This window comes from Vibrio hangzhouensis, assembly GCF_900107935.1.
GTDB lineage: Bacteria > Pseudomonadota > Gammaproteobacteria > Enterobacterales > Vibrionaceae > Vibrio > Vibrio hangzhouensis.
The window spans coordinates 1-115,343 of the sequence record NZ_FNVG01000003.1 but is presented as its reverse complement, the minus strand read 5'-3'; the positions used below and the strand labels follow the sequence as shown (position 1 = coordinate 115,343).

Below are 115,343 nucleotides of genomic sequence, written 5' to 3'. Positions count from 1 at the left end.
AGCGCCTCATTCAGCTTGTCGGTAATGATATTGCCCCAGAACTGATACAAGTTAGTACCGCGTTGATTCGCAAGCTTTGTTCCCATTTCAAGACGATAAGGCTGCATCAGATCAAGCGGTTTCAAAAGGCCGTACAAACCTGACAACATACGAAGATGTTGCTGAGCGTAATCAAAATCGGCTTCCGTCATGGTTTCGGCTTCAAGACCTGTATAGACATCGCCCTTAAATGCCAAAATCGCCTGACGCGCATTGTCGGTCGTAAATGTCTCACTCCACTCTTCAAAACGGGCCACATTAAGACCGGCGATCTTATCACTCACCTTCATCAGCGCAGACACGTCGGCAGGGGTCAACTTACGACACTCCTCAATCAGCTGTGCAGAATGCTCTCTCAACTCAGGTAAGGTAAAACGCTTCGTGGCAAGGGGAGACTCGTAATCCAGGGTTTTGGCCGGTGAAACAACAATAAGCATGACTTTACTCTTTTAATAATGATTTCTTTCAGTATAAAAAAAGCCATGCACTTTCAGCAATGAATTAGTGCATGGCTTAATCTATTTTTGAGATAGGCAAAAGTGATTACTTATTCGCAGTCTCTTTTGTGTTGTCCCAAATGCCTTCTTCAAGCTGAGACTTAAGCTCAGGATAATCGTTGGCATCAAACGTTGGTACTTTACCGGCATCAAGCTGCATGTTGTAGTCTTTCGCCAACTTCACCACGATGCCTGAAAGCAGGATAATCGCTATCAGGTTGACGATAGCCATCAGACCCATAGAAACATCCGCCAGGGCCCAAACCGTCGGTAATGTTGCTACCGAACCAAACAATACCATGCCCAATACGACGATACGGAAAATACCCAGGCCAGCTTTGTGGTTGTGCTCCAGGAAGATCAGGTTGGTTTCTGCATACGAGTAGTTTGCAATGATAGATGTGAATGCAAAGAAGAAAATCGCCACAGCAACAAAGATACCACCCCAGTCACCGACTTGTGAGCTCAGTGCTCGCTGAGTCAGTTCAATACCCGTCACTTCACCGTGTGGAACGTACTCACCCGACATCAGGATAATCGCCACAGTTGCACTACAGATGACAATCGTATCGGTGAACACACCCAGCATTTGCACATAGCCCTGAGAGGCAGGGTGCGGTGGGTATGGCGTTGCCGATGCCGCAGCATTCGGTGCCGAACCCATGCCCGCTTCGTTTGAGAACAGACCGCGCTTGATACCCTGAATCATTGCCTGAGCAATGGCATAACCGACGCCACCTGCTGCGGCTTCCTGTAGGCCAAACGCGCTCTTAAAGATGTACGCAAGCACTTCTGGCACTTTCTCGATGTTCATGAACACCACAACGAAAGCAAGCAGCAGATAGGCCAGAGCCATCACAGGAACAATCAGTTCTGCTGTACGAGCGATTTTACGAATACCACCAAAAATCACAAACGCTGAAATCAGAACGATAAACACACCAACGTAAATTGGCTCAATACCGAATGCGGTGTTCATAGCAGTGGCAATCGAGTTCGCCTGTACCGCATTGAAAACCAGACCAAATGCAATGATTAGGAAGATAGAGAACAATACGCCCATCCAGCGCATGCCCAGGCCTTTCTCCATGTAGTACGCAGGACCACCACGGTAGTTACCATCGTCATCACGCGTTTTATATAGCTGTGCAAGAGTACTTTCGGCAAAAGAAGTGGCCATACCCAGCATCGCGATCAGCCACATCCAGAAAATGGCACCCGGGCCACCAAATGTCAGAGCTACAGCAACACCCGCCATGTTACCAGTGCCAACACGTGCAGCCAGACTTGTACAAAGAGCCTGAAAAGAGGAGATGCCGGCTGCATCAGCCTTACGACTGTTTTTTAGCACACTGAACATGTGACCAAAATGGCGGAACTGAATAAACCCTAGGCGTACTGTAAAATAGATCCCCACACCCACGAGTAGATAAACCAGAATCGATCCCCAAAGTAGATCGTTCATCAAATTAATTACGTCTGTCACTTTAAACCTCACTTAAAGTTGGAATACCGAGCCGCACATCCAAGTGCTTCCTAAGTTCCGTGCCTCTACCCATCCGTGTGGTTCTGTTTATTTCACTGTTTTTCACGGCAACTTAGCTTGTATTTCTTACCCATTGGGAACGCTATACAAGTCGGCGTATTTTTTGACGGGCGGATTTTGCAGGCATGCCACATAAAAATCAATACGCAACAAGTATTATAACATTGTTATTTTTCACCATAAAATCACGAAAAGTTAACAGTTAATAAAGCAAATGCATCACTAATGATTAGCAAGATTCCGTCATTTTTTTAACAATAGGTAAGCATAGCAACCAAAGTCACAAGTAGTGACAAATGAACGGACAATCCTATGTACCTCAAAGGGTCGACGCTGTTTTACCAAATGGAATACTTTTTAAACATTATCAGACAATGAGAATGTTTCTCGTAGCACACAAAATCCGCTGTTCAACCCCCTCAGCACACCGTGTTAACAATCTATGTTCTCAATTTCTTTTTGATAATGTGATTCAACCGGTTAATTTTTAGGCAAATGATTAAACCAAAACTGTGAGATTGAGTTCAAAATGGCATAAAAAGTTCATACTTAAGAAACAAATGAGAAACAAATCAAAGTTAATCTGTCTTGTAATGTGGTACTAAAAGGGCTCCGTGAGGAGAACAATAATAGTAGAGGTGGCTTATGGATGGCTTTGAACTAGACGGCGTTACGGAATTTGATGCACCACGACCACGCGCTGGGCGCGCGAAACCTGTAAAAAGAAAATGGCGAGAAATCGAGGCAATTAAAGACAGACAGCGTTTACAGAAAGAGCTAAACGATATGGATATTGGCTTAGACTTTTCACTGGACGATGTTGATCTTTAGTCCAACCATTTCTGGCACAAGAATATGAATTTTCGATGCTCAAGAAGCCTGAAACTTGATTATCGATACAACACAGAGCCCTCCTTTGCGAGGGTTTTGTTTTTGGTGTCCGACCCCCCTCTCAAGCATCGCTTCACCTGATATCAATAAACCTCAAATGATAACTACTATCAATATCATTTAAACTGTATTTCTTCAGACAGTTGCAATACAATGTTGGCGCTTCTCAGTTCGGCCTCTGTAAGCCGACTTGAAGCCATGTGATCCACATTAACTACCGAATCTGTTGTCTCTACTGTGCAATGACACGTCTCCCTTGAGATGACAGAAAGCAGAAGGCTATTGAAATGAACAAAACGGCTTTTCGCCTGACATTGTGCACGCTTACCCTGCTCAGCATAAGCAGTATGGCCAACGCCAGTGATCTTGATAACGCTCGCACGATTGAAGCACAGACCATTACCCAAAGTGCACAAAGCCAGGATCGTATCAATAAAAGCAGTGATAAAGCCTTCGAGCTCAAATCCGAAATAGCGATGCTCGAGCAGGAAATCGCCAATCTGGCCATCTATGAGAAACACCTGCAAGCCGTTGTTGCAAATCAACATCAAGAGATGGCCAGCATCCAAGCCCAACTTGCGCAAATCAGTGATACGCGCCAGGGCGTCGTGCCTTTGATGTACCAAATGTTGGCAGGCCTGGAACAGCACATTCAACAAGACAAACCAATTCGACTTGAGGCTCGTCTGACAAGGCTAGAGCAGCTTAAAGCGCTGATGCCACAAGCGGATGTCAGTGACGCCGAAAAGTACCGCCGCATATTAGAGGCCTACCAAATTGAAATGGATTACGGCATCAAGCTGGGCAGCTACCGCTCACAAATCAATGTCGGCCGTAAAATTGAAGCAGAGCAACTGTATCTGGGGCGCGTTTCACTGGTTGCCCGAAGCCTGGATCGAACTCAATACTGGAGCTGGGATGCGAACCAACAAAGCTGGGTATCCATCGACATATCACAGGCTTCTCATATCGATCAGGCTTTTGCTATTGCTGACAAACAAGCCTCACCGTCGCTGATAGAGCTGCCGGTTTCACTCTCTCCTGCTGAAAAGATTAAGGATCCCAGCTAATGCATAAGTTACCTTTCATTATTGCCCTTTTCAGCCTTAGTGTGGTTCAACCGGCGCTTGCAGCTGATTCGCTAACGACCAAAGCCAAAGTTGCTCAGAAACAAGAGCAGCAGCACAACGCGCAGCGAGAAGCTGAATTTGTGCAGCAACAACAAACGTTGGCTGCACGTAAATCGGAGCTGCAACAACGGAAAGCAGAATTGGATGCCAGTATTCAATCACTGAGTAGCGCGTTTACCGACAATGAACGCACTCTGGCAGAGCAACAAAAAAAACTACATCTGGAAACGGGCAGCTTGGGTGAACTGTTCGGTGTGGTACGTCAATCGGCAAAAGAGCTACAAATCGAACTCGAGCACTCGGTGATAAATCACGAGCAGGCTGAACACCTGACCGCCATTAATAGCATTGTCGCCGCAAAAACTCTGCCCTCTATCCATCAGCTCACTGGATTATGGCAAGCGTACCTGTCTCAGATTTCCTCAGGCGCGACCTATAGTGAAGTAGATCTGCCTTTCGTGTCCGGCTCAGGGGAAATGATGACCATTAACGCGATTCGACTGGGTCATTTTGCACTCCTCTCGGCCCATGGCCCCATCAGCTGGGATGGCCAGTTGGCCAGTGACTTTCCTCGTCTGCCAAACAGCGTCCCCACGTCCTTTGAAGCAGCTGGCATTGTCACTGGTCAAACCGCAACTCAACTCGATCCCAGTCGTGGGGATATCTATCAGCAACTCGCGGATACTCCGACTCTGACCGAGCGATTTGAGCATGGTGGCGTAGTGGGCAAAATCATCACTGCTTTATTTGTTCTGGGCATGATCATCGCCTTGTATCGCGCTGTTGTGTTGCTCTCTACCCAACACACCATCACCAAGCAGCTTAAAACAGCTGATACCCCCAAAGATAACCCTCTGGGCCGGGTGCTCAGTGTCTACCACCGTGAGAAACAACTGCACGTTGAAGCGCTGGAATTACGTTTGCTGGAGGCCATCATGGATGAGCAGCAACATCTTGAGCGCGGTCTGAGTATGTTGAAACTGCTTGCAGCACTGGCACCTATGTTAGGCCTGCTTGGAACGGTGACGGGTATGATTGAAACCTTCCAGGTCATCACACAATTTGGCAATGCCGAACCTCGTGTAATGGCAGGAGGAATTTCTATGGCACTGGTGACCACGGTACTGGGCCTTGTCAGCGCAATGCCACTGCTACTGGCTCACAACCTGCTCAGTTCAAAAGCCGAAGCTATTCGCAATATTCTGGAAAGGCAAAGTGTTGGTCTGGTCGCCGCACAAGCAGAAGCTCAAACCATGGAGCGCAAAGAAGCGTATGCCGCATAACCTATTCAGTTGGCTACCCGGTAGCGAACACCTGAACCAGTTTATGACCCAAGGGGGGCCGGTGCTTTGGTGGCTCGCCGCGGTGGTTTTTATCTTCTGGTTATTGGCCATTGAACGCATCATCTACTTTGCCAAAGTCTTCCCATTGGAACAAAGTGGTTGGGTGGATGCCTGGGCGCAACGCCAGGATCATTATTCCTGGTATGCCCAGTCACAGCGTCATGCCATGCTCAGCGAGGCTGAGAACCGACTAAAGCAGAATCTGAACTTACTAAAGTGTCTGCTAAGTCTTTGCCCGATGCTGGGACTGCTTGGTACGGTGACTGGAATGATTACCGTCTTTGATACATTGGCAACTCAAGGCAGTGCCCAACCACGGCTGATGGCCGCAGGTATTTCTATGGCCACCATCCCGACAATGGCCGGAATGGTGGCCGCGTTGTCCGGTATGCTGGCCTATTCCCGCATTCAGAAATGGAGCAGACAAAGCCTGTTTCAACTTGAACAGTTACTAAGAAGTGAGCGTCAGTTGACTCCTGTTAATCTGCGCTCTGGAGAGTCGAAATGAGATTAGGTCAACGCCGAAAACCCACTGAAGACGCCAATATCGATATGACTTCGATGCTCGATATCGTCTTTATTATGCTGATCTTCTTTATCGTCACCAGCTCCTTTGTGCGCGAGTCAGGGGTTGATGTGAATCGCCCCCAGGCCAGCCATGCGGTAAGCCAAAAAGACGCAGGGATCTTTGTCGCTATCACGGCTACCAACGACATCTATATAGACAAGCGACGCGTCGATATAGAGCGCGTTCAAGCCACCTTAGAGAAATTGCTTCTGGAACAGCCTAATGCCTCAATGGTGATTCAAGCGGACAAACACGCCTTCAACGGGACCGTGGTTGACGTCATGGATAGCGCGAAGGGTGCAGGCGTCGTCAAAATTGCTCTCGCAACGGAGAACCGTTGATGCTTAGAGTCCTGGCAAGTCTCCCGCTTGCAGCGTTAATGGCGTTAACACTGTTCTCTTTTATGAGCTGGATGGTGGACAGCGGAGCAAAGTCAAAATCAGAGGAATCTGCAAGCTTGAGTTATGATTTGGTCATGGTAGAACCGGACTCGGAGATCGTGAGGCGCCAACGCGTTTTACCTGAGCCCCCAAAAATGCCGGTGACGCCACCTTCAGCTTCAACTGTCGAACACAGCGCTGATGTGTCCAGTGTACAAACGCCAACTACACCACAGTTACCAAACATTACAATATCAACTCAGGTAACGGGTGTGTCACTCAACGCACCAAGTGTGCCAGATATCGGGCAAAACCAACAAGTGATGCCTTTACACCGTAAGCAACCTAAATACCCACGCAGGGCGTTGCAACGCAATATTGAAGGTTATGTCGTGATGTCGTTTACCATTGATGAGACCGGTCGCCCTACCGATATCGAAGTCATTGATGCTAACCCCAAGCGACTGTTCGATCGCGAGGCCAAAGTCGCCCTCAAGCAATGGAAATACCAACCGATGATCGTCAATGGCAAAGCCACTCCCCGAGTAGGGCAAACGGTGACATTAGAGTTTAAGTTGAATCAATAATGAAACGTTTACTTGTTATCTCAGCCATCACTCTGAGTTCATGGTTCGTCACCGGCGCCCATGCAGCTCAGGAGCTAGGCATGCGCACAGCGACTCAGGTATCTAAAGCTTATGAGCTTGAGCAACAAAATAAACTGACTGAGGCCATCCGTGTGCTCGAAGACACTCAACCGTCATCAACCTATGACAAGGCGTATGTGGCGCGCATGCTGGGTATTTATTATTGGCAGGCAGAGCAACCGCAAAGAGCCATACGACAATTGCAAATCGCTGTAGACAGCCAGGCCTTCATGCAGGCTCAAGGTTGGCAGACCGAACGCATGTTGGCCGAATTATTATTGTCGGAACAGCAGCCTGAACAGGCTCTGGGACACTTTGAGCGCTTGGTCAAACATGACCAAGCCCATCAAATCAGCTCACAACAGCTTGCTAACGTCTGGCTCAACACCGCTAGAGCGCACTATCTCATGCAGCAGTGGGCACCATTATTAGCCTCGCTCAAGCATTACCATCAACTTGATAATACGCCAAAAATCTCACCTCTCAGTTTGCAACTGAGCGCGGAAATGCAGTTGTCTCGTTTACCAAGCGCCATTGTAACGACGCAGAAACTTTTAGCCCTACAACCTGATCATGTCATGTGGTGGCAGCAACTGAGCTCACTGTATGTGCAGACCCGTCAGTACAAACTGGCGCTGGCGACTCTGGTATCTGCAGAGAGAGCTGGCATTCAGATACCTGATAACCTCCAGCTCAGTAAAGCGCAACTCTACGCACAACAGGGGAATCCGGAAAAAGCCGCTATCTCCTATCAGACGCTGCAGGTCGACGAAGCCGATATCGACACCATAGTGAAGCAAGCTCAGCAATGGCAAATGGCTCGGGAATGGTCAAAGGCTCAATCCGCCTGGTTAGCCGCTGCACGCCTTAATAACCAATATTATGAGCAGGTTGCCCGACTGGAATTACAGCAAGGCGACTTTCAGAGTGCGCTCGCATCGCTAGACAAACTCAGCAGTTCAGACCAACAACCAACACTGTTGCTTAAAGTGCGAGCCTATGTCGGACTAAAAGAATACCAGCAAGCTCAGACGGTAGCTCGCCTAGCGCATCAGCAAAAACCCTCACCCCAGAGTGCGCGTTGGTTGGAGTACCTGGATCAGCTCACGACAACTGACTGACCCTGTTAGCCGCGAAACAAAAAAGAGCCCTGAAAAAGGGCTCTCATTCTTGGTCACACAAACTCATTGTCGTTTTGCCGGACGCGTTCCGCCAGTTGTTTGTAGCGATCTGCAATCGTCTCACCGAATACCGGATCGTTTTCTTCCACAGTCCATAGGCTTTCCACATGCTGCCAGTCCGCCGTTGTGAAACGTTTCTCAATCAAAGGCAATACCGACTGCTCTTCCAAATCCAGATGGCGCTTTTGATCCTGAATAAAATGCGACAGTTTATCCATGAAGATGTCTTGAGGAACCACCGCATCTTTTAAGATCATCTCAACCACGTCTAAGAACGAATGTGTCTTCTCTGATAGCGCCTTATGATCGGCTTCAAGATCCGATATCTGCTCCTGCTCCCCATACTTCTCCAGAAAATAGTGGTAAAGAATATCTTCTTTGGGGTGGTGTACTTTCTCGGAATGATTAGCCAGATAATCTACGATCTCTTTTACAATACTGTAATTAATAGGCTGCTCTTGTTCCAGTAGATGTAACTTTCGATTTAAAATCGCAAGCAAACGGACCATGTAGCCGTGCTCACGCCTAATCCTTTCGATCATCATGACTCCCTCTCCCTATTCCATACTCTTTACAAGTGTATAAGAAAATGAGCCATCATGTTTTGACAATGCTCGAAAAACCATCAATTATGGCGCTAAGTCCTTCTAATCTATAGAAGGTTGCCAGTTGATAGGGGCTTTGCCCATTTGCTTCAGCAGTTGATTGGTTTGCGAGAAATGCTGACAGCCAAAAAAACCACGATGAGCAGACAGCGGGGAAGGATGCGGGGCCTTCAATACATGGTGACGATTTCGGTCAATCATTTTCCCCTTCTTCTGAGCATGAGCACCCCAGAGAAGAAAAATCACATTATCACGATTTTGATTCAAAGCATCGATAATCTTATCGGTAAAGGTTTCCCAGCCCGACTTCGCGTGAGAATGGGCTTTTCCCTGCTCGACGGTAAGAACCGTATTCAACATCAACACGCCCTGCTCTGCCCAGCTCTTCAAATAACCATGAGACGGGATCTCAAAGCCTTCAATATCCTGAGCCAGCTCTTTGTACATATTGACCAGAGAGGGCGGTGTTTTTACACCTGGTAACACTGAGAAGCACAGTCCGTGGGCCTGATTGGGACCATGATAAGGATCCTGACCAAGCACAACCACTTTCACGTCTGAAAACTCAGTAAACCGAAACGCATTAAATACATCGCTCGCCGGAGGATAAATGGTCTTACCCGTCTCGCGCTCACGTTCAACAAACGCCAGGGTTTGCTGAAAATATTCTTGCTGTTTCTCGTGACGAATAACATCTTGCCAGGTGAGTGTTGTCATTGCTGTTCCCTAGATACTGAAATCTCGGGTAGTCTACCACTCAACGGAAGGTCACCACTACTGTCATTTTGGCATATTGCCATGCACCTTTTTTGGCGCTTATTTTCTTTATGAACCAATTAATGGTGCTGATGCCTCATCTGTGGAGTTCGGTAATGCCCATGCCCATGAATATGGCGGTTCGGCGTCGGAAAACGGGTAGAACGTGATGTGCTTGGTCTTGGAACAGATGGACGACTCATAATGGCACCTTCCTTATTAAGTCACAGATTTATGCAATGTGCATGTAACTTATTATGAAAGAAAGATGCCAGAATGCCATGTGGTACAAGAAAAAATCAAAAATTTGCGGCAAAACGTCGCAATTGTTGGATCTCATCGACCCAAATGTCAGGATCAATAGTCTCTAAAATCAACGGGATAGAATCAAAACGATGATCTTGCATGATGTACTCGAAACATGCCCAACCAATTTCCCCTTTTCCGAGCGAGTGGTGTCTGTCCACTCGTCCCCCTAACGGGATCTTTGAATCATTAAGGTGCATGGCTCGTAAATAGTGCATACCAACAATGCGATCGAATTCGGCAAATGTCTGCTCACAGGCCGATTTCGTACCAAGATCATACCCAGCGGTGAATGTATGGCAGGTGTCTATACACACTCCAACTCGTGATTTGTCGACTACTTTGTCTATGATGTGTGCCAAATGTTCAAACCGCCACCCCAGATTGCTCCCCTGGCCTGCGGTGTTCTCAATCACGGTAACCACCTCTGGCACAGCCTGATGGGCCAGGTTAATGGACTCAGCGATCCTATCCAAACACTCTTCCTCCGAGATCTGTTTCAGATGGCTGCCCGGGTGAAAGTTCAGCAGTGTTAGTCCGAGTTGCTGACACCTTTCCATCTCATCAATGAAGGCTGCGCGAGATTTTTCCAGCTTTTCGGTTTCAGGCGCTCCCAAATTGATCAAGTAGGAATCATGCGGAAGTATTTGTTCCGGACGGAAGCCAAATTTTGCACATTCCGATTTGAAGTTGGCAATCACCTCTTCAGTGAGGGGTTTTGCAACCCATTGACGTTGATTCTTAGTAAATAAGGCAAATGCATTCGCCCCAATCTTACTGGCTCTTTGTGGCACATTATCCACACCACCCGCAGCAGAAACGTGCGCACCGATATATTTTTTCATTCATTGACTACCTGATCTAGTTCACATTTTTTGAACTGTTATTTAGCGATCTTATACTTTCAGTTTTTACCATGGAAGCCATTGATTTTTGCCTTCCTGATGACTTTTTGAACTCATTTTGTAGTTTTATTACTACAAAATGGCATTAAAATAATTTTTAATATTTAAAATATCATTTTAAAAGCCCATTTTTAAAGGTTTAGTTGACCTTAATCAAAAAATTAACCTCATAGAAATTAATGTTTTTTGTTGTTTTTTGATCTAAATCAATACTACAATAACTACAACGAGGTATATATAAGCCAGCTCAACAATATTTGAAAATTAACACCACAAAAATACCACTCGAGAAGTGGGTTAGGAGATAGTGATGATTCAAGGTATCCAAATTACTAAAGCAGCAAACGACGATCTACTGAACTCAATCTGGCTGATCGACGGTGAAAAAAACGAAGCACGTTGTGTTGCAGCGAATGCTGGTTTTGAAGCTGACCAAGTTATCTCTGTTAGCGACCTAGGTGAATACGAAAGCCGTGAAGTTGCTATCGAAACTGCACCGCGCATTGAAGGTGGTCAACATCTTAACGTTAACGTTCTTAAGCGTGAAACGCTTGAAGATGCTGTTGCTCACCCAGAGAACTACCCACAGCTAACTATCCGTGTTTCTGGCTACGCAGTTCGTTTCAACTCGCTAACTCCAGAACAGCAACGTGACGTTATCGCTCGTACCTTTACTGAGTCTCTATAATCAGAGACATAACGTAAATCCGATTGAAAAACAGACGCTCAGGCGTCTGTTTTTTTATGTCTTTCGCATGCAGAAAACATGAAAAAGCCTCCACTGTAGGAGGCTTTTGTCTGCTCTGATCGAGACTCTGATTAATTCAGCGTAACGCGTGCAAACTTACGCTTGCCGACCTGATACACAGCCTGACCTGCTGCAGGAACCAGTTTAGTATCGTCCACTTTCTCACCGTCGATTTTCACTGCACCCTGACGAATCATGCGCATTGCATCTGAGGTTGAGTTAACCAACCCTGCTTCTTTTAGCAGGTTACCAATCGGCAGACCGGCATCAAAGTCAAACTCTGGCATCTCATCTGGCATTGCACCTTTTTGGAAACGGTTGATGAACTCTTGTTCTGCCGCATCCGCATCCGCCTCTGAGTGGAAGCGTGCAATGATTTCTTTTGCTAATAGTATCTTGATATCACGAGGGTTTTTGCCATTCTCGATATCAGTCTTGAACTGAGCAATCTCATCCAGCGGACGGAAAGAAAGCAGGTCATAGTAGTTCCACATCAACTCATCTGAGATAGACATGATCTTACCAAACATCTCAGAAGGCGCTTCACTGATGCCAATGTAGTTGTTGGCAGACTTTGACATCTTCTTCTCACCGTCAAGGCCGACAAGCAGAGGCAATGTCACGATAGCCTGTGGCTTCTGACCGTTTGCTTTTTGCAGTTCACGCCCCATCAACAAGTTAAACTTCTGGTCGGTACCACCAAGTTCAACGTCTGTTTCCATCGCAACCGAGTCATAACCTTGCAGCAGCGGATACATGAATTCATGAATAGCAATTGGCTGTCCATTGTTGTAACGCTTTTTAAAGTCGTCACGTTCTAGCATACGTGCAACCGTTTGGTTGGCAGCCAGACGAATCATACCTTCCGCACCAAGCTCAGACAGCCACTCAGAGTTGAAGGCGATTTTAGTCTTAGCCGGATCCAGGATCTTAAACACCTGCTCCTTATATGTTTCCGCATTGCGCAGCACATCTTCACGCGTCAAAGGAGGACGAGTGGTGTTCTTGCCTGTTGGATCTCCCACCATCCCAGTAAAGTCACCAATCAGGAATGTCACGTCGTGACCAAGATCCTGAAACGCACGCAGCTTATTAAAAATCACTGTGTGGCCTAAGTGAATATCTGGTGCTGTAGGATCGGCACCCAGTTTGATTCGTAGAGGACGGCCCTCTTTTAGCTTTTCAATCAGACCTTCTTCTGGAATCAGCTCGTCTACACCGCGTTTGATTTCAGCCAACGCTGCTTCAAGGTTCGCCATTCTTGTTCACTCCCACAGATTTGGCAAAAATATAATAGTTGGACATCTTACTTGAATAGCGATGTTTTTTGAAACCAGTTAGACTATTTGGTTTAGGAAATTTCAAAAATAATGCTGAATTGAACTCTCATGGTCTCTGTTTTTAATCGCCTGCCCTGGCTTCATCGTGCGCTCATTGCCTTTTTTAGCGCACTCATTGTCATTGCGCTGTTTCTACCTGACATCTCTGAACTGGATGACGGGAACGATCGATTGCAAGTCGGCAAACACTACGCTCTGACAATTGATAACGATGCTTTTCCGATTGGCGACGCCATTCCACCTACTGTGGTTCTGAAATGGGAAGAACATACCGTACGCTCAGGAGAAAGTGCTGCGGTACTGTTTCAGCGTCTTGGGTTATCTCCAAGACTGCTTCATGAGCTCATCTACACCAATGACGACATCAAACAACAATTGTCTCGCCTGCGTCCTGGGGATAAATTGACGTTCGGTTTCGATGAGAACAGTGACTTTGTTCAGCTTAAACGTAAGATCAGTGAATACGAAACATTTAAGATCACTCGTATCGATGACGGCTTCAGCTCTAATTGGGACAAGAAAGAAGTCGACTACCAATATAATTATGCTCAGGCACAAATCACGTCCAACTTCTGGAATGCAGGCATGGCTGCCGGTTTAACGGCCAATCAAATAATGGAACTGGCTGGGATTTTTGGTTGGGATATCGACTTTGCTCTGGACATACGTTCCGGCGACAGCTTTAAATTGCTGTATCAGGAAAAAGTGGTTGAAGGCGAAGTCATTGGACGCGGTAAGATCATCGCAGCCATTTTCAGCAACCAGGGCGATACCTTTACCGCCATTCTGGACGACAAAACCGGCAATTATTACGATGAAAATGGCCGGGCAATGAAAAAAGCCTTCTTGCGCTCACCACTCGACTTCCGTCGCGTGACATCGAACTTCAACCCAACCCGACGCCATCCCGTCACAGGCAAAGTTCGAGCGCACCGTGGCACAGATTACTCGGCACCGGTCGGCACACCGATTTGGGCAGCAGGTGATGGTGTGGTGCAGAAGTCGAGTTATAACCAATTTAACGGCAACTACGTATTCATCAAGCACAGCAATACCTACATTACCAAGTATCTGCACCTTACCAAGCGCAAAGTTAAGACCGGGCAACGTGTCAAGCAGGGGCAGACCATAGGTACATTGGGTGGGACAGGCCGGGTGACCGGGCCGCACCTTCACTATGAGTTTTTGGTCAATGGTGTTCACAAAAACCCGAGAACAGTAAAGCTACCTCAATCCAAATCGCTGACGGGTAAAGCGAAACAGACCTTCTTGGCCAATGCTCAGAATCGTCTCAACACGTTGGACCGCTACAGTGAGCTATTGTACGCCAGCAACTGAGTCATCCACGTCAATAAAAAACCCCGGCCAGAGCTCGGGGTTTTTTAATTTCATTCAACGATAAGATCACTTGCTGGGTGTGTCGCGATACATCTCTTCAATCTCATCGTGATAGCGGTCATTAATGACTTTGCGACGCAGTTTCTGAGTCGGCGTTAACTCGCCTTTGTCCATCGAAAATCCGGTTGGCAGCAGTTTGAACTTTTTCACCTGCTCGAACTTTGCCAGCTCCTTTTGCAGTTCCGTAATACGCTTCTCAAACATCTCTACGACCTCGTTATGCTTGATCAACTCAAGACGGTCATGATATTTGATATTGAGCTCTTTCGCGTAATCTTCCAGGGTATCAAAACACGGAACAATCAGTGCAGATACAAACTTACGCGTATCGGCAATCACGGCTATTTGCTCGATATAATGGTCCTTACCAATCGCACCTTCAATCGCTTGCGGGGCAATGTATTTACCGTTGGACGTCTTCATTAACTCTTTAATTCGATCGGTAATGAATAGGTTGCCCTGCTCATCGAACTGACCGGCATCACCAGTCTTAAGGAAGCCCTCAGCATCAAAAGTCTTCGCCGTTTCTTCCGGCAATTTATAATAGCCACGCATAACCATTGGTCCGCGAACCAATATTTCATTGTTCTCTCCAATTTTCACTTCCGCACCAGGCATCGGCATACCGATGGAATCTGGATTATAACAAGTGTCGTCCCAGCACGAGACGGTTGCCGTTGTTTCGGTCATACCGTAGCCAAGCTTGACATTAATACCGATGGCCTGAAAGAAACGACCGATGGTTTCATCCAGTTTCGCCCCCCCGCAAGGCATGAAGTTAATGCGACCACCTAACAGCTCTCTTAACTTACCCAGAACCAATTTGTCGGCCAGTCCATGACTCTTTTTCAGCAGCAATGAAGGGGCAACATTATCCTGACGACACTGAGCCATTTTCGCCCCCATGTTCACCGCCCAGGTAAACAGAATCTTTCGATGTACCGGTGCCTTGGAAACGCGTTCATGAATCGCAGAAAAGATTTTTTCGTAAAAACGCGGGACGGCACTCATCACGGTTGGGCGAATCTCACTCAACGCATCGCGAACCTGCATCGTGTCTTGCAGGTAACAATTGGTACCGCCTTTGTATAGCACATAAAAGGTCCAGGCACGCTCAAAGACATGTGACAGCGGCAGGAAACACAAAGAGACGTCAGTTTCAGTCAAACTAAGGCGCTCATCGTGCCCCTTCAGTTGAGCGGCAATATTAGCGTAATCGAGCATCACCCCTTTAGGTTGCCCTGTCGTGCCAGAGGTATAAATCAGAGTAAGCAGATCATCATAGTTGGCTTGAGATAAGCGCTGCTGCAACTCTGGCTGCTGCTCGATACTGGCTTCGGCAATAAAACATTGCCAGCTGACACTAAAGTCATTGTGTTCCAGAACAATGTCATCGCTCATTGCGACGATAAGCTCCAGCTGCTCACACTCAGCAAATATGGAAAGCGCTGCATCGTATTGTGTCTGCTCCCCAACAAAGAGGACGCGAACGTCAGCGTTCTGAACAATGTAACTGGTTTGTGCCGGTGTATTGGTAGGGTAAATAGGCACAGTGACGGCGCGCAATTGCAATGCGGCCAAATCGGTCATGGTCCACTTCGGCATGTTGTTCGAAATGATACCAATTTTATCTTGAGGTTGGATTCCTTTTCCAAGTAGAGCCAGCGATAGCGCATCAACGTTAACACCAAACTCTTTCCAGCTAATCCCTTGCCACACATTGTTGATTTTATGTCTTAAGGCGATCTTGTCGCCACCTTGTACGATTCGTTCGCGAATCTTCTTTACAATATGGAAATCTAAATTAGCCATGTTCTATCTTTACCTTTTAGCTTACACATGTAAGCTTTTGAGCGCACAAGTGTACCTATGCCGATAAAAAAGGCAACAGACCTATATCAAAGTTATCAATAATTGCTCGTGCTTTAATCACCCAACGAGAATAAGCAACTGTTAATCATAAAAAAGCCCTGAACGGATAACGTTCAGGGCTGTCTGCATTAAGTTGTAATAGACTATGACAAAGCAACGACTTCGCCACAGATTACCATAAGTTGATCACGTAACCAGATATGGCCTTTGTCTTTTTCACTCGACTCATGCCAGCTTAAGAATCCACTGATTTTGCTGTTTTCTAAAGGCAAAGAAAGAACTTGCAATTGGTCTTTGTTGACCGCATTTTCGACCAGCCAGCGTGGTGCAATCGTTACCAGCTCAGATTGACCAACCACATATAGCACGTTGCTCAGGCTGGTACCTTCGTATGATGCCTGACACTCAATCTCACGATATGCCTGCTCTGAGAAGCTGCGAACACCGTGAACTTTAGACAGTTTGGCATGCTTTTCATGTGCAAGCTGAGCAGTGCTTACCGCACCGTGAATGCGCGGATGGTTTTTCGCTGCAACGACAACCAATTCATCCTGGAAAATTTCTGTGCTCGAGAAACCTTGTGCATCATAACGAGCATAATCAATCACAAAGTCAATTTCCTGATAACGCATACGGTCAGCTAACTGACGATCCGCTTCTGCATCCAAGTGCAACTGTACGTGTGGTGCATGCTCGGAAATGGTTTGCATGATCTTTGGAGCAAAACGCATATCACATGGAGAACAGATCGCCATTTTAAACAGACGAGTAGAAGTCTCAGGAGTAAAGATAGAGCTCGGTAGCTCATTGCGAATCAGTTGCAGTGCCTGACGTACAGGACCGAATAGTTGACGAGCACGCTGAGTTGGCTGGATGCCACGGCCCTGACGCATAAACAGTTCGTCGTTAAACATCACCTTCAAACGCGCTACGGCGTTACTAACTGCTGGTTGCGACATACCTAGGTTGTGCGCCGCACGAGTGATGTTCTGCTCTTGCATCACTGCATCGAAAACAGTTAATAGGTTTAGATCTACGCCGCGTAATGTGCTTTCCATGCGGTAACTAGCGATTGCGCTCATAGCATCTTTTTTGTCTAACATTGAGTAAGCCTCGTGTAATTTCAATCTCGAATATGTGAGTAAGGATTAATCAGACGCAACCACAACCGGATAATCTGTACCTTACATTGTTCTATTAATCCTCTGCATAGTTCGAGGACAAAACCAACTATCTACCAATAATTAACTCAATACCAAGCAGTTTGATAAAGAATCATCAAATTTTATCAGTGAAAATACAAATTCAATTAAAAACAAACGGTTACATTAAAACTAAAAAAAGATAAATTAGATTTTTGATAACTTTTGTCCCTAACTGATCGTAGAACGATAACCACAGGGTATGACAAAGCCAAAAAATGCCCAAACCTCTCCATCGCCCTCAAATATGGAACTCACTATAAAATATTCGATATTCAGATACATTTACATATAGGCTTGCGTGACGCCATAGAGCCCGGGAATGGATTTCATCCCGTTTAGGACAGAAAAATAAAAAAACCGCTCAGAGCGGTTCTTAAAAGGGTGGGAAAGAATTAAAAAACTAGACGGCGGCGTAGCTGGGAAAATCCACTTTGTCCCATAGCTGCTGCCTGAGTTGAGAAGTGCATTCCCAGTTTCCGTTGATTAGCCAGGCAGCAATGTCATCTGCCACATTAGGGTAACTCACTCGTTCAGCCTGCTTTTCATCTAACCAATCACGAATCACAGATGCATCAAGGAAATCCATTGACTGTGCCAACCCAAGCGTTTCAAGTGTCGCGGCATTACTTTGCTGTTCAAACTGTCCACTAAGTGGCTTAACCAACAGTTTTTTACCTAAACTCAGCGCTTCGGAAGGCAATTCAAAGCCTCCATTGGCGATGACACCAGCACAACGGTGCAAGTCTCTCTGGAATGCGTCATGGCTCAAAGGCATCATCAGGATATTCTCAACCTGCTGTCGCTCAGGGTTGTCTGGGTGATAACAGACGAAACGACGATTCCCGAATCGAAGCAGTAGATCTACAATAGCTGAGGTCGCCTCAAAAGGCAGGTACACCAGCACGAAATCTTCTGAAGTCACCGTATGAGCGGCAGTCTGTACGATTGGCGGCATGATAGGCTGATCAAAATGATACCAATGCAACCCCAGTTGATACTGGCTCGGCGCGAAATGTTGAATGATAGCATCATCAAACCAGTTTGCTCCCTTCTTCGGAACATCAAACAAGAAAGCATTCTGATGACTGATGCTCACCGTCGGGACCCTTTGGCGCTTAGCCGCCCAGGCAGATACAGGTTCAAAGTCATTCACAACCAGATCATACCCGGACACATCCAGTGCTCGGACTTCGTTAATAAAACACGGTAAGCTGTTGGTCATCACCGTTTTTAGATAATTCACCCGGCCATTTTCGGTGACAAAACTCAATCCGTTGCGCGTTTCGTAGTCACCAAATGGTTCCATAGAAAAGTACTTAGCTTTGTTGCGACCGGAAAACAGGAAATCAACCTGAACATCATACTGGCACAGTGCGTTAGACATCGCTCTGGCTCGGGCAATATGCCCATTTCCAGTACCCTGTACACCATATAGAATCTTCATCGCTCTCGCTCCCTAAATGAATTCCAGCACGTGACTAAGTGCCAACTGCGCTGCGGCGAAACCGAGCAACGCCCCAATCACCACATCCGTCAGAAAATGCACCCCCAGTAAAATCCGGGAAGTGCCAATGAATACGGCCCACAGCAACGAAATTTCAAACCATGCCGGATAAAAATGTCCAATGATAGTCGCCATCAAAAATGCGGCGGCGGTATGACCGGAAGGCAGACTGTAGCGATCGGATGGGGTGATATATGCTTGCAATAACTGACTGAACTCTCTGGGACGGCGACGCTTAAAACTGTTTTTCGTCAGCCAGTAAACTGGCAGTTCTATCGCAAAAGCCAGTAAAGCGGCACTCATGAATTGTGACCCGCTCTCCCGTTCAAGCAACCATGTACCCAGCGTCAAAAGAAGATATAAATGACCATCTCCCGTCCTGGATACCCATCGGCTGATCGTTGCAACTTGTAGGTTAAACCGGTGACTTAAACAAAATAATGAGAAAGCCAGGTCCATTCTTACTATCGACTCAATTGTTCTCACTGTTCACTCCTTGTGATAACGAGCAACTCAAGATCAAAAAGTAGTCAACAACAATGACAGTTCAGTGACGATTTATTGGAGATATGATGAAAGTTAGTGACCGGACAAAGCCGCTCACTAACTTTCATAGACATGGATAGGATCAGCAGAAGCTGTTAAATCGCTTCATGTTTGTGTACCAGACCCCAGTCGGCAAGAATGGCGTAGGCGGCGGGGATCATAAACAGCACCAAGAGTGTTGAGGCAAATATGCCAAACACGATCGAGATAACCAGTGGCTGAATAACCTGTGCCTGTAAACTGGTTTCCGTCAGCAACGGCAGTAACCCGGCTGCGGTGGTCATCGAGGTCAGGAACACCGCTCGGAATCGTTCGCGGCTCGCCTTTACTACTGAGTCATGGACCGAGTCACCGTCATCCACATGATGGCGTATGTATTGCACCAACAAGATTGAGTCGTTGACCACAATACCCGCCAAAGATACAAAGCCCATGATACTCGGCATACTGAGCGAATGTCCCAGTAGTAAATGTCCCCACACGACACCGATAAATGCCAATGGGATCGCCAACATGACTACAAATGGTTCTAGGTAGCTTCTAAACTGATAGCTCAGTATCGCAAAGACCCCAAACAATCCCAGTAAGAAACCTTTTGCCATAGAACTGCCCGTTTTAGCGGTGTCTTTGGCCTCACCCTCAAAGTCAAATCTCAAACCCGGGTAGGCCCTCTTTAGCTTCGGTGCCTCTTCGGTCTGAAACTTGTTGATGATCTCCGACGAACTCGCTTTGGCATTATCAACATCCCCAAACACACTCACTGTACGCAAGCCATCGACACGCTGAATACGAACATAATTACGCTGAAAATCCAGGGTCGCCACAGCCGCTAACGGCACTTGAGATCCATCAGCCAGAAAAATCGGAAAGTTCGCCAATTGTTGAATATCAGCAATGCCTTGTTTATCCAGCTTAACTTCTATCTTGATGTTCTCGACACCCACCTGGATTTCATCTGCAGTCTGGCCGAAAAATGCCGCGCGAAGCTGGCTGGCAATCAATTGACCGTTGATACCATAACTTTCGGCTCCGGGACGCAGTTTCACCAGGATCTCTTCTTTACCCAAACGCATGTCATCCAGAACACCGTGCACCCCATCAAACTCGTTCAGGTACTGCTGGATCTCAACGGAAGCAGCTTTTAACTGGTCAAGGTCATCATGTTTAATTCGGATTTCCAGTGCGCGCCCACCCGGCCCCATGGTCGGCTGTTTGAAGACCAGAGAAATGGGGTCGGCTAACTCACCAACATCTTCACGCCAGGCATCAACAAACTCATCAATAATGGTGTTGCGTTGTTCAGCACTGCGCAAATCGAGACGCACGGTGGCAATATGAGGCCCCGACTCATTGGCATCCCGGTTAGTATTGAACTGACTGGTGATCTGTTGAACCAAAAGCTCTCCATTTTCGACCTCTTCACTCCACTGCCTATTCAGCTTCTCTGCTGACGCCACAATGTGGTCAACTACTCGTTCAGTTTGTGACAGAGACGCCCCTGGAGGCAGAATAATACGCGCCTCAGCAATATCCCCATCCAGTTCAGGGAACGGCTGGAACTTGACGACGCCGCCAGCAATGAGCGCCACCGACATGAGCAATAAAGCAAATACGCTCCCCATAAAGGCGTAGCGGTACGCCACCACTTTATCCACCGCATTAATCAGTGTGGTATTTCTAAAATGCTCAAAACGCTCAAGCAACACGCGCTTAAACTTCGGGGGTTCCTTCTCTTTACGCTGCTTGTGCAATGAGTGGGACAAATGATTAGGAAGGATCAGAAACGCTTCTATCAAACTCAGTGACAACACCAGAATCAACACTTGAGGCACCGCACGTAATACCGCTCCCATTTCGCCTTCCAAGAACAGCAAGCTACCAAAAATGCATATGGTGGTCAGAAATGAAGAGATGACGCCGGGCAGAACCTTTTTAACACCATTGATCACAGCATCGTCAATACCCTGGCCTCGATCCAGATGAGCCTGGATAGACTCTGCAATTACGATCGCGTCGTCCATCATGATACCGATCGCCATCAACAGGCCAACCAACGACATAATGTTGATGGACAACCCCAGGTTCGCCATCAAAAACAAGCCACCAAGAAACGCCACTGGCAACCCCGCTGCCACCCAGAAAGAGTAGCGAAAACTAAAGAACAGCCACATGGTCGCAAACACCAAAACGATACCCTGCCAGCCATTTTTGACCATCATGGTGAGACGATCCCATAGCACCGAAGACAAATCGTTTGTCATTTCCAGCGTTACACCTTCTGGCACGACTAATCTCTGGTCTTCAACGAACTGTGTGACCTGCTCTTTGATCCTCAGCGCGTCATCTTCTTTGTTTTTGCTGATCTTAAGCACCGCCGAAGGCTTTCCGTTGAACAGCACTTTCTGTTCATCCAGTTCAAATCGGTCGGTAATGGTGGCGACGTCTCTGAGGCGAATCAGCGCACCATTGGGACTGGATCCAACGACTATCGATTCGAGTTCCTGCGGGGTAACCCGCCTTTCGTCGAAACGGATCAGAAAGTTTTTGTCCGCTGTTTCCACATTACCACTGGGTAACTTGATGTTCTGACTGCCAATTTGCGCTGCAATGTCACCAATGCTCAAACCGAGCTGACGCATGATCTGGGTATCCAACTCTACCCGATATTGATGATCAGAGAACCCACTCACTTCAACCAGTGAGACGCCATAATCCAGTTTCAGCGTCCGCTTCAGTTGCTCCGCATACGCCTTCAGTTCCGGCCAGGTGGTATCGGCGGTAATTGCTACATCGACTACAGGTTCATTCCAGTTGAGCTCCTGGACCACCGGTGATTCAATCTCATCAGGGAAGTCGTTAATGGCATTGATTTGAGTCTGTACATCCACCAACATACGACCGATGTCCGCTTTTTCACTCAACTTCAACGTGAGCCGAGCAGAGCCTTCTATCGCTTCACACTTCGTCTCTTCAATATTCGCCAGACCATCTACGGCATCCTCCATCCGGACACACAAACTCTCCTCAACTTCTTGTGGAGACGCGCCAGGATAGGTAATGGCCGCCATGATGTAGGGCGGATCGAATTCGGGAAACGTTTCACGCTTAATGGTTGATAGTGACGATACCCCTAAAATGATCAGGGCAAGCATCAACAAGTTCGCTGCGGTAGGGTGCCTGGAGAAGAAACGAATCATAGATTGCCCTCGCCATCTGAAGGGGTGATATTTCGCAACAGCATTCCCTCAATAGCAGGCAGCAAATCATTAAGAATCACTTGCTCTCCCCCCTGGAAGTCACCACTAATGATGACCATATTGTCGCGACGATACTGCACCTTTACCGATTTCATCTGCAGGCGATTGTCTGTGTTCATGAGATAGACAGTATCACCATGCAGTGCTCGCTCAGGAATCAGCCATGATTGCTGTTTCTGCCCTTCAATCGTTGCCTTCACAAACATGCCATTGACCAGAACGGGAGAACCAGCTAAGCCATTAACGGTCGGTTTCTGCACAATTTCCAGAATCACACCTGCAGTAGCCTGATTGGGATCCACGGTCTCACTGACGCGAGCTACTCTGGCGGGCCAGGAGACTTGCAAATTACCACTGCTCAGCTCAACCTGAGCACTCAATGCCTCTAGCGCTCTGTGTTGGTCATGCTCACTGATAACGTCCCAACTGAGTGTATCTGACAGAAGCTGAAGATCGTGAATAGAGAGTTGCGCTTCCACTTCCATTACATCAGTGGCATGAGCTGCCACCATAGTCTGTTGCAGATTTACGACCTGATTGATTTCGGCATCCACTTGAGAGATGCGCATGGTCTCGGGCAAAATGATGCGCGTCTTTTCCAGAGAGCGCTGTGCTTCCCTCTCTTTTGCCTGATTCACCTTGACCAAGGCTTGCGCCACTTGGCGCTCATCCGGCATCAATGACAATTGGTTATTGATCTCCTGAACCAGTTTCTGCTGTGACAACATATTTTGCTTTTGAGTGTCCACATCCGACTGAGAGGTTAAACCGCGCTTATTCAGATCCAATCGACGCTGATACTCATTCTCTGTCAGTTTCAGGCGATTCATTTCAATCGCCAGAGTTTGCCTGAGGTTGGTTTCTTCTTGATCCAGACGTGCAAGTTGTGTCTCACTTGACTTCAAATCGGCAATGGCCTGAGATAGCTTGAGCTCATAATCTAAAGGGTCTATGCGTAAAATTTCTGTGCCCGCGCTAACGACCTTGCCTTTTTCCAGTTCCGGGTGCTTATAAATCACCTGACCCGACACTTCCGCAATGGCTTGCCACTCGACCTTAGGCTCTACACGGCCAAATCCAACAGCAACAGGGGCAGATAATGTGGGTTGCAGAACCGTTGTTTCCACCACCCGAGCCCGATCTCCCGCTGGCTTAGTGGGCAGATCCGGTCGCAAGTTAATAGCGGCTATTAGTGCGATAACACCGACAGCAAACGCTGGGAAAAAAAGCAGTTTTTTATTCAATGACTTCATAGTGACTTCTCTGATCCTGAATCAATACTTGGCGCAAGAAACCCCTGAGCCATGAGGCGAATATTGTGCTCAAGCAGGTCATTAAGGAACGCTTCTGTGAGTTCAATGCCGTGCAAATTGAGCAGAGCGGGCGGAGCGACAAAAGGAAAAACCATCAGACTGATAAAAGATACCCGGCACAAACGCGGATCGGCCCCCTCTCTGAGTAGCCCTTGTTCGGCGAGCTTACCAAACAGCATGTCCTGATCCGGGCGGGCGATATCCGTGAACACTTTCTCAAATAGACGACGCTGGGTCGCCGAGGGTGGCATGTGCATCACCTGAGCGATTAAGCGTGGAAACTGCGGTACTTTGTTCATCTCATGATAATAAGTACGCATGAAATCAAATAGATTGTCCTGTTGACCATCGGTAAACAACTGTTCCATTTTCTGTTTCATTGGCAGCATCGTTTCGCGAATCATGGTTTCAAACAACCCCTCTTTGTTGCCAAAATAGTAGCGAATCATGGCAATATTCACGCCTGCTCTTTGAGCAATGAGTCGTGTCGATACTTTGTCATAAGGTATGACCATAAACAGCTCTCGCGCGTGAGACAGTAATTTTTCTCGAGCATCGGTCTGCTGTCTGGGTCGACCTACCTTTCTTTTCGGTGTCTCAGAACCTGGCATCGGCAGCTCCAATTATTAATCATTGATTAATTATAGGATCGTTATGTTAACTAAGTGAAAAAGTAAAATTCATCAGCAATTAATCAAGTGATTAATTAATGCCCTATCCTCCTTTCTGAGTAGATACTCCTCCGATATCAATAAAAATGAAGCGAAACACTTGACGCACTCGCTAGAGTACGGTACTAATCTTGTAACTTAATTTTGTGGAATGCATAACAGTGTCATTACGTTTTTCTCTACTCCTGAACCTCCTCCTTATCGTGAAAACATCGCGCGGGTAGGTTGTGGACGAAAAACACCACATAAAGAATTCCAAAAACCCGCTTAACAAGCGGGTTTTTTTATATCGATTGAACTGGACGTAAACGATTAACCTGTACAAAGAGGAAGCAAACATGAACGATCAGGTGATTATATTCGACACCACATTGCGTGACGGCGAACAAGCACTTTCAGCAAGTCTAACTGTTAAAGAGAAACTGCAAATTGCTTATGCGCTCGAGCGTCTGGGTGTTGATGTTATCGAAGCCGGCTTCCCGATCTCCTCTCCAGGTGATTTTGAGTCTGTACAAACCATCGCCAAGCACATCAAAAACAGCCGTGTCTGTGCGCTGTCTCGTGCGGTAGCAAAAGATATCGATGCCGCAGCTGAGGCATTAAAAGTGGCCGATGCATTCCGTATCCATACCTTTATTTCGACCTCAACCGTGCACGTTCAGGACAAACTACGCCGCAGCTACGACGATGTGGTTGAGATGGGTGTAAAAGCGGTCAAACACGCTCGTAACTATACTGATGATGTTGAATTCTCTTGTGAAGATGCAGGTCGTACACCAATCGATAACTTGTGTCGCATGGTTGAAGCGGCTATCGATGCTGGCGCTCGTACCATCAACATTCCAGACACCGTGGGTTACACCGTCCCTAACGAATTCGGTGGCATCATTCAGACTCTGTTCAATCGTGTTCCCAATATCGATAAAGCCATCATCTCTGTGCACTGCCATGATGACCTTGGTATGTCGGTAGCAAACTCTATTGCAGCGGTACAAGCCGGTGCGCGTCAGGTTGAGGGAACTATCAATGGAATCGGTGAGCGAGCGGGTAACTGTTCACTAGAAGAAATTGCGATGATCATCAAAACACGTCAGGAACTTCTGGGCGTGCATACTGGCATTCAGCACCAAGAAATCCACCGCACTAGCAAGCTAGTGTCTCAGCTATGTAACATGCCGATTCAAGACAACAAAGCGATTGTTGGCGCCAACGCATTCAGCCACTCTTCTGGTATCCACCAAGACGGTATGCTGAAGAACAAAAATACCTACGAGATCATGACGCCTGAGTCTATTGGTTTAAAAAACAAAGCGCTAAACTTAACCAGTCGCTCGGGCCGTGCAGCGGTTAAAAGCCACATGGACTCAATGGGTTACAACGAAAACGAGTACAATCTAGATACCTTGTATCAAGATTTCTTGAAGCTTGCGGATCGCAAAGGTCAGGTATTTGACTACGACCTGGAAGCACTAATGCACTTCGCTAACTTGCGCGAAGAAGACGACTTCTTTAAGTTGAACTACTTAAGCGTTCAATCTGGCAGCATCATGGCAACCACCAGCATTAAGATCCAATGCGGTGACGAAGAGAAATGCGAAGCTGCGGTTGGTAACGGTCCGGTTGATGCGTTGTACCAATGCATCTATCGCGTAACCGGTTACGACATTGTTCTGGACAAGTTTGATTTGACGGCCAAAGGTGAAGGCGAAGATGGTTTAGGTCAGGCGGATATCATTGCCAACTACAAAGGTCGCAAATATCACGGTACGGGTGTCTCAACCGATATCGTTGAAGCTTCAGGTCAGGCACTACTTCATGTTATCAATAGTATCCATCGCGCTGATCAGATCGAAGAGATGAAGCAAAAGAAAGTTGAGACCGTTTAAAGGATGATCCTAGGACCCAGGTTCTAGAAATATAATTCGTTGGCTTGTGAGGTGCAGGCCAACATAAAAATATAAGCAAATACAACATTAAGGAAGAGTAACCCATGGCAGGTACTTACAAGATTGCAGTTCTACCAGGTGATGGTATTGGCCCAGAAGTCATGGCTCAGGCACACAAAGTGCTTGATGCAATTTCAGAGAAACACAACATTATCCTGGAGCGTGAAGAGTTTGATGTCGGTGGTATTGCTATTGATAATCACGGCTGCCCGCTTCCAGAGAGCACAGTAAAAGGTTGTGAAGAGTCGAACGCGATCCTATTTGGTTCAGTTGGCGGTCCTAAGTGGGAACACCTTCCACCTAACGACCAGCCAGAGCGTGGTGCGCTACTTCCACTTCGTAAACATTTCCAACTGTTCTGTAACCTGCGTCCTGCGCAAATTCACGCGGGTCTGGAAGACTTCTCTCCTCTGCGCGCTGACATCTCGGCGAAAGGCTTCGATATTGTGGTAGTTCGTGAGCTAACCGGCGGTATCTATTTCGGCCAACCAAAAGGCCGCGAGGGTGAAGGTCCAACTGAGAAAGCGTTTGATACAGAGGTTTACCACCGCTATGAAATTGAACGCATCGCTAAGATTGCTTTTGAATCTGCACGCCTTCGTAACAAGAACGTTTACTCTATCGACAAAGCCAACGTCCTACAAAGCTCTATCCTATGGCGTGAAGTGGTTGAAGAAGTCGCGAAAGACTACCCGGATGTCACACTTAACCACATGTACATCGATAACGCGACCATGCAGCTAATCAAAGACCCTGCACAGTTCGACATCATGCTTTGCTCGAACATCTTCGGCGATATCATCTCTGATGAATGTGCGATGATCACAGGCTCTATGGGCATGCTGCCATCGGCAAGTCTAAATGAAAGCCAGTTCGGTCTTTACGAGCCAGCAGGCGGTAGTGCGCCAGACATCGCAGGTAAGAACATTGCAAACCCAGTAGCTCAAATCCTGTCTGCTGCGCTCATGCTACGTTACAGCCTGGGTGAAGAAGAAGCGGCTCAAGACATTGAAGCCGCGGTAAGTAAAGCACTGGCAGCAGGTGAGCTAACGGCAGATCTAGCGGGTGACAAGCCAGCCTTAAGCACCTCTGAGATGGGTGACAAGATCGCTGCATACGTATTGAACTCATAATTAAAACACAGCCCTAGCCGATGGCCGTTCAATTCGGCTAGGGGATGCAAGGAATTAAGCAATGTCTAAAACTCTATACGAAAAAGTCTACGACGCACACATCGCCGTCGAAGCAGAGGGTGAAAACCCAATTCTTTATATTGACCGTCATTTGGTTCACGAAGTGACTTCTCCTCAGGCTTTTGATGGCCTGCGCGAGAAAGGTCGTAAAGTGCGTCAAGTAGGCAAAACATTTGCCACAATGGACCACAACGTTTCAACGACGACCAAAGACATCAACGCCTCCGGTGAGATGGCACGTATCCAGATGGAAACACTGTCTAAGAACTGCGAAGAGTTTGGTGTCACCCTTTACGACATCAACCACAAATATCAAGGCATCGTCCACGTTATGGGTCCAGAGCTGGGCATTACTTTGCCAGCAATGACGATTGTATGTGGTGACTCTCATACCGCGACTCACGGTGCATTTGGCTCGCTCGCATTCGGTATTGGTACCTCGGAAGTTGAGCACGTTCTGGCGACACAAACACTGAAGCAGTCTCGCGCAAAAACCATGAAGATCGAAGTTCAGGGTAAAGTCGCGCCTGGTGTCACGGCAAAAGATATTGTTCTTGCGATTATCGGCGAAACGACAGCAGCTGGCGGTACTGGCTACGTGGTAGAGTTCTGTGGTGAGGCCATCACTGATCTTTCTATGGAAGGTCGTATGACAGTGTGTAACATGGCTATTGAGCTCGGTGCTAAAGCCGGTCTTATTGCGCCAGACGACACCACCTTTGAGTACCTAAAAGGCCGTAAGTTTGCGCCTCAAGGTGCAGAGTGGGATGCCGCGGTTGAGTACTGGAAGACATTTAAAACTGATGCCGATGCCGAATTTGATGCTGTTGTGACACTCAACGCTGCAGATATCAAACCACAAGTGACCTGGGGCACCAACCCAGGTCAGGTCATTGCGGTTGATCAGCCTATTCCAGCACCAGAGAGCTTTGCTGACCCTGTAGAAAAAGCATCAGCAGAAAAAGCCCTGGCTTATATGGGACTAGAAGCGGGTAAATCGCTCAAAGATTACAAAGTGGACAAGGTATTTGTTGGCTCTTGTACGAACTCTCGTATCGAAGATATGCGCGCCGCGGCGGCGGTAGCGAAAGGACGCAAGGTAGCGTCACACGTTCAAGCGCTTATCGTTCCTGGCTCTGAGCAAGTCAAAGCGCAGGCAGAAGCAGAAGGTTTAGATTCAATCTTCAAGGACGCAGGTTTTGAATGGCGCCTACCGGGCTGCTCAATGTGTCTGGCGATGAACAATGACCGCCTGGGTCCACATGAGCGCTGTGCATCGACCAGTAACCGTAACTTCGAAGGTCGCCAGGGCCGTGATGGTCGTACACACCTAGTAAGCCCGGCAATGGCTGCTGCAGCCGCGATTGCTGGACATTTCGTTGATATCAGAGAGCTAGACTAAGAAGGAACCTACCATGTCAGGATTTAAACAACACACCGGCTTAGTCGTACCTCTTGATGCGGCCAACGTCGATACTGATGCGATTATCCCTAAGCAGTTTCTGCAAAAAGTAACGCGTACTGGTTTTGGTCAGCACCTGTTCCACGATTGGCGCTTCCTGGACGATGCGGGTAAACAGGATAACCCGGAATTTGTCATGAACGCTCCACGTTACCAAGGTGCGAGCATTCTGCTTGCTCGTGAAAACTTCGGCTGTGGCTCCTCACGTGAACACGCCCCTTGGGCGCTGGCTGATTACGGTATCCAGGTAATGATTGCACCAAGCTTTGCCGATATCTTCTACGGTAACTCCATCAACAACCAGATGGTACCCGTTCGCCTTACTGAGCAAGAAGTGGATGAACTGTTCCAGTATGTTGAAGCTAACGAAGGCGCAGAGATCACCGTTGATCTAGAAGCGATGAAAGTGACCGCAAATGGTCAATCTTATAGCTTTGAGATTGATGAGTTCCGTCGTCACTGTCTATTAAATGGCCTTGATAATATCGGTCTGACGCTTCAGCATGAAGATAAGATTGCTGCTTATGAAGCGAAAATCCCAAACTTCCTTAAGTAGTTGATTTGTAAATATGTAGGTATCTAAATCCCGGTGTACAAACCGGGATTTTTTTGTTTCTATTTGCACTACAATGAAAGAACATCATGGCTAATCAGGTCTGATGGATTAGTTATTTTTCGGAATGGATATTTGCTATGTTACGCTTGGTGTCACTGGCGCTATTATTATTTTCAACCAGTCTCTTTGCTGCCCCCAAATCTGAACTCTGGTCATACTGGGATAAAAGCGATGAAGCCAGTACGCAAATCGTCTCGCATCAGGCATGGCAGACGTTTCTTAATAAGTATTTGGTAACGGAAGGTGAGAATACGCTGGTTCGCTATGTTCGGGTCTCGCCTAACGACAAGCAAGCTCTGAAGGGCTACCTTTCCAGCCTGGCAAGGCTCGATCCTAGGCGTCTCAATCGAGCAGAGCAATATGCCTATTGGGTGAACCTCTATAATGCTGCTACCGTTGACCTTATTTTGGATAACTATCCTGTCAGGTCGATCACTAAGCTGGGCGGTTTTCTAAGCTTCGGTCCATGGGGAGATGATATCATTTCAGTCACGGGACAAACGCTCACACTCAATGATATTGAGCACCGAATCTTGCGCCCGATATGGAATGAGCCGAGAACACACTACGCGGTCAACTGTGCCAGCCTTGGCTGCCCGAATCTACAGACTCAGGCATTTACTGCTGACAACACAGAAACGCTGTTAGAGAGTGCTGCCAATGGCTTTGTAAACTCATCGAAAGGCGCAAACATTTCTGGCGACACCATAACACTGTCGTCGATTTATGAGTGGTTTGAGGCGGATTTTGTGCAAGATGGCGGTGCGTTAAAGCATATGGCGAAGTATCGCCCTGATCTTGCCAATTTCGATGGCAAGATCAAATACGATTACAATTGGGATTTGAATAAAAAGTAGCGGTTAAAAGCTCGAACCCGGCTGCTTTAAGAACTCGAACTCTTCCGGGGTAGACGCTCTACCCAAAATCTCATTTCGGTGCGGGTATCGTCCAAAGCGCTCAATAATCGCTTTGTGGCGATACTCAAAATCTAAGTTATTTTCTATCCCATTACTTTTAAACAGGCGTACCGCTTCTTCATGTATTTTCAATGATTCGCTATGCATGTAGGGCATGTAAAGAAAGGTACGTTGCTCTGGCGTTAACTTTATATCGTCACCGCTTGCGACGGCTTCTTGTGCCAACGTCAAGGCCATAGCGTCGGAAGCAAACGAAGCGGGTGACCCTCTGAATAGGTTTCTGGAAAACTGATCGAGCACGATGATCTCTGCGAGACGTCCTTGCGGGCAAGAACGCCATTGATACAGCTCACCACTCGCTGCTTGTTGGTGTAACTGGCTAAACCTTTGCTCGATGGTCCGGTCCAACACTTCACCTCCGGAAAACCAATCTTGTGGTGTTAGCTCTTTAAACCAAAAATCAATCACATCCTTGTATTGAATCATCATTTAAATCCTTTCACTTTCTTAATAAGATCGTAAGCATTTTGGATCTCTTGCGATTTCTCTTTCGCCACGTTCATCATTTCTGGAGGTAAGCCCTTTGCCATCAGTTTGTCCGGGTGATGTTCATTCATCAGTTTGCGGTAAGCACGCTTAACCGCTTTGGCATCGGCCTCCTCAGAGATCCCGAGAACATCATAAGCATCCGACAGTTGTGATGCACTGTTAGCCTGCTGCCAACCTCCAGCTGAATGTTGTTCACCTTGATATTGGCCACCGCCAAAACCGCCTCCCTGCTGAAAACGAAACGCAGCTTCTTGCATTCTAAGACGCTGTTCCAGTTGCTGTGCAGAAAATCCCAACCCTTGAGCGATACGGTGCAAGACATCACGCTCACTTGGATGTACGCTACCATCGGCGAACGCGGCAGAGATTTGCAACTCCAAAAAGAACTGGAGCAAATCGTGTCGACCACCAGAGGAAATTCGCACCTTTTCCAGCACACGATCAAGCGGAAAATCCGCTGACTTACCTTCACGAAACGCTTCCTGCGCAGCGCGTTTCTGCTCACTGTCCAGATTCATGCGATCCATCATAATGGTCGCCAACTGGATCTCTTCTTTAGTGACCTGCCCTTTGGCTTTGGCCACATGCCCCATCACGGCATAGGCAGCGTTTAGGAATTCTTCTTGTCGCTGATGCTGATTTGCCCCACCAAAGCCTGTGCGGTGAAATCCTGCTTGATTTAATCGTCGTGCTTTATCAAACTGATGCCCCAGAAACAGACCAAATAGCGCACCGAGCGGGCCACCAAACAGCATGCCGAAAAATACGCCTAAAATTTTACCTATCATTTGATTAATGTGCTCTCTATCTATGAATTTTTGCGCTGATTCGCAGTCTACTAGTGTCGTTAGGGTCAATTTCCTTTATGATAGAGACCGTCTTATAAACGATTCAATATCAATCGAATTCAACTGAATGAATCAAGTTAAACAGGATAGTACAACTCGATGTCACGTTTTTCCCGCACATATCTAGCGGCCTCAATCAGTGCTGCGCTGCTAGCGTCTTATGCACATGCCGAAGAAACATCGAAAAATAGTGAGCAATCTATGCCACCAGCAGAGCAGTGCTCTGTTGATACTGCCCAAAGTTCTGATTCCAATCAAGAGCCAATCAATATCGAGGCGGATTCACTGGAAGCAATTCAAGGGCAACGAGCGACCTATAAAGGCGATGTCGTCGTTACTCAGGGCAACAAAACCATCACAGCCGATAATGTCACTCTGCATCAAGAAGAGAACCTTGTTGTTGCCGAAGGGAATGTTGTTATGAGTGATGGTGAAATCAAAGCGGTATCCGATAAAGTTACCAATAGCCTGGATCAGGATAAAATCACGCTCGAAAACACACAATACGAATTCTTGTGTACTCCGGGTCGCGGTGAGGCTGTTTTTATCTCCAAAACAGGTAAAAAACTTTACGAAGTTGAAGATGGCTCTATCACTTCCTGTCCAGAAGGCGACAATTCATGGCGTTTCTTAGCTACGGATATGGAGATTGATTCTTCGGAAGAAGTCGCCAAGCTATACAATACCCGTGTAGAAGTACAAAAAGTTCCTATTTTTTATCTTCCCTATCTCGAGATGCCAATCGGGGAAAAGCGTAAAACGGGTATCTTGCGCCCTTCTGCATCTTTGGGCTCTAAAAACGGGTTTGAGTTTGAGTTACCTGTTTATTGGAATCTTGCAGAAAACTATGACTTATTGACTAAATTCAATTACATGCAAAATCGCGGTTTGCAATTGAAAGGCGACTTTCGATATTTGACGTCGAATAGTCGCGGTCAAATGAGAGCTGAATTTCTCGGTAAAGATGAGAAATTTGAGGATAAAGGTGCTCGTTGGGCAGCTCAGTTCACCAATAACTCTAGGTTCAATCAGAACTGGGGGTTATCTGTCGACTACTCACAAGTCAGTGACATTGATTATTTTAAAGACTTAGATTCGAGTTTAGGTAATCGCGCTGACGGGCAGCTATTGCAAGAGGGTGATCTCACCTATCGAAATGAAAATTGGGATACTGCTTTACGAGTCAGGGATTTCCAAGTTTTAGTCGAAAACAGTTTGCCATATCAACTGGCTCCTCAGTTTGAGGCGAATTACTATCTGCCTGAGTTTTATAAGAATCTTGATTTTGATTTAGTAAGCCACATTTCAAACTTTACGATTGACGATGATAATAGACCCGAAGCAACAAGAGTACATATAGAGCCAGGTATCACTCTACCTTTGGCCACCACTTGGGGCACCTGGACGACCGAAGCTCGCTATCTGTTTACCCACTACGACCAAGAAATTCGAAACCCTGTTCTTGACAGCGAGGGGCGAGTCAGACCCTTGGAAGAAAGTGTTTTTAGAAACATACCGCAATTTCGAACGCATGCCGGACTCGTGTTAGAGAGAGATACCACATTTGTAGGTGGGTATACTCAAACCCTGGAACCTCAAATTCAATATCTATATGTACCTAAAGTAGATCAAAGTGGTATCTACGAATATGACACAACATTATTGCAAACTGACTACTATGGCCTGTTCAGATCGCGAAAGTACAGTGGCGTCGACAAGATAGCCGCAGCTAACCAAATCAGCTATGGCGCGAGTAGTCGCTTTTTTGATTCACTCAATCGAGAGCGTTTAGCGGTATCGTTTGGACAAATCTATTACTTAGATGTCGGCACTAAATCGCCGAATAGTCCTTCAGATGCAGCGCTGTCAAATTATTCAGCTTGGGCAGTTGAAACGGACTTCAACTACAACGATCGTGTCTTCTATCGAGGCGGTATCCAATACGATATTGACAGTTCTCAGATTTCAGTAGGGAACAGTTCGCTAGAATATCGAGTCGGATCTGACTATATTCAGGCCAACTACCGATATGTAACCAAAGAGTATATCGAAAGCACCGTTGACCTTAGTAACATTAACTCCATTACTCGAAACGGTATTTCTCAAGTGGGTTTACTTGGGGGATACCGAATTAACCCACAATGGATTCTTAGAGGCCAATACTTTTACGACACGACAGAAAACGTCGCTATGGAGTGGCTTGGACAAATACAATACGAGTCCGACTGTTGGTATTTAGGTATAGACTTAAGCAAACAATTAAGGTCTTGGGAAAATGGAATCGGCAATGACCCTCAGTTTGAGCAAAACATTAAGCTCAATTTTGGTATCACAGGTTTAGGCGGCAGCACTGCTCCGCCTCCGTCAGGCAACGGCAATGCCCTAGGTTACAGTAGACCATTTATACTAAATAACTAGAACACGATAACATCAGGAACTTTATTGACTTCGCAGACTCATAGTCTGTGAAGTTCTCACTAGGAATATCGATGAAATTTATAAGCAAACTCATTTCAACACTTGTTATCTCGGTAGCGTCACTGCATGCCGTCGCAGAGCCGGTTGAACTTGATCGCGTTCGCGTTATCGTCAACGACGGTGTTATTTTGCAGAGTGACATTGACTCAGCCACTAAAACACTAACGGCGAACGCTCGTAAAAATGATCAGGAGCTTCCCCCCGCAGACATCATTCAGGAACAGATTCTGGATAAACTCATCATTGAAAAACTGCAACTGCAGGAAGCGGATCGCATTGGTGTCCGTATTGATGACAACAGACTAGAGACTACACTGAATGAGATTGCGCAAAGCAACAACCAGACTCTGGAGCAGCTGCGTCAAACGGTTCGCGAAGAAGGCCTGACTTGGGAAGCCTTCCGTGAACAGATTCGTGATGAAATCGCTGCTAGTGAAGCGCGCAACGCCATGGTGCGACAGCGCATCAATATCCTGCCAGCAGAAGTCGATAATCTGGCTGAATTACTGGCAAAAGAGAGTGACGCGACCGTTACATACAAGATCCGCCACATTCAGTTGCGCTTTAACGACGGTGAAGATAAAAGTGTTCAGGAAAAGCAAGCCAAAGAGATCGTTACTCGTTTAAATTCAGGTGAAGACTTCGCAACCATGGCATATACCTACTCCAAGGGACCAAAAGCACTGGAAGGCGGTGACTGGGGTTGGATGCGTAAAGAAGAAATGCCAACCATTTTTGCTGACCAGATCAAAATGCAGTCTAAAGGCACCGTGATCGGCCCCTTCCGCAGCGGCGTCGGTTTCCACATTCTGAAAATCGAAGATGTCAAAGGCCTGGAGACGGTGTCGGTCACTGAGGTCAATGCTCGTCATATTCTGATCAAGCCGACCGTGATCTTAAGTGATGAAGGTGTTAAACGTGAGCTGAACAACATCATCAGTCGCGTCCAGTCCGGCAAATCAAGTTTTGCAGAAATGGCCGAGCAATACAGTGAAGACCCAGGTTCGGCGGTTCAAGGCGGTGAGTTAGGTTACCAGACGCCTGAACTGTATGTGCCTGAGTTTAAACATATGGTGGAGACCTTACCTGTTGGTCAAGTCAGTGAACCGTTTAAGACGGTTCACGGATGGCACATTGTCGAAGTACTGGATAGACGAGAAGTCGACAAGACCGGTTCTGCGATGCAAAACCGCGCCTATCGTATCCTGTTCAATCGTAAATTTAACGAAGAAGCCTCCGCCTGGATTCAGGAAATCCGTGCCAGCGCCTTTGTGGAAATGGTTGAGGATGAGGAAGACGACAATGCCGCAAACTAATGCGCCAAAACGCATCGTCGTCACGGCAGGTGAGCCTGCTGGTATCGGCCCCGATCTAGCCGTAGCTCTGTCACAGAAAGACTGGCCACATCAGGTCGTGGTCTGTGCCGACAAAACTCTCATCTCCGACAGGGCACAACAGTTAGGCATAGAGGTTTCGTTGCTTGACTATGATCCCAGCGATCATCGTCCCCAACAAAAGGGGAGCCTGATTGTCCTGCACGAGCCACTGACCACCCCTGCTGTCGCTGGTGTATTGGATGAGACAAACGGTCAATACGTATTAAATACCTTAGAAAAAGCCGCAAAAGGCTGTATGAAAGGTGAATTTGATGCTATTGTCACCGGCCCTGTGCACAAAGGGGTGATCAATCGCGCTGGCGTTAGCTTTAGTGGTCATACAGAGTTCTTTGCTGAGGTATCAAATACACCGCTTGTGGTGATGATGCTGGCAACGGAAGGACTGAGAACTGCACTCGTTACGACGCACCTTCCCTTATCGGAAGTACCTAACGCCATCACCGAAGAGCGCGTCACGCGAATCGTTGATATATTGCATCATGATTTGGTCACCAAGTTTGGCATCAAAACGCCAAACATCTATGTCTGCGGCCTGAACCCTCATGCGGGTGAAGATGGCTGCCTAGGAATGGAAGAGATTGAAACCATCACTCCCACCCTGGAAAAACTTCGCACAGAGAAAAATTATCAGCTTGTTGGTCCATTGCCGGCCGACACGATATTTAATGACAAATATTTACGCGAAGCGGATGCTGTCTTAGGCATGTATCACGATCAAGTACTCCCTGTATTAAAATACAAAGGCTTTGGTCGTTCAGTAAACATCACTCTTGGTCTACCTTTTATACGGACATCGGTTGATCATGGCACCGCGATAGATCTTGCTGGCAGCGGCCAAGCAGACTTTGGCAGCTTTGAGACAGCGCTGGCGTACGCAATAGACTTAGTAGAGAGCAGACAATGAGAAATGATGTCCACTTAGGGCACAAGGCCAGAAAACGATTTGGTCAGAACTTCCTGAACGATCCGTACATCATCGATGGTATCGTATCTTCAATTAACCCAAGACCAGGTCAAAACCTGGTTGAGATCGGCCCAGGTCTTGGCGCGATTACTGAGCCGGTGGGCAAAGAAGTCGATAAGTTTACGGTTATCGAGCTTGACCGTGACTTGGCCGAGCGTCTGCGTACCCACCCAGATCTGGCTGACAAGCTTACCATTCACGAAGGCGATGCGATGCGCTTTGACTTCACTCAACTTGTGAAGCCAAACAACAAGCTACGTATCTTCGGTAACTTGCCATACAACATCTCGACGCCTTTGATGTTCCACTTATTTGAATTCCATAAAGACATTCAAGACATGCACTTTATGCTTCAAAAAGAAGTGGTTAACCGTCTAGCTGCGGGACCAGGCAGCAAAGCCTATGGCCGTTTGACAGTAATGGCACAGTACTATTGTAAAGTGGTACCCGTACTTGAAGTGCCACCAACGGCATTCGTTCCGCCGCCAAAAGTAGACTCTGCAGTAGTACGTCTTGTTCCTTACGAAGAGCTGCCTTACCCAGCAACCAGCTTAAAATGGCTCGATCGTGTGTGTCGTGAAGGCTTCAACCAGCGTCGTAAGACCGTACGTAACTGCTATAAAGCACTAATGTCTGCAGAAATTCTGGAACAGCTTGGCGTGAATCCATCAATGCGACCAGAGAACCTTACGCTACAACAGTTTGTTGACATGGCAAACTGGCTCGACGCCAACCATAAGTAATAGAAAAAACGCTCACTAGCTTGCTATTGAGCGTTTTTTTTGTCATATCTGACTAGAGCAACGGCATAGGAGAAACATATGGATACCGCTTCACCATGCGTAAAGTGCCAGGTACACACCAAGTACGTAGAAGAACAGTCAGATCCTGAGAATAAGCGCTACGTCTTCGCCTACATCATTACCATCAAGAATCTCAGCCAACAACAGGTGCAGTTGATGAGCCGCCGCTGGCTGATCACAGACGCTAATGGTAAACAAATCAGTGTGGAAGGCGACGGTGTCATAGGTCAGCAACCTGTCATCGATAAAAGCGACGAATACACCTACACAAGTGGGACCGCGATCGAAACCCCCGTCGGTGTGATGCAGGGGCACTACATTATGCTCGATGCCAGCGGCAAAGAGTTTATCACCGAAATCGAACCGTTTCGTTTAGCGGTGCCTAACATTTTGAACTAAGGACTTTTGTGGCAAATTATATTGTTGGTGACATCCAAGGCTGTTTGGATGAATTGAAAGTGCTGTTATCACAGATTCAATTTGATGATAAAAATGATACCCTCTGGTTTGCGGGAGATCTTGTCGCGAGAGGACCTAACTCATTGGAAACCCTGCGCTTTGTTCGTTCTTTAGGGAATGCGGCCAAAGTGTGTCTGGGCAATCACGATTTACATCTTCTCGCCGTTTCTCTTGGCGTCCACAAAGCCAAAACCAAAGACAAAACCCTGCCTATTCTTGACGCCGATGATAAGGACGAGCTGCTGGATTGGTTACGCTCACAGCCTTTGTTACTGGAACACGACGAGTTTGTTGTGTGTCACGCAGGGATTGCACCTCAGTGGAACCTGAATCAGGCACGCGACTGCGCCCATGAAGTCGAGTCGCAGTTGAAGGGGGACAACTGGCGTGAGTTGATTAAAAATATGTATAGCAACCACCCAGACTACTGGCAATCCGATCTCCAGGGCATAGAACGCTGGAGATATATTATCAATGCCTTTACCAGAATGCGCTTTTGTCACCCTGACGGCCGTCTGGATATGGGATGCAAATTACCTCCGGAAGACGTCAATCAAAATGAGTTCATTCCCTGGTTTGCCCTCCCCTCAAGGATCCCTTTGAGTAAAACAGTACTGTTCGGTCATTGGGCGGCACTAGGTGGTCATATCAGCCAAGCCGTCATTGGCTTGGATACAGGTTGTGTTTGGGGGGGCAGTCTGACGCTGATTCGTTGGGAAGACAAGCAACTCTATTCTCAGCCTGCATTGAACCAGTAAAGCCCTAGAACCTAGGTTCTAGGTTCTAGGTTCTAGGTTCTCATTCTGTATCTAACGTTCCAGAATGACAAATTCCATGTCATAGGCGTTTTTCTCATCGGCTTTGTAATGCTCACTATGAGTTTGGCTCCAGCCTTCTCCCCAGTCAGGGAACTGAGTGTCCCCCTCCACCTGAGCATCGATGTAAGTCAGATACAACTTGTTCGCCATCGGCAGGCAGTAGGTGTAGAAGCTGCCTCCGCCAATGATCATCGCTTCTTCAACCTCACTGACCAACGCCAATGCCTGCTCAAGAGAGGTAACCGTATCGACGCCTTCTATCTCTAAATCTGCATTGCGACTTACCACAATGTTTCGTCGACCAGGTAAAGCGCGGCCAATGGAGTCATAGGTCTTTCGTCCCATAATCACGGGTTTGCCCATGGTACATTGTTTGAACCAGACAAAGTCGGCCGGCAGGTGCCATGGCATCTGATTGTCTTTACCAATAATACGATCTTGCGCCATCGCGGCTATCATACTGATGATCATTACTTCGTTTCTTCCTAATTAAACTATCGGGCGACGGCGGTAGAATAACAGCCCTGGCATGGCAAGACCAATAGCCAGACCAGCAATAATGAACATCGCTTTCAGGAAGTTCTCCATCAACGTCGCCAGTAGCTCTGGCGTAAATCCAAGGTGATTAATTTCCACCATGGCGATCATCGCCTTAAATGCAAACACACCTGGCACCATAGGGATCAGCGCTGCAACGGTAAACACTTTCGGGTGGGCAAGGAATTTATGTGACCAGTGTACCCCTATCATGCCAACTAGGGTCGCAGCAAAAAAGGTCGCCCATTCAATCGGGATCCCGTAATGCATCATCAGAAAACGGGAGCCATGACCCAAAGCACCACCAATGGCGCAGTACGCCAGCGCATTTTGCGGCACATTGAATACCAATGCGAAGCCTACCGCAGGGATCGCAGCAAAGAACATATCATTCAGCAGTGCCAGAAACAGTTCAAAACTCGCCATTATTGCACCCACCCTAATACATTGGTCAAGCTCATCGCACCAATGATGCCAAGACAGGTTGCCAGTGTCAGCAAGCTTGCCATCACAAAGCGGGCGATCCCCATGTTGATGTAGCCTTTAATCATATCTGCAACAGAGTTGATCAATGGAAACCCCGGCACCAACATCAATACCGACGATGCCATCACCAGTTGTGGCTGGGCACCAATATTGTAAATGACTGCCTGTGCTGAAATGAGAGTGGTCACAAAAGCGGTAACAGCGAAGTTGAGTAAAGGATTAAAGTGGCGGTGGCCAATTTCCTGACGCACAATCATGCCACAAGCCGAAGCCAGAAATGTCATCGCAAACACCGACCAGTCACCGCCAGCAAGCCGACTGAATGCGGCACACGATAACCCAATCATAACTACAACAAGCCAGCGGTTGTAGCGCTCAGGACTTATCTGATTGAGTTTTTGCTGGGCCAGCTGATGGTCGAGAATCCCCTTCTCCATCATAATGCAGATGCGCTGAACCTGAGTCACCACACGCATATTCAGGCCGCGATCCGGACTTCGTCTGGCAGTGGTAATACAGTGTTCTTTGTAGACGGTAGTGACAACCAACGAACTGGCTGACAGGGATACTTCGACTTCATCCATTGACGCAGCAATACCGATACGTCGGGTAATATCCCCTACTAAGGTACTTTCCGCTCCATGAGCCAGCAACATCTGACCCGCTTGAGCAATTAGCCGGGACACGGCTCTTTGTTTAGAATCCATTCCAGTTCTTTTTCATCACTTGATAAGAGAATGCTCATTTTATTGGCTTTTCCTATCGGGATGAACCAATAATTGAACCGCGATTGACAAAAAACAACAAAATTGTAAAAACTATTCGTGAGACAGGTTTAGCGAATAGATCAACAGCTTTCTGAGACTGATCAGGTCTTCCATCAACTTCAGGTTCAGCCAGATATAGCCATTGATGCTGGTTTCCTCTCCCGATATCGTGGGCATGCAGGTCTTTAGCTTCTGCATGCTCTGTTCGACAGGCAATTGCGATATATCGCCGCTCATGGTTCCTGTAAGCATGAGTTGCGATAAGTTATCAAACTCCTGCTCAATCGCTTTCTGGCACTCCGTTAGCGATGGGGACCACAGCATGTTGAGATGACTGTGTCGGTCACTCCAGTATGAGGTGTGAAGAAGTTCTATGGAATACAGGGTATTACGCAATTGTACCTGAATAGCCTCCAACAAGTGTATGCTCAATTTTGACTCTTTGACCGATGGTGAAATCAGGGTTCTGAGAGTGATCATCTCTTTTAGCAGCGCCTGCTGCTGATCATCGAGTTTGGGTTTCTCCAGAATATTAGGTGAGCTGGAAATGTGATAGATAGTAGCAAACCTTGTGAGTATGCGTCCTAAACGCATCCGCCAATGAATAAAGGCTCTTTGTGGATAGATAACGCAGAATAATACGGCCAGTGCACAGCCCAAGGAGACATCCAGACCTCGCCAAAGTGCGATTTCAATATCATGATTGCCAGCCCCTATGGTCACCGCCAGCGTGATGCCTATAAGCAACCCGGCATACGGGCGTTTCCCTAATGCAAAATATGCACTAAGAAACATCACCACGCCACACCACAGATACATTGCGAACAACGACCATTGCCCCAGCCAGATGGCGACCACACCTGATAAAGCGCCTAACAGGGTGCCCATGATTCGATGCCAGGCTCGCGGTAACACATTGCCCAGATACGAAATGGGACCGATCACTACCACCAGAGTGATGAGTATCCAGGTACTTTCCGGCAGATTGAGATAAGAAGTCAAAGCCAGAGTGATGACAAACGCAGCGGCAATTCTGATGCCATGAAACACTCGATAATGGTTAAATATCAGTCCGTCTACATCTGATATTCGCCGGTTTAAATCCATTTAGAGCCGTCCTTGCTTGTCTGATCTGCTCATGCCTTTCTGTTTAGTTTGCCTGAGCAAACGAAAACTACAAATGGTCCAGACACAAAAAAAGCTGCAAAGTAACTTTGCAGCTTTCTCAATCAAAAACCGACCGAACCTGAATTAGTCACGAACATAGATGACATGTCCATCATCTTCTTCGTCGTCCCAGTCATCCCAGTCGTCATCTTCGGTGATCACATCTTTACCTGACATCGCGTCTTTATGGTAATCGTCCCACATGAAATCAACTTTTTCTTCTTCAGTGATCTCTTCTTCTGCACGTGGCAAGCTTTCCATAAAGTCTGCTAACTTATAGCAAAGCTCTTTGGTACCTTGCTTGTTCACAGCAGAGATCTTGAAGTATTCACCTTCCCAACCCAGCGCATCGATGATCTCCTGGATCACTTCATTCGCTTCTTCTTCTGGCATCAGATCAACTTTGTTGAATACCAACCAACGCGGCTTATCAGCCAGTTTTTCACTGTACTGCTCAAGCTCATCGATGATGGTCAATGCGTTTTCGATTGGGTTGGACTGGTCGATAGGCATAATATCGATCATGTGAAGCAGCACGCGACAGCGCTCTAGGTGCTTCAAGAAGCGAATCCCAAGGCCAGCACCGTCGGCAGCACCTTCGATTAGACCTGGAATATCCGCGACTACAAAGCTCTTCTCAGGAACCACACTCACAACACCAAGACTTGGGATCAGGGTCGTAAATGGGTAATCGGCTACCTTCGGCTTCGCTGCTGATACAGCGCGAATGAAGGTTGATTTACCTGCGTTTGGTAAACCAAGCATACCCACGTCGGCAAGCAGAAGCAGCTCAAGGCGCAGCTCACGCATCTCACCTTTTGTACCTAGCGTCTTTTGACGAGGTGCGCGGTTAACCGATGATTTAAAGCGCGTGTTACCAAGACCGTGCCAACCGCCTTTCGCAACCATGACTTTTTTGCCATGCTCAGCCACTTCTGCCACGATTTCGTTGGTATGGATATCCACGGCACGCGTTCCCACCGGGACCTTAAGCACTTTGTCTTTACCGCGCTTACCCGTACAGTTACCACCACGGCCATTTTCACCACGTTCCGCTTCATAGAAACGCTGGAAGCGGTAGTCGATTAGTGTATTTAGGTTTTCATCTGCCTCGATATAGATATCGCCGCCGTCACCGCCGTCGCCGCCATCAGGGCCACCTTTCGCTACAAATTTCTCACGCCAAAAGCTAACAACACCGTTACCGCCGTCGCCCGCCTGGACTTTTACTACCGCTTCATCAACGAACTTCATCTCTTACTCCGACTACTTCTTCGCTCACCCACCATAAGGATAGGACGTCATCACGACGCGCCTTATGGCTTCATTCGATTATCACTACATTTTAGCAGATGACAGAGACGACTCCCCACCAAGCTAGACCTTGCTTTGCAAAGACTTAACCCAGAGATTCGTCTCTATCGACTGCCTTCATTTAAATACAAATAAAAAACCCCGCCGATTCGGCAGGGCTTTTGAATTCAGCTTGAAAGCATTGTGTAATTTAGCGAAACGCTTAATTACTCAGCTTCGATGCTAACGAATTTACGGTTCTTAGGACCTTTAACTTCAAATTTCACTTTACCTTCAGTAAGAGCGAAAAGAGTATGGTCTTTACCGATACCGACGTTAGTACCAGCGTGGAACTTAGTACCACGTTGGCGTACGATGATGTTACCTGCAAGAACAGACTCACCACCGAAACGCTTAACACCTAGACGTTTGCTTTCTGAATCGCGGCCGTTACGAGTAGAACCACCAGCTTTTTTGTGTGCCATTGTTAAACTCTCCTAATCGAATTAAGCGTTGATGCCAGTGATTTTCACTTCCGTGAACCACTGACGGTGACCTTGTTGCTTACGAGAGTGCTTACGACGACGGAACTTAACGATTTTAACTTTATCGCCACGACCGTGTTGTACTACTTCAGCAACAACCTTGCCGCCCTCTACTAGAGGAGCGCCAACTTGAATGTCTTCACCGTTAGCAACAAGAAGAACTTTATCAAATTCAACAGTTGCACCAGTTTCAACGTCTAATTTCTCTAAACGAAGAGTTTGACCTTCGCTTACACGGTGTTGTTTACCACCAGATTGGAAAACAGCGTACATATTTTACTCCGCTTTTTCCGCACAGCCTTTTGATTGTTATTTCAACAAATAGGGTGTGCGCTAAACTAATCATCAATAGGGCGCAGATTCTACGCGAATGATTGCCCTATGACAAGCCATATTTTGAAAAAATTGGCGAAACACTAATCGCCAATCGAAAGTGCCGCAATAATGCCCTTTCACCATGTATTAATCAACGTTTTTTAGTGTATTATTCACAGATTATAACCAACGATTAAGCCTTACAGGCTCTAAGCTCAACCGGGTACGTAATGGATTTTAAAGCTATCCAAGCACTGACTGCCGATGATATGGCAAAAGTGAACGAAACAATACAAGCACAATTAAACTCTGAAGTTAGCCTAATCAATCAGCTTGGTTTTTACATTGTGAGCAGCGGAGGAAAGCGCCTAAGACCGCTTCTTGCTATCCTGTCAGCCAAAGCGCTGGGTTATCAGGGTAATGCTCATACGACAGCTGCTGCCTTTATAGAATTTATCCACACTGCAACTTTGTTGCATGATGATGTGGTCGACGAGTCTGACATGCGACGCGGTAAAGCCACCGCAAACGCAGCATTTGGTAATGCGGCGAGCGTGCTGGTAGGCGACTATATCTATACACGCTCTTTCCAGATGATGACAGCGCTTGGCTCGCTGCGCATTTTGGAGTTAATGAGTGATGCGGTGAATGTAATAGCTGAAGGTGAAGTTCAGCAGCTGATGAATTGCAACGATCCTGACACTAGCGAAGAAAGCTATATGCAGGTTATCTACTCTAAAACAGCACGCCTGTTTGAGGCAGCGACGCAAGTTGGTGCCATTCTTAACGACGCTGAACCGGAAGTAGAAGTTGCTCTGCAAAACTACGGCAAATATCTTGGCACTGCATTCCAGCTTATCGATGATGTTATGGACTACACCTCTACTGGTGAAGACATGGGTAAGAATGTCGGCGATGATCTTGCAGAAGGTAAACCGACGTTACCACTTATCCACGCCATGCAGCACGGAGAGCAACACGAGAGTACTATGATTCGTGAAGCTATTGAGCAAGGAAATGGGTTAGATAAACTGGACAGTATTATGGCCACAATGCAACGCGTCGGCTCTCTGACATATACTGAAGAGATGGCCTATAAAGAAGCAGACAAAGCCATTGAAGCACTCTCAGTGCTTCCTGAGAGCGAGTATAAGCAAGCTCTGATCTCTCTGGCCTACATGGCGGTTAAGCGCAGCGCATAAAAAAAGGTAGCGTCACTGGTCGCTACCTCTTTAATTAACCTCGGGCTAATAGTACTGATCGCAGCCATTGTGAAGCTGAAGCTCTTCTTCCACCTCATCAACGGATAGAGCCCATTGTTCATCGCTGCCTAACGGCTCCACCAGCACCGATTGCGACACTTCGTCCACAACCAGCACTTTCCCTGCACCGTGCTGCGATTCTACCCACATTCCTTTAACGACATGTTTGATGTCCATACCCCCTCCTCACGCACACTTTGTATACGCGCTTATTATCGGTATAGATCAAAAAAGCCGATCTTTAAAAGATTCGGCTTTATCAACATGACTCAGTTAAGAGGAATTACTTCGCGAATTCCACACCAATTTCGATGTCCTTGTTCAGCGTCTCTAGCATGCCATCTAGTGCTGCTTTTTCGTAGTCACTCAACTCACCGTAGCTCAGGATTGCTTCTGCACCGTCTTTACCCAGCTTCACTGGCTGTGCGAAGAATGGAGCATGCTCACCGTCGCCCTCAACGTATGCACATTCAATAACATTCTCTTCGCCCTGAAGGCCTTTTACTAATGCAAGACCAAAGCGGCATGCTGCCTGACCCATTGACAATGTTGCAGAACCGCCACCAGCTTTCGCTTCAACTACTTCGGTACCCGCATTCTGAATACGTTTCGTCAATGCTTCTACTTCTTCTGCTGTAAACTCCACACCTTCTACTTGAGAAAGTAGCGGAAGGATCGTCACACCAGAATGGCCACCGATCACTGGCACTCGAATATCACCTGGATCTTTCGCTTTCAAATCCGCCACAAACGTTTCTGAGCGAATCACGTCCAGTGTGGTCACGCCAAACAATCTGCGCTTGTCGTATACACCAGCTTTTTTAAGTACTTCAGCAGCAATTGGCACTGTGGTGTTAACAGGGTTAGTGATGATACCCACACAAGCTGTCGGACAAACTACCGCAATCTTTTCAGCCAAAGATTTAACAATGCCAGCATTCACGTTGAACAGGTCTGAGCGATCCATACCTGGTTTACGGGCAACACCTGCCGAGATAAGAACCACATCCGCACCCTCAAGTGCTGGAGTTGGGTCTTCACCCGCGTAACCTTTAATAGAAACCGGAGTTGGAATGTGGCTAAGATCGGCTGCTACACCCGGTGTAACAGGTGCGATATCGTACAGGGCTAAATCAGAACCGGCTGGAAGACGGTTTTTAAGTAGTAGAGCTAGGGCTTGACCGATGCCACCAGCGGCACCAATAACAGCTACTTTCATGGTAGTTCTCCTTGAGATTTGTATCTCTTATTAATAGTCTTGTAGGGTAATTTTTCATCGATTAACTAAAAAGCTATAGTAATCACTAATCGATTACAATCAATTAACCTCAGCTTTGCGAGCTCGCGCAACTCACTAAATACGTGCTACTAAGCTATCATGACAAACTTGTCTTGAGAACCCATTTTTCCCCTTGCTAATTATGAGGTTATCACCGACAAAGCAGGCATTGATTAAAGTGATATGGTCAGCATAAACCATGGATTATTTGGTCAAGGTTACGGTTCTGTGCCACAATAGCCCGATCACTGCTAGTAGAACGAATATATGAGGCGTTTATGCGCAATAATGACAAACAAGACAATCTGGTTCGCGCGTTTAAAGCGTTGTTAAAAGAAGAACGTTTTGGCTCACAGGGCGAGATTGTTGATGCATTAAAACTCGAGGGATTTGAGAACATCAACCAATCCAAAGTGTCACGGATGCTGACCAAGTTTGGCGCAGTGAGAACGCGGAATGCCAAAATGGAAATGGTGTACTGCCTTCCGGCAGAACTGGGCGTACCGACGGTATCGAGCTCATTGAGAGAGCTGGTACTTGATATCGACTACAACAACGCGATCGTGGTTATTCATACCGGTCCGGGTGCGGCACAGCTTATTGCACGTTTACTTGATTCACTCGGTAAAGCCGAGGGCATACTGGGTGTGGTGGCAGGAGATGATACGATTTTCATCACACCAACCTTAAACGTAACCACCGAGCAGTTGTTTGAATCGGTATGCGACCTGTTTGAGTATGCCGGCTAAGTTTTAAACATTTACATTCAGAATAAAGTATCACGGAACAGAATTGTTCCGTGATTTACATCACATCTTGAAAAATCGAGAGATTGGTCCAGATTTAAAACTAATTATCTGTTTTTATTAGGTTATATTGCAAAATAAACAGATAAATCCAATCCTCTAGCACAGACAATTCCCCTATATTTATTAACAATCCAGTAATTTTCTTCCAATTTATTTGGTATGATTGCGCCACTTTTTCAACATATGGATTGGAAAAGATGCCGTTTCCACATAGGAAACCTCTGATGACAACTATAGTTATTCAGGGCTAATAATGAATAAGGAAGGGAAATTCATGGCATTTAAGAAACTTGTTAAAATCGGTGCTATTGCCGCTGCTGTTATGGGCGCAGGCGCTGTTAATGCTCAAGAGTTCATCACAATTGGTACAGGTTCCGTCACAGGTGTTTATTATCCAACAGGCGGTGCCATCTGTAAGCTTGTGAATAAAGGCCGTAAGGAACACAACATTCGTTGTTCAGTAGAGTCCACTGGTGGTTCTATCTACAATGTCAACACTATCCGTGCTGGTGAGTTAGATTTCGGTATCGTTCAATCTGACTGGCAATATCACGGCTACAACGGCACGAGCAAATTTGAAGAGCAAGGCCCTTACAAAAAGCTTCGTGCAGTATTCTCTCTGCATACAGAACCATTCAACATCATTGCTCGCACAGATGCCGGTATTGAAAACGTTACAGACCTGAAAGGTAAGCGCGTAAACATCGGTAACCCGGGTTCAGGTGACCGCGCAACAATGGGCGTCGTCATGGATGCAATGGGCTGGACAAACGCAGACTTTAAACTGGCTTCTGAGCTGAAAGGTTCTGAGCGTTCACAAGCACTGTGTGACAACAAAATTGATGCCTTCGTTTATGTTGTCGGTCATCCAAATGGATCGATCAAAGAAGCAACTACATCTTGTGACGCGAAACTGATTTCCGCTACGGGTGAGAAGATCGACAGCATCGTTTCTACAAACCCATACTACGCATACAGCACAGTGCCTGCTGGCATGTACCGCGGCACTGACCAGGACGTAAACAGTTTTGGTGTAGCGGCGACAATGGTAACAACATCTGACGTGTCTGATGACGTTGCTTACAACGTTGCAAAAGCTGTGTTCGAAAACTTCGACACATTTAAGCGCCTGCACCCGGCATTTGCGAACCTGAAGAAAGAAGACATGGTGAAAGCTGGCCTGTCTATTCCTCTTCACCCAGGTGCTGAGAAGTACTACAAAGAAGCAGGTCTTCTTAAGTAAGGCTGCTTTGTAGGGGAGGCTCCGCTTCCCCTATCACTTTTCTACTATGCGTAGCACTCAAAGAAAACCAACACCAGACTGTCTACCATCTGGTGTTGCTGTTTGGGCTCTTTCTTTTAGCCCGTCATTTTCAGAGCCCTGAGAAAACACAACTAAAACCACACGTTTGCATCCATTGACTACAATGTTAAATGCGAAATATGGTTCGTTAACCTTGTTTGACAGACACAGGACCATAAATAATAAAGGATAAAGTACATGACGCAGACAACACAACCGTCGCAAGATGTGCAAGACATGGTCGCACAGGCTGACACTGGAGCAAGAAGCCCAAAGGGCATCCCAGCGAAAATTCTCTGGCTGGTTCCACTATGTTGGTCACTATTTCAACTTTGGTACGCATCGCCACTACCATTTGTTTTCAATTTTGGCGTATTAAACGACACCGAAGCACGTTCAATACACCTGACGTTTGCTATTTTTCTGGCCTTTACTGCCTATCCGGCAATGAAGAACTCACCTCGAGACCACATTCCTGCTATCGACTGGATATTGGCGCTCGCTGGTAGTTTTTCTGCCGCTTATATCTATCTGTTTTATACTCAGCTTGCAGGACGCTCTGGTGCACCAACTACAATGGATATTGTATTTGCAGTAACCGGTATGGTGCTGCTACTGGAAGCCACTCGCCGAGCCCTTGGACCTCCGTTGATGGTCGTTGCAGCGGTATTCCTGTTGTACACCTTTGGTGGTCCTTATATGCCAGACGTGATTGCCCACAAGGGCGCAAGCCTGAATAAGGCCATGTCACACCTATGGCTGACAACAGAAGGGGTGTTCGGTGTTGCTCTAGGCGTATCCACCTCTTTCGTATTTTTGTTTGTATTGTTCGGCGCCATGTTGGAGCGAGCAGGTGCAGGCGCATACTTTATTAAGGTCGCATTCTCTCTACTAGGGCACATGCGTGGTGGCCCGGCAAAAGCAGCCGTTGTCGCATCGGGGCTGTCGGGCCTGGTGTCTGGTTCTTCCATTGCGAACGTGGTCACGACCGGTACCTTTACGATCCCATTGATGAAGCGAGTTGGCTTCCCGGGTACCAAAGCAGGTGCGGTAGAGGTTGCCGCCTCTACCAACGGTCAGTTGACACCTCCTATCATGGGTGCAGCCGCTTTCCTAATGGTGGAATATGTGGGTATTTCCTATGTAGAAGTGATCAAAGCCGCCCTACTCCCGGCCCTGATTTCCTACATTGCCCTGATTTATATTGTTCACCTCGAAGCCTGTAAGGCCGGTATGACTGGCCTGCCGCGTCGTCACACTCCAACTCTGATACAAAGCTTACTGTCGTTTACCGGGACGATTTTGGGGCTGTGTGTGATCAGTGCTGTGGTTTACTACGGCATCGGCTGGACCAAAGATGTCTTTGGTGATGCCGCAACTCCCATTGTTGGCGTGGCTCTCATCCTCTCTTATCTTGGCTTGCTAAAGGTATCAGCGTCCTACGCCAAAGAAGGTGGCATGGAGATTGATGGCGAGTTGAATGAAGTACCGGATCCAGGCCCAACGATTAAGTCGGGTCTGCACTTCCTGCTCCCTATCGTCGTACTGGTTTGGTGTCTGACGGTAGAGCGCTTCTCTCCAGGTCTGTCAGCATTCTGGGCAACGGTCTTTATGATCTTCATTCTGATCACCCAGCGACCGCTGATCGCTATGATGGCCAAAACCAGTGACGTGACTACTGAACTGAAAGCTGGCTTTATCGATCTGGCTGAAAGTCTGGTATCCGGTGCTCGTAACATGATTGGTATCGGTGTAGCGACAGCTGCAGCGGGTACAGTCGTGGGCGTGGTCACCCTGACAGGTATCGGTCTGGTCATGACCGACTTCGTCGAGTTTATCTCCGGCGGTAGCATCATCTTGATGCTACTATTTACCGCGGTCATCTCTCTGGTTCTGGGGATGGGTCTTCCCACCACGGCAAACTATATCGTCGTATCGACGCTAATGGCGCCGGTTATCGTGACACTGGGTGCCGCGCACGGTCTGATCATCCCATTAATCGCTGTTCACCTGTTCGTGTTCTACTTCGGGATCCTGGCGGATGACACCCCACCGGTTGGTCTGGCGGCGTTTGCAGCGGCAGCCATAGCTAAATCAGATCCAATCCGTACTGGTATTCAGGGCTTTACCTACGATATTCGAACAGCCATTCTGCCGTTCATGTTCATCTTCAACACTCAGTTGCTGATGATGGGAATTGACAGCTGGTGGCACCTCGCGATGACGGTGATCTCTGCAGTGATTGCAATGCTGATTTTCTCTGCAGCGACACAAGGTTGGTGGTTCACCAAAAACAAATGGTGGGAAACCGTATTACTACTGGTTCTGACCTTCACTTTCTTCCGACCAGGTTTCTGGTGGGATATGGTGTACCCGGCAAAAGTTCTTTCACCTGGGGTTGAGATAGCTCAAGTTACTGAAAAGCTAAATGTTGGACAATCAATTCAGTTGCGTGTAGCGGGTGAAACTCTGGAAGGGAAGTATGTGGAAAAAACCGTTCGCTTGCCTTTCGATGACAACGCAGTCACCGCCGATGACCGAATTGCTTCTATGGGTCTGATGCTCACCGAGAACGACGGTAAAATGATCATCGATATGGTTGAGTTTGGTAGCCCAGCAGAGGCGTCGGGACTAGACTTTGATTGGGAAATCCAGTCTATCGTACAGGATGCAGACAGACCAATGAAAGAATGGGTGTTTGTCCCTGCACTGCTTCTGCTTCTCGCGCTTGCGTTGAATCAAAAGCGCCGCGCTCGACGTGAAAACCTGAGCGCTTAAAGTTAAAGAGGCTCTGGAGTAACATCACCAGAGCCTTGAACGACCCAATAATGGAACGGATAAACTAGCTAAGCGTTCGCTTTGCCCTATGCTAGTAGGGTGCGGACTAAGAAGAGAAACAACATGTACAAACAAATCCTGGTTCCTGTCGATTTAAATGACAAAGGCTTTTCTGATAAAGCGGTTGAAATAGCGGTCTGGCATGCCATACATTCCAATGCAGAAGTCCATCTTCTCAATGTACTCCCTGGCATTCATATGTCGATGGTCGCCACCTATTTTCCAAAGGACGCGGCTGCACGAATGAAGAATGACGTCAGGGCTCAGTTGGAGACGTTTGCCGATCAACATATACCAGATGACGTTGTGTACAAAGTACACGTAGCTGAAGGTAAACCTTACTCCACGATTTTAGATTACGCTGAACGCCTTGGCGCCGATCTTATCGTGATGCCGAGTCATAAGCGCTCCAAAATTGACAAGGTCGTGCTGGGCTCAGTCGCCAGCAAAGTGGTCCAGAACTCTCCAATCAATGTTCTGGTGGTCAAACCGCAAACCCGTTAACGTTAATGTCCCGCCAACAGTGCGGGACATTTTTATCTCACCCGATTCTGCAGCGCTCCTCGTTCTGCCGCTTCAATATTGCTCACTAATATGTCACACAAGGTTTGGATGGATGAGTGACTTCCCCACGCAACATGGGGCGTCAAAATCAGATTGGGTAAATCCATGTTGGCAATCAGAGGGTTGTCTGATGGTGCAGGCTCCTGAGTAAACACGTCGACCCCCGCACCGGCGATGATGTTGCGCTTCAGAGCATCCACCAAATCGGCCTCATTCACCAAACCGCCACGACCAGTGTTGATCAAGATGGCATTGGGTTTCATTTTCGACAGTGCTTCACGATCAATCAGGTTTCGGGTTTCTTCAGTGAGCGGACACAACAGAGCAATCGCATCGCTGCTTGCGAGGCAGTGATCAAATGACACATAGCCCTGACGGCAACCTGCCGCACCTTTACGCTCCGAAAACTGTACCTTCATGCCAATCGCTCTGGCCAGAGTCGCCGTCGCCTGCCCCAGAGCACCACTGCCAATAATACCCAGAGTGGACCCCGCAATGTCCTGTATCGGATGAGTAAAAAAACAGAACTTGTTTTGTCGCTGCCACTCCCCCGCTTGAATGTCATTGTGGTAAGCGGGAATGTTGCGCATCAGAGTAAACAACAGCCCAATCACATGCTCGGGGACCGACTGGGTGGCATAACCACGAATGTTACTCACGGCAATTTGACGACTCTGACAATAATCGAGATCGACATTATTTACCCCAGTTGCAGCAACGGCGATATGCTTGACTTTGTCTGCCTTAGATAGCTCAGTCTCCCCTAAATACACCTTGTTGGTAATGACGATGTCGGCATCGGCTATCCGCTCTGCTACCTCGCTGGCAAGCGTTGACGGATATTCTAGCCACTGGTGAGCAAAACTCGGCTGGGGAATATTGATATTTACAGGAATGGTATCGCGATCGAGAAATACGATTTTTTTCAGGGCGGCCATGAGTTCTCCTTGGTGGTTTCACGGCCAATGATAAAGGTAGTTAATTGCGTTTATGGCCGGGGCAACGTCTTATAGTCCGGCAATTCTGGCGCTGGGTCAAAGTGTTGGATCACTAATTCTTCAGTCTGTGCGTAAAAATCACAGGGTACAAAGATCGCTTGCAACTGTTTACTTTGAGGATGGTAAAAGCACAGCTCTGAGGCATGCAATTCCAGCCGCTGTGAGTAGTTCATCGCTTCTTCATGCGCATAAAATTCATCGCCAACAATCGGGTGACCAAGAGCCAGCAAATGTACTCTAAGCTGATGAGAGCGCCCGGTAATAGGAAATAAACGAACAATGCTGGTTTGCTGTTCGGACTTAACGACCTGATAGAAAGTTTGTGACGGTTTGCCATGTTCATAACACACCTTCTGTCGGGGACGATTGGGCCAATCACAAATCAGTGGTAAGTCGATCAGCCCTTCAGTCTGCTCAGGCTTACCCCATACTCTGGCGTAATAGACTTTATGAGTCAGGCGATACTGAAACTGCTTTTTCAACGATCGCTCTGCTTCCTTGTGTTTTGCCAACAGCATTAATCCTGAGGTAGACATATCCAGCCGATGAACGACCTGAATGTCCGGGTATTGTGCGACCAGCCGGCTCCACATGCTGTCGTAGTGTTCTGCTGCCTTGCCGGGAACGGACAACAAACCGGAAGGCTTATTAACCGCTAGTATATGCTCATCTTCGAACACAGTATCAATCCACGGTTCAGTAGGGGGGGTGTAGCTCAGCATAGCCATAATTAATACCGCTCTGGAAATAACAAAGGCGCAGCCCGGGCTGCGCCATTTTAACCACTAATTTAGTTGTGACTGACCACAATCAGACGCAGAGAATCCAACTGAACCTGTGCTTTGGCAATGTAGCCATCCAGCTCTTTAATTTGCGATTCAATGGCTTCGATTTCTTCGTCACGAATGTTCGGGTTCACCGCTTTCAGCGCTTGAAGACGCTCAAGCTCACCGTTGAGACTGGCATACATAGCTTTATGTGCGTCTTCACGAACAGTACCTACTTTATCTTCGACAGCAGCGTTACCCGACTCAATCAGGCGATGAACATCCGCTTGTACTGAGGTCACCAACTTGCTGGCCAAGTGACGGTTTACCGGGCTCAACTGGCGGTTAAAGCCTTCAAACTCTACTTGTGCAGACAAATCATTACCACGGCCATCCATCATCAGACGGATTGGCGTTGGTGGTAAGAAGCGGCTAATGCCACTTTGTTTCGGGGCCTGCGCATCGACCACGTAAACCAGTTCCAGAAGAATCGTTCCTACCGGCAGCGCTTTGTTTTTTAGCAGAGACACCGCACAGGTACCTACACCTTCACTCATCACCAGATCGATGCCCCCCTGAATCATAGGGTGCTCCCAGCTGATGAAATTCATGTCTTCACGTGATAACGCCGTGTCACGGTCAAAGGTAATGGTTGCTCCCTCATATGGCAGCCCCGGATAACTCGGCACCATCATATGTTCAGATGGCGTGACAACCAGAGCATTCTCTCCCTTGTCGTCCTGATTCAAGCCAATGGTATCGAACAGGCTCAGAGCGAACGTCACCAAATTGGTATCCCCATCCGTTGCCGCGATTTTGTCAACGATCTCTTGTGCTGCTTCGCCACCATTTGAGTGCATTTCCAGCAGGCGGTCACGACCTTGTTCTAACTCGTGTTTTAGCTCCAGATTGTACTTTCTTGAACCTTCAATCACGTCATCCAGTTCTTCCGTTTCACCGCTGGCGAGCATATTAATAATGCTCTCTGCGTAGCGGTCGTAAACCATGCGACCGGTAGGACACGTTTCGGCAAATGCGTTCAGGCCTTCGTTAAACCAACGCGCCAGAATCGCTTGTGACGTACCTTCAAGATACGGCACATGAACATCAATATCTCGTTTTTGACCAATTCGGTCCAAACGGCCGATACGCTGCTCGAGTAAATCCGGGTTGAAAGGGAGATCAAACATCACCAGTTGATTGGCAAACTGGAAGTTACGACCTTCCGAGCCAATCTCACTACAGATCAATACCTGAGCACCGCCCTCTTCCTGAGCAAAATAGGCCGCTGCTTTGTCGCGCTCAAGGATAGACATACCTTCGTGGAATACGGTAGCGCGAATGCCTTCACGTTCGCGCAATGCCTGCTCTAGCTGCAAAGCTGTACTTGCACGCGACGCGATGACCAGTATTTTCTCGCTGCGTTTGGCCGTAATTTTTTCAATCAGCCAATTGACTCGGGAGTCAAACTGCCACCAGCTTGAATCCTCCCCCTCAAACTCCTGGAAGATTTCCTCCGGATACAGCATCTTCATCGCACGCGCTTCCGGGGTCATCTTGCCGCCAATCATGCCAGAGACACGCATGGATGTGGTGTACTGCTGAGGGATAGGCATCGGCACCAGATTCACGTTACGCGTCGGGAAGCCTTTTATCGCAGCACGAGTGTTTCTGAATAGCACGCGTCCGGTACCGTGACGGTCCATCAGGTTGTCGATCAGCTCTTGCCTTGCCGTCGCCTGTTCTTCGTCGCTGGCATTACTCTCCAACACCTTAAAAAGTGGCTCAACATCCTGCTCAGACAGTAACTCGGTAATTTGGTTTTTAGCATCGTCAGCCAAAGCGTGTCCGGAAAACAGAGCCGTTACGGCATCTGCTACCGGTGCATACTGTTCTTCCTCTTTGACGAAAGCGTCATAATCAAAGAAGCGATCCGCATCCAGAAGACGCAAACGCGCAAAGTGACTTTCTCGACCAAGCTGTTCTGGCGTTGCGGTCAACAACAGGACACCCGGAGTTTTCTCAGCCAGAGCTTCAACAACCTGATATTGACGGCTAGGATTATCCTGGCTCCACTCAAGATGGTGAGCTTCATCGACTACCAGTAGGTCCCACTCTCCCTCTAATGCCTGCTCAAAACGTTTGCGACTCTTGCGCAAGAAATCCAGCGAGCACAACACCAATTGTTGCGTATCAAATGGATTATCCGCTTCAGCAAACGCTTCAATACAACGCTCTTCATCAAAGATGGAAAAGTGCAGGTTGAATCGACGCATCATTTCGACCAGCCATTGGTGTTGCAGTGTTTCAGGTACCACAATCAATACACGCTGAGCGCGGCCAGACAATACCTGCTGATGAATGATCATGCCTGCTTCGATGGTTTTACCCAACCCCACTTCGTCGGCCAACAAAACGCGAGGGGCGTAACGGCGACCCACTTCATGGGCGATGAATAGCTGATGAGGGATCAGACCGGCACGCATACCACACAGGCCACGCATCGGACTCTTATGCTGCTCATACTGATTGCTCAGCGCACGGTAACGCAGCACAAAGTTGTCCATTCGGTCAATCTGGCCTGCAAACAACTTGTCCTGAGGCTTATTAAAGCGGATCTGGTGGCTAAGGAAGATTTCGCGCAGCACCACATCTTGTTCCTCGGTATCCTGACGGGTACCGATATAGGTCAGAATGCCTTGGTCTTCAGATACTTCATCCACCAACAGAGACCAGCCTTCCTGACTATCTATGACATCGCCAACATTAAACGTAACTCGGGTGACTGGAGCATCATTACGTGCATAAACACGATTCTCTTCTGATGCCGCAAACATAAGAGACACTGTTCTCGCATCCAATGCAACGACCGTACCCAAACCTAAATCACTTTCCGTATCGCTAATCCAGCGCTGCCCTAAAGCAAATGTCATAGAGAGACTACCTCAACTCTTGTCGAATTCTTTGAGTTATTTTGACGGTAACCGGGGCAAATCTGAATGCCACCCCGAGCGCAAAACCCCGCCCAAATAATAGTAGGTGATAGTGCAAAAAATGCGCACAATTCACCCTTAATGAAAGGTCGCTAATCTTACTTGAAGGCGTGATACAGGTCACGCCAATTACAAGGAAAATCTCAGTTTTTTTTACATTGTCGTGGTTGACATCAAACTGCAAAAAAATAGTGTCAAATGTAGGGACTCAACTGCATTTTTTTCACTTATACTCAAAATGTAAGCGTTATGAACATGTTACCAAGGAACCGTGTGATAACGCTGACACGGGTATCAGGTTCAATCAGACTCACTATCGATTGAACAAAGCAAGGTTGACTCATCAGGATAGGAAATCAGAGCCAGCATTGACCCCAAGTCTGACTCGATCCTCATCCGAGTTAACCGCAAGGACTAGCGCCAGTTGCGGCAAGGAGACTATATGGGCGATACCGACCGTAAAATTTTCGTTCTCGACACCAACATCCTTCTCCACGAACCCCATGCCATTTTTTCTTTCAAAGAGCACGATGTCGTCATTCCCATGACGGTACTGGAAGAACTCGATCGTATTAAGGACAGTAAACGCGATGTCGCGCGGGATGCACGTGTTGCGATTCGAGCACTCGAAGATATTTTCAAAGATGCCACACCCGATGAAATTTCAGAGGGCATCCCTTTCTCACCCAATATGGATGCAACTGGCACCATTTCTATCCTGGCAGATTACAGTCTCCAGGAAACCGTCAAGGCCTTCGCCGATAAGGAGGGCGATAACCGTATCCTCAACGCGGTGCTGGATGTTCAGAATAAGCGCGCCCCACGAGAAGTCGTGTTAGTCACCAAAGACATCAATATGCGGCTAAGAGCAAAAGGCGCAGGCGTCCGGTTTGTCGAAGATTACCGCACAGACCAACTGATTGATGATGTGCAGTACCTCACTAAAGGTTTCCAAAAATCACAAGGAGCCTTTTGGGAGCACATTGATCAGGTCGACACCAGAACGCTGGCCAACAAGACCTATCACACCTTTGATCGTGAAGTGATTGACCCGACCTTTATTAACCAATACTTAATCGATGAGAACAGCGACTTCGCTGGTCGTGTAGCGGATATTGACGGCGACAAAGTCACCATTCGTGACCTCAGTCAGGAGCGCCTGTTGTGCCGTCAGGCCTGGGACATACGACCCAAAAATATCTATCAGGGCATGGCCATGAACGCTTTGCTGGATCCCGATATTGATCTAGTCATCCTGACCGGTGCTGCGGGTAGTGGTAAAACGCTGCTGGCCATGGCCGCAGCACTGGAGATGACCATCGAACGCGGTATGTTCGACAAAATCATCGTGACCCGGAATACACCAGATATTGGTGAGTCTATTGGTTTCCTTCCCGGTACAGAAGAAGAAAAGATGATGCCTTGGCTAGCGGCGATCACCGATACTCTGGAAGCGCTGCATAAAAACGATCACTGTACCGAGGGCTCATTAAAATACATCTGCGACAAAGCCAATATTCAGTTCAAGTCGATTAACTTTATGCGCGGGCGCTCGATTCAAAATGCTTTTGTGCTGTTGGATGAGTGTCAGAACCTCACTGCTTCACAAATCAAAACCATCATTACCCGCTGTGGTGAAGGGACTAAAATTGTGTGCTCAGGGAACCTGGCGCAGATAGACTCGCCATACCTGACACCTGTGACATCAGGACTGACCTATATGGTGGAGCGCTTTAAGAACTTTGGCGGCAGCGCCAATATCCACCTCAATGGTGTGGTGAGAAGCCGACTGGCGGAGTTTGCAGAGGAGAATTTGTAGTTGCAAGGGGCAGTGCCTGAGTCCAAGGACCCAGGCACTGAATTGACTAAATTTAGTCAGTACCACCAACGGTTAGGGCATCAAGTTTCAAGCTTGGCTGACCGACACCTACCGGAACGCTCTGCCCTGCTTTTCCGCAAACGCCAACACCACGGTCGATGCTCAGGTCATTACCAACCATAGAGACCTGTTGCATCGCTTCAATGCCAGAGCCAATCAATGTCGCCCCTTTCACAGGCGCGGTGATCTTACCGTCTTCGATCAAATACGCTTCAGACGCAGAGAACACAAACTTACCTGAGGTGATATCCACCTGGCCTCCGCCAAAGTTAGGTGCATACAGACCCTTCTTCACGGTTGAAATGATCTCTTCCGGAGAGTGCTCACCCGGCAGCATATAAGTGTTTGTCATACGAGGCATTGGCAAATGGGCATAAGACTCACGGCGAGCATTACCCGTCGGGTTTACCCCCATCAAGCGCGCATTCAGTTTGTCCTGCATGTAGCCTTTCAGAATACCGTTTTCAATCAGGGTATTGTACTGACCGTGAACCCCTTCATCGTCAACGTTCAGGGAGCCACGCAGATCTTTAAGCGTACCGTCGTCCACGATGGTACACAGATCAGAAGTGACCTGCTGCCCCACTTTCCCTGAGAATACCGAGGACTCTTTACGATTAAAGTCGCCTTCTAAGCCATGACCCACAGCTTCATGAAGTAATACACCTGGCCAACCTGACCCTAGCACGACAGGCATAGTGCCCGCAGGTGCATCGATCGCTTCAAGGTTTACCAGAGCCTGTCTGATCGCCTCATCGGCGTAGTTATACGCAACCTGCTGGCCTTCTTCAGTTGAAAGGAAGAAATCGTAACCATAACGACCACCGCCACCAGCGCTGCCTCGCTCACGACGCTCGCCTTTTTGTGCCAGTACGCTAATAGATAAGCGCACCAAAGGACGCACGTCCCCGGCAAAGGTACCATCGGTAGCCGCAACCAGCATTTGCTCGTAGACACCGCTTAAGCTGACCGAAACTTCTTGAATCAATGGCTCTTTGGTTCGGATGTAAGCATCAAGCTGTTTAAGCAATTCTGTTTTTTGTTGCTTCTCCCAACTTTCTAGCGGATTTACCGCTGCATAGTAGGCCTGATTATCACGACGGCTAAGTGCCTTCACTTGTCCATTTTGCCCCTGCTGGGCAATACCTCGAGCGGCAACGGCACTTTGCTTCAGCCCTTCCAGAGTAATTTGATCCGAATAAGCAAAACCCGTTTTCTCACCAGTAACGGCACGTACACCAACGCCACGATCGATATTAAATGAGCCATCTTTAATGATGCTGTCTTCCAGTACTAACGACTCATGCCAGCTAGATTGAAAGTAGATATCCGCATAGTCAATTTGGCGAGTCGCAATGCTAGCTAACGTTGCTTCAATATCCTGTTCAGACAGGCCTGTTGGCCCAAGTAGCGTGTCTTCTATGCGTTCCATATTCGGTTGCTCTTATGTATATAATTAGTTTAAGTGCTGTTCAAAGCGGATGTGCTTGGCAACAGGCATGCTCTGCCTGACCTCTTCAACCACATCGAAATTCAATTCTGCCGTGATGGTGCCGATTTGATCGCCAAGCTGTCCCTGGATTTCTCCCCAGGGAGAGACCACCATCGAATGACCCCATGTTTCTCTGCCACAGGGATGTCTGCCACATTGGTTGGCAGCAATGATCCAGCACTGATTTTCGATGGCCCTGGCACGCAACAGTACTTCCCAATGGGCTCTGCCAGTGACAGCCGTAAAGGCTGCGGGAACCACGATAACGGTCGCCCCCTGCGCCCGAAGCGCTGAATACAAATGGGGGAATCGAAGATCGTAACAGATCGACAATCCAATTGCGCCAAAATCTGTCGGCACCATCGCGATACTGGTGCCTGCCTTAAAAGTTTCTGATTCTCGATAGTTCTTGTGACTGTCATTGACATCCACATCAAACATGTGCAGCTTATCATAGTGATTCATACGCTGCCCATTAAGGTCATAGACCAGCGTGGTCGTAGAGACTTCCTCTTCGGAGACGCGGATCGGAAAGCTACCAACAATCAGGTTCACCTGATATTGTTTCGCCAATGCGGCCAATTTATCCTGATATTCTCCATTCCCCAGATATTCAGCATGACGGTGATAATCTTCCCGCGCCCCAAACACCAACGCGTTTTCTGGAGTCAGTATCCAGGTCATCCCTTTTGCCGCTAGAAAGGCTACTTTCTGTTTGATGAACTGAAAGTTCTCTCGGGGATCGGGACCCGACGTCATTTGAATAATGCCAAAGCGTTCCTTGCTCATGGGTTTATTTGCTCTCCTTTTTGAGGTTTTCGGGTAGTTTGTATTCACCTTTGGTTCGAGAAATCTCTTTCACCGTCGGTGAGTCCAGCGGCCCTTTGACCTCATAATTCACTTGCGTCACCACTTCTACCACTGGTGAAATCACCGTCGTCACCGCCAGTACCACCAACGCTGTCTGCGGTGTAACCGCAAAAGCAGTGATAATTGGGATACCAGAAGTCATATCCGGGGTGAACTTAACCTGGGCATCGACGGTTTGCTGAGACAGATCGGCCAACCCTTTAATGATCATTTCACCAGCCACTGCGTCCATCTTAATATTGTTGGTGACAAAAATACCATCTCTCACCTTACCACTGCCGGTAATAGAGTTAAACGCCATCCCTTTGTCAAAAACATCAGTGAAGTCGAGCTGCATCTTACGAATAATAGAGTCCAGGCTGAATAGCCCCAACAGTCTGGCCGCACCGCTGACATCCGAGATCACCCCTTTACCCAACTTGGTACTAATCTCACCATTCACCGTATCCAGTCGCATCGACCAGGGCGCACCGTCCCAGGACATACTGGAATTCAGTTCAAAAGGAGCGCGTTGAATCCCTGAAGATATCCCAAAGCGTTCCATCAGATCACTGTTGTTTTCCCCTTTTACTTTCAGGTTAACGCGAGTTTTATTCTGTTGCCCTGCGACCTGCCAGTCACCATCAATATGTACCTGATTGGTACCACTGGTCAGATCCAGCTTACGCCACACCAATTTACTCCCTTCGCGCTCAACCTCCATGTTGACCTTGCCGACTTTGTAACCCTGAAACCAAAAGTTATCGACCGTTAATTGGGTGTCCGGCAACGCAGCAAAAAAGCTACGGTCAAAATCGGTCACCAAAGGCGCCTCGGGATTCTCCTGAGTGATCAATGACTCATCTTGCTCTGCTTTTTGGTCAAATTCTGGCACGTAAATATGCAGACGCTTCAGCGCCACATGCAGTTCATTATTATCACTGTAGCTCGCCTGCCCCTTCGCTTCCTGACTGTCGAGTTCAAACTGCCAGCCCCCTTTCTTATAGCGGGCGTCAAAGTTCACATCATGCCATTCTATCCCCCCCAGCATCAGCTCCTTCGCTTCAACACTGGCACGCTTTGGCAATGGCAGTTCAGGCTTGTTGAGATCATCAAGCACCGCCTTCTCACCACTAGGCGGCTCTTTAAACAGCTCACTCCATTGGTCGAAATCAAACTTGTCTGAGCGCACCTGAAAATGGTGGCCAACGATAGGGCTGATTTTGAATCCCCCTTTGCCCAGCACCAAATTCGTCGCTTCGAGGACGGGAACCTCGCCGGTAATATCAATTTCAGTTTGATATTTCACCGATGGCAACTGCAACCGAGCAGTGATCGCCTCTTGGTTACCGGAGGCCTGCAACCTGGCTTTACCTGACTCGCCAAACGCTTTCTTCAGCGGATAGGGGTATTCACTGGTAATGGTCGCTAAGTTCGCGTTCAAATCCAACTGGTAAGTAAAACCAACATCGTTAAGCTGAATGTCGACATCGAGGTTCCAGGGAGCATGCCCTTTAACCCGTCCAATAAACTTTTCACCGATGTACGGTTTCAGAGGAGCTGTGGTCCAGTCACCGACTGCATCGATCGCCACCGCATAGCCTTTACCCGCATTTTGCCCCTGAAAATCAAGGCTAATTGGCTGATTCAGCAGATCCGCCGACAACCCTGTGGCCCTGACCACATCGTTATCAAACTCCACTCGTCCAGACACCTTTTCCAGTGTCATTGGCGGTGCGTCTATCTCAACATGATTGTCTTTTAACTGCGCATAGCCCCAGGCTCTTGATGGGGTGTCATCACCAGAGAATGGAATATAAAGCTGAAAATCTGCCTCGACTTCACCACCGACCTGTACCGCCGTCAATGCAGCCCCCACCGAGTCAACCAGCGGGGAAGCAGTCATATAATCTCGTACCGCGCTACCATCACCACTGGCTTTCGCCTCTATCTCCAGATGCCCACCACCATTCAACACCGGTATCCGCCCGGTAATACGCTTCCCCTTCACCTCCATCAGCGTGGCGGATCGGGAGTCAAGGTGCATGGTCTCGTTCTGGAACAGCAGATCAAGTTGTAAGTCAGTAAGCGGTGGCCAGTTAGTATCGAAGCTGAATTTTGCGTCCCGTAACCCTACCCAGGCCTGAAACATACCATTGTGCTCTCGATAGGGAAAATCGGACAGTTTTCCATACCAGAGCAATTTAGCGGTGTTGACTCGTCCGCCCTGAATCGCGGCGGACAAATAATCGGTAAGACGTTGTCCCATCGCCCTTGTTGGCAGGTATCGCCAGGTCTCACCTGCATTGTAGAGATCCGCTTCTGCGTAAAACGACAAAAACGGACTGTCGTTGGCGGGAAAGTCCAACCTAAACGCCCCCAGAACCTGTAAATCCGGAGTCGCCGCCGTGACTTTATCCGACCAAAGTGACCAACCTGTATCACCGTGATTTTGCCAGTAGACATCCACAAGCCCCTGCTTAATGTTCAGCGGAGCCTGGAACACATCGCCATAAGGAAAGCGATCATCAATCACGGTAACCCGAGCGTGCGCTTGTTTCAGATCCCCTTTGACCATGCCCGAAACCTGTGAAAAACCAGGAAGCAGCGCCCACTGAGACATGGATAATTGTGCAAATTTCGCTGAGTATTTCAGGGAACCCTCGCCCTGCATCTGGGCCATGCGGATATCTTCTATCCGACCTCCCGGATTCAGTTTGTCAAGCCACTGCTGCACTTGTTCATCCGGACTTAATGTAGCCAGAGGCTTCAGGGCATCAATGTCTAATTGAGAGATGTTCAATTGCCATTGCTGCTGTCGGTTCCAGTCCAGTGCAATATCCAGCTCAGGCCATGGCACATCGTTCGTACGAGCATTAACCTCGTGAACATTTAGCTGCCAACCATTTTCTGTGGGCAGCAAGTGCAGCACGGCCGACTCAACAAACAGATCGTTGTTTTGCCCCTGCTTTGACCAGTTGAGCTCTGATGGCAACACTTCGAGGTAAGCTTCTTTGGCATTGCTGTCCTCCAATGTGATCCAGGTTCTCAAGCTAACGCTGCCACCCTGGATACCGGTTTGCTGCTTCTGTTGTTCAGACAACCAGGGAGAAAGCGACATTTCATCCACCGTCAGGTAGAAATCACCGGAAACACTAGACAGGGAGCCGTTATCAATAAAGTCTGCTCTGACCTCGAGGGCGTTGAGATTCGCATCCGCAATGGAAACCGTTCCCTGAGCCAGGTGTCGGACATTCTCATTGCGCCATTGCAGCTTATCGATATCCAATTGGCGCATCTCACCAGAAATGGACTGGTACAAAATCGTCGAGTTGGCGACAGAGAAGCGGTCAAGTTGCCTGAGGAGCAAATTATCCAGTCGGCTAATTAACTGCTCACCACTTTCGGCAGGTTTGTCTGTAGCGGGGGCTTGTTCGCTGGTCGCTTTAAGCAGGTCAACGGAGCGAATATCCAGCATCATGTCATTCACCACCATGTCCGCAAGCACAGGTTGCCTTTGAATGATGGTTTGAATCAGATCAAATTCCAATTCAAGGTTATCGACCTCAAATCGGGTCTCTGAGCTTGCGGACAAGCTCACTGAAACCCCTTGCAGGGAGATGGAAGGGTGCGTATTACGCCAGAAACCGCGTACGTCTTTAAGAGACACATTCAGCCCGGTACCCTGATTTATCCAGGTGACGATTTCGGGCTGAACTTTATTGAGCTGAGGTAATCCGACGCGTAGCGCAGTGACCGCAGAGGCAAGAACTACCAATACGGTCAACAGCAGCCATAGAAAAAAACGGATTATCCGATTAACACCAGGACTCACAAATCACTCATTACATCATAACAACGTCAAATTGTTCTTGAATATACAACGGCTCGGCCTGAATACGAACCTGCTTGCCAATGAAGACTTCAAGCTCTGCCAAGGCATGAGACTCGTCTCCCTCCAATGTCTCGGCGACAGCAGGTGAAGCATAGACGACAAAGTTGTCTGCATCGTAAGCTCGGTTGACTCGCGTGATCTCTCTGAGAATTTCATAACACACGGTTTCCACCGTTTTCACCGAACCCCGTCCCTCACACGTTGGACAACCACTGCATAGCACATGTTCAATACTTTCTCGGGTACGCTTACGTGTCATCTCAACCAACCCCAGTTGAGTGAAGCCGTTAATGTTGGTTTTAACGCGATCTTTAGAGAGTGCCGATTCCAGAGACGCCAGCACTCTTTGTCGGTGTTCATCCAGCCCCATATCGATAAAATCGATAATGATAATGCCGCCAAGATTACGCAAGCGCAGTTGACGAGCAATAGCCTGTGTGGCTTCGATATTGGTGTTGAAAATCGTCTCTTCTAAATTACGGCGTCCAACAAACGCCCCCGTATTGATGTCGACTGTGGTCATCGCCTCTGTCTGATCAATGATCAGATAACCGCCCGACTTCAGATCGACCTTGCGCTCCAATGAACGCTGGATCTCATTCTCTGTGTCGTACATATCGAAGATAGGCTTATCCCCTTCATACAGCTCAAGCAATTGCTCAAGCTCAGGAACAAACTCCCCGGTAAACTCTTTCAAGCTCTCGAAGATCAGTCGTGAATCGACCTGAATGCGCGTGATTTCGGTGCCGACAAAGTCTCTAAGAATACGATGAGCAAGGCCCAGTTCGCCGTATAGCGTAGAGCGTGTCTTATATTTACTACGACGCTCGTTAATTTTTAGCCATAGACGCTTAAGAAAGGCCGCATCCTGTGCCAGCTCTTTTTCATTCGCGCCTTCTGCGGCAGTACGAATGATGAAACCACCGTTTTCATCGCAATACTCAGCGACAACATTCTTAAGGCGGTTACGCTCGTCTTCACTTTCTATACGTTGGGAAACGCCAACATGACTAGCACCCGGCATAAATACTAAATAACGTGAAGGAAGGGTAATGTCGGTAGTAAGGCGGGCCCCTTTCGTGCCCAGTGGATCTTTTACCACCTGCACGACAATGTCCTGACCCTGACGCACCAGTTCAGAGATATCGCGAACCTGGAACTGCTGCTTTTCATTTTCGGCAACACATTCCGTATGCGGAACAATATCAGAGGCGTGCAGAAACGCGGCTTTTTCCAAACCAATGTCGACAAAAGCAGCCTGCATACCGGGCAGCACACGACTGACTTTGCCTTTGTAGATATTGCCTACGATCCCGCGCTTTGCTTCACGCTCAATGTGGACTTCCTGCAGAATTCCACCTTCAATCATAGCAACTCTTGTTTCACTAGGAGTTACGTTTATTAACAGCTCTGCACTCATGAGCGCACCTCAATATTTTTAATTATTTATAAATTCTTGCAAGAGCTGGTCAGTTTCATACAGTGGCAGTCCAACCACAGCGTAATAGCTGCCCTCTATACGAGTGACAAAACGCCCGCCGAGTCCTTGGATTCCATAACTGCCAGCTTTATCTTGGGGTTCACCACTGAGCCAATATTGTTCGATTTCTTGCTCACTCAGTGTTTTGAACCAGACGTCCGTGGTTACGACCACCGACGCTTGCTTATTTTTTGATACGACGGTAACCGCCGTCAATACCTGATGTTTTTGATTAGACAGGCCAGTTAACATGGCCTTCGCATCCTCAAAATGGTCCGGTTTTTCTAACACCTGCCCATTGAGCACGACCACAGTATCAGAGCCGATCACCAGAGAATCGTCTGGGCTAAGCTTAAGCCCTGCCCGCGCTTTCTCTCGTGATAAGCGCTCCACATACTCGGAGGCCGTTTCCTCCGCGTGCTTTTGTTCTTCAGTGTCCGGGCTCACCTGCGAAAACTGATAGCCCAATTGATTAAGTAACTCTCTTCTTCTCGGTGAGGTTGACGCGAGAACGATATTAGAATGGCTGGTTTTATCTGACATGCCACTGCCTTCTTACCCGACGTAATAACAAGAACATCCATGGCCAAAGTATACAGTTAATCAAACCACTCCACAGCGACATTGGATTAAAAGTCACGTCCTGGATCAAATACTCACCAAAAAAGATGAAGACCTCTAACCCCATAGATAACAACGCCATAATGGTTGCCTGCTGCCAGAGTGCCATGTTTCGTAACACAAGAAAGTTGAGGGCGACAATGTAGATCACTATCGACATCATCATGCCACGAATGCCCAATGTAGACCCAACCAACAGGTCCCAGATAAGACCGACTAACAGAGCGGTGCCCACATTGACACGATTAGGCAGTGCCAGCACCCAGTAGCCAAGCACCAAAAACAGCCAGGAAGGTCGAACAAAGTCCAGAACGCCAGGCCAGGGGATCGTCTGTAATGTCAGCGCCACCAGCAAGGACGTCCCTATGACTAGGTGACTGCGAAATGAACTATGAGACATAGTGGTGTGTTAATCCTTTATTGTACATTCAGCATCTCTTCAACTTCTTGTTGCTGTCGGTCGCTGCTAGGCCAGATCAACAACAAGTATCGCAATCGGTCAAAATCAACTACAGGCTCAGCAATAATACTGGCAAACTCTCGTCGGTTGTCTCTTTGAACTGACTTAACGTGCGCAACTGGGTACCCTTCAGGGTATATTCCACCAAGCCCAGATGTTACAAGAAGGTCATCGGGCTGGATATCGGTACTGGTTGGAATATGCTCAAGCTGAATCTCGTCGATCGCGCCATTGCCAGAAGCTATCACCCGAATATCATTGCGTATTACCTGCACCGGAATAGCGCTGTTCGAATCCGTCAGCAGCATAATTCGGCTATTGTGAGCTCCGACAAAGGTGACCTGACCAACGATGCCGTTCTCGTTGATAACGGGCTGCCCTTCATAAACACCATCAATGCGTCCCTTATCAATCACCACCTGATGTCGATAAGGTGAAGTATCAACCGCCATCACTTCAGTGACCATTTTCTTTTCATCCCGGACGAAAGATGAACCTAACAGTTCTCTGAAACGCTGGTTTTCTTCACGATACTGGTCAAGCAAAATTAAATCGCTTTTCAGGCGTAGAACTTCACGTTTGAGGTTCACGTTTTGTTCAGCTAATCCCTGACGGGTATTCAGCCGTTCATAAACGCCATCAAACATCGTTCTGGGAAGATTGGCAGCATATTGAATCGGTGCGACCGCACTGTTCAGCAAATAACGGAAATTTGAGAAAGTATCTAAACGACTATCAGCCAGCATTAAGCCGGCTGATAATGTAACAGCAAGAAATAACCGAAGTTGTAAAGAAGGACCTCGACCAAATATTGGTTTCATGTACTCGTCATCCTGATGTGGACTCTAGTTTTAGCGCCACACCAAAACCAGAGTGAAACCATTATTCGTCTGTAAATAGATCGCCACCGTGCATGTCGATCATTTCTAGCGCTTTACCGCCACCACGAGCCACACACGTCAGTGGATCTTCAGCAATCACAACTGGAATGCCGGTTTCTTCAGTCAACAGACGGTCAAGGTCACGTAGCAACGCACCACCACCTGTTAGCACCATACCGTTTTCAGAGATGTCTGATGCCAGCTCTGGTGGGCACTGTTCAAGTGCGACCATTACTGCAGATACGATACCTGTAAGCGGTTCCTGAAGCGCTTCCAGGATCTCGTTTGAATTAAGACTAAAGCTACGTGGCACACCTTCTGCCAGGTTACGACCACGAACTTCGATTTCTTCTACCGTATCGCCAGGGTAAGCAGAACCAATTTCGTGTTTGATTTTCTCTGCGGTCGCTTCACCAATCAGGCTACCGTAGTTACGACGAACATAGTTGATGATTGCTTCATCAAAACGGTCACCACCGATACGTACAGAAGATGAGTAAACCACACCATTTAGTGAGATAACCGCAACTTCCGTGGTACCACCACCGATATCGACCACCATTGAACCTGTTGGCTCTGACACACGCAGACCAGCACCAATTGCTGCCGCCATCGGCTCATCGATTAGGTACACTTCACGAGCACCCGCACCTAGCGCTGACTCACGAATTGCACGACGCTCAACCTGAGTTGAACCACAAGGCACGCACACCAAAACACGCGGGCTTGGTTTAAGTACGCTGTTATCATGCACTTGCTTGATGAAGTGCTGAAGCATTTTTTCGGTCACATAGAAATCAGCGATAACGCCATCTTTCATCGGACGAATTGCAGAAATGTTACCCGGTGTACGACCCAGCATCTGTTTCGCTGCATGGCCTACCGCCGCAACGCTTTTGGCCGAACCCGCACGGTCTTGACGGATAGCTACTACAGAAGGCTCGTCAAGGACGATACCCTGTCCTTTTACATAAATCAGTGTGTTGGCAGTACCTAGATCTATCGATAGGTCGTTAGAAAACATGCCACGCAGTTTTTTAAACATATTCTTCGCTCGTCCTGCAAGAATTAGAAGACAAAAATTGCACTAAATGTACCAATGCCACGCCAACTCAGCAAGGCATTGAAGCAGAAACATTGGAGGAAACCCCCATTTTCTTACAGTTTCCTTACTTAACGCAAAAAATATGCAGGAATTATTGGCCTATTAGGCGAGGTTCTCCCCGATAAATTACCCGGTCGTTACCTCGGAAAGAACCAAACGTCACCACGGTGTGTGGATCTTCATCACCTACGCCGCGCCAATCGTATCGAAGCCAAGGACGCGACACGCTCTCACTATGGCAGGTGATAGCACTGTCTGTTTGCTGCAGTTTCGCCGGAGGACTGCTATCGAGGCGCAACCAGAGGTTGACTTGTTCTCGTGTCTGATCATTGACCGCAAACAATTGAGTTCCCTCACCGTCATCGACCGGTGCATCCTCAGCCCCCATATTGAACAAGCGCGCATTCGAGCTGGAATTTCCTGACCAAACCGTCTGCTGACAGAAGTGTTTACCATTGTAAACAGAACCACTGTCCTGATGATTGAGAACAAAGCCAGAATCACTCCAGTACTCCACCTGTAAAGGGACTGTCAACGCGCGAGTCAGATCACCGCCGATATTGCCCAATACCATGCGGCCGTAGCGAAAATCAGGTTGATTAGGAAAAGCCTTTCCTAATCTGGTGCTGTCAGGCAGAGACATGCCTGGACTCTCAAAATCGACACCATCGACCAAGTTGGATTCAAGCCCAAAACTCGTTTTCACTGGCAATTCTTTAATCGAGCTGGTCCCGCCGATTTGATAACGCCTCGCAAATACATAGCCTCCGAAATCAGTGTCAAGTTGCGCCAAAGGCGATTCGCACTGGTCGCACTGCCATTCAGTCCCTTCCCAGCTTAGTGCCGTGGCACTAATTCGCGGAAGGTAAGAGCGAATATCGCTGTCTGTTGCCACATGACTCAGCGTGACGATGAATTCTGACGCAAAGTGTCCATAGTTAGGCGTCGGTCCTTCGTCCAGATTACGCGCCTCTACGACAAATGTAGGTCTGATAAGCTGGTCCATATAGGCAAAGTTGTCATGTCCAGATTCGTAGCCCCAGTCATTGGCAACCAATGCCAAATGATGCGGGTAGAACCGACCGATATTGCGAACGCTGGGGTTAATCGTCATATCTAAATACTGAGATGAACTCTCAATACGAGTGAGCAGACTCCCAACATCCTCCCAGTACAAATCATAGAAAGGAAGAACTTGATTACTCTGCTGATTGCCGCGAGCAAAGGTACTCCCTTCTTCCCCATTCATTTTGAGTGGCAGGCGTTCTTCAACAGGTCTTACCGCTGGTGTGTTTTCAGCTGCACTCAATGTCACGCTGGATACGGGGGCGCCCTGATCAAAATAGTTCTTAGTGACCAGCTGGTTATTACACCAGGATTGAGTGACACTGACAGCCCCTTGTACTGCCCCTCCTTGCTGCCAGCGAATAGGGAGTACGTCCAGGTCAAATCGTTCACCCGCCGCCTTGTAGCCGCTGCCTTGCGCTGAGGTACCGTCCAGCGCCAGCTGATAATTAGAGGCGTCACAAATTGCAAACGTCCACGGCCGCACTTTTAACTCATGCACCCCTTTATAGGTGACACACTGCTTGCTACTACTGCTCTGCTTTTCTGACTGGCTCTGTCCTTTTGACTGGATTTGCTTGTCCTCATCGAGGCAACGGGTTTGCGATAACTCAAACGACACTCGACCCACTTCATCATAGCGGACATCCATTAATGCGCTCTGGCCAGCCTCAGGGGTTGCGCTACCTTGCGAAAAGTCTAACAACAACTTGTTCACCGGAATCGGTTCAAATTGGTCGCCCGAACTTTCATGCGCTTTTACCTGGATAGCGGACTCAACCGCTGGGTATTGGGGTTCGTGATAACCCGTTGTGGCAATGGCCACCTCTTGCATACCTGAGTAGTCTTGCGCAGCAACGACCTGTGCTCTTCCAGCTCGAGTGACTGAACAAGTCACGGGACGAACTTCAACCGTCGCGGGTTTTCCCGCGATTAAACCAGAATTATCAGGAGTGAACGCAAATTTGTTAGCGGTAAACTCATAGTCACCCGCGACATAAGTGTCATTGGCACTCTCCACCAACTCACCGGATATGTTGATTTGCTCTATCGACTGGCTGCTCGCATCAAAAACAATCAGCCCATTTGTACTGGGATTATACAAATCACCACCAATATGGTTCCCTTCGACCATAGTCATGGTGACCGACGAGGGAGCGGCAATTCTCACCCCTTTGGTGTAGTCGGAAACTGGCACTCCATCTTGAACCACCCTAAACGTGAGATGCTGCGTTTCGCAACTTAGAGCAATACCTTTAACCGGTTCGAGCTCTAGATAGTAGTTTTGACTGGGTGGGGGGGCATCACCACAAAGTTTAGGGAGTGTAAACTTGTTGCGTTTACCGGTCACAAGCAGATGGTTAACGGTGATATTCATATGAAGATCATTGCTTTCTCCGCTCACTGTTAATCCACTATGGAAACTTGCCGGATCCACATACAAAGCGGCAGAGACTTGGTTGTGATTAGTAAAGTTCACTCCAGACTGCGCTCCGTGGCCAATGAGAATAAGATCTTCGATGTCTCCCCCTTTGTTAATGTGGGAGTGACCACTCACGTAAAGTGACCTGTAATGCAATACAGTGGGTGAACTGATCTTTATTTTTGCCGCATGCTCTAACGTCAATGAGCCGATCCAAACCTCTCCGCCCTCTAACGTCAACGTTTTTCCCTGCCTCACCGTTAAAGACTGTATTTTGCTATTTTTTGGTAAAGTACACTGTCCCTTTCCACATTGCCATTGCTCGAGATCATTGGGGAATGGAGGCAATGTCACAGGCAAAGTCGATGACGGCGAAGAGGGATTAATACCACAACTGTCTTTTGCATCGTTCGGATAATAACAATGTGCCGCTGTTCCATTAGGAGCCGAGCTATTGAAAAGGTAATTAAACGGCATTTGAAAGCCATCGGCGTCAAAAAACAACTCCTGATCATGTCCGGCAAAATCTACTTTCGAAACAAAGGGGAGGCCGTCAATCGTCCGATTATTGGTTTGAATCGATTCTGGAAAATATGCACAATATTCAATCGCATAGGCGTTTGTCATCGCAATTAAAAACAGAAAGAAAGTACCTAACCTGCTCATTGAGATACTCCTTTTACCCACGCCTCTTGCTGACGCTCTATATCAAAACCTTTTGTATCTCCACAAAGTGCTCTGCTGGTAACCTTAAAATACTGAAGTTCTTCAGGGATCAGCGCGGTTTCGCCACCAGTAACCGTTTCACACTGAATAAAAAGCGCACGACAGCTTTTATCAACCTGAGCGGTGAGATAAGAGGCAGCGGTGGATAACTCAGGGGAAAGGTTATTACACCTAACGGCTAACTCTGCCGAAGAGCCAGGCTGACCCAAAGGATACAGTTGAGTCAGTGCCCACTCCACACCTGAGCTGGCCAACAAAGACGCCTTAGTGCCTATGAGCTCGCGAGAGAGCGTATCGTTACCCGACCATTGAATTCGATTCAGATTCATTGCCAACATCCCCATCACCACCACGACAAAAATGGCAACGATGTAGACACTACCTTTTTGTGAGCGTTTTTTAGGGGACATTTTGCACCTGTACATCATATTGAAAGTTAGACTCTTCGCTCGCTCGATTAAAGACAAGCGTCAGACGCACTAATGCTGCGCGAAGCAAGGAAGCATCCAGGTAAGAAAAATGACTTTTCGTCGTATCTAAGTTAGTGGCCACTCGCACGCCATTGCGTTCAATATTGCCCGCTATCGTAATGCAATAATTCACCTTACCCGCTGAGTTAAACACGTAGAGCCTCTGAGCAACAGAACCTTGCACAGGCAGTTGATTGAGTGAGAAATATTGACCATCAGTTATGGACTGTACCCCCGATAAACTGACGGCCCGACTGCTTTCTAAGTCCTGTTGCCGGCTGGGGTTAATGATCAGCTTTTCTGTTTCACTGAAGCTGTGGGGATAGGCACTAATGTTTCCTAGGACAAACTCCGTTTTCGTCGACTGTTCATCGAGGTGATAAAAGCCTGAATAGACAATCGGATAAAAAGAGACACACTGTCCGTTTACTGTGGTTTGAATACTGTTAGGTACCGCATGCTTAAGCTCTCTGGACATCTTCTCAATCACAAACTGAGCCTGATTCTGCACTTTACTGCGGGCCACGGAATCAACATAACCGCGAGCACCGAACTCCACAAAACCCGCGATACCCAAAAACAGGATCCCCAGAATCACCATAGTGATGACCAGTTCGAGTAAGGTAAAACCAAGCGGTTTACTGGTTGTAACTCGCATCAGTAATTCCCCTTGTATGCCACAAAGCGATAGGCGGCAAAATTGCTGGCCGATACCTCAACCAGAATCTTTTTGAATTGACTGGTTTGCTGCGAAGTGACTTGACCACCCAATGCCGTGTCAACATCGTACTCTACCTGCACATTAACCACGAAATTCCGATAGTCCTGTACGCCGTCTCCACCCATGATGTCGGTAAGTGGCAAACCTTGCCCACACTGCTGCTGAGCATTGGCTCCATACCAACAGCCGATATAATCATCGACATCATTGAAGAATGCGGGCTGTTCATCGGACTCGGCTCCTAACTGACCTGGCGGAGTACACAATACACCACTCTCATCGCAGCGAGCTAAGCCCCCTTCACGGTCACTATGTTCATCAAAACTCACCGCCAGTATCTGATTCAGTACAGCCTGTCCTAACGCCGCCGCTCTTACTTCATAATGGGGCATAGCGCTTTTCTTAACGCTGGGGAATAAAAAGCTCGTCAGGGTAATCAGTGCAATGGCTAATATCACCATGGCAACGACGCTCTCTATCAGTGTCATGCCACGATTGGCTCGTCTAGCAAGCATCGACAAATCCCTCCGAGTTTATACAGAGCGAAGCTGAATCACTGTGCTGGCTAAATTGAATCTGTATCGGGAACGTGCACGAATCACACACAGGGCGACCCAGAAGATCAAAGTCAATTTGATTGAGTGGTGCGGATACCTGAACGCCTTCCAATTGCAGGTAGTCGGACTGACCTTGTTTATTCGATTGACTACAACTATAACGAGAGCCAAAACAATCTTGTTGAATCACCAATTGATAGCGACGGTTGAGATCACTGACTTCATTAATATTGGATTGCATCCGGCCTAACTGTATCTGCTGTACGATAGCAACGGCCTGTTCTTTTGCCGCCTCCACAGAAAAACCCGATCGCCCCATAAATCGACTGGCAGCAACCACTGAGATAACCGACAGCAAAATCAGCACAACGATCAGTTCGATGAGCGTAAATCCGGCTAATTTTCGCGGTTGGATTGGCATAGTATTACCCGTAACAATAACTGATAAATAGTATACAAAAGGCCTGTACTAACTCATCCATCAATCATCAGAAATCTTTAAAAATCAGAATGTTTATCACAATACAAAAAAGGCCAGCCGGAGCTGACCTTTCATACTAAAGACGTATTAACAACCCGTTGCAACTACCGTGATGGTAGGTGTTGAATCTGCATCTGCCGCATTACGATATTCAACGTAGCAATTAGTATCCACAATGTCTCTTACATTTTCGAATGTTCCGGAAAAAGTAGTGACCAAGCGGGTGTTCGCTCTGTTGGTCTGAAAACTCCACTCGTTAGCATTGCTAAGACCGTCGACCGCTCGAACTAGACCATCTTCAGAGGCTTCTGGGTAACCGAATACAAGGTTGATGTCATTGTTGCCATCAGCGACCGTAGCGGTAGACTCTTTTTCTACACCTGCAACGGCAGCCTTACCATACACAATACCCGTCGCACCAGACATCGCCCCTTTTAGTCCATTCAGAGACGATTCGCGAGCGTCACCCTGCAGGTTAAGGAAGCGTGGTGCTGCTGTTACTGCCAGAATACCCAGAATAACGATAACGACGACCATTTCGATGAGTGTAAAACCACTTTGTCTTTTCATATTACTCTCTCAATTGAAAACCAATTAATTGTTATTCGCTAGTGAAACGCTGACTTTGCCACTTGTAAGGTCGTACTCAAACTGATGAAGCTCATTCGCACCTTCATTTTGGTAGTAACGACATGTAGTACCATTAACTCGTTGCACGATATACTTAGCATCAGACACTGTGTTCTGATTTCCTTGGACCGTAGATGGCGCGTTTTGAAGCAAGTTCTGCATCAAAAATTCACAGTCTTCGAGCGTCAAGGAATTAGCATTCGATCCTGAAGCACCAGCAGGGTACCCATCACGACGATTATTGTTCTCAGATGACGTCAGAACAAAGTCTGTACCATCATAGCTAACTTCATTGTCGGTACCATTAGTAGGGCGGCCTTCAGCCTCCCACTGAGCCCTGACGGAAAGCACAGCGCTAGCAAATCCACCTGCAACACCTTCAATACTTGACTGTTTCGCTTGATCCGTAACGTTAACAAAGCGAGGAAGCGCCGCTACTGCTAACAGGCCTAGCACAACAATGACCACGACTAATTCAACCAGAGTAAAACCTTGAGCTTTTTTCATCATCTTTATCCATTATATAAGTGAAAGCGTGACTTTCTGCGCAAATTATAACTAGTTAAGTAATGATTACAAAGCATTAACGTCAATTTTTTTACTCATGTCAAAAAAATGACCTCTACACGCAAGCTTCTAATTTTATGGATTTTAATCTCTATATCCGAATTTATACCGTATAGACAACTATAGCTATTAGGGGCAATTTCTTCCGATTTTACAAAAAATCCATTGGTTTTATTTATGTCACCTTTATAAACGACAGATAACAGGTGGTTACAGTCTCTTCTATCATAGTTTGCCAATTCCACCCACCCATTGCTATCAAACTTTACGAGCGTGTTATCAATATTGAGAAACTTCGGCTGCTTATTTAACAGCCAGCTTTTATGCAGTTCGTTGATACGCTGTTGTATGACTTTACCTATCACGACCGCTTTAGTGCGGGTTATTTTCGCCTCATTGCGATTGACTTCCGCTAGGAAAAAACCTACGAGCGCGAGCACGACACTCGCCCAAATAAGCCAGCGCAGCGCATTTCTCTGCAAAAAGACACTATTGATGGGCACTGGCACTAGATCCCTTTCATCGCATCCAACATGCCCCACATTGGCAAGAAAATCCCCAGCGCCAGAATAAGTACCATCAACGCCACGATCGTCAACAAAATCGGCTCAATTCTCGCCGTCAGTGTCTTAAGGTCATAATCCACTTCCCGGTCATAAAAGTCAGAGACTTCCAGCAATAACTCATCAATTCGACCCGTTTCTTCACCTACAGTGATCATCTGGATAACCAGTGGCGTAAAGATGTTGGCGTTTATCGCGGTTGAAGACACGGTGCTACCCGCCTCTATTGAAGACTTCATCTCCATGATGCGATTCTCAAGAAACTTATTGTCTAATGCTTCTGCTGACAGGGCTAACGATTGATTAAGCGGCACACCCGCCCTCAACATTAAGGCAAAGGTGCGAGAAAAACGCGATAACTGCGCTCTGTTGACAATTCCACCGACAATCGGCAAGCGAAGCTTGATATGGTCCCACTTTTCTCTGCCTGCTGCCGTCGACAGCCAGGCTCGAAAAGCAAACAGCCCCCCAACCATCGCTCCGAGCAGGAGTGGCCAATAACCGACAAAAAAGTTAGACGTGGTAATCAAAATTCTCGTTGGCAAGGGCAGATCGACCCCAAAACGAGCAAACATATCGGCAAATTGAGGGATTACCTTGATGTTAAGAATGAACAGCGCGGCCACTATAAACGTCAAAACAAACGTCGGATACCGCATCGCAGCTTTAATTCGTTTTCTGGTTTCAACTTCTTGTTCATAGTAGGCAGCCAATTGTTCCAATGCCTGATCGAGTCGACCGGTGTTTTCACCCACCGCAATCATCGACACAAATAATGGACTGAACACCCTCGGGTGTAGCTGCATACAGCTGGACAAATTACGACCATTAGTCAGCTCATTTACCACCTCTTCCAGGGCCTGCTTTAACTGCTTATTGGTGCAATTCTGAGTTAATCCTTTCATCGAACGGAGCAGCGGTACCCCCGCTTTAGTCAGACTAAAAAGCTGACGGCAGAAGATCACCAGCACTTCCAAAGGAACTGCCGGTGCAAACAAAGACGTCAGGTGCTCACTAAATGAAGATGACTTGCCACCTAATGAGATCGAAATAGGGATGATTCCGCGCGAAATCAGTACGTCCGCAGCGGTCTCTTCTGTAGCCGAATCCAGTTGACCGGTGATCTCTGAACCATCAAGGTTGCGCCCTTTATAGCGATAAGTTGGCATTATTCCCTCTCACTCAGATGTAGATAGGTTCAACACTGCCCGACGCATCGCCTTCACCTAACGCCATGACCTCTTCCAGACTGACCACCCCCTGTATCGCCAGCTCCATGGCTGAAGCCAACAGTGGTTTGTAGTCATCCGAGGCACGGGCTCGTTGGGAAAAAAGTACCGCGTCATTGGCTCGCAACGCATCCATCATGCCCTGATCGAGCTCCAGCATTTCAAACACACCAATTCGGCCGCGATACCCCGTCAAGTTACAGTTCTGACACCCCTGTCCTTTATAAAAGTTCAATTGGCTTTGATTTGGGAAACGACTCATGATCCATTGCTGTAAATGACCATCAGGGGTATGTTCGCGTTTGCAATCGGGACAAATTCTGCGCACCAGGCGCTGAGCCACAACCGCTCTGACAGCGCTTGCCACCAAATATCCCGGAGCCCCCATATCCATCATACGAAGAGCACTATCGACTGAGTCGTTGGTATGTAACGTTGTCAGAACCAGGTGACCCGTGAGTGCCGCCCTCAGGCCTATCTCCACCGTTTCCTGATCTCGCATCTCACCGACTAAGATAATGTCTGGATCCTGACGCAGAAAAGTACGAAGAATAGAAGAGAAGTCCAGATTGATCTTTGGATTAACCTGCACCTGATTGACTCGCGGCAGACGGTATTCCACCGGATCTTCCGCTGTGATAATTTTTTTCGCCGGGCTGTTTAGCTCCGTCAGCGCGCCGTAAAGGGTTGTCGTTTTGCCGGAACCCGTTGGCCCTGTCACTAGGATCATTCCATGCGGACGACGAAGTTGTTTACGCAACCTTATGAGCAAGTGGTCAGGAATACCAGACTCTTCCAGTCGTCTGACACCGGTCGATTGATTGAGCAAACGCATCACCACAGATTCACCGTGTTCCACTGGCATGGTTGAGATACGTATATCGACTGACTGTCCTTTTGCCCGAATATTAAAACGGCCGTCCTGAGGCAAGCGTTTCTCGGAAATATCGAGATTAGCCATCAACTTCAGTCGAAGCACTAAGGCAGGTGCAACATTCACTTCATTGAGCAACGTTTCATGCAACACACCATCAATACGCTGACGTAAACGCAGTACGTCCGCATCCGGCTCAATATGAATATCTGATGCTCCAACCTGAATCGCATCTTCAAACAGTGAATTAATCAGTTTAACAACGGTGACTTCTTCACTGTCATCGTCTTCAATATTGAAATCAAAAGCGTCCGTCGACTGATGTTCGGCGTGCAGTTGCTCTGCAAAAGAGGCGATTTCTTTGGTTCGACGATAATAACGGTCAAAGCCCTCGATTAACTGCTTTTCAGCCGCAATCACAAACTCGATATCATATCGTCCAAGTTGGTTAAGCAACGACTCTTGAGCGAAGAGGTCGGCAGGGTCACTCATTGCGACCCTTAGTGTGTCATCGCGTCGCCCTATGACTAGTGCACGTAGACGCCTTGCGTGGACTTCTGGCAGTAACTGCACCGAGTCCATATCAATCTGAGCCCGGCTTAAATCGATAAGTGGCAGGGCAAGTTGCTGAGACAAAAAGGTCAGCATCTGCTGCTCCGATAAAGCCCCCAGCTCTATCAGAGTTGCACCAAGCTTACGACCCGAGCTGCGCTGAGCAGCCAACGCCTGCTTCAGCTGTGACTCATTGATAATGCCCTCTTCAACGAGCAAGTCACCCAGACGTTTGCGGAGCTTAATTTGCATCTTGGCTACCCTCTATACTTTCAATCACTTTAAGTCGATCACGGATAAACGCTTTCGACTGACCGGATACCCCGATTTTTTCCAACGCGTACTGGTAGGACTGCTTCGCGCCGCTGAACTCCATCTTGCGTTCTTGCTGAATAGCCAGACCCAACCACCAGCGAGCATTCTGAGGGTCTTGCTGTGTCAACATGGCATAGCTTTGATAGGCAATATCCGATTGCTTATTGCGCTGTGCCAGGCCCGCCCGGAGTGACAGGTAATCTATCGAGGCATTGTCGGGCAAGTGAACCAATGGCGTCAGCGCCGCTTCCTGCTGATTTTCCTTGATGAGTAATTTACTCAACGCGATTCTCAAAGTCTCACCGGAGAGATTGCGATTAATGCCGTCCTGTAGCAGTTCATAGGCTTTTCGGCTTTGACCTTTTCCATAATAAAGCGCTGACAAGCGCTGCCTTACCTGTTCATTGGTCGGATCATAGCGCAGCGCGTCACTGTAATTCTCCAATGCTCCGTTGATATCATTCGCATCAATGGACTTTATGGCTCTTTGAATGGCTTTTTCAGCAAGTTGCTCAGTACTGAGTTCTACCTGCTCCACGACCATTTCACCGCTCTTTGCTGGATCCTGTTTCGTTGCCGATCTGGTGGTCACCTGAGCTATCGAAATGGGCTCAGCTTGTAACGGAACCATTGAAGGCGAAGGTTTCTCGGCGATTGCCTGTGCTGGCTGCGTAGCTGAGTCTGGTGTTTCTACTGCATTGGTCGACATCGTTCTTGTTTTTGTTAACTCAAACGCCGATGTGGCACTGGAACTCATATTCGTGGTTGGCGATGCAACGAGAGGGGCTGTGGTTTCGACTTTAGCCGTGGCTTCGACTTCAGTCATCGTATTGGGCTGCAGATCCTGAGACATATTGAGTGTTGAAGTTGAATAAGCCCATCCGCCCATGGCCAGACTGAGTGATGCGCCCACCCCCATCCATAGCAACGGAGAGACTCTGTGAACTTTGGGTATAGTGGCCTGCTCAATGTTGCTCAATGCGGCTGTTTGCTGATTATTAAGCTCCGATAATGCTTTATTTATTGCACTCATGTCTGTTTCCAACCCCAAAGCACTGGGAATTTAAATAATGGTTTATGGGCATCAAATGTGTCCTGAATGGCCAGGAACAGGTGGCGATTGTCGACTTTCAAGCACCGGTCTCCAAAAGCAAGTAACAGCGCTTTATGACAGATTTGATGCACCAGTCTGGGAACTCCCTGGCTGGCACGCCAAACAGCGTCTAAGTGATGATGACTCAATAAATCCCGCTCACTTCCAGCCGCTGTCACCCGCTGCCTGACGTAGGCATAACACTCTTCTCTGGTCATGGTTCGCAATCTGGCACTGAAAGTGATTCGTTGCCGGAATTGCCTCATATGATGTTGTTCGAGTCTTCTATCCAGTTCTGGTTGTCCAAACAGAACAATGTGAATCAGCTTGCTATCTTCGGTCTCCAGATTGCCAAACAACCTGAGAGTTTCGAGCGCCTCATCCGACAACGCCTGGGCCTCATCGATAAGTGCCACTACAGGGCGCATCTCCTGCTTGGCGATAATCAGCTGTTGTTGGATTTCTTCAAGCAGAGAGTGAGGTGCGGTATTGGTGATACCCAGCTCTTTAGCGACAGCCATTCGCAGCTCTTGCCCTGATAAGACCGGATTCGGTAAGTAAACTAAGGTGTACTTTTGGGCGAGTTGCTGCAGTAACATTCGGCACACCATTGTTTTTCCTGTACCGACTTCGCCAGTTACTTTTAGCACTCCTTCTCCCAGTTCAATACCGGCGCAAACGGTCTGTATCGCCTCATAATGAGGCGATAAGCCAAAAAATAGCGCCGTATTGGGCGTTAGTGCGAATGGATACTGTTCAAATCCAAAGTGCTTAAGATACAACGATTACTCTTCCCAACACCACGTTATCGTCCGATACATCCCCACCGTTAGTTTTCTGGGAACCACTCATTTAACAAATCTCGTGAACGCTCTACCTCTTTCTGCCAGGTATTAACCCCCACGACAGTTGGGCGCAATAAGATAACGAGCTCTGTTTTTTCCGTCACGTTCTGGGTATTACGGAACAGATGTCCCAATGCCGGGATATCACCAAGATATGGTACTTTCGAAACCAGTTCAGTTGTCGCGGATTTCATCAGACCACCAATTACGACGACATCACCATCCGCAGCCCGAATCACAGAATCTGATTCCCTAATCGAGCTTTTTGCCAGAGGAACCACAATACTGCTGTCCAGAATCTCTATCTCTTTCTTCTCTTCTTGCACTTCAATAACGGCAGGATGCACATGAAGCAGTACATTGCCTTTCTCATCGATTTGCGGAGTCACATCCAGAGAAATACCAGAGAAAAAAGGCGTCAGTTCAACCTGAGGGGCTACATTGGCGTTTTCTCCGGAGCCAATAACGGTCGAGATGTCGGTAACAAAATACTCATCAGTACCGACCTTGATAACCGATTTTTGATTATTTGCGGCTGTGATACGCGGACTGGACAGTACATTGAGATCGCCCTGCGTCGCCATAAAACTTAGCACTGCATTAAAGTGGCCGTCGCTGATAGTGATGTTGGTTTGCCCACCAAGTAATGAGCCGATCTGATTGAGTGGTGGTATCTGAGAGGGGGCCGGGCGAGATATGGAGATGCCGCCACTACCGATCGCGGCTCCAATATTCTCCCAGCTGATTCCCTGCTGGTAACCGTCATTGAGAGTCACCTCAAGGATCTTCGCTTCCAGGATAACCTGACGGTGCAGACGCTGTTGAGACATTTCCAGGAACTCTCTTACCTGACGAATCTCATCGGGATAGGCCCGCAATGTCAGCAGGCTAGCTTGTGGCGTGACCACTACGCTTCGGCCATCTCCGCTACCGACCAATTTACTGACGGCTTCTTCCAGCGAAGGCCAGAAATCACTTTCACTGGTGGTTTCAATGCGAGTTCCACCCTGCTCATTATTATTATTGTTGCCACCATTGACATTATTGGAACCGGAAGAGCGAGAAGAACTGGAGCTGCTCGAGCCGGACGAGTTGCTATTGGAGTTATTATTGCTGTTGTTATTCGAGTCCCGGTTGGTGATGGTGCCTGTTGTAATCGATGTCAAAGAGCGCCCGGCCCTCTTAAACTGCAGGTAATCAACAGGAATCGATACGGTCCTTAACCCCGCCGGATACACCTGAATAATACGACCCTTTTTCTCGATATCGTAACCGTACATGTCACTTACGTTATCCAATACTTCATCCAAGGTGACGTCTGATAAGTTTGCCGTGATATTGCCGCTGACACTGGGATGTAAAGACACGCTGTATTCGGTGCCTTTTACCAGGCTCGTGAAAAAGGCTTTGGCCTCTACACCATTGGCTTGTACCCGAAAGCGTTTTAAGGTCCGGTTACTGTTTTTTGCGACCTGATTTCCCAGTTCAGGCATCAAGTCGGCTTCAACTGTCGGTGGCAGTTCTTCCAGACTTTTATTGTTAGAATTATTCACCGCTTCGTTGAGACTCTGTTTGATTTCCACAGGATCTCGATGACCCATTGAGCACCCTGCCAATGTGGCGATACACACACCGATTACAACCTTACGCATCATATTCCTAATAGCCCTAGTGTTTCACGTCCATCGCAAAGAGGCCAAGTTTCCACTGCTTGCCTGCGCGCTGAAGAAAAAGATTTTCATTATTTATTTTTGAGATCTTGTACCCATTGACCACATCGCCTCGCTGTACTACTTCGCCATTGAGAACTGCAGAGCATGCTTTAGCCTGCTCACAAACAATACTCTGTAGTGTCGGTAAACGATGCACTGTTTTCTTCTTGGGTTTTACCAAGGTCGATTGAGGCTGAGCCCATCCCAGAGGGGCCGTCGGATCCTGAGCAGCCCAACAGGAGGCGGACAAAGTTAAGATCATCAAAGTAAGTACTCTAGCCACCAATAAACTCCTTGCGTGTTCCCAACGTGTAAACCTCAAGCACTAACTTGGCTTGAGGGTGTTTTACTACCGCATATTTGAAACTGCGCCAGTAATATTTGACGGGCATGTTTTCCAACTCCTGCAGATAGCGGGCAATGGCAAAATAGTTACCGGTCAGCTCAATTTTCACGGGATGAACGAAGTAGCCGGAGTATTCACTGGCGGCATCGGTTCCATTAATAGGTTCAGGGGGTAACGATTCCAGAGAAACAAGTTTGAGCCCATGGCTTTTACTGAGCACCAATTCCAGTAAATCAGTCATCTGAGCAGGAGATATGAGGTTATCAACGATCCCGGAAAGCTGTTCGGACAATGACTGACTCTGGTTAATCAACTGTTCGAACTCCATGTTGAGTTCTTTATCGGGATCCTGTTTCAATTGATGGCTTAGAAGTAGCAATTTCCCCTCAATTTCCTGATTTTCGTTTGTCACCTGTTGTAACTGACGAGTCATGCTCTGACTTTTTAACATCATGGGTTCGAGCATTAGCAGGTAAATAAGAGCGACGATGACGACCCAGCCGCACCCTGCAATCAGAACTTTCTCTCGAACCGTTAACTGAGTAAACTTCTGCTGAAGCACTGACCAGTTCGCGTTCATTGTCTGGCCTCCTTTACCTGACTTGCGGTGACTTTCTCTCCGTTATTCACCAGAGATTTTAAGCTAGCGAGCTCCGGGCGAGTACGCAACTCAAACATCACAATATCATTGGCATTGCGACCAATTTTTAATGTCTTAAATGTTCGACCTACCAAACTTTGCTCTTGCTTAAACTGCCCTACCCAATTGGGTACAGCGCTGGCACTTCGCGCCAGCCCAGAAAGGTCTATATTGTCTTGATCCAGATAGATGTTCTGAATCGAGATATCATTGCGTCCTAACGTCGCGAGAGCATTCATGACTCCGGAATAACCAAGTTGCTGCTTCTGATCATAATCATCCACGGCTTTCAGAGCATCTTGCTTGGCTTCGATCTCTTGCTTGAGTCGCGCTATCGCCGCCGCCTTAACGGGTGAAGGTCTGTGAGCTTCCAATGCGGCCTGCTTCTCACTGAGTTGCTGATGAAGTGATTCAGATTGCAGCTCCAGTTGCTCTATTACCGCCACTTTTTGCTTCATGACATAGCTGGAGTAGCCGCTGGCCATTAACAGGCAGACCATCGTCACTCCCCATAAGGCCGCGACGCGATTTAACGACAAATGCTCTTGTTTTGGCTTCAGGTATTCGGGATAAAGATTGATGGCAAATGTTTGAGCCTGAACCGCTATCCGTGCCAGAAGCTCACCAGCCCAACCCTCTCTCTGTTCGACAAGCGGGACAACGTTGACACTCAAACGCTCAGAAAGAGCCAAGGAAAGCTGCTGCTCAGACTCTTCATCACAACAACATAATAACTTGTGCACCGCCCCCGTTTTGAGTTGAGAGGACAGGTAATCCAGAGAACGCTGTAATTCAAGCGCCAGACTGTCAACATCTAACCCCAGATTATCCCCCTGAATAACCGGACCGGAAACAGTGCGAATGGTACGGTGAAAAAGTGGTAATCCTTGAGAAAATGCACTGACTCTATAGTGATGGAATCGACTGCGTTGCAAAAGTACGTAGCTTTCAGCATCCTGCTTGCCTTGTGCCCAAACTAATTCTTCTGGTACCACCTGACTAAGCTCATGCCCGGACTCTTCAACTATGCTCCGAAGTTGAAGTAGCCAGGCTTTTTGTACTACATAGGCGGTCGTTTTGTTGAGACTAGGCAACTCCAAACCATCGGCAACAATGTCAGTGACCCGTTCACTAATGACATCTTTCAACAAAAAAGGCAGCGCCTGAGGCCATTCTGATTTAGGAATTCTGGGCGTTTCAATTTGATACGTGTGGTACCAGTGGCTGCCAATAATAACCTGTACCTGACGCCCTTTTTGTGGGTATGACGAGAGCTGTTGAGCGAGGCTCTTTTGCCAGTTGTTGGCACGAACATCACAGTTACTAACCTCTTGCTGTCCTTTCTCTGACAAAAAGACACCGTCCGACTGCATAATAACGACAATCGGGGAAGTGTTCGCTTGATTTGGCTTAAATCTGGCTAGTAATTTATTAAACGTCATAACATTTCCGCGTTAGGATTTTTTCCAACGATTCCTTCGCCCGGGTTTCACCGAGGCTGCTTTGGGTTTACGATCAGGCATCAGTTGTTGTTCTGCAGCGAAATAACGTCCCTGACCACCTTTTACCCCCAAATCAAGCAAAGTATGCCACTCTTTCTTGGTCTCAACACCGACAGCAATAACTTCCGTGGGACCGTCACCACAGGCACCAACCATGCTACGCACAAACAGCTGATTTTCATCCCGTTGATCTATTTTTTTAATTAGACTGCGATGCAGTTTTAAATAGTTAACTTTGAGATCTTTGATGTAATGGGTACTAACGATTGAACGGCCCGCCTGACCAACAATTACCGTACATCCTAAACCGGACAGCATTCTAACAACTGGGCGAATATAATCCAGATGTTGTACCAATCTCGCTTCGGAGAACTCAAAACTCAATTGCCTGCGGGTTGCCACGGGAAGTTGCAGTAATTCATCACGAAACCACTTGAAATACCCCTTATTGGCAAATGGCACAACATACAGGTTGATGGAAACAGGAAGAATTTCAGGGTGTTGCTTAATGTTTCGTAACACTTTATTGAGTACAGCCCGGTCGAAATTGGACTCATATCCCACTTGCAACAATGCGGAATGGAATCGGGATGCTTTGACAATGCCGCGCTCCGGATCTTCGATTCTGGCAAACAACTCTTTGTGCACAAATGCCAGATCTTTCCCCTTTTCGTACAAATAACACGGCTGAGAAAAGATGAGCAGGTTCTCAGGTAGTAGCGCTTTGTCAAACAAGGTTCGCCAACGAACGCTGCCGCGCTCATCAACCGTCTGAACTTGCTTACTATATCGACTCCAGTTGTTCACCTTTTGCAACTGAGCACTCTTCAGGGCGGTTTCTGCCTCCTCCATGACACGCCCGCGACGTTCTCCTTCTGAGAACATACTTACCCCAATATGGCACCAGTTTTCCTCATCCAGAGGATTAGGTGGCGTGACTTTCTCCAGTTGACGTATGCACTGATTTGCCAGGTTGGCGACATCTTTAGAGCTCTGATGCGGAATAAACACGGCAAAGTCTGCATCGTAATAACGAGAGAAAATGGCATCCGGGTATTTTTGTACCGCATTGGAAATCACTTCACCGACTTCAATAAGAAAATCATCAGAGTGGGATTTACCCAGTTGCTCCTGTACCTGCTCCCAGTCTTCAATACGAAACAGCATAACACCACCCTGAGCGCCACTTTCATGCAGCGCCGATTCCAGCTTATTGTCGAATAACATTCGATTCGCACTGCCGGTTAACGGGTCGAGGAAGGTCTGAGTTCGAATAAAGGTATCAAAGCGACTGCGCTCCTGACGTGCATCCTGAAGCTCTTCAATCAGAATATCCAGCGCTTCACTCGCGGTATAAGGCCACTCACGCTCATCGCCTTTTGCATACTGTTCGACCCGACCCCCAAGGATCATTCTGCCGCGCTCTTCCAGCAGTTCAGAGCCCACCAGCTGTTTTCTGAGCCACTTCACTCCCTGCATCAGACAGACAACGATCAATCCAAACGCCAAGGTCACAGACCACATGGCTTCAATCGAGTAGCGAACATCCAGATAGGGAGGCAGGGCAATAAACTCAACCCGATAACCTTCGTTCCGCTCTAGATCGTACCCCTTGCGATAGACGATGGTTCGGTCAATGGTAGGAGAGGTGTTCTTGTAGCGATAGATCACCCCTGCAGACGAAGTCAGCTGCATTTCAATAATATTACTCGCCTGGAGCATTTTCGGCATCCAGCGCTGCATCATGTAGGCCGCGTCAGGGTCTTCTAACTCTTTGTCGATAACCTTAACAATGCCCGCAAGGTGGTGATTCAGGTACTCCTGCCCCATTCTCTTGATAGACAGGGTGCCACCAACAAAAAGAATAAATACAGCACTCATGACAATGACAGTCACAAAGGCCACTAAGCGAGTACTTAGCTTGAGAGTGGGAGTTTGCCTCATAGATGCTCAAGTCCTTTTTGAACGAAATGGTTGCAGTGTCTTAATGCACGACTCTGGTTAACGAGAAAACAACAAACTGGCCGCAAGTGCGTTAACTGTTTGTTATATCAGATTTATAATGAGCCGTTAAGCAACAAGCTATGCTCAGACTCTAAGAAACAAAAAAAACCGCGAGTCTGTCGCGGCTTTTCTCTGATCATCAATGACGATTTGATTGACTCATTGTCTGTTCGCTTAGAACGGAATGTCGTCGTCGAAGTCCATTGGTGGCTCGTTATACTGTGGCTGCTGCTGAGCAGGCTTCTGCTGCGCCGGCTGTTGGACAGGCTGTTGTGGCTGTCCCCACCCTTGCTGTTGCGGTGCTTGTTGCATACCGCCCTGGTTTTGGTTCATGCCACCCTGCATTGGCGCACCGCCGCCTTGACGACCACCAAGCATTTGCATTACGCCATTGAATCCCTGCACAACAACTTCTGTTGTGTAACGATCCTGACCACTTTGATCCTGCCACTTACGCGTTTGTAGTTGACCTTCAATATACACTTGTGAACCCTTTCTCAGGTATTCACCCGCCACTTCTGCCAGCTTGCCAAACAGAGCAACACGGTGCCACTCTGTTTTTTCACGCTGTTCACCTGTGGCTTTATCACGCCAGGTCTCAGAGGTTGCGATTGTAATATTCGCCACGGCACCGCCGTTTGGCATGTAACGAATTTCTGGGTCGTTACCTAAGTTACCCACTAGAATGACTTTGTTTACTCCACGGCTTGCCATGTTTTGCTCCATAACCACAGTGTGTTTCAAATTAGCCCAATAGGATAACACGAACCGGTGAGACAACAACAGCGGTTATCTGATCGAGGTTAAATTCTCTTCATCGGGTCGAATATTACGAGCTGGACGAGGTGAACCATATCTTTACATTCATATCAATTACTTAGATTTTTTTAACTCTCTCCCAATTCATTTTTTCATGACTAGCCGCACATTAGCATACTCGTCAATATGCATAAAAATCACAAACTAAAATCGGGCTATGAGAAGAAATAACTACAAACGTGTCATTCAACACGTCACCCTAAGCCAGGAAGCCACAGTAACCGAACGAGTCAGACAGCTATCCAATCTAAGCGTAAGTGCCATAGAGTCCATTACCCCCCAGGATTTATTGTCAACCGCATCTGGATGTCGTAATCGTATTCTGCTCTTTGATTACGAGGAATCACTGGAGCTGTTTCAGCAAGTCCTCAACCTGCCCCTTGCCAGCAAAAACTTCGAAACCATTCTGATCAATGTGCCGCATCGGCTGACGACAGACGAGATACTGCGTTACGGTCACATAAAAGGGCTGTTCTACAGCTATGAAGCAGCGCAAAAAGTGGTTATAGGGTTGGGTGAGATCATCAACGGCAAAAACTGGTTACCTCGAGATGTCACCAGTCAGCTACTGCACCATTATCGTTATGTGGTTGCCGCGAATACGTCTCCGACCGTGGTCGATCTCACCGCCAGAGAAATCGAAATATTGCGCTGCCTTCAGTCCGGGGCGACCAATCTGGAGATCTCCGATGACCTGTTTATCACCGAGTCCACGGTAAAGTCGCATCTGTACCAGATATTTCGCAAATTATCAGTGAAAAACCGACTGCAAGCGATCGCCTGGGCCAACCAAAATCTCTTATCTTAACGAACAAAAATCGGCTGTATACCACGGCGAGTGAAATCGGACCGAACTCAGACGCATTTCTACTGTCATAAAGCGTCGTTACTATGTAGACTTAGTTCCAATCGCCCGTCAGTGGCAATGAATTGAAACATAAAAAGATAAAGGGTTTTACCATGATTAAAAAGTGCCTCTTCCCTGCAGCAGGGTACGGAACTCGTTTCTTACCGGCAACCAAATCGATGCCAAAAGAGATGATGCCGGTCGTTAACAAACCATTAATTGAATACGGTGTAGAAGAGGCGATTCAGGCAGGTATGGACGGTATGTGCATCGTAACCGGTCGTGGTAAGCACTCCATCATGGACCATTTTGACAAGAACTATGAGCTAGAGCATCAAATCAGCGGCACCAACAAAGAAGAGTTACTGGTTGATATTCGCGATATCATCGAATCAGCTCAGTTTACCTATATTCGCCAACGTGAAATGAAAGGTCTGGGCCATGCCATCCTGACAGGACGTGAGTTAGTCGGTGATGAACCTTTCGCTGTGGTCCTGGCTGATGACCTGTGCGTAAACGAAGAACAGGGTGTTCTGGCTCAAATGGTGGCACTGTACAAGCAATTCCGCTGCTCTATCGTCGCGGTGCAGGAAGTACCCGAAGATGAAACGCACAAGTATGGTGTGATTGCCGGTGAAATGATCAAAGACGATCTGTTCCGCGTCGATGACATGGTTGAGAAACCAGAACCGGGCACGGCACCTAGCAACCTTGCCATCATCGGTCGCTATATCCTGACACCCGATATTTTCGAACTGATCGAGCAGACAGAGCCAGGCAAAGGCGGCGAAATCCAAATCACCGACGCTCTGCTAAAGCAAGCTAAAGCCGGCTGTGTACTGGCGTACAAATTTAAGGGTAAGCGCTTTGACTGCGGTAGCGTTGAAGGTTACATCGAAGCAACAAACTATTGCTTTGAAAACCTGTACCTCAAAGATGAAAAGGCCTCTGAACTGGGTAAACATGCCACTAAAAAGGCGTAAGTTCTAGGTTCTAAGATAGTAAATGGCGCTACGCAGCTTTGGCACGTGGCGCCTTTCTTTTTTACCTGTCTTTTTATCCAGTATTTCTTTGCACAAAGTTCACACTATGTAATACTTGTCACACTACGTATTACATGAGTGGCAACAATGGATAAGATAGAAGTTAGGGGTGCCCGAACCCATAACCTTAAAAACGTCAATCTCACAATTCCTCGCGACAAACTGACTGTGATTACTGGCCTGTCCGGTTCAGGTAAATCCTCTCTTGCATTTGATACCTTATATGCCGAAGGGCAACGTCGCTATGTTGAATCCTTGTCCGCTTATGCAAGACAATTCCTTTCTCTGATGGAAAAGCCAGATGTCGATCATATTGAGGGGCTATCGCCTGCTATCTCGATCGAGCAGAAGTCAACATCTCACAACCCACGCTCTACGGTTGGTACCATCACTGAAGTCTACGATTACCTTCGCTTGTTGTACGCACGCGTCGGGGAGCCTCGTTGTCCCGAACATAAAACACCGCTGGCGGCACAGACCGTCAGTCAAATGGTGGACAAAGTTCTGGAGTTGCCAGAAGGCTCAAAAATGATGTTACTGGCGCCAATTGTTAAAGAGCGTAAAGGCGAGCACGTCAAGACATTAGAAAACCTTGCTGCTCAAGGCTTTATCCGGGCACGTATTGATGGTGAAACCTGCGATCTTTCCGATCCACCGACGCTTGAGCTGCATAAGAAGCACACCATTGAGGTCGTCGTGGACCGCTTCAAAGTACGAGACAACCTACAACAACGTCTGGCGGAGTCATTCGAAACGGCACTGGAGCTGTCCGGTGGCATCGTGGCGGTTGCCTGGATGGATGAAGCAGAGAAAGAAGACATCATTTTCTCTGCGAATTTTGCCTGCCCATATTGTGGTTACAGCCTTCAGGAGCTAGAGCCTCGCCTTTTCTCCTTTAATAACCCGGCAGGTGCTTGTCATACTTGTGACGGTCTTGGCGTACAGCAGTACTTCGATCCTGACCGTGTAGTAATGGACGATGCATTAAGCATAGCCGAGGGTGCTATTCGCGGCTGGGATCAGAAAAACTACTACTATTTCCAAATGCTGACCTCACTGGCCAAGCATTATGATTTTGATCTCTTTGCTCCGTTCAACAGCCTGCCAAAGAAAATTCAGGATATCGTCCTGAAGGGGTCGGGACGCACTGAAGTCGAGTTCAACTACGTAAATGATCGTGGTGACATTCGTGTCAAGCGTCACCCGTTTGAAGGCATTCTGAACACTCTGGAACGCCGCTATCGGGATACCGAGTCTAACTCCGTGCGCGAAGATCTGGCTAAATACATCTCCACTAAATCGTGTGGCTCATGCAGCGGGACACGTTTGCGTGAAGAAGCCAGAAACGTATTCATCAACGATACCACTCTGCCAGAAATCGTCGAAATGAGTATCAGTGGCGCGATGGCGTTTTTCAGCTCACTGAAACTGGAAGGGCAACGCGCACAAATTGCCGAAAAAGTCATGAAAGAGATCAATGACCGACTGCATTTTCTGGTTAATGTTGGTCTCAATTACCTTAATCTGTCACGAAGTGCAGAAACCCTGTCTGGCGGCGAAGCACAACGTATCCGGCTGGCAAGCCAAATCGGTGCCGGTCTGGTTGGCGTAATGTATGTTCTGGATGAGCCATCCATCGGTCTCCACCAGCGCGACAATGAGCGCCTGCTGAACACCCTGACTCATTTACGCGATCTCGGAAACACAGTTCTGGTGGTTGAGCACGATGAAGACGCCATTCGTACCGCAGATCACGTCATCGATATTGGTCCTGGTGCCGGAGTTCATGGTGGCTCCGTGGTAGCCGAAGGCACCATCGACGATATCATTGCTTCTGACGCCTCATTGACCGGTCAGTATCTCAGTGGCAAACGTGAAATTGCCATTCCCGAACAACGCACCCCGATGGATCCCAAAAAGGTGGTAACCCTTCAGGGCGCTACCGGCAACAACCTGAAAAATGTCGACCTGACGGTGCCTGTGGGGCTATTCAGCTGTATTACTGGTGTCTCCGGATCGGGCAAATCAACATTGATCAACGATACATTTTTTAAGATTGCTCACACTCAGTTAAATGGTGCAACCACCGCCGAGCCATCACCTTACAATAAAATCGAGGGACTGGAGCATTTCGACAAAGTCATCGACATCGATCAGAGCCCAATCGGCCGAACACCGCGCTCAAATCCGGCAACCTACACCGGTATCTTTACCCCTATCCGCGAATTATTCGCCGGCACTCAAGAGTCGCGATCGCGCGGTTACAAACCAGGACGATTCAGCTTTAACGTGCGTGGCGGGCGCTGTGAAGCGTGTCAGGGCGATGGTGTCATCAAAGTTGAGATGCACTTCTTACCTGATGTCTACGTGCCGTGTGATGTGTGTAAGGGCAAGCGCTACAACCGCGAAACCCTTGAAGTTCGCTACAAGGGCAAAACCATTGATGAAGTGCTGCAAATGACTGTCGAAGATGCTCGTACCTTTTTTGACCCAGTCCCGGTTATCGCCCGAAAGCTGCAAACACTGATGGATGTCGGCTTGTCGTACATTCGTTTAGGTCAGGCCGCCACAACACTATCTGGTGGTGAGGCACAGCGTGTCAAACTGGCCCGCGAACTGTCAAAACGCGATACCGGAAAAACGCTGTATATTCTGGATGAGCCAACAACAGGTCTGCACTTCCATGACATTGAGCTGTTACTGTCGGTGCTGCACCGGTTGCGTGATCACGGCAATACCGTCGTGGTGATCGAACACAACCTCGATGTCATCAAAACTTCGGACTGGATCATCGATCTCGGCCCCGAAGGGGGACAAGGCGGAGGAGAGATCATCGCACAAGGCACGCCCGAAAGTGTGTCTCAAGTCGAAGGTTCTCACACAGCACGCTTCCTAAAGCCTATGCTAAAAGGTTAAATTAAGGCATTGTGATTGAGTGACCGTGACACACGGCACTCAATTTTCTTGTTAAAACAACTAGTAGCAAGCATGGCAATTATTCATACCAACGGCACCGAACTCGCTCAAAAGCAAGTTCGTCCGCCTTTAAATCGCAAGTTTATGGCTGCAATGGCGCTGCTGTATCTCGTCGCTGCTCACTTTTTTTGGCCAAATCCCGGCGGCTTAGGGCTCGCTCTCGCATTCAACAATACCAGCTGGATTGCCTTCAGTATTGTGCTGGCCATCGGCCTTTACCAACTCGGCACCAATCAGGTCATTCGTTTCAGTAAACTAACGATTGGCCTGCTGCTGGCCTGCATCATGCTCACTCTCCCTCTGTTCTATGGACAACCTGACGTGCAATCCGCCCTTCCCAGGTTTATTGCTTTATGGGGAGGGATGCTATTTTTCATACTGCTGCAACAATTTCAGTTCACCAATAAACAGAAACAACGCTTACTGTGGCTCATTGTTTTAGCTGCCCTGATAGAGGCGCTACTGGGCTATGTCCAATTCTTCCTACTGCCTCAGGACAACCTGTTCGGTTACGATGTTCTGGTTAACCGCCCCTACGGTATCTTTCAACAGCCTAACGTCATGGCAAGCTTCTTAGCGACGGCACTGGTGATTTCCGGCTACCTGCTGGCCAGACAAAAGCACAAATACAACTGGCACATCAGTGATGTCTCTGTGCTATACATCACTCCTGTGATCACGCTACCTTTGCTGACGGTTCTGGCCTCAAGAACCGGTTGGCTTGGTGCTTTGCTTGGTGTGGCATTACTGGTGCCCTACCTCTACCGTCACTCGACCAGGAAGCGCTTTAGAGGCTGGACTTTCGCCAATCTGGCCGGACTGGCTTTAGGGATGCTCCTGGGCTTTGGGAACACTGGTAGCCAAAACCTGATTGAGCAAAAAGCCCGACTTACTGATGTTCGTACAACGATTTATAGTCAGTCGATCGATATGCTGATCGAGAAACCTTTTACTGGCTATGGCGTTGGACGGTTTGAGCCCGAATATCTGGTATATACTGCCCGACAACATCAGCTTAATCCGCAATTTGCTCCTGGTATCCCTGCTCTGGATCATCCTCATAACGAGTTACTGTTTTGGGGGATCGAGGGGGGACTGGTTCCGGTTCTAGGGATCATACTGGCGGCGTTATTCGTGTTGAGTCGAATATACACTGCCAAGCCTGGCACGCGACTGGCGATTTTCGCCATGTTTGTACCTATTGTATTGCACAGTCAACTGGAGTATCCGTTCTATCACTCACTGATTCACTGGCTCACGTTTATTATCCTGATTTATTGGGTCGATCAACGAAGCCCAAGAATCAAGCAAATTTCGTTTACCAAACTGACCAAGACGTCAATTCGAGTGCTTTCCTTGTTGCTCCCAATTGCAGTCAGCACTTACATGCTGGCCTCTCTGCACACCAACTACGTTCTGACCCGGTTTGAGAAATCCAATCCGGTTGACCCGACCATTCTGGAACAGGTCACTAACCCGGTGGTATGGAAAGATCGCTATCAATGGAACTTGTACAGCACTTACTTAAAACTGGGCCTTAAGACTGGCAATCCAGAGTACATCCAACCCTACATTGACTGGTCAATTGAGATGATCAAACACCAGCCAAGGCCGGCATTTTACCGCAACCTCATTCTGGCTTACCAAGGTATGGGGGACAACAGTAAGGCCCTCCAGGTAAAGAGTGAAGCTCAGTTCCTGTTCCCGAATCATCATTTCGCACTTGCGGAACTGACAATACCAGCCAGAACCGAAGACGGTAAGTAAAACGACACAGCGAAGGTGTGATGCCTTCGCTGTCATGCACCAAATCAACGCTCGCTACTCAGCTAAACCCGCCTTTGACCAGTATTACCCCGCCCATTCATACAGGGCCGGGATATCAATGATGTCGTTGTCAAAACGAATGGTGATAGATTGAGGGTCAATGGCCAGTAGCTGGATGTTGTTCAATCGGTCGCCCTCTTTGAGCTCTTTACCATTGATCTTAACCCAGCGACGCTGGACGTCAGAGGAATACATGTGCGTCTGTAAGTTGAGTGCCGGAAGACGCCCACGATACCGCGCCTCGTTTCCCTCCAGCGCAATATGATCAGCCCGGCTAGACGGCATCTCACGCTCTGTTTTCCTGATGGCAGATTCCACCTGTTTGGCTAGCTTTGGATCCAAACCACTCAAGTCCAAATCTGCGAGATTAAAGGTATTATTGTCAACAGACTCTACCGTTGATGAAGCGCTCCGTTCCGAACCTGAATCGGTTGCCGGCTGTGAACGAGCTGGGGTCATAGCCAAAACCGGTTGACTGCGTGGTAATGGCTTTAGCTCTGAGAAGTCCGGATACGACAACACCGCGTAAGCGTTATCTCCACCACTCAGGTTTTCTTCTGAAACCTGAGCCCATGATCCTGTAGCACTCACTGATAGTACCGAACCCATTAGTAGTATCGCTTTCACTGTGCCACCTCCTGAGCATCACCAGACAACAATTTTGGCGCCTCTGTTTGCGTCATCAGCTCCAGTCTGCGCAACGTATTGCGACCGGCAATGCCATCCACATCCATGTTCTGCCATCTCTGGAATAGCTCTACTTTGCGCTCAAGCGCCGTGTCAAATATGTCACGACCTGAAGGCATCTCGCCCAACACCTTAGACAATTTCTGGTCCAGCAGTCGCACCTCTTCACCCTGCTGATTGATACGCAAGGTACTCTGTATTTCTCGCTGCCAAATGGAGTAGTACTCACCGGTCCAAAGCTGTTCTAACCAGACTTTTGGTAATACCAGACGTTCTTTGCCATTCAACACCTGAACCTCCGTCTGCGATACCCGGTAGAGCACGACGTAACCTTGCTTTCCATCCAGATACAGTGGCATCACCACTGGCAAGTTTTGTTGCTCGATCTTTTTTAGCGTCCCCAGAGATTTCTGGCATTGGAACAAGCTGTTTGATGCGTCTTCACACATGCCATCCAACACATTTGCTCTGTATCCCCAAACCGCATAGAGCTCCTGAATAGCAGAGATCTTGTCACGACGCTCAAACAGACTCGTCAATAAGCGCTGCGGATACGGTGAAACCGGCTCCGGCGTGACCACTTCAACTACCGGCAAGGGCTCAGGGGCAACAATAACCGGACGTTCCGGTTCGACTTCAGGCTCCGCAGGCGCAGCGGCGGGAGACTGCGCCACCGACAACCCGGCGATGTGAGCCTTCACCCAGTGCAATCCGGCTTCGCCTTTCCAGTACAAACCACTGGCAAGCGCAATACCCAACAGCCCCGGCAATGCATAACTGGACAGCCATTCCGACATCACAGATGGACGATTGGTGTCAGCATTGCCAACACCAGGGGCCTGAAACGACAATATGTCCTCACAAGCTTTTTGGGCTAACGATTTGGAAATTCGCTTTTCACCTGAATGATAGGCGTATTGCAGTGCTTTATCGCCAATCAGGTTAATAAGACGCGGGATCCCCTGACTGGCTTTATTAATGATGGCCACAGCCCCTTTGGAGAAAATGTCGCCGGAACCACCGGCGGTGGACAGACGAAACTCTATGTATTGGCGAGTTTCTCCTTCGCTCAGAGGCAGCAAATGATAGCGCCCGGTGATGCGCTGTGCCAATTGACGTAACTGTGTAGTACGCAGCTTTTGTTGTAACTCCGGCTGGCCGATTAACAGAACTTTTAGTAGCTTACGTTCATCGGTTTCTAAATTGGTTAATAGCCTGAGCTGCTCCAGTACTTCCGCAGAAAGATGCTGAGCTTCGTCGATCACCACTAAGGTATTGATACCCTGCTGCTCATTATGTTGCAGATACTGGTAAATCGCCTGGCTGAGTTGTTTCAGTGAGGCGTTGTCCGGGTACTCGATGGCAAATTCGTCACAGATCGCTTCAAGCAAATCCTGACTGGAGAAAGTAGGATTAAGAATTAAGCCGGATGCGGTCTGACTATCCAGAGAGGCCAGCATGGCTTTCGCCACAGTGGTTTTGCCGGTACCGACTTCCCCGGTTAACATCGCAAAACCGCCTCCCTGCCCCAATCCGGCCTGAAGGTGCTGCATCGCTTCCCTATGGCGTTGACTTAAAAATAAATAACGAGAGCTGGGTACAATTGAAAACGGTACCTCATAGAAGCCAAAATAATCCTTATACATCCACTCAACCTTACAATATCACTAAAAGCAAAGTACCATTGGGCCAGAGGAATGCCAACGGCTAAGTAAGAAAAAGGGGAGCCAATTTGCAAGTCTATCTCGTTGGTGGCGCGGTGCGCGACCAGTTACTAGAACTCGACGTCTATGACAAAGACTGGGTCGTGGTGGGTGCCACTCCAGAGCAAATGTTGGCCAATGGCTTTCAAGCCGTTGGCAAGGACTTCCCTGTGTTCCTACACCCTAAGTCTAAACAAGAACACGCATTAGCGCGAACAGAACGCAAAGCAGGCAAAGGCTACACCGGATTTGAGTGCTTTTCGTCTCCGGATGTCACTCTGGAGGAAGATCTGATGCGTCGCGATCTGACCATCAATGCGATGGCACAAGATCAAAGCGGGCGAATCATTGATCCCTACCATGGTCAGCAAGATCTGAAAGACCGCGTACTCCGTCATGTCTCCCCGGCCTTTATCGAAGATCCTCTCCGTGTGCTCAGAGTCGCTCGCTTTGCCGCCAAACTGGCTCATTTAGGATTTACCATTGCGCCCGATACCTTAACGCTAATGACGCAAATCGTCGAACAAGGTGAATTAGAGCATCTAACGGCGGAGCGTATCTGGCAGGAGTGGCATAAATCGCTTAGCACTCATCATCCAGAAGTGTTTCTTGAGGTACTCAGAGCCTGCGGAGCTCTGGCAGTCGTACTGCCAGAAATCAACCAGCTGTTCGGTGTACCACAGCCTGAACAATGGCACCCGGAAATAGATAGTGGCGTACACACTTTGATGGTGGCGACTCAGGCCGCTAAATTGAGCGATTTGACCACGGTTCGTTTTGCCGCACAAGTACACGATCTGGGCAAAGCGTTGACTCCAGAATCTGAATGGCCGAGCCACAAACTGCACACCCACTCCGGACAGAAAGTGATTAAATCGCTGTGCGAAAGAGTACGAATTCCCAACGAATACCGCGATTTGGCAGTCGCCGTTTGCGCTCAGCACTCTAACGTACATCGGGCAGGTGAACTCAGACCCGCAACTTTTGTGAAGATCTTTGGTCAACTGGACGTCTGGCGCAGACCGGAAAAACTAGAGCAGGTATTGCTGTGCTGTGAAGCCGACCACAGAGGCCGCAAAGGGCTGGAAACCGCGCCTTACCCCCAAGCAGACCGCTTTAGAACTGCCTACCAAGCTGCTTTAAAGGTCGAGGTTCAGGCCATCATTGCCGATGGTTTTAAAGGTAAAAGCATCAAAGAAGAACTCGACAAACGCCGGGCTAGCGCGATCGAAAAGGCCCTAGGACCGAGGTCCTAGGGCCTGGGCGCAATTTGCCTAGCTCATCAGTAGGAAAGCAAACAAGCCAACACCAAGGATCAATCGATAAATCACAAACGGTGTCATCCCCATTCTTGAGATGAGCTTAAGGAAAAAATGAATACAAAGATACGCGCTGACAAAGGATACCAGGATCCCGGTCAGCAGGAATCCAATATGGATTGGCTCTGTGCTCGTCACCAGTTTAAGTCCCAGATAGGCTCCTGCTAACGTAATGATCGGAATCGACATCAGGAACGAGAAACGCGCCGCAGCTTCACGGGTAAAGCCCAGATAAAGTGCAGCCGTAATGGTCGCTCCTGAACGAGATGTCCCCGGGATGATCGCCATCGCCTGAGCCAGACCAATAAACAGCGCTTTTTTCCACCCTGCCTGATATTCATCCTCAGCCAGTTTTGAGGTTTTATCCACCCACCAGAGCAACAAACCAAACACAATGGTCGTAGTCGCAATTACGTAAGCACTGCGCAGGTAAAGTTCAACAATGTCTTTCATCAACAGACCAAAAATACAGGCTGGGATCGTCGCCAGTACGATCATCCAGGCCAGTTTTGCCTCTTTACTGCGGTCTCCATTGAGCACTGAAGCTAATAACGCAGCAAACAGCGTCACCACCTCTTTACGGAAATAGATCACCACCGCGGCCAGCGTACCGACATGCACCGCGACGTCAAAGGCCAGCCCCTGATCTTCCCAACCCAAAACCGCAGAAGGCAAAATTAGATGTGCCGAACTGGAAATTGGCAAAAACTCCGTTAACCCTTGGATCAGGGCCAACAAAAAGGCTTCAAAATAACTCATTAATTACTACCAACTAAAATTGAAATTCGATTCTTCTAAGGGGCACTGGGGCTGGAATCGTCTCTAGAATCTGTTCTACTGTCCTGCCATCGCCGGGGATAACCAGATTCGGGTCGATATCATACAAGGGCTGTGTGACAAATGAATACTTAAAAATATCTTCACGAGGAATAAACGGTTTTTTTTGTGAAATTTCATTTCCATACAACAGAATATCGAGATCGATTGTACGGTTTTGAAATTTAGCAGCATCGATATCACGTCCCCACTTGACCTCAATCTCTTTGAGAGCAGCACTGAGCTCATTGAGTGCCAACGCAGTATCTAATCGCACTACCATGTTATAGAAATCATTACCCGAAAAACCAAACGACTCACACGCATACACAGGCGAAAGTCGCAAATTTTCCGTAATCAAAGACAATTCATGACAGGCTGCACGAATGTGCTTTTCACGCTCAACATTGGAACCAATGCCGATGTACGCTGTGATCATGCTTGGCCTCGTTCAATCACTACACCGACGCTTCGAGCCTGTGGTACTGCACCCGGCTTGGCAAGGCGAATCTTGACCCAAGGCACAGAGAATTGAGTTTGGATGAGTTCCGCAATTTCCTCTGCGACACGTTCAACCAGTAGAAAACGACCATTTTCAATGTGATTTAACACCGCGTCACTGACTTTTGAGTAATCGAGCGCATCAGCAACATCATCACTTTTACCCGCTGGCGCGTTGTCATGTGCCATTTCAATATCCAGAACAAGCTTTTGTTTAATCTCTTGTTCCCAGTCATAAACACCGATAGTAGTGATGACTTCAAGCTGCTCAATAAATACTTTATCCAATGCCATGATTTGTCCTTTCTTAGAGGTCGGATACCCATTTGTTGGGAAAAAACGTACTATTTTCGCTATGATATCAGTCCCTCTGGATAATTTCTTGCGAAAAGGTGCCTAATGACTCCAATAGCATTCGCTATGATCATCGCCGCTTACCTGCTTGGCTCAGTGTCAAGCGCAGTGCTGATCTGTCGTTTACTGCGTTTACCGGATCCAAGGACCGTTGGTTCCAACAATCCGGGTGCCACCAATGTGTTACGTATTGGCGGTAAAGGTGCAGCCGTCGCCGTATTGCTGTGCGATATGCTCAAAGGCACCATTCCGGTATGGAGCGGTTATTATCTTGGTATTGATCCCGTCCTTTTGGGGGTGATTGCCATTGCAGCTTGTCTGGGCCACATGTATCCGCTGTTTTTTCATTTTACCGGCGGTAAAGGAGTCGCAACCGCGCTGGGGGCCATTGCACCTATCGGCTGGGACCTGACCGGGTTGATTACCGGCACCTGGCTAGTTGTAGCGATCATTTTCCGCTATTCATCACTGGCTGCCATTGTCACCGTGTTAATGGCTCCGGTTTATACCTGGATGGCACGACCTCTTTTCACCCTTCCCGTGGCCATGTTGAGTTGCCTCATTTTATTCAGGCACCACCAAAATATTCGTCGACTGTTTGATGGTACCGAGCCCAAACTGGGTAAAAAGAAAGTTTCTTAGTGTTATAAAAAGAGCAGCCAGTGGCTGCTCTTTTTGGGTAGCTATTTCGCGTGTTGTGATAAAAACTCACTAAGCATGGACGTCACATAGTCCGCCTGCTCCAGATTACTGATGTGCCCTGCCGCTGGGATCACGTTGATCGAACTGCCCGAGATCAGATCATTCATCAGATAAGATTCCAGCACCGGACGTGGTTTGTCTTCCGCACCGACGGCAATCAATGTCGGCAGAGCGAATTTTTCTATTTCATCGCAAAGATCTCGTCGACCAAACACCATACGTCCGATTCGTGCAACCTCAACCGCCCGTTCACCTTCCAGCGAAGTGAGGTGCGCCTCAAACTGGCTCACCAAAGGTGCATTATCCTGACGAGCATTGTTTGCAAAGAACAGCGGGACTACGGCTTCCACAATTGGCGCTGGCACCGTCTGCACTTCAGAGATAGTAGCAAGCATCGAAAAGTACTTAGCGTGTGCGACTTCCGGCTCCAGACCGAGAAAGGTATCCATTAGCACCAGGCTTTTCACTCGTGCAGGTGCCAGAGCCGTGAGTTCCGCTCCCCACATTCCGCCGACTGACAGTCCCACAATGGAAAACTGATCGATATCCAGCGAATCCATTAACGCGAGCAGGTGCTGAGCATAGTCGGCAAGATTGCTCATCGAAGCCGGCGCAGCATCGGACTTACCATGTGCCCAAAGGTCAGGAACAATACAACGGTAGTGTTTGCTGAGCGCTTCAATTTGTGGTTGCCACATCTGACTGTCCCACAAATAGCTGTGACCAAATAGCACTACGGGGCCCTGGCCGATATCCTGATACGCCATGGTGCGGCCATCAATAGTAAACTGCTTCATATCTGTTCATTCCCTAGTATTTTTAACAGGTTAGCACGAATAACAAGTCAGAGACTTTCGCTAAATTGTCAAATTCTGTCGGTAAAAAAGGCCACTTACGTGACCTGATTTATTAGCCGTTAATGGGCTGCAGCTGATCGATCGGCCAGCGTGGAGTGGCTTCCACCGACAGCTCCGCCGCTTCCCCGTTCTTGAGACGCTGCATGCCTGCATAGGCGATCATGGCACCGTTATCGGTACAGAACTCAGTGCGCGGGTAATACACTTCCCCGCCGATTTTACTGGCTAATGCTTCCAGTTCCTGACGCAGGAACTTGTTCGCACTCACGCCACCCGCAATCACAATGCGTTTCATACCCGTCTGTTGCAGTGCACGCTTACATTTAATGGCCAAGGTCTCACAGACCGCTTCCTGAAACGCATAAGCGATATCTGCACGAGTTTGTTCACTGTCATCATTCGCAGCAATCGTGTTCGCGGCAAACGTCTTCAGCCCAGAAAAGCTCATATCCAGTCCCGGACGATCCGTCATTGGACGTGGAAACTTAAAGCGCCCTGGTGTGCCTTTATCTGCCAGTTTTGACAGCAGGGGACCGCCCGGATAGTCCAGCCCCATCAGTTTTGCCGTCTTATCAAACGCCTCACCGGCTGCATCATCAATCGATTCACCCAGGATCTGGTACTCACCAATCCCTTTCACCTCGACGATCATACTGTGGCCACCAGACACCAATAGTGCGATAAACGGGAACGGCGGTGGATTGTCTTCCAGCATAGGGGCTAACAAGTGGCCTTCCATGTGATGTACCGGTACCGCAGGCACGCCCCAGGCATACGCCATACTGCGCCCAATCGTGGTCCCCACCAACAAAGCTCCGACCAGACCCGGACCTGCGGTATAAGCCACACCATCTATATCGCTTGGCGTCAGATTCGCTTCCGCCAAAGCCGCTTTGATCAATGGGATCGTTTTTTTTACATGATCACGAGACGCCAGTTCAGGAACCACACCACCATAATCAGCGTGCAGTTTAACTTGGCTATATAGTTGATGTGAAAGCAATCCTTTCTCATCATCATAGATTGCGATGCCCGTTTCATCACAAGAGGTTTCTATACCTAGAATGCGCATATTGTTCTCGACATATTTCGAAATTGGCGCAATATTACCTCGTCATGGGCTCGCAAACAAATTTTGTACAAGAGATAGTCGACAAAGTACTTTACAAAGGCCATGTGATCGGATTAAAATTCCGCACCATTTTTGATCTAGCTGGTTTATCGCTTAGAACAGAGAGCTCAGATGAGACTTCTTAGTTCTGACATACAAGCGCCAGCATTAATGAACAGTTAACCCCTGAGGTGAAAGGCATATGCCAGTAGTTAAAGTACGTGAAAACGAACCGTTCGACGTTGCACTACGTCGTTTCAAGCGCTCTTGCGAAAAAGCAGGTATCCTTTCTGAAGTGCGTCGTCGTGAGCACTATGAAAAACCAACTACAGTTCGCAAACGCGCTAAAGCAGCAGCTCAAAAGCGTCACGCTAAGAAGCTAGCTCGCGAAAACGCTCGTCGCGTTCGCCTGTACTAATAACTAGGTCCAAATAGGATTCTACGTTATGGCTCTGATTGACAAACTCAAAGAAGAGCAAAAATTAGCGATGAAAGCCAAGGACAAAGCGCGCCTTGGCACTATTCGTTTAGCTCTAGCAGCCATTAAGCAACGTGAAGTCGACGAACAGATCACTCTGGGCGAAGACGACATTCTTGCTGTGCTGACTAAAATGGTTAAACAACGTCGCGACTCTGTCACGCAATTTGAAGCAGCAGGTCGTCAAGATCTTGCTGAAGCTGAGCAAGCTGAAATTGCCGTACTTGAGGATTTCATGCCTCAACCGCTGACCGACGAGGAAGTAGCGGCACTGATTGACAGTGCAATTACCGAATCAGGTGCTGCGGGCATGCAAGACATGGGTAAGGTAATGGGTGTGCTTAAGCCACAAATTCAAGGTCGTGCAGATATGGGTAAAGTAAGTGGTCTAGTTCGCGCTAAACTCGCTTAATCTCCCAGTCAAATTGCAGCAAGCCGTGCTATCCTTTGGAACGCACGGCTTGTTTGTATCTTACTCTTGTAAAAAGGTTTTATGGCAGGAATTATCCCTCGTAGCTTTATCGATGACTTACTGGCTCGACTTGATATCGTCGACGTCATTGACGCGCGCGTAAAACTGAAAAAGCAGGGTAAGAACTACGGTGCTTGCTGCCCTTTCCACAACGAAAAGACCCCGTCATTCAGCGTCAGTCAAGAGAAGCAGTTCTATCATTGCTTCGGCTGTGGCGTGCACGGGAATGCCATCGACTTTCTCATGGAATATGAACGCCTGGAGTTCGTCGAAGCAATTGAAGAGTTGGCCTCTTCACTGGGACTTGATGTTCCCAGAGAACAGCGAAGTGGTAGCAGTGGACATTTCTCCAAAGGGCCGACAGCCAATAGCGAGCAGAAACGATCTCTGTATGATCTTATGGGTACCATCGGACAGTACTACCGAGATCAACTTAAAGTTTCATCAAACAAGGCCGCTATAGAATACTTAAAAGGTCGTGGACTCTCTGGAGAAATCGTCCAGAAGTTTGGCATCGGTTATGTGCCAGATGAATGGGACAGTGTCAGAAAGAACTTTGGTCAGCAAAAAGCCACACAAGATATGCTTGTATCTGGTGGTATGTTGATAGAGAACGACAAGGGTAACCGGTATGACCGTTTCAGAGGTCGTATCATGTTTCCGATCCGCGATAGACGTGGAAGAGTGATCGGATTTGGCGGGCGAGTTCTTGGTAACGACACGCCAAAATATCTTAACTCACCCGAAACACCAATTTTCCATAAAGGTAAAGAGCTGTATGGCCTTTATGAAGTGTTGCAGGCTTACAGAGAGCCTCCACAAGTTTTGGTGGTTGAAGGTTATATGGATGTAGTTGCCTTAGCCCAGTATGGCGTTGACTATTCAGTCGCCTCTCTGGGTACATCAACTACTGGTGATCACCTTCAGGTACTGTTTCGTCAAACAAGTACTGTCGTGTGTTGTTATGACGGTGACCGGGCGGGACGAGATGCGGCATGGCGTGCCATGGAAAATGCCCTGCCCTATCTCAACGATGGTCGCCAGTTGAAGTTTATGTTCCTGCCCGATGGTGAGGATCCGGACTCGTTCATACGTCAGAACGGAAAAGAAGCTTTCGAAGTGCAAGTTCACAATGCTATGCCATTGTCAGAATTCATGTTCTCGTCGCTGATGCAGCAAGTGGACACCCGAACCAAAGAAGGAATGGCAAAGCTCAGCACCTTGGCTGTCCCCCTTATTGAGAAGGTACCGGGCGGCACATTAAGGCTATACTTGAGAGAACTTCTCGGGCGTAAACTGGGTCTTGTGGATGAACGACAGCTTCAGCAGTTGATCGATCGCCAGGGACAACAAGAAACGCGAGTTCTGCCTCACAAAGAAATAAAACGCACACCAATGCGTGAAGTGATAGCTCTACTTTTGCAAAATCCGAGCTATGCTGAAATGGTACCGGATTTGTCCTCAGTGAGAGATTTGTCACTGCCGGGACTGAATTTATTCGTGGAAGTGGTTGATAAATGTCAAGCGCATCCCCATATGACTACAGGCCAGCTATTAGAGCAATGGCGTGGAAGTAATAACGAGACACTTCTGTCTCGTCTCGCAAGTTGGGTCATTCCACTTGACGAAGACAATCAAGAAGACGTATTTATCGATTCATTGGATAAAATTTTATCCCAGTGCATTGAAAAGCAAATTGAAAACCTGCAGGCCAAAGAAAGAAGTGTCGGCTTATCAGTCGAAGAAAAACGGGAGCTGCTAGCCTTAATGCTAGACTTAAAAGCGTAACCCAATTCAGTTAGTCAGCAATGAATAAATTTGTTAGTATTAGTGGTTTGCATTTCGCATACTAAAATTCCTTCACCAGATCTTAAGTTGGATATCGTCTATGGACCAAAATCCGCAGTCACAGCTGAAGCTACTTGTCATTAAAGGCAAGGAACAAGGCTATCTGACCTACGCAGAAGTAAATGACCACCTACCTGAAGAAATTGTCGATTCTGAACAGGTAGAAGATATTATTCAGATGATTAATGACATGGGTATTAAGGTAGTAGAAACTGCTCCTGATGCTGATGACCTTGCTCTGAATGATGACAACAACATCACAGATGAAGATGCGGCCGAAGCGGCTGCAGCTGCACTTTCAAGCGTAGAAAGTGAAATCGGTCGTACTACAGACCCAGTCCGCATGTACATGCGTGAAATGGGCACGGTTGAACTATTGACTCGCGAAGGCGAGATCGACATTGCTAAGCGCATCGAAGATGGTATCAACCAGGTTCAAAGCTCTGTCGCTGAATACCCAGGCACCATCCCGTATATCCTTGAACAGTTTGACAAGGTTCAGGCTGAAGAGCTTCGCCTGACTGACGTGATCTCAGGCTTCGTTGATCCAAACGAAGAAGAGACAGCGGCACCGACAGCTACGCACATCGGTTCAGAACTTTCTGAAGCTGATCTTGAAGATGAAGATGATGAAGACGTAGACGAAGACGAAGATTCGGACAGCGAAGACGAAGAAGAAGATACAGGTATCGACCCTGAACTTGCTTTGGAGAAGTTCACTGCACTTCGTAATACCTATCAGGATCTTCAGCTGGCGGTGAACGAGTTCGGCTATGACAGCCCACAAGTAGCGAAATCTCACGAACTAGTACAAGAAGTATTCAAAGAGTTCCGTCTGACGCCAAAACAGTTCGACCATCTGGTGAACGAACTGCGTACGTCAATGGACCGCGTTCGTACGCAAGAGCGCCTCATCATGCGCCAAGCCGTTGAATACGGCAAAATGCCGAAGAAGTCCTTCATTGCTCTGTTCACAGGCAACGAATCAAGCGAAGCGTGGCTGGATGAAGTTCTGGCTTCAGACAAGCCTTATGCTGAGAAGATTAAGCGCTACGAAGATGACATTCGTCGCTCAATCCAGAAACTGAACATCATTGAAGACGAAACATCGCTTTCAGTGCAAAACATCAAAGACATCAGCCGTCGCATGTCTATCGGTGAAGCAAAAGCTCGCCGTGCGAAGAAAGAGATGGTTGAAGCGAACTTACGTCTGGTTATTTCGATTGCTAAGAAGTACACCAACCGTGGTCTGCAGTTCTTGGATCTTATCCAGGAAGGTAACATCGGTCTGATGAAGGCTGTTGACAAGTTTGAATACCGCCGTGGTTATAAGTTCTCGACTTATGCGACGTGGTGGATCCGTCAGGCAATCACTCGTTCTATCGCTGACCAGGCGCGTACGATCCGTATCCCTGTTCACATGATTGAAACGATCAACAAACTGAACCGCATCTCGCGTCAAATGCTTCAAGAAATGGGCCGTGAGCCTCTTCCTGAAGAGTTGGCAGAGCGCATGCAAATGCCAGAAGACAAGATCCGTAAAGTACTGAAGATCGCTAAAGAGCCAATCTCTATGGAGACACCAATTGGTGACGACGAAGATTCGCATCTAGGTGACTTTATCGAGGATACAACCCTTGAGCTACCGGTTGACTCTGCAACCATGACAAGCCTACGTGTTGCGACCAAAGACGTTCTTGCTGGTCTGACTCCTCGTGAAGCGAAAGTTCTGCGTATGCGCTTTGGTATCGATATGAACACTGACCATACTCTGGAAGAAGTTGGTAAGCAGTTCGACGTAACGCGTGAGCGTATCCGTCAGATCGAAGCAAAAGCACTACGTAAGCTCCGTCACCCAAGCCGCTCAGAAACCCTGCGCAGCTTCCTGGACGAGTAATCGCGACGCAATTTAGTAAAAAGGTGAGCATTAGCTCACCTTTTTTGTTTTATGCGGTTTAAGTGATTAAAAAGCAAGCGCAAATACCCCCCCTTGTATCTAGACACCTAGCGTCCCTTCCCCTATAATCATCCACCTATCGGCCCCTTAGCTCAGTGGTTAGAGCAGTCGACTCATAATCGATTGGTCCGCAGTTCAAGTCTGCGAGGGGCCACCAGATACTAGAAAGGCGCATGAAGAAATTCATGCGCCTTTTTCTTTGCTAGTCCGGTCTATATCCGGTCCCTTTTCTCTAAACAATGGCTACTTCCGGACGCTTCCTCATCAATCCAAAAGGTCAGAGAATCACGGTTGATTAGAGCTTTGTTGTTCTGTTTCCTATTGGTTATTTTGTACAAGGTTTAGCTATGAAACTACGACGATTAATAGGGATAGCAAAATCAGATCGTAACTTGTTGATTTAGTTCCATCGATTTAATCAGTAAAGCTGAAGATTGGCTAGCCAGATGGATTTCGCAAAGCAGGTTAACACTCATTCCCATCGTCAATTTGATTCCGCCAGGTAAAAAGGCAATTGCATGGAACAGTCACGTGATGCGTACAACATTGTACGGGCAGAGTTCCATATACTAAGCTAACTGATAGCACGTCTTAATATACAGTCACCACTGTTCAGATTCAAAACTACAACGGGGCATTAAGCCTCTGTTTAGTAATGAGTATTCTGAACGCCGTTGGAAATTTCACCGTTCCATGTTCGCGATTGCTCATTTTATGCATATGAGGAGAATCGTATGGGAAACATAGAAAAATTAGACGCTGGCGAATTGAAAAGTCAGCTGGATGGCGACCTTTTATTGCCTGCAGACGCAGACTATGAAGAGGTTCGTCAAATTTGGAATGCCATGATCGACCGCAAACCCGGGATGATCGCTCGCTGTCAGTCATCTGATGATGTCGTCAAAGCTGTGAACTTCGCCAGAGAAAATGAACTACTGGTGTCCGTTCGAGGTGGTGGGCATAACATCGCAGGCAATGCTCTCTGTGATAATGGCCTGATGATAGACCTTTCACCAATGACACAGGTTGAAGTCAATTCAGACACCAAGCGGGCCATAGTTGACCCAGGCTGTACGTTAAAGGATGTCGATACCGCGACACTAAAATATGGTTTAGCGATCCCGGTAGGCATCAATTCAACCACCGGTATAGCAGGGCTTACTCTTGGCGGAGGATTTGGCTGGCTGAGTCGCAAATATGGCATGACTATCGATAGTTTGATCGCTGTGACGGTGGTCACTGCAGACGGACGAACATTACGTGCTAGCGAAACGGAAAATGCAGATCTATTTTGGGGGCTACGAGGAGGCGGTGGCAATTTCGGTATTGTTACCCAGTTTGAATACCAACTGCATCCCGTTGGGCCCGATGTACTCAGTGGATTAATCGTATTCCCATTCCATCAAGCGAAATCCGTCATCACGCAACTCGCCCGCTTCACCGAGAGCGCTCCTGAAGAATTGAGTGTCTGGATGGTGGCCCGCAAAGCGCCGCCACTCCCGTTCCTACCCGAGGAAGTACATGGCAAAGAAATCGTTGCCCTTGCGCTGTGTTATGTAGGGGACCCGGCCGAAGGGGAAAAACTTATTGAACCGCTTCGTCAATTTGGCACTCCTCACGGTGAGCATGTTGGCGTTCAGCCCTTTGCTGAATGGCAGCAAGCCTTTGATCCGCTTCTTACTCCCGGAGCAAGAAATTACTGGAAATCGCATAACTTTACTCAGCTAAGTGGCGATGCCATCAACGCTGTCATTGATTATGCAGGTAAATTACCATCCGATCAGTGTGAAATATTTATTGCTTCCATTGGTTGTGCGACAGGTAAGCCGGCCCCTGAATCGATGGCATATTCATGCCGGGATGCAAACTATGTGTTAAACGTACATGCTCGATGGGATTCTGCAGAAGAGGATCAAAGTTGTATTCATTGGGCTCGCGAGTTTTTCAATGACACCAAGCCATTTGCGAGCGGTGGTGCTTATGTTAACTTTCTGACGCAGGACGAGTCCGAGCGTGTTGAATCCGCTTATGGCCCGACTTACGCGCGCCTTCAGGAAGTGAAGAAGACATATGATCCGACTAACTTTTTCAGGATGAATCAGAATATTAAACCGGCTTAATTTCGAACTGCACACATTTAGGGTTCTAAATGAACTCGAACGCGTTCTGACGAGTAAACAGCTCCAACAAATAATTTTGGAGCTGTTTACTATTTGTTCAGGAAATTCATGCGCCTTTTTCTTTGCTAGTCCGGTACTAAGCCTTTTCAATAAGGGTCCTGAATCCTCTCCTTACTGAATCTTTAATAAAGGTTACCTGAACTCCATTCAAACACACCGTCACCATCAGCATCAGCAGTTATCTCTACGTCATTGATACTATGTACCGTTAACTTGGCTTGGCTTTGCTGCGCTCCTGTGATTGTAAACTCACCGGATGAGGGCATAATATCACCGATATATTGTACAAAGGGTTGAACGGTCTCAGGGACAACATAACCGTAGTCAGGGTGATAGTAACGCCCGCCCTGAATACTCATCTCAACATAACTTGCAAACGTAATTAGAGACATACTGATGTTTTCAACCTTATACACTTTACCGGTGTTGTTATCTTTAACCAGGTAATTAGACACAGTATTAATACTATTCTGTTCTAAAGTATCCAGATCAATACTACCGGAAAAAGAAATCGTCCCTATGATTATCGTATTGCTTTCGCAATAATCATTGCTTTGCATAGCACCATTAAAATCTCCGTTGCTGTCATCGATATGAATGGTGATCGTTGCACTGCCACCACAGCTACCGTAGATTACCTCAGATTCTGTTTGAACAGTTTGTGGCTGTATTTCATGCACTGTAGATAAATAAGCGGTCACATCTTTAAAGGCGCCAGATAGCGGTAGAAAGTTCTGTGAAGCATTGGTCTGAATCGAAGGCACCGCTCGTACCTCTGCTGTCGAATGGGTACTTATTGGAATAGTGGCGTCATCAGGCATTCCCATATATGCACCGTTTATCAGGGTCTCCGCGCTTTGCTCGGTAATAGCAGCATTTTCGGCAATCCCTGTGTACCGTACCGTACTATCACTAGCGCCACCATCGCCACTTCCACCACCGCCACATGCAATTAATAGTAAGGTAGATAACATAGTTAAAACTAACCGTGTGTTTCTAACAACCAATATACTGTTCACATCATCCTCCCACAGACTTGAAACTAACAAATCATAAGCAATAAGTTAAATATCGTTTACCGCGTTTAAATGATAGTGGTGACAATTTATCCCCACAACAAAACCCTATTAAAATTGCGAGATAGGTTTTAAGTAAACTGTCCGTTAGATAACGTGCCTGTGGCTATTGTCTGGACGAAAACAATGGGCAATCTGGCTACTGCATTCAGCAATCCTACTCAACTGAACGGCTCAATAGCTCTTGAAACTTAAGCGTCACCGCATGCGTATTGATAAAAACTATTACACTCGTCTATACAAGTTGAACGTTTAATCCTTTACATCTTGCTCAAGGCAATGAACACTGCAATTCCTAGATAAAAAAGTAGTAACGAATTTGAGTCAGCAAATCATTATGAGTAATACAACCACGAAGAAGTCGAATCCCCTATTTGAAATCCTATTCAACGTATTTATCCCCTCTTTTATTCTGATGAAGTTTAGTGGTGATGAGCATCTAGGTACGGCGATGGCGCTGGTTGTCGCTCTGCTGTTTCCTGTGCTCTATGGCGGGATGGATCTGATCCGTAATAAGAAGTTTAATTTCATTGCCGCGCTAGGCTTTGTCAGTGTGCTATTGACCGGTGGTATTGGACTGCTTGAACTAGATACTCGTTGGCTGGCATTAAAAGAAGCGTTGATCCCAGGATTGATTGGTCTCGCGGTATTGGGCTCTACATTTACTCGCTACCCTATGATGCAAAAGATGTTGCTCAATGACACTATCTTCAACCTGTCGCTAATCAATGAACGCTTAGAGCAAAATGGTAAAACAGAGGCGTTTGAGCGCTGTCTAATGGCATCGAATTACCTGTTCGCAAGTACCTTTGCATTTTCTTCAGCCATGAACTATTTTCTCGCCACCTGGATTGTCACCAGTCCAGCAGGAACGGCTGCGTTCAATGAAGAACTAGGCAAACTCACGCTGTATAGCTACCCTGCGATTGCGATTCCTAGCATGCTGATGATGTTTGGCATCTTCTATTATATATGGCGCCAAATCCGCTCCTTCACTTCGCTAGAAACCGAACAAATTTTCCATACCCACGACTAACGAAAAGGGGCCTAGAAAGTCGGCGGCTGTTCATACAATGAAAAACCCCACTCCTAAGAGTGGGGTTAACGACTACAGGAGCATTCATGTAGTTGTTTCGGGGACTTATAGAAGAGGTTCAATCTCTCCTTTAAGAATCTCTGAGTGAGTACCAAAGATAGCTTGTAGATTATTTTCAGAAGGACGAACAACCGCAGTCGCACCCAGCTCTTTCAAGCGCTCTTTGTTTACTTTTGATTCATCTTTTACTGTCATGCGCAGACGAGTGATACATGCATCGATAGCTTCAATGTTATCTTTGCCACCAAACGCTTCCAGTACAAGTTGTGCTTGCTCTGACGTTTCTAGCTCAGCCATCTCACCCATGTCTTCATCTTCACGACCAACCGTCTTCAGGTTCATTGCTTTGATAAGAGTCGTGAACACAACAAAGTAGATAACTGCATAGACCAGACCCATCGCCACTAGAAGCATACCGTTTGAAGAGTTGCCGAACAGTAGCGTGAAGTCGAACAGACCGTGACTGAAAGTTGTACCGTGCTTAATACCAAGCATGATCATCACAGGGAATGCAGTAGCCGCAATCAGTGCGTGAGCAACGTATAGGATTGGAGCAACAAATAGGAATGCGAATTCGATTGGCTCAGTGATACCTGTTAGGAAAGACGTTAGCGCCGCAGAACCCAGGATTGAAGCCACTTTTAGCTTGTTCTCTGGTTTAGCCGTTACGTACATTGCCAGACACGCAGCAGGAAGACCGAACATTTTGAACATGTAGCCACCAGCCAGGTTACCCGCAGTAGGGTCACCAGCAAGGTAACGTGGGATTTCGCCTGTTACGACTTCGCCAGCAGCAGTCGTGAATGAACCTACTTCGTAGAAGAATGGTGCGTTCCAAATGTGGTGTAGACCGAATGGGATGAGTGAACGCTCTACGAAACCGTAGATACCAAACGCAAGTTCAGGAGACTGATACGCCGCCCAGTGAGAGAATGCAGCAATACCTGCACCAATCGGTTGCCAGATGATCGCCAGGAAGCCAGCAACAAAACACGCAGCAAGAGACGTCACGATTGGTACGAAGCGCTTACCACCGAAGAAGCCAAGGTAAGTCGGCAATTTAATGTTGTGGTACTTGTTGAACAGCTGTGCTGCCACTAAGCCCATGATAACACCACCAAATACACCTACGTCTGTACCTTCTGCTACAACGCCCAGTACGCGAGACATGGTTAAGTAACCCAGTGCAGCAGCCAATGCAGCAACACCGTCATTTTTTGTGAAACCAAGTGCTACACCGATAGCAAATAAAAGTGCCATGTTCGCAAACACACCCAAACCGGCCTCGGTCATGATCTGTGCGACAATATCAGGTAAGAATTTAGCCACTTCGGTGTTACCACCGATACCAAGTAAGATCCCCGCCGCTGGCATACACGCCACTGGTAGCATTAGAGATTTACCCATTTTCTGCATAGTGCCGAAAACGTTCATATGTTGTACCCCCAGGTAAAAACTATATCTAATCAAATAATTAGTGCGATTTTTTTAAAATTGATCTTTTAAATTGAGTCGAATGTTGTCCCTCGACTGTTTTTTATTTTACAAAGTGAAATAAAAAATTATCCGACAGAAGTCACATAAATATTTGTGATGCTTATTTGTGTAAATATTTGTGATCCCCTTGGTGTTGATGCATTTTTGTTAATAATGTTTATAAAGAAACCGTTTACTTGTAAGCGCTTTCTTTTTTAATCCGAGGGAAAACTCCGGATTCCAGAAAGGAAAATATGTCAAAACACACACCTAAAGTCAGTTCTAATCTAAGGGGTTGATGACATCATTCATCGATAGAAAAAACACCTAATGGCCTGATTTAAAAACATTAACTGAATCTCAACGAAACTATAGAAATGAACTAACCCTGCTGGAGTGCAAAGATCTGGGGCATAGCCGATTTTAGACACATGAGGTCATGCAGAACTGACTAATATAGGCCCCATTTGATTAAGCAAATTTTGTAACAAACTCGCTTCTAAACGCATATTTTGACCACGAGAAAAATAGCGCACGGAAATGACTGATTATTCGATCTTGGCGTTTCCGTGCTGGGGATATGTCGAATTAAGCTGCGTGAGATCACACTTGCGTCGTATTACCGAAAAGACAAACGGGATTTCAACTGATGATAATTGTTAAAATGAACTTCATATTAACAATAGTGAGTAAGCCTAAGCGGCTTAAATACTTTCAGACCCTATTTGCTATAAGAGTGCGATATGAAACAGAGAGCAAATAACACGAACTGATCGAATAGCTAGAAGCGCCATTTATGTTCACCAGTTGTGTGGCAAACGTGTTTAGCCATACTCCTGGTGCGGTGAGAATATACTCAAGTGACCTCAAGATGAGCTCCCAAAGGGCGAGTTTACTTGGCTTATATGCTTTGTTAGCGATTTTCGATTTAGAGCCACTAGATCTTCAAATCACTGCCGCGCCTAGAAGCCAAGTAATTCTCGCTGAACACGCATCTTGAGTTTACTTGAGTATACAAACTAAACCACATGACAGTACTATTCATAGCAACGACCTGTTTTTGGCTCTATTGCTCAAGTTCAATCGCTAAATGCACATATTATTGCATATGTTATTGTGACTAATTGGTATTGTGACTAATATAGCGCAAAGAAGTCAGGCCCGTCCTGATTGATAAGGCCTTGGCAATCTTCTTCATTT

General features: G+C 47.7%; 100 protein-coding genes and 1 tRNA gene (1 of these 101 running past the window's edge). 39 read left to right on the top strand and 62 right to left on the bottom strand.

All coding sequences use genetic code 11. The features are described from left to right. Together yaaA and C4S60_RS04155 are read right to left on the bottom strand one after the other, a co-directional pair. Positions 1 to 476 carry the 5' portion of a peroxide stress protein YaaA gene (gene yaaA, locus C4S60_RS04160; protein WP_103879082.1) on the bottom strand. 301 nt of this gene lie to the left of the window's left edge, so only the first 476 of its 777 coding nucleotides appear in the window; it begins with the start codon at positions 474 to 476; the stop codon falls past the left edge of the window. 106 nt (positions 477 to 582) lie between these two features. Next, entirely contained in the window at positions 583 to 2,022 is a 1,440-nt protein-coding gene (locus tag C4S60_RS04155; protein ID WP_103879081.1) for an alanine/glycine:cation symporter family protein, read from the bottom strand. A gap of 705 nt (positions 2,023 to 2,727) precedes the next feature. On the opposite strand from C4S60_RS04155, the gene C4S60_RS04150 reads away from it, so the two are divergent. From C4S60_RS04150 to C4S60_RS04120, 7 genes are all read left to right on the top strand, one after another. After that, positions 2,728 to 2,913 (top strand): DUF3545 family protein, encoded by a 186-nt coding sequence (locus tag C4S60_RS04150; RefSeq protein WP_103879080.1) that lies wholly within the window; start codon positions 2,728 to 2,730, stop codon positions 2,911 to 2,913. A 347-nt stretch (positions 2,914 to 3,260) separates the two neighbouring features. Beyond that, entirely contained in the window at positions 3,261 to 4,043 is a 783-nt protein-coding gene (locus C4S60_RS04145) for a DUF3450 domain-containing protein (RefSeq protein ID WP_103879079.1), read from the top strand. Next, the gene (locus tag C4S60_RS04140; protein ID WP_103879078.1) at positions 4,043 to 5,386 is read left to right on the top strand and encodes a MotA/TolQ/ExbB proton channel family protein; all 1,344 of its coding nucleotides are present in this window, start codon (positions 4,043 to 4,045) and stop codon (positions 5,384 to 5,386) included. The genes C4S60_RS04145 and C4S60_RS04140 overlap by 1 nt, the downstream gene beginning before the upstream one ends. After that, entirely contained in the window at positions 5,376 to 5,954 is a 579-nt protein-coding gene (locus C4S60_RS04135) for a MotA/TolQ/ExbB proton channel family protein (RefSeq protein WP_103879077.1), read from the top strand. Before C4S60_RS04140 ends, C4S60_RS04135 begins: the two co-directional genes overlap by 11 nt. Further along, positions 5,951 to 6,355: an ExbD/TolR family protein gene (locus tag C4S60_RS04130; RefSeq protein WP_103879076.1), complete on the top strand. Its 405-nt coding sequence runs from the start codon at positions 5,951 to 5,953 to the stop codon at positions 6,353 to 6,355. Before C4S60_RS04135 ends, C4S60_RS04130 begins: the two co-directional genes overlap by 4 nt. Further along, positions 6,355 to 6,981, top strand: a complete 627-nt coding sequence (locus C4S60_RS04125; protein WP_103879075.1) for an energy transducer TonB — start codon at positions 6,355 to 6,357, stop codon at positions 6,979 to 6,981. The genes C4S60_RS04130 and C4S60_RS04125 overlap by 1 nt, the downstream gene beginning before the upstream one ends. After that, a complete protein-coding gene (locus C4S60_RS04120; protein ID WP_103879074.1) occupies positions 6,981 to 8,162 on the top strand; it encodes a tetratricopeptide repeat protein in 1,182 nt (393 codons plus the stop codon). Before C4S60_RS04125 ends, C4S60_RS04120 begins: the two co-directional genes overlap by 1 nt. A 53-nt stretch (positions 8,163 to 8,215) precedes the next feature. Here the strand turns inward: C4S60_RS04120 and C4S60_RS04115 are convergent, their stop codons facing one another. The 3 genes from C4S60_RS04115 to nfo form a co-directional block, all read right to left on the bottom strand. After that, positions 8,216 to 8,767 (bottom strand): hemerythrin domain-containing protein, encoded by a 552-nt coding sequence (locus C4S60_RS04115; RefSeq protein WP_103879073.1) that lies wholly within the window; start codon positions 8,765 to 8,767, stop codon positions 8,216 to 8,218. A 102-nt stretch (positions 8,768 to 8,869) separates the two neighbouring features. Further along, a complete protein-coding gene (gene ung, locus C4S60_RS04110) occupies positions 8,870 to 9,544 on the bottom strand; it encodes a uracil-DNA glycosylase (RefSeq protein ID WP_103879072.1) in 675 nt (224 codons plus the stop codon). Between the two features lie 338 nt (positions 9,545 to 9,882). Further along, positions 9,883 to 10,734, bottom strand: coding sequence for a deoxyribonuclease IV (gene nfo / locus C4S60_RS04105; protein ID WP_103879071.1), 852 nt, complete (start codon positions 10,732 to 10,734; stop codon positions 9,883 to 9,885). Positions 10,735 to 11,104: 370 nt separating this feature from the next. Here nfo and grcA point away from each other — a divergent pair, with 370 nt between their 5' ends. Beyond that, positions 11,105 to 11,482, top strand: a complete 378-nt coding sequence (gene grcA / locus C4S60_RS04100) for an autonomous glycyl radical cofactor GrcA (RefSeq protein WP_103879070.1) — start codon at positions 11,105 to 11,107, stop codon at positions 11,480 to 11,482. A gap of 131 nt (positions 11,483 to 11,613) precedes the next feature. Here grcA and tyrS read toward each other — a convergent pair whose 3' ends face one another. Then, a complete protein-coding gene (tyrS, locus tag C4S60_RS04095) occupies positions 11,614 to 12,801 on the bottom strand; it encodes a tyrosine--tRNA ligase (RefSeq protein WP_103879069.1) in 1,188 nt (395 codons plus the stop codon). A 129-nt stretch (positions 12,802 to 12,930) separates the two neighbouring features. Between tyrS and shyC the strand changes: the two genes are divergently transcribed. Further along, positions 12,931 to 14,220, top strand: a complete 1,290-nt coding sequence (shyC, locus tag C4S60_RS04090; RefSeq protein ID WP_103879068.1) for a peptidoglycan DD-endopeptidase ShyC — start codon at positions 12,931 to 12,933, stop codon at positions 14,218 to 14,220. Positions 14,221 to 14,286: 66 nt separating this feature from the next. On the opposite strand, the gene C4S60_RS04085 is transcribed toward shyC, so the two are convergent. From C4S60_RS04085 to C4S60_RS04055, 7 genes are all read right to left on the bottom strand, one after another. After that, positions 14,287 to 16,092 carry an AMP-dependent synthetase/ligase gene (locus tag C4S60_RS04085; RefSeq protein WP_103879067.1) on the bottom strand — a complete coding sequence of 602 codons (1,806 nt, stop codon included), beginning with the start codon at positions 16,090 to 16,092 and terminating at the stop codon, positions 14,287 to 14,289. A gap of 203 nt (positions 16,093 to 16,295) precedes the next feature. Next, a complete protein-coding gene (gene leuO, locus C4S60_RS04080; RefSeq protein ID WP_103879066.1) occupies positions 16,296 to 17,255 on the bottom strand; it encodes a transcriptional regulator LeuO in 960 nt (319 codons plus the stop codon). A 502-nt stretch (positions 17,256 to 17,757) separates the two neighbouring features. After that, positions 17,758 to 18,801, bottom strand: coding sequence for an MJ1255/VC2487 family glycosyltransferase (locus tag C4S60_RS04075; RefSeq protein ID WP_103879065.1), 1,044 nt, complete (start codon positions 18,799 to 18,801; stop codon positions 17,758 to 17,760). A 12-nt stretch (positions 18,802 to 18,813) separates the two neighbouring features. Continuing rightward, complete coding sequence (locus C4S60_RS04070; RefSeq protein ID WP_103879064.1) at positions 18,814 to 19,347, bottom strand: phosphatase PAP2 family protein; 534 nt, start codon at positions 19,345 to 19,347, stop codon at positions 18,814 to 18,816. Between the two features lie 155 nt (positions 19,348 to 19,502). Continuing rightward, on the bottom strand, positions 19,503 to 22,604 hold the full coding sequence (locus C4S60_RS04065; protein ID WP_103879063.1) for an efflux RND transporter permease subunit: 3,102 nt from the start codon (positions 22,602 to 22,604) through the stop codon (positions 19,503 to 19,505). Then, entirely contained in the window at positions 22,601 to 23,917 is a 1,317-nt protein-coding gene (locus C4S60_RS04060) for an efflux RND transporter periplasmic adaptor subunit (RefSeq protein WP_103879062.1), read from the bottom strand. Before C4S60_RS04060 ends, C4S60_RS04065 begins: the two co-directional genes overlap by 4 nt. Next, positions 23,914 to 24,588: a TetR/AcrR family transcriptional regulator gene (locus C4S60_RS04055; protein WP_103879061.1), complete on the bottom strand. Its 675-nt coding sequence runs from the start codon at positions 24,586 to 24,588 to the stop codon at positions 23,914 to 23,916. Before C4S60_RS04055 ends, C4S60_RS04060 begins: the two co-directional genes overlap by 4 nt. A gap of 398 nt (positions 24,589 to 24,986) precedes the next feature. Here C4S60_RS04055 and leuA point away from each other — a divergent pair, with 398 nt between their 5' ends. The 5 genes from leuA to C4S60_RS04025 all read left to right on the top strand — a co-directional run bounded on the left by leuA (position 24,987) and on the right by C4S60_RS04025 (position 30,722). Continuing rightward, positions 24,987 to 26,534, top strand: a complete 1,548-nt coding sequence (leuA, locus tag C4S60_RS04045; protein WP_103879060.1) for a 2-isopropylmalate synthase — start codon at positions 24,987 to 24,989, stop codon at positions 26,532 to 26,534. A gap of 104 nt (positions 26,535 to 26,638) precedes the next feature. Then, complete coding sequence (leuB, locus tag C4S60_RS04040; protein ID WP_103879059.1) at positions 26,639 to 27,727, top strand: 3-isopropylmalate dehydrogenase; 1,089 nt, start codon at positions 26,639 to 26,641, stop codon at positions 27,725 to 27,727. A 61-nt stretch (positions 27,728 to 27,788) separates the two neighbouring features. Then, positions 27,789 to 29,189 (top strand): 3-isopropylmalate dehydratase large subunit, encoded by a 1,401-nt coding sequence (gene leuC, locus C4S60_RS04035; RefSeq protein ID WP_103879058.1) that lies wholly within the window; start codon positions 27,789 to 27,791, stop codon positions 29,187 to 29,189. A gap of 13 nt (positions 29,190 to 29,202) precedes the next feature. Beyond that, positions 29,203 to 29,805: a 3-isopropylmalate dehydratase small subunit gene (gene leuD, locus C4S60_RS04030; RefSeq protein ID WP_103879057.1), complete on the top strand. Its 603-nt coding sequence runs from the start codon at positions 29,203 to 29,205 to the stop codon at positions 29,803 to 29,805. A 137-nt stretch (positions 29,806 to 29,942) separates the two neighbouring features. Further along, positions 29,943 to 30,722 (top strand): DUF547 domain-containing protein, encoded by a 780-nt coding sequence (locus C4S60_RS04025; RefSeq protein WP_103879056.1) that lies wholly within the window; start codon positions 29,943 to 29,945, stop codon positions 30,720 to 30,722. Positions 30,723 to 30,725: 3 nt separating this feature from the next. On the opposite strand, the gene C4S60_RS04020 is transcribed toward C4S60_RS04025, so the two are convergent. Together C4S60_RS04020 and djlA are read right to left on the bottom strand one after the other, a co-directional pair. Then, positions 30,726 to 31,271, bottom strand: coding sequence for a DUF924 family protein (locus C4S60_RS04020; protein WP_103879055.1), 546 nt, complete (start codon positions 31,269 to 31,271; stop codon positions 30,726 to 30,728). Beyond that, a complete protein-coding gene (gene djlA / locus C4S60_RS04015; protein ID WP_103879054.1) occupies positions 31,268 to 32,119 on the bottom strand; it encodes a co-chaperone DjlA in 852 nt (283 codons plus the stop codon). Before djlA ends, C4S60_RS04020 begins: the two co-directional genes overlap by 4 nt. A gap of 159 nt (positions 32,120 to 32,278) precedes the next feature. Here djlA and lptD point away from each other — a divergent pair, with 159 nt between their 5' ends. From lptD to C4S60_RS03985, 6 genes are all read left to right on the top strand, one after another. After that, positions 32,279 to 34,597: an LPS assembly protein LptD gene (lptD, locus tag C4S60_RS04010; protein ID WP_103879053.1), complete on the top strand. Its 2,319-nt coding sequence runs from the start codon at positions 32,279 to 32,281 to the stop codon at positions 34,595 to 34,597. Between the two features lie 71 nt (positions 34,598 to 34,668). Next, positions 34,669 to 35,973, top strand: a complete 1,305-nt coding sequence (surA, locus tag C4S60_RS04005) for a peptidylprolyl isomerase SurA (protein ID WP_103879052.1) — start codon at positions 34,669 to 34,671, stop codon at positions 35,971 to 35,973. Then, complete coding sequence (pdxA, locus tag C4S60_RS04000; RefSeq protein ID WP_103879051.1) at positions 35,960 to 36,958, top strand: 4-hydroxythreonine-4-phosphate dehydrogenase PdxA; 999 nt, start codon at positions 35,960 to 35,962, stop codon at positions 36,956 to 36,958. Before surA ends, pdxA begins: the two co-directional genes overlap by 14 nt. Beyond that, complete coding sequence (gene rsmA, locus C4S60_RS03995; RefSeq protein ID WP_103879050.1) at positions 36,955 to 37,761, top strand: 16S rRNA (adenine(1518)-N(6)/adenine(1519)-N(6))-dimethyltransferase RsmA; 807 nt, start codon at positions 36,955 to 36,957, stop codon at positions 37,759 to 37,761. The genes pdxA and rsmA overlap by 4 nt, the downstream gene beginning before the upstream one ends. 78 nt (positions 37,762 to 37,839) lie before the next feature. After that, entirely contained in the window at positions 37,840 to 38,220 is a 381-nt protein-coding gene (gene apaG, locus C4S60_RS03990; RefSeq protein WP_103879049.1) for a Co2+/Mg2+ efflux protein ApaG, read from the top strand. An 8-nt stretch (positions 38,221 to 38,228) separates the two neighbouring features. Next, complete coding sequence (locus C4S60_RS03985; RefSeq protein WP_103879048.1) at positions 38,229 to 39,038, top strand: symmetrical bis(5'-nucleosyl)-tetraphosphatase; 810 nt, start codon at positions 38,229 to 38,231, stop codon at positions 39,036 to 39,038. A 51-nt stretch (positions 39,039 to 39,089) separates the two neighbouring features. Here the strand turns inward: C4S60_RS03985 and folA are convergent, their stop codons facing one another. From folA to rplU, 7 genes are all read right to left on the bottom strand, one after another. Continuing rightward, positions 39,090 to 39,569, bottom strand: coding sequence for a type 3 dihydrofolate reductase (gene folA, locus C4S60_RS03980; RefSeq protein WP_103879047.1), 480 nt, complete (start codon positions 39,567 to 39,569; stop codon positions 39,090 to 39,092). 18 nt (positions 39,570 to 39,587) lie between these two features. Next, on the bottom strand, positions 39,588 to 40,061 hold the full coding sequence (locus C4S60_RS03975; protein WP_167390954.1) for a threonine/serine exporter family protein: 474 nt from the start codon (positions 40,059 to 40,061) through the stop codon (positions 39,588 to 39,590). Next, positions 40,061 to 40,828: a threonine/serine exporter family protein gene (locus C4S60_RS03970; protein WP_103879045.1), complete on the bottom strand. Its 768-nt coding sequence runs from the start codon at positions 40,826 to 40,828 to the stop codon at positions 40,061 to 40,063. Before C4S60_RS03970 ends, C4S60_RS03975 begins: the two co-directional genes overlap by 1 nt. A 111-nt stretch (positions 40,829 to 40,939) precedes the next feature. After that, entirely contained in the window at positions 40,940 to 41,995 is a 1,056-nt protein-coding gene (locus C4S60_RS03965; RefSeq protein WP_103879044.1) for an FUSC family protein, read from the bottom strand. A 144-nt stretch (positions 41,996 to 42,139) separates the two neighbouring features. Continuing rightward, complete coding sequence (gene cgtA, locus C4S60_RS03960) at positions 42,140 to 43,309, bottom strand: Obg family GTPase CgtA (RefSeq protein WP_103879043.1); 1,170 nt, start codon at positions 43,307 to 43,309, stop codon at positions 42,140 to 42,142. Positions 43,310 to 43,575: 266 nt separating this feature from the next. Then, entirely contained in the window at positions 43,576 to 43,833 is a 258-nt protein-coding gene (gene rpmA, locus C4S60_RS03955; RefSeq protein WP_004409945.1) for a 50S ribosomal protein L27, read from the bottom strand. A gap of 21 nt (positions 43,834 to 43,854) precedes the next feature. Continuing rightward, entirely contained in the window at positions 43,855 to 44,166 is a 312-nt protein-coding gene (rplU, locus tag C4S60_RS03950; RefSeq protein ID WP_006074830.1) for a 50S ribosomal protein L21, read from the bottom strand. Between the two features lie 272 nt (positions 44,167 to 44,438). On the opposite strand from rplU, the gene ispB reads away from it, so the two are divergent. Continuing rightward, entirely contained in the window at positions 44,439 to 45,410 is a 972-nt protein-coding gene (gene ispB / locus C4S60_RS03940; protein ID WP_103879042.1) for an octaprenyl diphosphate synthase, read from the top strand. 45 nt (positions 45,411 to 45,455) lie between these two features. On the opposite strand, the gene C4S60_RS03935 is transcribed toward ispB, so the two are convergent. Together C4S60_RS03935 and mdh are read right to left on the bottom strand one after the other, a co-directional pair. Then, positions 45,456 to 45,647 carry a hypothetical protein gene (locus C4S60_RS03935; protein ID WP_103879041.1) on the bottom strand — a complete coding sequence of 64 codons (192 nt, stop codon included), beginning with the start codon at positions 45,645 to 45,647 and terminating at the stop codon, positions 45,456 to 45,458. Positions 45,648 to 45,753: 106 nt separating this feature from the next. Next, positions 45,754 to 46,689 carry a malate dehydrogenase gene (mdh, locus tag C4S60_RS03930; RefSeq protein WP_038229161.1) on the bottom strand — a complete coding sequence of 312 codons (936 nt, stop codon included), beginning with the start codon at positions 46,687 to 46,689 and terminating at the stop codon, positions 45,754 to 45,756. A 338-nt stretch (positions 46,690 to 47,027) separates the two neighbouring features. Between mdh and argR the strand changes: the two genes are divergently transcribed. The 4 genes from argR to C4S60_RS03910 all read left to right on the top strand — a co-directional run bounded on the left by argR (position 47,028) and on the right by C4S60_RS03910 (position 52,203). Beyond that, complete coding sequence (gene argR, locus C4S60_RS03925) at positions 47,028 to 47,498, top strand: transcriptional regulator ArgR (protein ID WP_103879040.1); 471 nt, start codon at positions 47,028 to 47,030, stop codon at positions 47,496 to 47,498. 334 nt (positions 47,499 to 47,832) lie between these two features. Beyond that, complete coding sequence (locus tag C4S60_RS03920; protein WP_103879039.1) at positions 47,833 to 48,801, top strand: TAXI family TRAP transporter solute-binding subunit; 969 nt, start codon at positions 47,833 to 47,835, stop codon at positions 48,799 to 48,801. Positions 48,802 to 49,059: 258 nt separating this feature from the next. Beyond that, on the top strand, positions 49,060 to 51,639 hold the full coding sequence (locus C4S60_RS03915; RefSeq protein ID WP_103879038.1) for a TRAP transporter permease: 2,580 nt from the start codon (positions 49,060 to 49,062) through the stop codon (positions 51,637 to 51,639). A 123-nt stretch (positions 51,640 to 51,762) separates the two neighbouring features. After that, positions 51,763 to 52,203 carry a universal stress protein gene (locus C4S60_RS03910; RefSeq protein WP_103879037.1) on the top strand — a complete coding sequence of 147 codons (441 nt, stop codon included), beginning with the start codon at positions 51,763 to 51,765 and terminating at the stop codon, positions 52,201 to 52,203. A 32-nt stretch (positions 52,204 to 52,235) separates the two neighbouring features. Here C4S60_RS03910 and C4S60_RS03905 read toward each other — a convergent pair whose 3' ends face one another. The 3 genes from C4S60_RS03905 to rapA all read right to left on the bottom strand — a co-directional run bounded on the left by C4S60_RS03905 (position 52,236) and on the right by rapA (position 56,961). Next, on the bottom strand, positions 52,236 to 53,201 hold the full coding sequence (locus C4S60_RS03905) for a D-2-hydroxyacid dehydrogenase (RefSeq protein WP_103879036.1): 966 nt from the start codon (positions 53,199 to 53,201) through the stop codon (positions 52,236 to 52,238). Between the two features lie 50 nt (positions 53,202 to 53,251). Next, positions 53,252 to 53,989 (bottom strand): bifunctional tRNA pseudouridine(32) synthase/23S rRNA pseudouridine(746) synthase RluA, encoded by a 738-nt coding sequence (gene rluA / locus C4S60_RS03900; protein WP_103879035.1) that lies wholly within the window; start codon positions 53,987 to 53,989, stop codon positions 53,252 to 53,254. 62 nt (positions 53,990 to 54,051) lie between these two features. Further along, positions 54,052 to 56,961, bottom strand: coding sequence for an RNA polymerase-associated protein RapA (gene rapA, locus C4S60_RS03895; protein ID WP_103879034.1), 2,910 nt, complete (start codon positions 56,959 to 56,961; stop codon positions 54,052 to 54,054). Positions 56,962 to 57,463: 502 nt separating this feature from the next. On the opposite strand from rapA, the gene C4S60_RS03890 reads away from it, so the two are divergent. Further along, on the top strand, positions 57,464 to 58,840 hold the full coding sequence (locus tag C4S60_RS03890) for a PhoH family protein (RefSeq protein WP_103879033.1): 1,377 nt from the start codon (positions 57,464 to 57,466) through the stop codon (positions 58,838 to 58,840). A gap of 52 nt (positions 58,841 to 58,892) precedes the next feature. Here the strand turns inward: C4S60_RS03890 and tldD are convergent, their stop codons facing one another. From tldD to C4S60_RS03760, 26 genes are all read right to left on the bottom strand, one after another. Further along, the gene (gene tldD, locus C4S60_RS03885) at positions 58,893 to 60,332 is read right to left on the bottom strand and encodes a metalloprotease TldD (RefSeq protein WP_103879032.1); all 1,440 of its coding nucleotides are present in this window, start codon (positions 60,330 to 60,332) and stop codon (positions 58,893 to 58,895) included. Between the two features lie 24 nt (positions 60,333 to 60,356). Then, complete coding sequence (locus C4S60_RS03880; RefSeq protein WP_103879031.1) at positions 60,357 to 61,181, bottom strand: carbon-nitrogen hydrolase family protein; 825 nt, start codon at positions 61,179 to 61,181, stop codon at positions 60,357 to 60,359. Between the two features lie 4 nt (positions 61,182 to 61,185). Then, complete coding sequence (locus C4S60_RS03875) at positions 61,186 to 65,076, bottom strand: YhdP family protein (protein ID WP_103879030.1); 3,891 nt, start codon at positions 65,074 to 65,076, stop codon at positions 61,186 to 61,188. Positions 65,077 to 65,086: 10 nt separating this feature from the next. Further along, positions 65,087 to 66,556: a ribonuclease G gene (rng, locus tag C4S60_RS03870; RefSeq protein WP_103879029.1), complete on the bottom strand. Its 1,470-nt coding sequence runs from the start codon at positions 66,554 to 66,556 to the stop codon at positions 65,087 to 65,089. A gap of 18 nt (positions 66,557 to 66,574) precedes the next feature. After that, the gene (locus C4S60_RS03865; protein ID WP_103879028.1) at positions 66,575 to 67,159 is read right to left on the bottom strand and encodes a Maf family protein; all 585 of its coding nucleotides are present in this window, start codon (positions 67,157 to 67,159) and stop codon (positions 66,575 to 66,577) included. Then, a complete protein-coding gene (gene mreD / locus C4S60_RS03860) occupies positions 67,149 to 67,637 on the bottom strand; it encodes a rod shape-determining protein MreD (RefSeq protein ID WP_103879027.1) in 489 nt (162 codons plus the stop codon). The genes C4S60_RS03865 and mreD overlap by 11 nt, the downstream gene beginning before the upstream one ends. 17 nt (positions 67,638 to 67,654) lie before the next feature. Beyond that, entirely contained in the window at positions 67,655 to 68,518 is an 864-nt protein-coding gene (gene mreC, locus C4S60_RS03855; protein ID WP_103879026.1) for a rod shape-determining protein MreC, read from the bottom strand. A 61-nt stretch (positions 68,519 to 68,579) separates the two neighbouring features. Then, entirely contained in the window at positions 68,580 to 69,623 is a 1,044-nt protein-coding gene (locus tag C4S60_RS03850; protein WP_103879025.1) for a rod shape-determining protein, read from the bottom strand. A gap of 151 nt (positions 69,624 to 69,774) precedes the next feature. Continuing rightward, the gene (locus C4S60_RS03845) at positions 69,775 to 72,837 is read right to left on the bottom strand and encodes a DUF6701 domain-containing protein (protein ID WP_103879024.1); all 3,063 of its coding nucleotides are present in this window, start codon (positions 72,835 to 72,837) and stop codon (positions 69,775 to 69,777) included. Next, the gene (locus C4S60_RS03840; RefSeq protein ID WP_103879023.1) at positions 72,834 to 73,307 is read right to left on the bottom strand and encodes a hypothetical protein; all 474 of its coding nucleotides are present in this window, start codon (positions 73,305 to 73,307) and stop codon (positions 72,834 to 72,836) included. Before C4S60_RS03840 ends, C4S60_RS03845 begins: the two co-directional genes overlap by 4 nt. Further along, entirely contained in the window at positions 73,297 to 74,025 is a 729-nt protein-coding gene (locus tag C4S60_RS03835) for a PulJ/GspJ family protein (protein WP_103879022.1), read from the bottom strand. Before C4S60_RS03835 ends, C4S60_RS03840 begins: the two co-directional genes overlap by 11 nt. Then, positions 74,025 to 74,603 (bottom strand): type IV pilus modification PilV family protein, encoded by a 579-nt coding sequence (locus C4S60_RS03830; RefSeq protein ID WP_103879021.1) that lies wholly within the window; start codon positions 74,601 to 74,603, stop codon positions 74,025 to 74,027. The genes C4S60_RS03835 and C4S60_RS03830 overlap by 1 nt, the downstream gene beginning before the upstream one ends. Further along, positions 74,593 to 75,066, bottom strand: a complete 474-nt coding sequence (locus C4S60_RS03825; protein WP_103879020.1) for a pilus assembly FimT family protein — start codon at positions 75,064 to 75,066, stop codon at positions 74,593 to 74,595. The genes C4S60_RS03830 and C4S60_RS03825 overlap by 11 nt, the downstream gene beginning before the upstream one ends. 147 nt (positions 75,067 to 75,213) lie before the next feature. Continuing rightward, on the bottom strand, positions 75,214 to 75,696 hold the full coding sequence (locus C4S60_RS03820; RefSeq protein ID WP_103879019.1) for a type II secretion system protein: 483 nt from the start codon (positions 75,694 to 75,696) through the stop codon (positions 75,214 to 75,216). A gap of 24 nt (positions 75,697 to 75,720) precedes the next feature. After that, positions 75,721 to 76,266 (bottom strand): prepilin-type N-terminal cleavage/methylation domain-containing protein, encoded by a 546-nt coding sequence (locus tag C4S60_RS03815; protein ID WP_103879018.1) that lies wholly within the window; start codon positions 76,264 to 76,266, stop codon positions 75,721 to 75,723. 92 nt (positions 76,267 to 76,358) lie between these two features. Then, the gene (locus C4S60_RS03810; protein WP_103879017.1) at positions 76,359 to 76,832 is read right to left on the bottom strand and encodes a hypothetical protein; all 474 of its coding nucleotides are present in this window, start codon (positions 76,830 to 76,832) and stop codon (positions 76,359 to 76,361) included. Further along, on the bottom strand, positions 76,832 to 78,055 hold the full coding sequence (locus C4S60_RS03805; RefSeq protein WP_103879016.1) for a type II secretion system F family protein: 1,224 nt from the start codon (positions 78,053 to 78,055) through the stop codon (positions 76,832 to 76,834). The genes C4S60_RS03810 and C4S60_RS03805 overlap by 1 nt, the downstream gene beginning before the upstream one ends. 13 nt (positions 78,056 to 78,068) lie before the next feature. After that, positions 78,069 to 79,793 carry a GspE/PulE family protein gene (locus C4S60_RS03800; protein WP_103879015.1) on the bottom strand — a complete coding sequence of 575 codons (1,725 nt, stop codon included), beginning with the start codon at positions 79,791 to 79,793 and terminating at the stop codon, positions 78,069 to 78,071. Beyond that, positions 79,783 to 80,889, bottom strand: coding sequence for a tetratricopeptide repeat protein (locus C4S60_RS03795; RefSeq protein WP_208623242.1), 1,107 nt, complete (start codon positions 80,887 to 80,889; stop codon positions 79,783 to 79,785). The genes C4S60_RS03800 and C4S60_RS03795 overlap by 11 nt, the downstream gene beginning before the upstream one ends. Next, on the bottom strand, positions 80,886 to 81,731 hold the full coding sequence (locus tag C4S60_RS03790; RefSeq protein WP_103879013.1) for an ExeA family protein: 846 nt from the start codon (positions 81,729 to 81,731) through the stop codon (positions 80,886 to 80,888). Before C4S60_RS03790 ends, C4S60_RS03795 begins: the two co-directional genes overlap by 4 nt. 47 nt (positions 81,732 to 81,778) lie before the next feature. Further along, on the bottom strand, positions 81,779 to 83,446 hold the full coding sequence (gene mshL, locus C4S60_RS03785; RefSeq protein WP_103879012.1) for a pilus (MSHA type) biogenesis protein MshL: 1,668 nt from the start codon (positions 83,444 to 83,446) through the stop codon (positions 81,779 to 81,781). A 16-nt stretch (positions 83,447 to 83,462) separates the two neighbouring features. After that, entirely contained in the window at positions 83,463 to 83,789 is a 327-nt protein-coding gene (locus C4S60_RS03780; RefSeq protein ID WP_208623241.1) for an MSHA biogenesis protein MshK, read from the bottom strand. Next, entirely contained in the window at positions 83,782 to 84,432 is a 651-nt protein-coding gene (gene gspM, locus C4S60_RS03775; RefSeq protein WP_103879010.1) for a type II secretion system protein GspM, read from the bottom strand. Before gspM ends, C4S60_RS03780 begins: the two co-directional genes overlap by 8 nt. Beyond that, positions 84,429 to 85,934 (bottom strand): MSHA biogenesis protein MshI, encoded by a 1,506-nt coding sequence (locus C4S60_RS03770; protein ID WP_103879009.1) that lies wholly within the window; start codon positions 85,932 to 85,934, stop codon positions 84,429 to 84,431. Before C4S60_RS03770 ends, gspM begins: the two co-directional genes overlap by 4 nt. A gap of 12 nt (positions 85,935 to 85,946) precedes the next feature. After that, complete coding sequence (csrD, locus tag C4S60_RS03765) at positions 85,947 to 87,938, bottom strand: RNase E specificity factor CsrD (protein ID WP_103879008.1); 1,992 nt, start codon at positions 87,936 to 87,938, stop codon at positions 85,947 to 85,949. A 234-nt stretch (positions 87,939 to 88,172) separates the two neighbouring features. After that, the gene (locus C4S60_RS03760) at positions 88,173 to 88,712 is read right to left on the bottom strand and encodes a single-stranded DNA-binding protein (RefSeq protein WP_103879007.1); all 540 of its coding nucleotides are present in this window, start codon (positions 88,710 to 88,712) and stop codon (positions 88,173 to 88,175) included. A gap of 262 nt (positions 88,713 to 88,974) precedes the next feature. Here C4S60_RS03760 and C4S60_RS03755 point away from each other — a divergent pair, with 262 nt between their 5' ends. From C4S60_RS03755 to C4S60_RS03740, 4 genes are all read left to right on the top strand, one after another. Further along, positions 88,975 to 89,625, top strand: coding sequence for a LuxR C-terminal-related transcriptional regulator (locus C4S60_RS03755; protein ID WP_103879006.1), 651 nt, complete (start codon positions 88,975 to 88,977; stop codon positions 89,623 to 89,625). A gap of 152 nt (positions 89,626 to 89,777) precedes the next feature. Further along, entirely contained in the window at positions 89,778 to 90,647 is an 870-nt protein-coding gene (galU, locus tag C4S60_RS03750) for a UTP--glucose-1-phosphate uridylyltransferase GalU (protein ID WP_103879005.1), read from the top strand. 147 nt (positions 90,648 to 90,794) lie between these two features. Then, positions 90,795 to 93,623, top strand: coding sequence for an excinuclease ABC subunit UvrA (gene uvrA / locus C4S60_RS03745; RefSeq protein ID WP_103879004.1), 2,829 nt, complete (start codon positions 90,795 to 90,797; stop codon positions 93,621 to 93,623). A gap of 72 nt (positions 93,624 to 93,695) precedes the next feature. Beyond that, complete coding sequence (locus tag C4S60_RS03740) at positions 93,696 to 95,450, top strand: PglL family O-oligosaccharyltransferase (RefSeq protein ID WP_103879003.1); 1,755 nt, start codon at positions 93,696 to 93,698, stop codon at positions 95,448 to 95,450. Positions 95,451 to 95,534: 84 nt separating this feature from the next. Here the strand turns inward: C4S60_RS03740 and C4S60_RS03735 are convergent, their stop codons facing one another. Then, positions 95,535 to 96,137 carry a general secretion pathway protein GspB gene (locus C4S60_RS03735; protein WP_103879002.1) on the bottom strand — a complete coding sequence of 201 codons (603 nt, stop codon included), beginning with the start codon at positions 96,135 to 96,137 and terminating at the stop codon, positions 95,535 to 95,537. Then, a complete protein-coding gene (locus tag C4S60_RS03730; RefSeq protein WP_103879001.1) occupies positions 96,134 to 97,843 on the bottom strand; it encodes an ExeA family protein in 1,710 nt (569 codons plus the stop codon). Before C4S60_RS03730 ends, C4S60_RS03735 begins: the two co-directional genes overlap by 4 nt. Positions 97,844 to 97,929: 86 nt before the next feature. Between C4S60_RS03730 and C4S60_RS03725 the strand changes: the two genes are divergently transcribed. Next, positions 97,930 to 99,156 (top strand): multifunctional CCA addition/repair protein, encoded by a 1,227-nt coding sequence (locus C4S60_RS03725; RefSeq protein WP_103879000.1) that lies wholly within the window; start codon positions 97,930 to 97,932, stop codon positions 99,154 to 99,156. A gap of 18 nt (positions 99,157 to 99,174) precedes the next feature. On the opposite strand, the gene C4S60_RS03720 is transcribed toward C4S60_RS03725, so the two are convergent. The 3 genes from C4S60_RS03720 to folB are packed head-to-tail and all read right to left on the bottom strand — an operon-like array spanning position 99,175 to position 100,830. Beyond that, complete coding sequence (locus C4S60_RS03720) at positions 99,175 to 99,978, bottom strand: undecaprenyl-diphosphate phosphatase (RefSeq protein ID WP_103878999.1); 804 nt, start codon at positions 99,976 to 99,978, stop codon at positions 99,175 to 99,177. Positions 99,979 to 99,991: 13 nt separating this feature from the next. Continuing rightward, positions 99,992 to 100,474 carry a 2-amino-4-hydroxy-6-hydroxymethyldihydropteridine diphosphokinase gene (gene folK, locus C4S60_RS03715; protein ID WP_103878998.1) on the bottom strand — a complete coding sequence of 161 codons (483 nt, stop codon included), beginning with the start codon at positions 100,472 to 100,474 and terminating at the stop codon, positions 99,992 to 99,994. Continuing rightward, positions 100,471 to 100,830, bottom strand: coding sequence for a dihydroneopterin aldolase (gene folB / locus C4S60_RS03710; protein ID WP_103878997.1), 360 nt, complete (start codon positions 100,828 to 100,830; stop codon positions 100,471 to 100,473). The genes folK and folB overlap by 4 nt, the downstream gene beginning before the upstream one ends. 105 nt (positions 100,831 to 100,935) lie before the next feature. On the opposite strand from folB, the gene plsY reads away from it, so the two are divergent. Continuing rightward, positions 100,936 to 101,532: a glycerol-3-phosphate 1-O-acyltransferase PlsY gene (plsY, locus tag C4S60_RS03705; protein WP_103878996.1), complete on the top strand. Its 597-nt coding sequence runs from the start codon at positions 100,936 to 100,938 to the stop codon at positions 101,530 to 101,532. A gap of 41 nt (positions 101,533 to 101,573) precedes the next feature. On the opposite strand, the gene C4S60_RS03700 is transcribed toward plsY, so the two are convergent. Next, positions 101,574 to 102,389: an alpha/beta fold hydrolase gene (locus C4S60_RS03700; RefSeq protein ID WP_103878995.1), complete on the bottom strand. Its 816-nt coding sequence runs from the start codon at positions 102,387 to 102,389 to the stop codon at positions 101,574 to 101,576. 112 nt (positions 102,390 to 102,501) lie between these two features. Beyond that, complete coding sequence (gene tsaD, locus C4S60_RS03695; RefSeq protein WP_103878994.1) at positions 102,502 to 103,521, bottom strand: tRNA (adenosine(37)-N6)-threonylcarbamoyltransferase complex transferase subunit TsaD; 1,020 nt, start codon at positions 103,519 to 103,521, stop codon at positions 102,502 to 102,504. A 241-nt stretch (positions 103,522 to 103,762) separates the two neighbouring features. Here tsaD and rpsU point away from each other — a divergent pair, with 241 nt between their 5' ends. The 6 genes from rpsU (at position 103,763) to C4S60_RS03665 (ending at position 110,435) form a co-directional block, all read left to right on the top strand. Further along, a complete protein-coding gene (gene rpsU, locus C4S60_RS03690) occupies positions 103,763 to 103,978 on the top strand; it encodes a 30S ribosomal protein S21 (protein ID WP_001145625.1) in 216 nt (71 codons plus the stop codon). Between the two features lie 28 nt (positions 103,979 to 104,006). Next, positions 104,007 to 104,450: a GatB/YqeY domain-containing protein gene (locus C4S60_RS03685; RefSeq protein WP_103878993.1), complete on the top strand. Its 444-nt coding sequence runs from the start codon at positions 104,007 to 104,009 to the stop codon at positions 104,448 to 104,450. Positions 104,451 to 104,531: 81 nt separating this feature from the next. Next, a complete protein-coding gene (dnaG, locus tag C4S60_RS03680) occupies positions 104,532 to 106,298 on the top strand; it encodes a DNA primase (protein ID WP_103878992.1) in 1,767 nt (588 codons plus the stop codon). A gap of 100 nt (positions 106,299 to 106,398) precedes the next feature. Beyond that, on the top strand, positions 106,399 to 108,255 hold the full coding sequence (gene rpoD, locus C4S60_RS03675) for an RNA polymerase sigma factor RpoD (protein WP_103878991.1): 1,857 nt from the start codon (positions 106,399 to 106,401) through the stop codon (positions 108,253 to 108,255). A gap of 141 nt (positions 108,256 to 108,396) precedes the next feature. Further along, positions 108,397 to 108,472, top strand: a tRNA-Ile gene (locus C4S60_RS03670). A 577-nt stretch (positions 108,473 to 109,049) separates the two neighbouring features. Beyond that, entirely contained in the window at positions 109,050 to 110,435 is a 1,386-nt protein-coding gene (locus C4S60_RS03665; protein ID WP_103878990.1) for an FAD-binding oxidoreductase, read from the top strand. A gap of 182 nt (positions 110,436 to 110,617) precedes the next feature. Here the strand turns inward: C4S60_RS03665 and C4S60_RS03660 are convergent, their stop codons facing one another. Beyond that, positions 110,618 to 111,514 carry a hypothetical protein gene (locus C4S60_RS03660; RefSeq protein ID WP_146060846.1) on the bottom strand — a complete coding sequence of 299 codons (897 nt, stop codon included), beginning with the start codon at positions 111,512 to 111,514 and terminating at the stop codon, positions 110,618 to 110,620. A 394-nt stretch (positions 111,515 to 111,908) separates the two neighbouring features. On the opposite strand from C4S60_RS03660, the gene C4S60_RS03655 reads away from it, so the two are divergent. Beyond that, on the top strand, positions 111,909 to 112,607 hold the full coding sequence (locus C4S60_RS03655) for a VC0807 family protein (protein WP_103878988.1): 699 nt from the start codon (positions 111,909 to 111,911) through the stop codon (positions 112,605 to 112,607). 105 nt (positions 112,608 to 112,712) lie between these two features. Here C4S60_RS03655 and C4S60_RS03650 read toward each other — a convergent pair whose 3' ends face one another. Further along, complete coding sequence (locus C4S60_RS03650) at positions 112,713 to 114,101, bottom strand: PTS transporter subunit EIIC (RefSeq protein ID WP_103878987.1); 1,389 nt, start codon at positions 114,099 to 114,101, stop codon at positions 112,713 to 112,715. Between the last annotated feature and the right edge of the window lie 1,242 nt (positions 114,102 to 115,343).

What these genes read in the sequence shown, in the direction of transcription:
- tsaD (WP_103878994.1), bottom strand. Translation starts at nt 103,521, where the DNA reads ATGCGCATTCTAGGTATAGAAACCTCTTGTGATGAAACGGGCATCGCA.
- leuB (WP_103879059.1), top strand. Translation starts at nt 26,639, where the DNA reads ATGGCAGGTACTTACAAGATTGCAGTTCTACCAGGTGATGGTATTGGC.
- rluA (WP_103879035.1), bottom strand. Translation starts at nt 53,989, where the DNA reads ATGGCTATGCTGAGCTACACCCCCCCTACTGAACCGTGGATTGATACT.
- C4S60_RS04125 (WP_103879075.1), top strand. Translation starts at nt 6,355, where the DNA reads ATGCTTAGAGTCCTGGCAAGTCTCCCGCTTGCAGCGTTAATGGCGTTA.
- mreC (WP_103879026.1), bottom strand. Translation starts at nt 68,518, where the DNA reads ATGAAACCAATATTTGGTCGAGGTCCTTCTTTACAACTTCGGTTATTT.
- galU (WP_103879005.1), top strand. Translation starts at nt 89,778, where the DNA reads ATGATTAAAAAGTGCCTCTTCCCTGCAGCAGGGTACGGAACTCGTTTC.
- C4S60_RS03760 (WP_103879007.1), bottom strand. Translation starts at nt 88,712, where the DNA reads ATGGCAAGCCGTGGAGTAAACAAAGTCATTCTAGTGGGTAACTTAGGT.
- C4S60_RS03845 (WP_103879024.1), bottom strand. Translation starts at nt 72,837, where the DNA reads ATGAGCAGGTTAGGTACTTTCTTTCTGTTTTTAATTGCGATGACAAAC.
- C4S60_RS04120 (WP_103879074.1), top strand. Translation starts at nt 6,981, where the DNA reads ATGAAACGTTTACTTGTTATCTCAGCCATCACTCTGAGTTCATGGTTC.
- rpoD (WP_103878991.1), top strand. Translation starts at nt 106,399, where the DNA reads ATGGACCAAAATCCGCAGTCACAGCTGAAGCTACTTGTCATTAAAGGC.
- C4S60_RS04115 (WP_103879073.1), bottom strand. Translation starts at nt 8,767, where the DNA reads ATGATGATCGAAAGGATTAGGCGTGAGCACGGCTACATGGTCCGTTTG.
- C4S60_RS03905 (WP_103879036.1), bottom strand. Translation starts at nt 53,201, where the DNA reads ATGGCCGCCCTGAAAAAAATCGTATTTCTCGATCGCGATACCATTCCT.
- C4S60_RS03890 (WP_103879033.1), top strand. Translation starts at nt 57,464, where the DNA reads ATGGGCGATACCGACCGTAAAATTTTCGTTCTCGACACCAACATCCTT.
- C4S60_RS04085 (WP_103879067.1), bottom strand. Translation starts at nt 16,092, where the DNA reads ATGGCTAATTTAGATTTCCATATTGTAAAGAAGATTCGCGAACGAATC.
- C4S60_RS04075 (WP_103879065.1), bottom strand. Translation starts at nt 18,801, where the DNA reads ATGAAGATTCTATATGGTGTACAGGGTACTGGAAATGGGCATATTGCC.
- C4S60_RS03685 (WP_103878993.1), top strand. Translation starts at nt 104,007, where the DNA reads ATGGCTCTGATTGACAAACTCAAAGAAGAGCAAAAATTAGCGATGAAA.
- C4S60_RS03730 (WP_103879001.1), bottom strand. Translation starts at nt 97,843, where the DNA reads ATGTATAAGGATTATTTTGGCTTCTATGAGGTACCGTTTTCAATTGTA.
- rng (WP_103879029.1), bottom strand. Translation starts at nt 66,556, where the DNA reads ATGAGTGCAGAGCTGTTAATAAACGTAACTCCTAGTGAAACAAGAGTT.
- C4S60_RS03910 (WP_103879037.1), top strand. Translation starts at nt 51,763, where the DNA reads ATGTACAAACAAATCCTGGTTCCTGTCGATTTAAATGACAAAGGCTTT.
- C4S60_RS03820 (WP_103879019.1), bottom strand. Translation starts at nt 75,696, where the DNA reads ATGAAAAGACAAAGTGGTTTTACACTCATCGAAATGGTCGTCGTTATC.
- C4S60_RS03665 (WP_103878990.1), top strand. Translation starts at nt 109,050, where the DNA reads ATGGGAAACATAGAAAAATTAGACGCTGGCGAATTGAAAAGTCAGCTG.
- folA (WP_103879047.1), bottom strand. Translation starts at nt 39,569, where the DNA reads ATGATCATCAGTATGATAGCCGCGATGGCGCAAGATCGTATTATTGGT.
- uvrA (WP_103879004.1), top strand. Translation starts at nt 90,795, where the DNA reads ATGGATAAGATAGAAGTTAGGGGTGCCCGAACCCATAACCTTAAAAAC.
- C4S60_RS03805 (WP_103879016.1), bottom strand. Translation starts at nt 78,055, where the DNA reads ATGCCAACTTATCGCTATAAAGGGCGCAACCTTGATGGTTCAGAGATC.
- dnaG (WP_103878992.1), top strand. Translation starts at nt 104,532, where the DNA reads ATGGCAGGAATTATCCCTCGTAGCTTTATCGATGACTTACTGGCTCGA.
- C4S60_RS03920 (WP_103879039.1), top strand. Translation starts at nt 47,833, where the DNA reads ATGGCATTTAAGAAACTTGTTAAAATCGGTGCTATTGCCGCTGCTGTT.
- C4S60_RS04025 (WP_103879056.1), top strand. Translation starts at nt 29,943, where the DNA reads ATGTTACGCTTGGTGTCACTGGCGCTATTATTATTTTCAACCAGTCTC.
- C4S60_RS03850 (WP_103879025.1), bottom strand. Translation starts at nt 69,623, where the DNA reads ATGTTTAAAAAACTGCGTGGCATGTTTTCTAACGACCTATCGATAGAT.
- C4S60_RS03655 (WP_103878988.1), top strand. Translation starts at nt 111,909, where the DNA reads ATGAGTAATACAACCACGAAGAAGTCGAATCCCCTATTTGAAATCCTA.
- C4S60_RS03700 (WP_103878995.1), bottom strand. Translation starts at nt 102,389, where the DNA reads ATGAAGCAGTTTACTATTGATGGCCGCACCATGGCGTATCAGGATATC.
- C4S60_RS03720 (WP_103878999.1), bottom strand. Translation starts at nt 99,978, where the DNA reads ATGAGTTATTTTGAAGCCTTTTTGTTGGCCCTGATCCAAGGGTTAACG.
- nfo (WP_103879071.1), bottom strand. Translation starts at nt 10,734, where the DNA reads ATGAAAAAATATATCGGTGCGCACGTTTCTGCTGCGGGTGGTGTGGAT.
- argR (WP_103879040.1), top strand. Translation starts at nt 47,028, where the DNA reads ATGCGCAATAATGACAAACAAGACAATCTGGTTCGCGCGTTTAAAGCG.
- cgtA (WP_103879043.1), bottom strand. Translation starts at nt 43,309, where the DNA reads ATGAAGTTCGTTGATGAAGCGGTAGTAAAAGTCCAGGCGGGCGACGGC.
- rsmA (WP_103879050.1), top strand. Translation starts at nt 36,955, where the DNA reads ATGAGAAATGATGTCCACTTAGGGCACAAGGCCAGAAAACGATTTGGT.
- mdh (WP_038229161.1), bottom strand. Translation starts at nt 46,689, where the DNA reads ATGAAAGTAGCTGTTATTGGTGCCGCTGGTGGCATCGGTCAAGCCCTA.
- plsY (WP_103878996.1), top strand. Translation starts at nt 100,936, where the DNA reads ATGACTCCAATAGCATTCGCTATGATCATCGCCGCTTACCTGCTTGGC.
- C4S60_RS03830 (WP_103879021.1), bottom strand. Translation starts at nt 74,603, where the DNA reads ATGCTTGCTAGACGAGCCAATCGTGGCATGACACTGATAGAGAGCGTC.
- tyrS (WP_103879069.1), bottom strand. Translation starts at nt 12,801, where the DNA reads ATGGCGAACCTTGAAGCAGCGTTGGCTGAAATCAAACGCGGTGTAGAC.
- ung (WP_103879072.1), bottom strand. Translation starts at nt 9,544, where the DNA reads ATGACAACACTCACCTGGCAAGATGTTATTCGTCACGAGAAACAGCAA.
- leuD (WP_103879057.1), top strand. Translation starts at nt 29,203, where the DNA reads ATGTCAGGATTTAAACAACACACCGGCTTAGTCGTACCTCTTGATGCG.
- C4S60_RS04135 (WP_103879077.1), top strand. Translation starts at nt 5,376, where the DNA reads ATGCCGCATAACCTATTCAGTTGGCTACCCGGTAGCGAACACCTGAAC.
- leuA (WP_103879060.1), top strand. Translation starts at nt 24,987, where the DNA reads ATGAACGATCAGGTGATTATATTCGACACCACATTGCGTGACGGCGAA.
- gspM (WP_103879010.1), bottom strand. Translation starts at nt 84,432, where the DNA reads ATGAACGCGAACTGGTCAGTGCTTCAGCAGAAGTTTACTCAGTTAACG.
- rplU (WP_006074830.1), bottom strand. Translation starts at nt 44,166, where the DNA reads ATGTACGCTGTTTTCCAATCTGGTGGTAAACAACACCGTGTAAGCGAA.
- folK (WP_103878998.1), bottom strand. Translation starts at nt 100,474, where the DNA reads ATGATCACAGCGTACATCGGCATTGGTTCCAATGTTGAGCGTGAAAAG.
- C4S60_RS03880 (WP_103879031.1), bottom strand. Translation starts at nt 61,181, where the DNA reads ATGAGCAAGGAACGCTTTGGCATTATTCAAATGACGTCGGGTCCCGAT.
- C4S60_RS03740 (WP_103879003.1), top strand. Translation starts at nt 93,696, where the DNA reads ATGGCAATTATTCATACCAACGGCACCGAACTCGCTCAAAAGCAAGTT.
- C4S60_RS03865 (WP_103879028.1), bottom strand. Translation starts at nt 67,159, where the DNA reads ATGTCAGATAAAACCAGCCATTCTAATATCGTTCTCGCGTCAACCTCA.
- leuO (WP_103879066.1), bottom strand. Translation starts at nt 17,255, where the DNA reads ATGTTAGACAAAAAAGATGCTATGAGCGCAATCGCTAGTTACCGCATG.
- C4S60_RS03835 (WP_103879022.1), bottom strand. Translation starts at nt 74,025, where the DNA reads ATGCGAGTTACAACCAGTAAACCGCTTGGTTTTACCTTACTCGAACTG.
- grcA (WP_103879070.1), top strand. Translation starts at nt 11,105, where the DNA reads ATGATTCAAGGTATCCAAATTACTAAAGCAGCAAACGACGATCTACTG.
- C4S60_RS03825 (WP_103879020.1), bottom strand. Translation starts at nt 75,066, where the DNA reads ATGCCAATCCAACCGCGAAAATTAGCCGGATTTACGCTCATCGAACTG.
- C4S60_RS04055 (WP_103879061.1), bottom strand. Translation starts at nt 24,588, where the DNA reads ATGCCAGGTTCTGAGACACCGAAAAGAAAGGTAGGTCGACCCAGACAG.
- C4S60_RS03915 (WP_103879038.1), top strand. Translation starts at nt 49,060, where the DNA reads ATGACGCAGACAACACAACCGTCGCAAGATGTGCAAGACATGGTCGCA.
- leuC (WP_103879058.1), top strand. Translation starts at nt 27,789, where the DNA reads ATGTCTAAAACTCTATACGAAAAAGTCTACGACGCACACATCGCCGTC.
- apaG (WP_103879049.1), top strand. Translation starts at nt 37,840, where the DNA reads ATGGATACCGCTTCACCATGCGTAAAGTGCCAGGTACACACCAAGTAC.
- csrD (WP_103879008.1), bottom strand. Translation starts at nt 87,938, where the DNA reads ATGAGGCAAACTCCCACTCTCAAGCTAAGTACTCGCTTAGTGGCCTTT.
- rpmA (WP_004409945.1), bottom strand. Translation starts at nt 43,833, where the DNA reads ATGGCACACAAAAAAGCTGGTGGTTCTACTCGTAACGGCCGCGATTCA.
- folB (WP_103878997.1), bottom strand. Translation starts at nt 100,830, where the DNA reads ATGGCATTGGATAAAGTATTTATTGAGCAGCTTGAAGTCATCACTACT.
- C4S60_RS03795 (WP_208623242.1), bottom strand. Translation starts at nt 80,889, where the DNA reads ATGAGTGCAATAAATAAAGCATTATCGGAGCTTAATAATCAGCAAACA.
- C4S60_RS04060 (WP_103879062.1), bottom strand. Translation starts at nt 23,917, where the DNA reads ATGAAGTCATTGAATAAAAAACTGCTTTTTTTCCCAGCGTTTGCTGTC.
- djlA (WP_103879054.1), bottom strand. Translation starts at nt 32,119, where the DNA reads ATGATAGGTAAAATTTTAGGCGTATTTTTCGGCATGCTGTTTGGTGGC.
- C4S60_RS03975 (WP_167390954.1), bottom strand. Translation starts at nt 40,061, where the DNA reads ATGGCGAGTTTTGAACTGTTTCTGGCACTGCTGAATGATATGTTCTTT.
- C4S60_RS03815 (WP_103879018.1), bottom strand. Translation starts at nt 76,266, where the DNA reads ATGATGAAAAAAGCTCAAGGTTTTACTCTGGTTGAATTAGTCGTGGTC.
- tldD (WP_103879032.1), bottom strand. Translation starts at nt 60,332, where the DNA reads ATGGAACGCATAGAAGACACGCTACTTGGGCCAACAGGCCTGTCTGAA.
- C4S60_RS03800 (WP_103879015.1), bottom strand. Translation starts at nt 79,793, where the DNA reads ATGCAAATTAAGCTCCGCAAACGTCTGGGTGACTTGCTCGTTGAAGAG.
- C4S60_RS03770 (WP_103879009.1), bottom strand. Translation starts at nt 85,934, where the DNA reads ATGACGTTTAATAAATTACTAGCCAGATTTAAGCCAAATCAAGCGAAC.
- C4S60_RS03970 (WP_103879045.1), bottom strand. Translation starts at nt 40,828, where the DNA reads ATGGATTCTAAACAAAGAGCCGTGTCCCGGCTAATTGCTCAAGCGGGT.
- mshL (WP_103879012.1), bottom strand. Translation starts at nt 83,446, where the DNA reads ATGCGTAAGGTTGTAATCGGTGTGTGTATCGCCACATTGGCAGGGTGC.
- rapA (WP_103879034.1), bottom strand. Translation starts at nt 56,961, where the DNA reads ATGACATTTGCTTTAGGGCAGCGCTGGATTAGCGATACGGAAAGTGAT.
- C4S60_RS03755 (WP_103879006.1), top strand. Translation starts at nt 88,975, where the DNA reads ATGAGAAGAAATAACTACAAACGTGTCATTCAACACGTCACCCTAAGC.
- C4S60_RS04065 (WP_103879063.1), bottom strand. Translation starts at nt 22,604, where the DNA reads ATGATTCGTTTCTTCTCCAGGCACCCTACCGCAGCGAACTTGTTGATG.
- C4S60_RS03840 (WP_103879023.1), bottom strand. Translation starts at nt 73,307, where the DNA reads ATGTCCCCTAAAAAACGCTCACAAAAAGGTAGTGTCTACATCGTTGCC.
- C4S60_RS04130 (WP_103879076.1), top strand. Translation starts at nt 5,951, where the DNA reads ATGAGATTAGGTCAACGCCGAAAACCCACTGAAGACGCCAATATCGAT.
- rpsU (WP_001145625.1), top strand. Translation starts at nt 103,763, where the DNA reads ATGCCAGTAGTTAAAGTACGTGAAAACGAACCGTTCGACGTTGCACTA.
- C4S60_RS03650 (WP_103878987.1), bottom strand. Translation starts at nt 114,101, where the DNA reads ATGAACGTTTTCGGCACTATGCAGAAAATGGGTAAATCTCTAATGCTA.
- C4S60_RS03965 (WP_103879044.1), bottom strand. Translation starts at nt 41,995, where the DNA reads ATGGATTTAAACCGGCGAATATCAGATGTAGACGGACTGATATTTAAC.
- pdxA (WP_103879051.1), top strand. Translation starts at nt 35,960, where the DNA reads ATGCCGCAAACTAATGCGCCAAAACGCATCGTCGTCACGGCAGGTGAG.
- surA (WP_103879052.1), top strand. Translation starts at nt 34,669, where the DNA reads ATGAAATTTATAAGCAAACTCATTTCAACACTTGTTATCTCGGTAGCG.
- ispB (WP_103879042.1), top strand. Translation starts at nt 44,439, where the DNA reads ATGGATTTTAAAGCTATCCAAGCACTGACTGCCGATGATATGGCAAAA.
- mreD (WP_103879027.1), bottom strand. Translation starts at nt 67,637, where the DNA reads ATGTCTCATAGTTCATTTCGCAGTCACCTAGTCATAGGGACGTCCTTG.
- C4S60_RS04140 (WP_103879078.1), top strand. Translation starts at nt 4,043, where the DNA reads ATGCATAAGTTACCTTTCATTATTGCCCTTTTCAGCCTTAGTGTGGTT.
- C4S60_RS04150 (WP_103879080.1), top strand. Translation starts at nt 2,728, where the DNA reads ATGGATGGCTTTGAACTAGACGGCGTTACGGAATTTGATGCACCACGA.
- C4S60_RS03935 (WP_103879041.1), bottom strand. Translation starts at nt 45,647, where the DNA reads ATGGACATCAAACATGTCGTTAAAGGAATGTGGGTAGAATCGCAGCAC.
- C4S60_RS04020 (WP_103879055.1), bottom strand. Translation starts at nt 31,271, where the DNA reads ATGATGATTCAATACAAGGATGTGATTGATTTTTGGTTTAAAGAGCTA.
- lptD (WP_103879053.1), top strand. Translation starts at nt 32,279, where the DNA reads ATGTCACGTTTTTCCCGCACATATCTAGCGGCCTCAATCAGTGCTGCG.
- C4S60_RS04145 (WP_103879079.1), top strand. Translation starts at nt 3,261, where the DNA reads ATGAACAAAACGGCTTTTCGCCTGACATTGTGCACGCTTACCCTGCTC.
- shyC (WP_103879068.1), top strand. Translation starts at nt 12,931, where the DNA reads ATGGTCTCTGTTTTTAATCGCCTGCCCTGGCTTCATCGTGCGCTCATT.